Here is a 115,343-nt window from a genome sequence, read left to right as displayed (position 1 = left end):
CTTATAAAGCGTGCGGGCCACGCAATGATCCGATAACGGTTGCTTTTTAAGGCGGCTAAGACCAAGCCAAATATGGCAGCAATCATAAAGCCAACAAATGTGGCTTGTAATGTCACCCATAGTCCGCGAGCTAATATAGGCAAAATAGACCAGATAAACGCCCATGTGCTGCTTGTATCCCAGCTGATTCCAAATAACATAATTATTGGGCTCCTGTGCGCCAACGGCAGGTATAACGCTCAATGAGCTTCATGAGAGCGCTAATAACCAAGGCCATACCGAAATACATAAAAAGCAATAAGGTATAGATGGTTGTGCTGTCTTGGGTTAGGTTACGGATTTGCTCAGCTCTAAAGGTCATGTCGGCTAAACCGATGAGCGAAACTAAGGCGGTATCTTTTAGGTTTTGAATCGCTAGATTACCAAAACTAGGCATCATTTCTGGCAAGGCTTGGGGTAAAGCTATACGCCATAGAGTATGGCGAGGGCTTAAATCCAGTGCTTTGGCTGCCTCATATTGAGTAGGAGGTACCGCTTGTAAAGCGCCGCGTACGACTTCTGCACCATAGGCACCGATATTTAAGGCAAGGGCTAAGGTTCCTGCGAGCACAGGTGGCAAGCGCAAATCGATGCCCAGCCATTGGCCTAATAAAGGTAAAGCAAAAAACAGCCAAAACAGTTGTACCAGTAGCGAGGTTCCTCTAAATACCTCAATAAATGTCACGCTTACCGCGTTGATGAGTCGGTTTGCCGATAAGCGGCCTATCCCAAAGGCGAAAGCAAAAATAGCACCTAATACTGTTGAGTAAAAGGTCAGTTGTAGGGTGACCCAGGCGCCAGCAAGCAGAGGGTCACTGTATTGAAACCAGAGCATCATGACAGAGATTAATTGGTCTTAGCGGCACAGAGATCGGCCGTCTGCTGAGCATTAGATTCTTTTTGATCGGTGTCGCTAAAACCATAGCGTGACAAAATGTCTTGCCAGGCTTGGGTTTGTTTGAATTTAGCCAGCTCAGTGTTAATGGCGTCACGTAGCTCCGTATTGTTTTGAGCGAAGGTGAAGCCTCCCCAGCTGCGTACAGGTTGACCGTTAACAACCGGATCGACAAACTTTGCAGCAACTTCTACTTTAGGGCTTTGTTGCGCCAGCTGAGCGGCGGTTAACCCCGTTGCGGCATACGCATCGGCACGGCCTGTAGCGACGGTAGAAATCGCATCGGCATTATTGGCAATAGTGACCAGACGACTTTCATCCATGCCTAATTGCTGCATGATTTCAAGCTGATCGGCTCCAGCCATGATAGCCAATGTATGCTCACTTTCGATGAAATCCTCATAGCGATGAAGATCTTTAGGGTTGTCTTTTGCTACCAATAAGCCTTCGCCATAAGAGCTATTGGGCTCAGAAAAAAGTACTTGCTGGCAGCGCTGGGGCAAGATAGCCATTTCTGCCGCTACCATGTCAAAACGATCGGCTTGTAAACCCGGGATAAGCGAGCCAAAGTTGGTGGTATGCCATTCAATGTTCTCTATGCCTAAAGCTCGTATAAGATGTTGCGCTACTTCAGGGCCTACGCCTTTAGCACTACCGTCTAGGTCGGTATAGCCATACGGGATTTCATTCGCAACGGCAATGCGAATGGTGTTTTTTGCTTGAATGTCTGCCAGCGACGCGGCATGCGCCGTTATACCTATTACGCTAGCGGTCATCATACTGATAGTACGAAGAAAAAAAGTCGGTTTTAGCATCACATTCCTTTTTACATGATAAAGAAGAAGTAGTACGAGGGATGTGCAAGCACCACTTGATTTGAGTCTGAATCATACCGTATTAAATCATTTCAACTCAAATCATTTTAATAAAAACTATTGAAATGGGTGATGGGTTAGCTTTGTTGTATGTGGTGAGAGTTGTACATATTTAAATTTCTAATAAGGGGATGATTGTTTTTTTTATAAAATATGTGCTAGGATAAGTTTTATGTACAAAGCGATTTCTTTTTTCTTCTTTTACTTTTATGCTTTTCCTATGCCGCTGGCGCAGGAAGGGATGCCTTGTACATAAAATACATAGCAAAAAATTCCCAACTAAAGCCGCCAGCGCACAAGGCGGCTTTTTTTGTGCCGCCACTCAAGCCTGGCACAACCAAAATGGAGTCTAGTCGTGTCACACAATACTGATGATTTACGTATCCGGGAAATTAAAGAGCTAAGCCCTCCAGCGCACTTAATGCGAGAGTTTCCTTGTTCGGCCGAGGTGTCTGCTGTGGTCCATAACACCCGTGATGCGATTCATGAGGTTTTACATGGCAAAGACGATCGCTTAGTTGTCGTGATTGGTCCTTGTTCTATTCATGACACTAAAGCGGCTTTGGAGTATGCCCGTCGTCTGCTGCCATTACGTGAGTCTTTAAAAGATGAGCTGGAAATTGTGATGCGGGTGTATTTTGAAAAGCCGCGCACCACAGTGGGTTGGAAAGGCTTGATCAATGACCCTGATCTAGACGGTAGCTTTAATATTAATCAGGGTTTGCGTACGGCGCGCCAGCTGTTACTCGAGGTCAACGAGCTCGGTATGCCTGCGGGGTGTGAGTATTTAGATATGATTACGCCCCAGTACATTGCTGATTTGGTTTCTTGGGGCGCTATTGGGGCACGTACGACAGAAAGCCAAGTTCACCGCGAGCTAGCTTCTGGGCTCTCTTGTCCGGTAGGCTTTAAAAATGGTACAGGCGGGAGCACACGCATAGCGATTGATGCCATTAAAGCGGCTTCACAACCGCACCATTTTTTATCCGTAACCAAGGGTGGGCACTCGGCAATTGTTTCCACTAAGGGTAATGAGGATTGCCATATTATTTTGCGTGGTGGAAAAGCGCCTAACCATGATCCCCAAAGTGTGGATCAAACTGGCAAAGACTTAGAGGCCTCTGGTTTATTGCCACGTATTATGATTGATGCAAGCCATGCTAACAGTAATAAAGATTACCGTCGTCAGCCGATTGTGATTGATGAAATTTGCGCACAGATCGAAGCGGGTGATGAGCGTATTTTTGGTGTGATGGTAGAAAGCCATCTCGTCGCAGGGCGTCAGGATTTGGTCGAAGGCCAACCACTTACTTATGGGCAGAGTATTACCGATGGGTGTATTGGTTGGGAGGACTCCGAGAAAGTCTTGCAGCGCTTAGCAGAAGCCGTACGGGTTCGTCGCCAAAAACGTAGCTAGATCTTTGTTTTTGATGCGAAATAGGGCTGCATGAATACAGCCCTATTTTCATTAGGGCAAGGCTGCAGTCTAGATTAGGATGCGAGTACAATAGGTGGCATTTAATAATATTAGGGCAGCGTTGCCTTTTATGTGAGTAGGAACAATGAAAGCTTCAACAGGCGCTAAAGGGCGTGTAGTCATCGGTCTTTCCGGAGGGGTGGACTCTTCGGTATCTGCTTGGCTGCTTAAGCAGCAAGGCTACGAGGTGATAGGCCTTTTTATGAAAAACTGGGAAGATGATGACGACAGTGAATATTGCTCCAGTCGTCAAGACTGGCTGGATGCGGCCAGTGTCGCGGATCTGCTTGGTATAGAAATCGAGGCCGTGAATTTTGCTGCGGAATATAAAGATCGTGTTTTTGCAGAGTTTTTGCGCGAATACACGGCTGGTCGTACTCCTAACCCCGATGTGTTGTGTAATGCCGAAATTAAATTCAAGGCCTTTTTGGACCATGCTATGAGCCTAGGCGCCGAGCGCATCGCGACGGGGCACTATGCACGTGTGCGCGCAGTGGACACACCTAATGGCAAGCAATATCAATTGCTGAAAGGTCTAGACGCGACCAAAGATCAAAGTTATTTTTTGCATCGCTTAAATCAAGACCAGCTTTCACGCACTTTGTTTCCATTGGGGGAAATTAAAAAAACACAGGTACGTGATATCGCTGCACAGCTACAGTTGCCTAATGCTAAGAAAAAAGACTCCACTGGGATTTGTTTTATTGGTGAGCGTCCTTTTAGAGAGTTTTTGAATCGTTACTTACCCACTCAGCCAGGTCCCATCAAAACAGACGAGGGGCAAATTGTTGGCGAGCATATTGGCTTGGCTTTTTATACCTATGGGCAACGCAAAGGCTTAGGCATAGGCGGCATTAAAGGCAAACAGCGAGAAGACGGAACGGCAGAAGCCTGGTATGCCGCGCGTAAGGATCTAAAAAATAATACTTTATATGTGGTGCAGGGGCATGACCACCCTTGGTTATTACAGCACGAGCTACGAGCAGAAAATGTGAGCTGGATTGCTGGGTCGGCGCCGCAAGGAACCGATTATGCTGCTAAAACGCGGTATCGCCAAAACGATGCGGCATGTCGCCTTATCTCCGCCGATCAACACACCCTAGCTTTGTATTTTGAGCAAGCTCAGTGGGCGGTGACGCCGGGTCAATCTGTGGTGCTTTACGATGGTGATGTGTGTTTAGGCGGCGGTATTATTCAATAGTGGGTAGTCAATAAAAATGGATCCGGTTTTTTTAGTTGGTTTTGCTGTCCTAGGAGCTTTTGTCGGATTTTCCGCTGGATTGCTTGGGATTGGCGGTGGCATGATTCTTGTGCCTTTTCTGAATTTTCTTTTACCTAAACTTGGTGTGCCGCCTTTGATTGCGGTACATGCCGCCATTGCCACGGCGATGGCCACCATTGTTTTTACGTCGTTATCGAGCATGCGTGCCCACCACGCGCATGGTGCAATTCGCTGGGATATTGTGCGCTTAATGGTGCCTGGGCTGCTGATTGGTGGTTTGCTTTCTGGTGGCGCCGTGTTTGCTTATATTAATGGCTTAGTATTGGCGATTATTTTTGCTGCTTTTGTGGTGTATTCGGCTTTGAAAATGTTTCGTAATACCCCCCCGCCTGCAGCCAATACGCTGCCCAAGCCTTGGGTAGTTACCGCTTTTGGTGGGGTGGTAGGTTTTGTGTCCGGCTTGTTAGGGGCAGGCGGAGGCTTTTTATCCGTGCCGTTTATGGTAAGAGCCAACATTCCCATGCCTAAGGCCATTGCTACATCCGCAGCGCTTGGTTTTTTTATTGCGGTAGCAAACGGTATTGGATATATCTGGTCGGGGGCGCAGTATACCAGTGCTGATTTAAAAATGATTGGCTATATTTACTGGCCTGCGTTATTGATTTTAACGGCGTTAAGCATGTTAACGGCTCCGTTTGGGGCTAAGCTTGCTCATCGCTTACCCGTAAAAACGTTAAAGCGGATCTTTGCCTCTATGTTGTTAGTCTTAGCTATACAGATGCTTATAGAGACCATACGTGTGCATGTGGGGTAAATAAAGGAAAAAAGGACTATGTTCACATAGTCCTTTTTTTTTAATTTGAGACGGGGGCTGCTGTGCTTTGGAAAGAGGGACGTGTTTCTAGTTTTTCCATTAACAGGGCGAGCTTTTCGTAGTGTTGGCGCCACTCAAGCTTAGGGAAGCGTAGATCTAAATAGCCCAGAGCGCAGCCAACGGCGATATCGGCTAGGCTTATATTAATACCCGTGCAGTATGGCATGTCTTCGGGTAGCTCATTTTCCATATAATCCAGCGCCGCTTGGATTTTGCTTTCTTGACGACGAATCCAGTCGGTGCTTTGTTGGGCAGTTGTGCGTCGAGTGTATTCGGTATGAATAGTGACGGCAGCATCCATGATGCCATCAGCTACCGCTTCCCATGCTTTGGTTGTGGCACGCTCACGTCCCGACTGAGGCAGCAGCCGGCCTACGGGCGATAGCGTGTCTAAGTATTCCACAATCACGCGGGAATCAAATAAGCTGCCGTAATCGTCCATAATTAGACAAGGGATTTTGCCCAGAGGATTGTGTTGTTGAATGATCGAATCATCGGCCCACACGTCCTCGAGGACGAGCTCATAGTCGAGTTTTTTCTCTGCCATCACTACGCGAACCTTACGCACGTATGGGCTGGTAAGTGAACCTAGAAGTTTCATAGAAAGAAAGAGTGAGTTGCAAGCACAAAAAGTATAGCAAGAACCACCTAAAAAACTGGGTGTAATAGCAGTATTTTGCCTTGGGTTTAAGCTTTAGGCGATTTTTGTGGTTTATATGTCATGAATTGTCTTTAAAAGGATTAAGAGCTGGATTTTTATGCCATTTTGTGCTTTTGGTTTCTAGGGCTAGCAAAGAGAAGAGCGGTTTTTTAGAGGGAGGCAATGGTAGAATAAGGTTTTCGTTATTTTTATCCCTAACTATCATGCAAATCGCAGATCAACTAACTCCTTTAAATGCGTTGTCCCCACTTGATGGGCGTTATGCAAGCCGCGGTAACTCTTTACGTGGTTTATTGTCTGAAGCGGGTTTCATGGCCCATCGTGTAGAAGTCGAAATTGCTTGGCTGATTGCTTTGTCGCAGGCGGGGCTACCTGAGTTGCCCGCGTTTAGTGCTGAGGCTACGGCGCGCCTTAATGCGATTGTGACGCAGTTTTCCGAAGCCGATGCCCAGCGCATCAAAGACATCGAGCGTGTGACCAACCATGATGTAAAAGCGGTTGAGTACTGGCTAAAGGAACAAGTTCAGGATGACGCTGAACTAAAGGCGGCGGCGGAATTTATTCACTTTGCTTGCACGTCTGAAGACATTAATAATACCTCACATGCATTAATGCTGATTCGTGCCCGGGAGCAAGTGATTCTACCGACCTTGCAGCGTGTTTGTGATGATATCAAAGCCAAGGCCCATGATTATGCAGATCAGCCGTTGCTGTCTCGTACACATGGCCAGCCAGCCAGCCCCACTACCATGGGTAAAGAGTTCGCGAACGTCGCTGCTCGTTTACAGCGTGCTATCGATGCCATAGCGGCTGTTGAGCCTTTGGCAAAAATGAACGGTGCTACGGGTAACTATAATGCTCATCTGAGTGCGTATCCTGATATCGATTGGCCTGCTTTTAGCCAAAACGTGTTAAGCGGTTTGGGCTTGGTACAAAACACGCATACGATCCAGATTGAACCCCACGATTGGATGGCACAGCTTTTTGATGCGATCGCTCGTGCGAATACGATCTTGCTTGATTTTAACCGTGATATTTGGGGATACATTGCGCTGGGTTATTTCAAGCAGCGTCTTAAAGAGGGTGAGATTGGCTCTTCCACTATGCCACACAAGGTCAATCCCATCGATTTTGAAAACTCTGAAGGGAATCTGGGCTTAGCGAATGCGGTATTACGCCATTTGTCTGAAAAATTACCAGTTTCGCGTTGGCAACGTGATTTAACCGACTCCACCGTATTACGTAATTTAGGCGTTGGTTTGGGTTATAGCCTTGTGGCTTACGACGCTTGTTTGCGTGGTTTAGGTAAACTGGAGTTAAATGCCGCAGCTATTGATGCTGATTTAGACAGTTGTTGGGAAGTCTTAGCTGAGCCTGTGCAAACGGTAATGCGTCGTTATGGTTTAGAGAACCCCTATGAGCAACTTAAAGCGCTCACCCGTGGTAAGGGGATCAACGAAGCGGGTTTGCGCGAATTTATCTCTGGCTTAGATCTACCAGAACAAGCCAAAGCAGAATTACTGGCAATGACACCGCGTAGTTACATCGGATTGGCAGCGCAGTTAGCACGGCAGATTTAAATCCTATGAAAAAGCCCAACTCCATGGAGTTGGGCTTTTTTTATGGGGCAGGGCGGCCACAGCCCTGATACTGCTTACCTAAAATTTCGAGTCGCGTTTCATAAGGATAGGAGGTGTCACTCATGGTGTCGCTACAGGTATTAAAGATAATATCTAAAGCAAAGGGTTGATCTTGGTATTCGGCACGATAATGTGTACCTGCGTAGGTGACTTGAGCAGGGGGTAAGAGCAGATCAAGCTGTTGTTCACCATAGTCGAGTGTAATGGTTGCTTGGTGGTCTGGGCTAATGACAACAGACCAACCTGGCTCATTGCCTAGTGCTTGAAACGGTAAAGGGATGGTTTCGGTGGTAGTAGGTAGGGCACAGGCTTGTAGCAGTAGCGCCGCACTACTAAGACTTATCCAACGTAGCCACATACTTGTCTCCTTATGGACTTGGATCGGTGGTGAGAATGAAGACAGAGCGCTTAGGCCTCGGGCTCGTCTAAAAAATGGCCAAGCTTAAGCGCTTTGGTGTGTAAGTAATAGCGATTATAGGGGTTTGGCTCAATACGATGCTCGATACGCTCTGTGACGGTATAACCTAAATCCTCAAGCGCTTTGACTTTGCGAGGATTATTAGTCATTAGCCGAATGGTTTTGATATTGAAATAATCCAACATGGGGCGTATGAGTTCGTAATTTCTTTCATCGGCATGAAAGCCTAGCTGCTCATTGGCTTCGACTGTGTCGGCCCCTTGATCCTGCAGATGGTAAGCACGTATTTTATTGATAAGACCAATGCCTCGACCTTCTTGGCGTAAATATAAAATTGCCCCTCTGCCTTCGTCGGCGATACGTTGTAAGGCTTTTTCCAGTTGTGGGCCACAATCACAACGTAAACTGAATAACGCATCCCCGGTGAGACACTCTGAGTGCAGACGTAATAAAACCGGCTCTGGAGTGCTTAAGTCTCCGAGCGAAATCACCAAATGTTCTTTTTGTGTCGCTTTTTCTAAAAAAACAGAAAGGGTGAAATTAGCCCAAGGCGTGGGTAAACGACTAGATGTGACGTAATTTAACAAAACAGTGGTCCAATGAAAGCAAAAAGAGAAGACGCCGGATTCTTGATTTGAGCTTAATATAGCATTATGAGAGATAAAAAAGCACCCCGACAGGGGCTCGGGGTGCTTCTCCATGATAAGACTGGGGAAATATTAGATTTTTTCGATGCGGGCGGGCAGGCCTTGACGCACTACGGCTCCAGATACCCAATCAATCCACACGTTATTATGATCACCACGAGTGGTATCGCGGAACCCCAGGTCGTTGATATTTACCCCCGCTGCTAAGGCAGGATTATGGGGCATGGCTTTGCCATCGATTGTATGGGCTCGTGCGCCAAGTTCTTTGTGTCCGTATCCATGTTCAATGGCTATGGCACCACGCATCACGCCGTCTCTGATCATGGCCACTCCTTCGACAGAGTTTCCTGGGGTCACCAGGCGGATGCGCTCCCCATTTTTAATTCCTAACTCGTTTGCATCCTCGCGGTTAATGGAGATAGGGTTATGTGGGTGGACTTGGCGTAGACGGTCGACGGCAATGGAAATAGAACTCATCAGATTAGACTTGTAAGAGCTCATTAAAAAAGGCCATTCGGACTCAGAGAACGCCTCACGCATCGGTGTACCATCGGCCAAACGTGTCGGGTACCAGGTTGGGCAGCCACTGTTGTTTTCGCCAGTAAGCGCATGCTTGGATTGGAATAGTTTTTCATCCCAAACCGGTAGCATATGTGGATGCGCATGTTTTAGATGCCCTTTGCCTTCATCCCAGGCGTCTTCGACTTTGTCAAAGCGTCCCCCGCGACACATAACGGTAGCTACTTTGCGCCACTCTTCGTCTTTGACGCGATCTTTAATGGTGTCCGCATATCGATCTACCCCTGTTAGCGCCATATCGTCGTCAGTGGCGTCTTGCACGGGGCGTTTCATGCCATAGGCGATGTTTGCAAAGCCGCGAATATAGAAGTCAGCAGCACTATTTAAGGGATAGCGTTTGTCGCTATTGGGCTCGCCAATGGCATCCTCTCCAAAACCGGGCATGCCAATGCGCTTAGCTACGGCGATGAGAAAGCTTTCTAATGAAATAGGTTGTCCATCGGCGGTGCGGCTCACTTTGGGTTCGACCACAGGCCAGCGTACGGTGGAGGTTTTAGCGATCACGTCAGCCCATGGTGCGGAAACCCCCCAGCTTTCGTAGGTAACGGTATCGGGCACAATATAGTCAGCGATGGCACTGGTCTCGTTGATAAAGGGCTCAATACAAACAATCAGAGGAAGCTTTTTGGGGTCACAAAGGTCCTCATACATGGCGTTGCGCATGCCCGCTATTCCATAGAGAAAGTTCCCCATGTGGTTGATCCAAGCTTTAGCTTTGTATGGGTAGCCAGCCATACCGGAAGCGATCAGTTCGGAACTGAGCGCCCCCCCGACGATTGGATACCAGGGTGCTGGTGCAGGGTAGGGGTTTTCTCCGGCTGCGACTCGGCGTTTATATTCAGAGGACTGTTCGTAAGCCATGCGGTTACGTGAAAGCGCTAAGCCTTTGGGTTGAGCTTGACCTTTGAAGCGGAAGTCATAGCGTGGGCCTGGGCCAAATGGACCAAATGGGCCTGCATCTAAAACCAATCCCCCTTTTACGTTTAGGTTACCTACCAGAGTATTGAGCATGGCGATTGCATAAGCAGTATAAAAGCCAGAGCCGCTCATGGTGCCCCCGTGAGCATCGACCACAGCTCGTTTGCCATAGCTAGTGAACTCCTCGGCAAGCTCTTGGATATCTTGCACGGAGACACCGCAAATGGCGCTGTACTCTTCGAAGCTCATGCGTTGTGATTCTTCACGTAGTTTGGCTAAAGAGGTGCACACTTTAACAGGTTGAGCACCCAAGCCAATAGCAGTAATTTCTTTTTCTACAAAGAGTTCTGCGGCTTCAATGATAGTGTGTGGCGCTAAAGAGCCATCTGCGCGTTGAACCACATAGACGTCTTCAGGTTGTTCCTCACCCTCGGCGACCTCATTGATGGGCCAGCCTAAGTCAGAACCACGTAAAAAAGTACCATAGCGAGGGTGCTCGGGGTCGTTAATGAGTAAGTGTGTGGCATTACACCACGAGGCCTCGCCCGCGGCCTTCATGGCTTCTGGCCCGGGTTGTGACAGCATGACGGCATCAAAACGCTCGTTTTCTAACATCCAGCGTAGCATTGCCATCACTAGGGCTAAGTCGGTAGCGGGTTTGATCGCTAACCAACGGTTGCCAGAGCCAGAAGCAAGGCTAGATGAGGTGGGTAAAACGGGCGAGACAACCACGTATTTAAACGTGTTTTCTTTGCGAGAGCGAGCCTCGGCTAGTTCGCGACCTTGGCGTTGGAAGGGGTTACCGGACTGTGCTGGCGCCGCACCAATAAATAAGCCAAAAAGGGCATTGGACCAATCGGGTTTGCCGTGGGGCATACCACGAACATCACCTAGAGCTTGGCCTGCACCGATACGGAAGCTTTGCCCACAGTAAGAGCCATGGTTAGCGCGGTTCATTGTCCCAAATGACTGCTCGGCAAAGCGACGGATGAGAGGTGTCCGGCCTTCGTTACCGGCATCGGTCACAATGAGTTGGTTAGAAAGTGGACCAAACTCGGGGTTATTGGGATCAATAAGGGTTTCGCGATCAAAAATAGCGCGTAAGCCATCAACATGACCCTCGCCAAATAAGTCACCCCCCTCGCACACCTCTTCAATCAGCTGTTCAAAGCTAATGCTTTGCCACTTGCCTTCGCCGCGTTTACCAACACGTTTTAAAGGAGTGAGCACACGATAGGGGTTGTCCACTTGTTCTTGCATGGCACTACCACGTGCACAAGATGTAGCGCGGCCTTCTAGACCATATTCTGTGCCTAGTTTAGCGTAGACCTCACGTACGGGTAGCTCCATGGGAGCGGGCTTGGTGGTGGCCAGAGGGTGGTATGGGTTACCTGCAATACGTAAGATTTGGTTATTTTCTTGATCCACGCGAACCCGTACCCCACATTGGGTCCAACAGCCTAAGCATAAGGAAGGGCTGACAACCTGACCGGGTTGGGTGCGTAATTCACCGGTTTTTTCATCAATGGTGAATTCGGGGGTTAGAGAGTTGCCTCGAACAGCGTGTTTAGGCGGGTGTCCGGCAGAGCCTTGGGTGAAGCCTTTCACTGCATTGACGACTGTATCAGCATAACCTGCGGCAAAGGCAGCGACCCCGCCTGCAGCTAAAGAACCGTGTTTCAGCAATTTGCGGCGGTCGTTATTGGGTTTGTTTTGCTTACTCATGTTATGAATTCCGTGTGTAGTGATTTATTAAGCAGCGGTAGGGCGTAAAGCACTGAGCGTTGGGTAGCGGTCTAAGAACCAGGTGATCATGGCAAGGAGGGCTGTACAAAGCCCAAAGACGCCAATGATGCCTAATAGACCATTACTGCCCCAGGGCATACTATGCAGATAGAGACCTGCGCCATATTTAGGCACGCCTTGGACACTCATGAGTACAATCCAGCGGAAGACCCAAGCGGCGGTCATCATGGTGATACTGCACACTAAAGAGTGCATTGGACTGCATAAGCGATGAGGGTGTACGCGTAGCATAATGAGTAAAAAAACAGCGAGAATCACAGAGGCTAGCAGGCTAAGACGCCAAGTAGGATAGGTGCTAAATAACTCCATAGCCGCTGGAAAAGAAGCATCTAGGCCAGCGACACCACTGACAACCCAGCCCGCACCACATAAACCGAGTAGTAGTAAAGCGGTCAAGCCTAAACGACGAATAAGCAAGGAAGGAAGAGCTGCCATGCCTCCGGGTAACCAGCGGCCAACAAAGAGCATGGCACCTAGTGCTGAAAGCCAACCGGTTAAGGCAAAGTTAATCGGCAAGAAAATGGTATTCCAAAGGGGGCGCGAGCGCACAATCATGATTTCAGCGCCGGTGTACACCAAGATGGAAATGGCAGATAGGATTAGGGCAAGACCTGTGATTTGCATCAATCGATCTTTACGTAGCCACCAAAACAAACAAAAAGCCAAAGAGAGGGTGACGAAAACTGGTAGCAATACGGCACCGATAGACATCCATGACCAAGGCGTAAAATAGGCATAAAAATGCCAGAAACGAGCGGGTTGATGTAGGTCAGCAAGTAAAGCTACAGGGGCGGCAATAGCGCTCATAGCTAAAACGGTTACCGCCGCAGGTAGTAAGCGTCGTGCTTCAGCGTGGGTAGGGGTAAAAGCGACACAAGCGGCGGTGATAGCAGCAGTGGTTGCCATGGCGACGAGGAAAAAATATTGTACCGCCCAGGGTAGCCACGCGGCATCGTAAGAGGGAGTTAAGATTTCAATGATATTCATAGTGCCACCCTTTTAGTATTCTGCGACCAAGCGCACACTGGTTTGGCCTTCAACGCCATGGACGAACTCATCTGGCATGCCAATGTAATACACACGTGGTGCGGTTTTCATATCGGGTTTAAGGACTTTTACATCGCCCGCATTGTCTTGAAGGATCTGGTTGATGGTGCTGTTTGGGTCATTGAGATCACCAATAATACGAGCGCCGCCTACACAGGTTTCTACACAAGCGGGCAGTAAACCGACTTCTAAGCGATGCTCACAAAAAGTGCATTTATCTGCAGTTTGAGTTTCATGGTTAATAAAACGAGCATCATAAGGGCAGGCTTGCACACAGTAAGCGCAGCCCACACAGCGTTCATTGTCAACCAATACAATGCCGTCATCGCGTTGGAAAGTGGCTTGTACGGGGCAAACTGGCACACAAGGTGGGTTTTCACAGTGGTTGCATAGACGAGGTAAGTTAAACATGGCAGGTAAGCCATCATCGTATTCTTCTACCTCGTATTGCAAAACGGTGGTGCGAAATTGCCCAATAGGAGGTTGGTTTTCCATTGAGCAGCCGACAGTACAGGCTTGACAGCCAATGCATTTTCGTAGATCTACCACCATGCCAAATCGTTTTCCGGTCATTCCGGGGCGGCGCGGGGGCTGATCATTAATACCAGCCTCTACGGGTTTAATCGGGATAACAGTGGCTGCAGCTCCTACGCCAAGTAGATTCTTTAAAAAGCCACGTTTCCCCGGTTGAAGTTGTTCTGTTTTTACCGTTTTTCTCATAGTTCTACCTTTGGAAAGCAGAATGAAACGATGTGTGTGTAGCGTCTTCGTTTCGGGTTTTCATTTAAGTTTCAGCTATAAGCTTATACATAAAAACCCTAATGGCCCTTGATACTTGTCAAGAGCTGATTAGACATTGGGCAAATAATCCGTTATAGTCCCTTTCGTCATTGGGGAGTAGCCGCTCTACAACAGATTTGTATAGAGGCTAACGTCAACATACTTGATCCCAACTGGATCATGGCGTTAGCAGCACCCTGCCTGGCAAGACCTTTGACCGTATCGTTTCCATGTTGGCCGGGGAAACGATACGGTCAATCGTCTACAAACCGGCCAGGAGATGATTCAAATGGAAGCCCTACTCGTTTCCACCGGTATTGTGGCATTGGCTGAAATCGGTGATAAAACCCAACTTCTCGCTTTTATTTTGGCAGCGCGTTTCCGACGCCCTTTGCCCATCATTCTTGGAATTTTAGTTGCTACACTCGCTAACCATGCGTTAGCTGGCGCTCTTGGGGCGTGGCTACCTGGTTTATTTGAGCCAACGACTTTGGCTTGGATTTTAGGGATAGGTTTTATCCTGATGGCGGGTTGGATGCTTATACCCGATCAATTTGACGAAGAAGACGCTCAGTTAGCTCGTTTTGGTGTGTTTACTACGACCTTGCTAGCGTTTTTTGTAGCAGAGATGGGAGATAAAACCCAAATTGCTACCGTAGCCTTAGCGGCACAGTTTCAATCTTTTGCTCAAGTTGTTATTGGTACGACGTTGGGCATGATGATTGCGAATGTTCCAGCCGTTGTGCTGGGCGATCGTATATCAGGCGCCATTCCTGTACGACTTGTACATGCAATTGCCGCTCTGATTTTTGCTGTGTTAGGGGTATTGGCTTTAGGGCGTGCCATCGGTTGGTGGTAATCCAAAATAGCTCAAACTCCTATAAAACGCAGCGATTCGTGGCGTATTTGCCGCTATCTTATTGTTTTGATGTCATAAGCATATATGCCAAGCATATATTGCTGTATGATGCTACGTTTTTCGTGAAGTCATCGTCTAACTTCGGTTAACAACTGGCTTCGGGCTTTTTTCAGCCCCATCCTGGGGCTGGGATCCTTTAACCAAGGAGCGCTGTTCCTATGCAAGGCCTGCACCTTACCGCAGATTTATACCAATGCACCGGTGACACTTCCATCTTTGTGGATGAAAATGCATTGGCCGCTCTCTGTCGTTCTGAGACAGAGCGTTCGGGGCTCACGATTGTGGGCGAAAAATGGGTAACGTTTCCTGAATACCAAGGTGAACCCGGTGGTGTTACAGGGGCGATTTTATTAGCCGAATCTCACTTAGCCATTCATACTTGGCCTGAACGTGGGGGCGTCACTCTAGACGTTTACGTTTGTAATTTTACCGATGACAATTCTGGCAAAGCTCAGCAATTGCTTGATGGCATTATTGCAGCGTTTAAACCCACGCAGTTGCAACGTAACCAGTTGATTCGTGGTGATCATGACGCGCCAAGCGAAGCGGAATTGCTTTGGGAAAATCTTAATCCTAATAGCGTATATGGGTTCCGCTTTAAACGCCGTCTATTATCTAAGCAGACTAAATTTCAGCATTTGGAATTGCTCGAGTCAGAGGATATGGGCGTTACATTGCGCTTGGATGGCTGCTTAATGACCGCAGAAAAAGAGGAGTTCTTCTACCATGAGAGCCTCGTACATCCTGCTACAGTCGCTCATCCTAATCCGCGTCATGCCTTAATTTTAGGCGGTGGGGATGGCGGAGCGCTTGAGGAGCTGCTTAAGCACAACACCATTGAGTCCGCTACGTTAGTAGATTTGGACGAAGAGGTGATTGCAGTAGCTAAAGCACATTTACAAGCCATTAACCATGGTTCGTTGGATAATCCACGAGCGCGTGTACTCGTGGGTGATGGGGCTCAGTTTGTCAAACAAACCCAAGACAAATTTGATATTGTTTTATTGGATTTGACAGACCCTGAAACGCCTGCTGGTCCGCTGTATACCAAAGCTTTTTTTGAGGATTGTCGCCAAGTGCTTGCTGAAGGCGGAGCTATGGTGATTCATTTGGGCGCACCATTCTATGAGCCAGAGCAGATTACGCGTTTGAGCACAGAGTTGCAGTCTGTGTTTAAACATGTCAGTGCCTATGGTTTACATATTCCTTTATATGGCGCTTATTGGGCGATGGCGGTGGTGTCAGATCAATTACAGCCAGCGCAGCTAAGTAGTGCAGAGGTTGAAAAGCGTTTAACCGAGCGTGGTGTGGATGCATTGCAATATTACAACCCTGCTGTGCATGGGGCGTTATTTGCACTGCCTACGTATTACCAAAAACTGTTGCCTTAATACGCTCTCTTTGTTTAAAGCCCACGGTACATACCGTGGGCTTTTTTATGCACTGTGCGGCTTAAGCAAAAGGGTTAGGCTTTTTGTGGTGCTGGCGATGTGCCAAGATCTCGATATAGAGTTGCTGATAGTGTTGTGCAATTTGTGGCCAGCTAAATGTGAGCGCCAGTTGTTGCCCGTTTTTGGCCAAGTTTTGTCGTAACTCTGCGCATTGGGCCACTTGTTGTAGAGCGTGTGCCAGCGCTTGAGCATCCGTGGGGTCTTCTAATACCCACGCCTGGTACAGGTGTCGTACATGATGGGCGAAGCCACAGTACTTGGCTTGGCTGAGAATCACTGGTAGCCCATAACTCATTGCCTCTAGGGGAGCCATACCAAAACTATCGTTTAAGGTTGGGTGTACACAAAGATCGGCCGCCTCGTAGTAAGGGTGGATGGACTCAGTCTGCTCAACAAACTGTACACGGGCTTGGAGCTCAGGTGAGAGCTGTGTTATATAACTTTCAATAAAGGCTAGAGGGGGGCCAACTACTAAAAGTTTCAGAGTCGGAGCACAAGTCTTTAAAGCGGTAACCAGTGTGTTTAAGCCCTTGCTCAGTGGGTTGCGAGCCACCAGAATACTCACAACATCTTCTTTGCTAAAACCGAGTTTTTTGCGAGTCAGCGCGCGCTGCTCGGCATGAGTTTTTGGTATATGCACACCAGGCGTAATCACATCAAAGGGATAGGAAGTGTGATAGGCGGCTTGGATTTGCTTTTTTAGCCACTCTGAAACAACCACAGTGCGTTTAGGAGGTTGTTGATGTACTCGCTGTTTTTCTAGCCATAAATACATATTAAGGCGTGGACTGAGATAGGTGTTTACGCGTTTTAACCACGAGGTATGGCGATAAAGATGATGATAGCGTACCGATTTGACATGGAGTACGTCGATGTCTGCATTCCAACCGTTGGTATGTGAGTGCACTAAATCGTAAGATTGCGTATTGGTGATTTGTGCTGTTTTTTGAGCAAACCAAAAAGCTTGTAACCAACTGGGTAAATAGTTGGGGATAGAGACCAGAATGCGTGGGAGCTGTAGATCACACTGGGCGGCGTATTCTTTTGTGATAACGGTAATATCGTGGTATTGGCTTAATTCTCGCATCAGTTCGACCCCATAGGCTTCAGCCCCCCCGTATTCGTGGCCAAATTTATAACTAATAAAAGCGATACGTAATCGGGGCAAGCTCATGAGGCAAAACGCTTTTTATGTTCAAGTTGAGTCAGGCATTTTTGCAAAAAGCGCAGTAGATGGGTAGAGCGAGAGACTGTAACGCGGGGCAGCTCAAAGGGGTTATCGGTATTTAACGCTAAACCGCGGGCTGTAGTTGTGGCATTGGTATAACCACTGTTTTGTGTCCATTGCTGAATAGTTGCGTTGTAATGGCCGTAAGGATAGCAAAACGCAGTGACTTCGACTTGAAAGCGATTTTCTAAATCGATTTTTGATTGTTGGATTTGTTGTTGTGCTTGTGCGGCGCTGATTTCTGGCAAGTGTACATGATCCATGGTATGAGAGCCAATTTCTTGGCCAGCAGCTAGCCATTGATGTAGCTCGGCCTCGCTCATTAAAGCAGAGCGAGGAATACCTTTGTGGTGATCCCAAAAATTATCACCGCTAAGGTGATTACTAACAATGTAGTTAGTAGAGGTAAAACCGAGCGCTTGTAGTACGGGCAGGGCATTGTGCAAGACATTTTGATAGCCATCATCAAAAGTAATACCAATAACTTTACCGTGTTTTTCACCCCGCAGATAAGGCATGAGGTCTTGCATGGATAGGCCGGTATAACCAAAACGTTTCAGCCAGCGCATTTGCTGTGTAAAACGTTTTGGGTGAACAGTGAGACCACGATAAGGTGTGCCTTTAGGTGCAGGCTCACCAATTTGGTGATACATTAAAATGGGAATCATAGCAGCAGAATATAAAAAGCAATATGGTTATATTAACACTGCTTAATCGTACCAGTGGCCTTGAAGATGAATAATAGCCGCTAATAAATCTCCGAATACAATTTGGCAAGAAATGCCTAGCATAAGGTTTAAAGGCAGGTTGAAGTCTTCAACTAAACATTCATTTTGATCTAACCATTGCTGGCGAGACTCATCAAAATAAATAGGGCCATAAAATGTTTTTACTTGGTCTTTTAGGCTGGTAGGCCCTGCTAAATAGCCAATGACAGGTTTTCCAAGTGCTGTGGCGTAGCCTACCTCAAAGGCTGTACCAGAGTCGGGCTCGGCACCACGAAAAGGATTAAGGTTGGCAAGAACCGCATCGGCCTTTTGGATCAGTTGAATGTTTGCGTCATAAATACCCCGTGCGGTATTGGCAACGCCATCGGCAGGGTGTAAAGGCTCAAAGCCATGAGCGATACACCATTGTTTGTGTTGCTCGGCGCGGGCTTGGGCATCGGGAGCGAAGACATCCGGTCCGGCTAAATAGACTTTTTTCATAGCATCTCTCCAGTTTGATGGGGTGTAGGGAGAGTAGCAGATATTAAAAAAGCCTGCTAGGCAGGCTTTGGATTAGTGCATGGGCTCGTTTCGTGAAGCCACATGATGCACGTCTTTAAGACGGAAGCGAAAGCGCACGGGTTGTCCTTTTTGGCATGCGCCGTCTGCGGTATAGGTAGTGCAGCCAAATAACGGACCGCTGTAAATAACGGTACTTGCAATTTTAGGCCCGTTTTTAGGCTGTAAATAAACAATATCACCCAGGCGAATATCGGTTTTGTTGAGTGCGGCGTGTTCGGGTCGTGCGACCAAATCAGTAGGATAAATGGTTTTCATTATAAAGCTCCTTAATTGTTGTTATAGCTATTTTTTTAATAAAGATAAGCACGTCAATTTAAATATAGAGTAATTATAGGGACGTGTTATGAATGAATGATGACAATCATTCAGATATATAGAGGGATAGTAGCGTGTATAGGGTTTTTAGAAAATACGATAAAACCCCTAGATAATAAACCAGTATCACAGACCTGCTTACTGTCGTCAAGCAAAATAATGCTCCCGATCCGTAATGGAATAAAAGAGGAACTAGTCTTGCCGTAAGTCTCGGTCAGGATAAAGCAGCTCAAAATCTGCACGTTGTACAAGATGGACCTTGCCATCAAAGCAAATGCGGTGGTGTTCCATGCCGGGTAGTTCTGCTGGGCCCATATAACGGCCAGCTTGTTGGTACATGGAGTGCGCTGGGTTAGTGATATGAATTTCAGCGCCTAGGCGTATTGATAATGTCATAGTCGTTTAGTTCGTTTCATTTTACTTGCTTTATTCTAGCGAAATTTAGCCGTATGTGGCGTAGTGTTTATGAAACGTCACGAGGTTTTCATATTGTTTTGTCACAATTTCACTGTTTTCCTTTTCCGATCAACTACTTTAAAGAGTCAGTGATGAGTGATTTTGATTGGGATAATATCCCAGCGAACCGAACAAAAACCACCCCTTTTCATGAGCTTGTTGAGGCCGCGCAGTCGCGTCGTGGCTTTTTGAAAACAGGATTAGGGCTTGGCGCCATTGGTTTTTTTGGACTAGGCTTAGCCGCCTGTGGTGGTAGCAGCAGCTCTGATGGTTGGGTAGCAGACCAAGCCGGCTTACCTGAGTTTAATCCAGAGGAGATTAAAGCGTTTGCTGGGTTAGAGGCAAATACGCTAGATACAGTGACTGTACCAGAGGGTTACCGTCATGCCGTGATTAATCGTTGGGGGGATAAGTTGCATGTAAGCTCTCCAGAGTTTCGTGGTGATGCGAGTGAAGACGCGCGAGCACAGTTGCAGCAAATTGGTTATAACCACGATGGATTGCACTTTTTCCCCATCGATGGCAAAGACAGTATTAGTGGCAGTAGCACAGAAGGACTATTAGTTACTAACCATGAATATATTACCCCGCATTTCTTTTTCCCCAAAGGTATCGTACCGGGCGGAGAGGGCTGGAATGCAGATTGGGTACGTAAATCGCAACACGCTCAAGGAGCCTCTGTGGTTCATGTGCGTCTTAATGATCAAGGGCTTTGGGAGCCTGTTTTAGATTCTAAGTATAACCGTAGTGTAAATGGTAATACCTTAATGGAATTAGTAGGTCCCGCAGCTGGAAATGCTTCCGTGCGCACCAATAAAGATCCAGAAGGGCGTTATGTGTATGGTACCTTTGGTAACTGCGGTAATGGATATACGTATTGGAATACCTATCTGACTTGTGAGGAAAACTTTACGGATTATTTTGGGATTGGCACAAAAAAATCCGATGAGGTGGATTACAAGCCTTATTTGACGGATAAGCAAATCGAAGCCTTTAAGCGTTATAAAGGATCAAGTAAAACTTCCAGTAGTTCTTATCGCTGGGATACCCATGATGAGCGTTTTGATTGGACAATAGAGCCAAATGAAGTAAATCGATTTGGTTGGGTGGTGGAAATAGATCCTTTTGATCCGACCTCTAAGCCGAAAAAACTGACTGCTTTAGGACGTTTTAAGCATGAAAACGCTGCCATTACTTTAGCACCCGATAATCGTGTGGTGGTGTATATGGGAGATGACCAGCGTAGTGAATATATTTATAAGTTTGTCTCCTCAGGTAAATATCAGCCAAATAATGATGCAGCCAATCGCTCTTTACTGCACGAAGGAACTCTATATGTAGCGGTATTTAGCGACAATGAGGCAACAGATGGCAGCTTTATGGGATCCGGTAAGTGGGTGCCATTAGTACTAAGTACACCAACGGTAGATGGCGGTCGTTTAGGTGATTTATTTAGTGATATGGGAGAGTTATTAGTCCATACACGTCAAGCGGCTGATGCGGTAGGTGCGACACCTATGGATCGCCCAGAGTGGGTTGCTGTACATCCTCATACTAAAGAAGTTTTTGTCACCTTGACGAATAACTCAGAGCGAGGCGGTGGTAAAGAGCGTTACCCAGGTGGTCCTAAACATCCGGACGCTTATGGTCCCAATCCGCGTAATAAAAATGCGTACGGTCAAATTGTACGCTGGCGTGAGGCCGGAAGTGATGCTGCTGCCGAAACCTTTGAGTGGGATGTGTTTGTGCTAGCGGGTAACCCCAATGTGCATGATGATATTTATGCGGGTACAGACAATATCGATAAGCGTAATACATTTAATAGCCCAGATGGTTTAGCTGTGGATCCGCGTGGATTGTTGTGGATTCAAACCGACGGCAGCTATTCAAATAGTGGTGCTTACGAAGGACAAGGTAATAACAGCATGCTGGTGGCAGACCCAGAAAGTAAAGTTATTCGTCGCTTTATGGTAGGGCCTAAAGGCTGTGAAGTAACCGGGATTACTTGGACACCAGATATGAAATATATTTTTATTAATATTCAACACCCCGGTGAAGGACAGAGCGTATCAGAGGCGCAAGCGAATCCGACGGCGGTATCGACGTGGCCAGAAGGTCCTGCAGCTCAACGTCCTCGTCCAGCAACAGTTGTTATTTGGCGTGAGGATGGCGGAGTAGTAGGTACTTTCCCCGCTTAATACATCGAAGTAAAGTAAAAGCCAACTGAATACTCAGTTGGCTTTTTTTGTTAGGCAGCAGGTAAATGCTGTAAAAAGGCTTGAATTAGCGGGGCGTTACGACGCTCTTGGAGAATATAAACATATTCATTTAAGTGTAGAGATAAGTCGCTGATGGGGATGATGACTAAAGAGGGGTGGTCGGGGGTTTCTTTAGAGGGAAGAAGGCTACACCCTATATTTTTTAATAATCCCCAATGGATGGCTTCTCGACTACCAAACTCCATACTGTGTCGTAACTCTACACCGAGTGCTTTACAGGTATCTAGTATTGCTTTTCGAGTCATGGAGCCTGGTTCGCGTAAAAGTAAGGTGTGACGTTTTAAGTCACTGAGACGGATATGAGGTTGTGAAGCAAGAGGGTGGGATCGATGGGCCACTAGCTGGAGCGTGTCCACAGCAAGTAGACGTCTATATAAGCGTTTGTTTTCAATAAGTAAAGAGGAGGAGCCAATTTCCACCTCATAGTTGAGTACAGCTTCTAGCACTTTTTCAGAATTTTGTTGGGAAAAAGCGAGTGAAATATGGGGATGGTGTTGATTAAAGGCGCGCAGGCTAGGTAATAAATAATAAGGACCTGTGGCACTGATACGTAGTGTGCCACGTTGTAGAGACCTAAAATCGCGTAGCATAAATTCAATATGGCTCGCTTGGCGTTGTAAGTCATGAATTTTTGGTAATAGCTGTCGTGCCTCTTCGCTCGGGACAAGGGCTTTACCTTGGCGGTAAAACAACTCTACACCATATTTATCCTCCATTTGACGGATGTAGTTGGTCACGGAGGGTTGGCTCAGGCCGAGTCGTTGAGCTGCTTGGGTGATGCTCCCTGTTTGAGCAACGAGGGCAAGCGCTTGAATAGGTAGCGATAACATAAGTACATGAAGGTTGAGTAAATAAATAATTAAATACCACTATTACTAAAATTTAGTGACCTGTCATTGAAGAACAATATTCGGCACGCATACTAAGGGCTGTTAAAAGATGATGGAGTCAATGATGGATGACGAAGAGGCTTTTTTATCCATAGAGCATGTAACAAAAAAATTTGGTGCTTTTACGGCTTTAGATGCGGTTTCTCTCGAGTTAAGAGCAGGGGAGCTGGTTTGCTTACTGGGGCCTTCAGGCTGTGGGAAAAGTACATTGCTACGCTGTATTGCTGGATTACACCGTCAGGATGAAGGACGTATTTTTCTAGCAAATCGTGAGATAGGTCAATTGCCTGCGCAGCAAAGAGACTATGGCATGTTGTTTCAATCTTATGCTTTATTTCCGAATTTAACGGTGGAGCAAAATGTAGCTTATGGATTAAGTCAACGTCGTCGCTTAGCACCTGTGGTGCACAAGCGGGTACGAGAAATGCTGGACTTGGTAGGGTTAGGGCATTTAGCGCAACGATATCCGAGTCAGTTATCAGGAGGGCAGCAGCAGCGCGTGGCCTTGGCGCGTGCTTTGGCACCTTCGCCATCCTTGCTTTTATTAGATGAGCCTATGTCTGCTTTAGATGCTCGTATTCGGGAGCAGCTTCGTATTGATTTGCGAAACTTACAGCGCAAGCTAGGTATTACGACGCTAATGGTTACGCATGATCAAGAAGAGGCCATGATGATGGCGGATAGGATTGCGGTGATGGATCAAGGCAAAATCCAGCAGTTTGCTAGACCTCAGGATTTATACCGGCAGCCTGCAAATACGTTTGTGGCTGATTTTATCGGTGATAGTAACTGTCTCTTTTATGAACGTCTTGATACTTATGTGGCCCAAGTCGGAGAGCTGCAAGTACATACCGCTATGCCCTTGTTGCAGCCGAATGGTCGACTCTATGTGCGGCCAGAACAAGTACAACTTGCCCCAGTAGGAGAGAGTCGTAGGCCAGCACTGCAAAAAAATTGGTTTGTTGCTCATTTTATAGATGGGATTTTTTTGGGTCGTTATTACAAGCTATTTTTTCAACTAGAGCGCGCGGATCAAACGCAGATAGAAGTTTTGCTTCCAGCTGCACAAGCTGAGCCTTATATGCAGGGGTTAGGGAAAAAGTACTGGTTACATTTGCCTAGTGAAGCACTGGCTGTTTATAAGGAAGTTGCCTAATGCCAGTTACTGTACCTCGTTTAGCTTACCCCAGCTGGTTTTTTACTTTACAAGAGTTGGTGATCCAGGGATTACGTTGGGTCATCTTGGGCATTTTTCTGATGTTTTTAGCGGTGCCTCTTCTCTTTATTTTTATTCGAGCCTTTCAGAATGAGGCCATGCAATGGGTAGGGGTAAGCCTATTTCTGGATATTGTACAGGCGCCCGGGTTTTTTCAAGCTGTTCAGCAAAGTGTGTATGTAGGACTGGCGACGGTGGTGATCGTGATTCCTTTGGCCTATGCCTTTGCTTTTATGTTGCATAGAACACAAGTGCCATATAAGCCTTTTTGGGAAATGATCGCACTACTTCCTTTACTTGCTCCCTCTTTATTACCAGGTATTTCCTTGGTGTATTTGTTTGGCAATCAGGGTTTATTTAAAGAGTTATTGGGGGCGAGCAGTATTTATGGCTTTAAAGGCATTGTATTAGGCGAGGCGTTTTACACCTTTCCTCATGCATTGATGGTGTTACGTACCGGATTAGCCATGGGGGATGTACGTCTTTATGAAGCCGCAAAGTCAATGGGAGCTGGGGCGTGGCGTCGCTTTAGCACCATTACTTTTCCATCGAGTCATTATGCTGTTTTTTCCGCTGGGTGTTTAGTTTTTACTCTGAGTGTCACGGATTTTGGAGTGCCTAAAGTGATAGGGGGGCACTATAACGTGGTGGCTCTAGAAGCTTATAAGGCGGTAGTAGGTCAATTACAGTTTGGTAAGGGGGCAGCAATCGGTTTGCTGTTATTGGTACCTGCTTTACTTACATTTTTCGTAGATTACTTTTTAAGAAAAAAGCAAAGTAAAACAAGGCAGACTGCGCAAGGTTTTTTTGTAGAGCGCCATCGTTGGCGAGATAGGAGTTTTTTGCTAATTACTTTGCTGGTTTGCTTGTGGTTATTGCTTGTTATTGGTGTGGCCGTTTGGGCATCATTTATTCAGTTTTGGCCATATAACCTAAGCTTTAGCTTACGGTCTTATGATTTTGACAATATGGCAGGTGGTGGATGGTTAGCGTGGATAAATAGCTTAAAACTCGCGTTGTTAACGGCGGTATTTGGGGCAGTGCTGGTGTTTTTAAATGCGTGGCTTATTAATAAAGTACTAGTCACGAGATCATTTGGTTTATGGGTGAATCAATGTATTCGGTTTTGTGTACTTATGCCAATGGCAGTACCAGGGTTAGTACTAGGGCTTGGTTATATTTTGTTTTTTAATCATCCAGCGAATCCTTTGCGGCATTTATATGGGGGGATGACCTTACTCGTCATTTGTACCGTCGTGCATTTTTATACAAGTGCGTATTTAACAATGCAATCTACATTGGATCGTTTAGCCCCAGAAATTGAAGCAGCGGCTGCATCGCTTAAAGCGTCAGCTTGGCAGACTCTGTGGCGAGTCACCTTGCCATTGAGCTTTCCTACTATTTTGCAAATTATTCGTTATTTATTTGTATCGGCAATGACTACCGTCTCGGCGGTGGTGTTTTTATATAGTCCGCAAACCGTATTGGCGGCCGTAGCTGTACTGAATATGGATGATGCCGGTCATATTGGTGCGGCAGCAGCAATGAGTGTGTTGATTATGAGTAGTTCGGCGATGGTGTCAGTGCTTTTACATCTGGCAACACGCACAGTACGTAAACGAAGTCAGGCGTGGCAGGCTTTGCCTGATACCTATTGATCTAAATAGAATTAGGATTTTTCATGAAACGAGTTTTATTCTCCTCTTTATTAGGTGCCACTTTAGTAGGGCAAGCATTTGCAGCGACGACTACATTAACGGTGTACTCGGCTTTAGAAGCAGATCAGCTGCAGGTCTATGAAAAAGCGTTTAACGCGGTTTATCCCGATATTAAATTACAGTGGGTACGGGATTCGACAGGGATTGTGACAGCTAAGTTACTCGCTGAGAAAAACAATCCTAAGGCTGATGCGGTATGGGGGCTGGCTGGTTCTGCGCTGGGGTTACTGGCAAGCCAGGATATGTTGCAACCTTATGCTCCACAGGGGTTGGATTCGATTAACAGCAAAATGCGCGATGCTGAAAATCCCCCGGCTTGGGTAGGAATGAGTGGCTATGCTTCAGTGCTATGTGTGAATACGGTAGAGTTGGAAAAGCAAAAACTGCCTATGCCTAGTTCTTGGGAAGATTTATTAAAGCCTGACTACGCTGGGAAAATTGTCATGCCAAATCCCGCTTCTTCTGGTACAGGCTTTTTAGATGTCAGCGCTTGGTTACAGTTGTTTGGGGAAGAAAAAGGCTGGACCTATATGGATGGTTTGCATAAAAACATTGGCTCTTATACGCATTCTGGGTCTAAGCCGTGTAACTTGGCAGCTGCGGGTGAGTACCCAATAGGTATATCTTTTGATTACCGAGGTGTGCGCTTGAAAGAGCAAGGCGCTCCTTTAGCCCTGGTATTCCCTAGTGAGGGTTTAGGTTGGGAAATCGAGGCTGCAGCGATTATTAAAGGCAGTAAAAATATGGATGCTGCCCAAAAATTAGCAGATTTTTCAGCGAGTGAAGCAGCAGCGCAGATGTATAAAGAGCAATTTGCTGTATTAGCTCGGCCTGTGGCAGCGGGTGGAAATCCAGAGCTCCCTTCTGATTTGAACCAGCGTTTGATTGATAATGACTTTGCTTGGTCTGCAACGAATCGTGAGCGCATTATTAAAGAATGGACAAAACGCTACGATGGCAAAACAGAAGCTAAATAATCAAAGTTTTAACTGAGAAGTAAAAGAAGCCCCGCTCTAGTAGCGGGGTTTTTTGTCTTGTCTTTAGATTTAAAAAAAATAATAACGGTATATGAAAATTTGTGTCATTTGTCATCACTACACAATACCTAGCTCCGATACTTGCAGTAGTGCCACGGCGTGTGGTCTAGAGTTTTATTTTAAGTGAAGGCAGCAATGATGAGAGTAATACAAATGAGGCGATGGTTGAAAGTTATGGTGAAAGCAGGTGGCCTCGCCTTAACGTTAACATTAGCAGCTTGTGGTGGCTCAGGGGGTGGCACAGAGCTTGTGACAGAAGATGAGCCTTCTTCTAGCTTGGATTTTTTAGCTCAAGGTGGAAAAAAGCTGTTAGTGGTGCAAGTAGACGGATTGGGCTATGAGTATTTGCAAGAGGAGCTAAAACAATTACCAGAGTTAGCTCGTTTAAATACGAGGTTACCCTTGCGCTCAGGAGGTTATGAGGGTACGCCTACTGAGCAGCCAACCACAGCTTTACCTAGTTGGGCATCGTTATTAACCGGTGTATGGGCTAATGAACATGGCATTTCTCAAGTACACCCCAAAACGCTTGAGTTTAAAGTTGATAGTTTATTTAGTCATTTAGAGCAGAAAGAGCAGGAGAAACTGTCTCGTGCTTTGGTGGTAAGTGAGCCGGCGTATGCTGAGCTTTTACAGCAAGAGAGTGAGAGAGGGGTATTGACGCTAGTGAACTGCGATAGTGATGAGCAATGTGTGACTGAGCAGACGCAAGCACACATTGAAGCAGGGACTACGGTCATTATGGCGCAATATCAGGAGCCATTGCTAAAAGCGACGGAAGGGTTAGGAACTAAAGCGTATCAAGAAGCAGTACGCCATACTTTGCAAGACATCAGCCGTTTACTTCAACGTATTGCTGAGCGAGAGCAGGCTGATGAGAGTGAATCATGGCAAGTATTACTGCTCAATAGCTATGGCTTAGATGCGTATGGAGTGGCGACAGGCTCACAATTCATTGGCAATAAAACAGGTTGGCTAGCAACCGACTTGTCGGTAGGGGTGCTGGGGCTTACTGCGTTGTCTGGTAAGCCTGTTTCTGACTTAGATGCGGCCGCTATTGTGGATATTGTGCCTACGGTATTGGAATATTTTGATGTACCGGTTGATGTGGAAACGTATTCTTTAGCAGGCAATTCTTTAACCGTCGATAGTAAGATTACGGCCTTGGGTTATGAGTCTAACCCACAAAATAATACGCTCAGTTTGCATTGGCAGCTGTTACAAAGCACAGCTAATGCAGAGCCCATTGAGCTATATAGAGATGGGATATTGGTAGCTACTTTGGCAGCCGATGCGCAAACTTATGTTGATAAGTCAGTGGGTGGGGAAAAAGAAGAGCAAATACTGAGCTACCGTTATCTTTTGAAAAAAGGGGCGGCGCTAGCAACAGTAAACGCAGAGTATTTAAATATTCCTCCGGTCACTTTAGATGCCTCTTTTAAAGAGAAACTAGTTGTGTATTACCCTTTTGCGACTCAGCCTGCTGTGGATGCAATGCAGGGATCGACGTTGTCGCCCTGGAATAACCAGCAATCTGGATTGAGTTTAACGCCTATCGCCTTGGAGGGAAATGCACCGACTTTTGGTTTAGCTGTTGACACCGCTGTGCATACACAGGGGAAAGTCGCTGGTTTTAAATTACACCTAAACAAAGACGTAACAACGGATGACTCAGTGCGCGCTTTTACCATTGGTTTTTGGTTTAAGGTCAGTGGAACCTGTCATGGGTATGGCACGAGTATTTTGGCTAATAAAAACTATGAATCAGGTAATACCGCTGGGTTAGCTTTAGGGCTGTTTAACCGAAACGGTTGTGATATCCGATTTAATACAGGAGATGGTAGTAGCCGTAACGAAGCTCAGGGGTATAACGTCACCCGAAATGAGTGGGCTTATGTGGCGCTAGCTATTGATAAAGATAAGCGACAACTATTTGCTTATGTTATTGACCCTGTCTTGGGACAGCAAAATGGGGTGATTACTCTTGATCCATCCAAGCTCAATGCCCTAGGGGGAGCAAAACAAAGCATGCTGAGTTTTGCAGAGGACATTACTGGGCAGTATACCCACCGCAATAGCACCGTGACTCAAAGTGCCTATGCTGATTTGGCAATATGGGAACGGGCGTTGAACTTAGATGAGGTGCTGGCGATTTACTTATCTCGTCAACCTCTATCCACTTTACTTCCTTAATTAAGGGGTTTTATATGTTGAAAATAAGCAGAATGCTCAATGGGGCAGGTCATGCTGTGCGTGCTGCAGGAATAGCCACAGCCTTTTTGCTGACTGTGCTTTTAAGCGCATGTGGTAGTGGGGGATCAGATACGGGCTTGAATACTGGCGGAGGCGGGACGGAAACGCCGGAGCAACCCTCTGACAAAAAACCTGTTCAATTGCACTGTGCACCTTAAAAGTAGAGAAGAGAAATGAGTTTATCTAGACGTAATTTTATTCGTAGTATGACTTCCTCTGGGGTTGCCGCTGCTTCATTGGCGACTTTCCCTGCTAGTATACGTAAAGCCTTAGCTATTCCTGCTAATAATCGTACCGGTACGATTAAAGATGTAGAGCATATTGTAATTTTGATGCAGGAAAACCGATCTTTTAATCATTATTTTGGCACATTGAAAGGCGTAAGAGGTTTTGGTGATCGATTCACCATACCTTTGCCAGGAGGGCGTCAGGTCTGGGAGCAGAAAGATGATAAGGGTAATGTTATTTTGCCCTATCATTTAGATGGCTCTAAAGGTAATGCGCAGCGTGTTAATGGGACACCGCATACCTGGGTAGATGGGCAGGCTGCGTGGGATCATGGACGTATGAGCGAGTGGCCTCGTTATAAAAATGCTCATTCTATGGGGTACTATCGCGAAACAGAAATTCCTTTTCAGTTTGCATTGGCAAACGCATTTACAATTTGCGATGCCTACCATTGCTCTATGCATACGGGTACAAACTCAAACCGTTTGTTTTTATGGACGGGGACCAATGGCCCAAGTGCAAGTGGTGAGGCCGTAGTTAATAATGTTTGGGACAGTATTGGTTCATCTAAATTAGGATTTGAGTGGACCACTTACCCAGAGCGCTTGGAGAAAGCCGGGGTTAGCTGGAAGGTTTATCAAAATATGCCAGATAATTTTACAGATAACCCCTTATCTGGCTTTAAACAGTACCGTAAGGCAAATGAAGATTCAGGTAAGCCCGTAAAATCAAGTGGCTCTTCACCTGCTTATGCACCAGAGGATGATATCAATACCCCTCTTTATAAGGGGATTGCAAATACCATGCCGGATGGTGGCTTTTTAGAGCAGTTACGCCAAGATGTTTTAAATAATGAATTACCACAAGTTTCATGGGTGGTAGCACCTGCGACTTATTCTGAACATCCTGGTCCCTCCAGTCCAGTTCAAGGGGCCTGGTATACCCAAGAGTTGCTTAATGCATTAACCGCTAACCCTGAAGTATGGAGTAAAACGGTTTTTATCGTAAACTTTGATGAAAACGATGGTTACTTTGACCACTGCCCATCACCGTCAGCACCCTCTTATTTGCCTGATGGAAGCAAAGCGGGTAAAACCACGCTTTCAGAAGAAGCCTTAAGTTACGAGTACTACACTCATCCCAATCCTAAAGGTATAGTGGGTCAGCCTAAACCAGATAAAAAAGTGTATGGTCCAGGGATTCGTGTGCCTATGTATGTGATATCCCCTTGGAGTCGTGGCGGCTGGGTTAACTCTGAAACCTTTGATCATACATCTGTTATTCGCTTTATTGAGGAGCGTTTTGGTGTTAAAGAGCCTAACATCAGTCCGTTTCGACGCGCAGTCTGTGGAGATTTAACTTCCGCTTTTAACTTTACATCGCCTAATAATGAGCCTATACCTTATTTAGAAGGGACACGAACTAAAGAAGAGGCTGATACTATTCGTAAGGAGCAGGAGCGTTTAGCTCAAGTACCACGTCCTTTAGATCCACAGTTGCCCGTACAGCATACTGGAGTACGTCCTTCACGAGCTTTAGATTATGAGCTACATGTGAGTGCACGTTGTGATCATAAAGATGGAGTACAGTTGATTTTTTCTAATACAGGTAAAAATGCGGCTGTGTTTCATGTTTATGATAAGTTAAATTTAGACCGTATTCCACGCCGCTACATGGTGGAGGCAGGTAAAAGTTTGGAAGACACGTGGGATGTGATCAAAGATAATGTAGGGCGTTATGATCTATGGGTCTTAGGTCCTAATGGTTTCCACCGTCATTTTAAAGGGGATGTAACGCGTCTTGAGGCGACGGCAGCCCTACCAGAGATCCGTGTATGTTATGACGTCGCCAATGGCGATGTGTATGTGGAGCTGCTAAATGGCGGTAAAGCGGCGTGTACGTTTACTGTTCAGGCAGATTATTACCGTGAGGATGGTCCTTGGACAGTAACAGTGGAGCCAGCGCGTAAAGAGTCACTTTCTTGGGATTTGCGCCAAAGTGGGCGTTGGTATGACTTCTCCTTACGCTGCGATAGTGACCCTAGTTTTTACCGCCGTTTTGCCGGACGAGTAGAAACGGGTGAGCATGGCGTGAGTGATCCGGCCTTAGGTTTAGTGGATTTTTAGTTAGGTAATATATAGGTAAAAAAGGGCTGATATTTCAGCCCTTTTTTATTGGATCAGCTGGTTGAGTTGAATAATAGGCAGCATCACAGCTAAGACAATCAATAGCACCATGCCACCCATTCCTAAAATCATTAAAGGTTCCAGCAGGGCAGTTGTAGTAATCGCTCGTTGTTCTAGCTCAGAGGAAAAGGAATGCGCGGCATGATCAAGCATTTTGGGAAGCTGTCCCGTACGTTCACCACTTTGGATTAAATGCACTAGCAAGGGGGGAAAACAGTGTTGCTGCTGCAGGGCAAGTCCTAGAGAGCTGCCTTCGCGCACTTGTAAACTTGCTTCAGTAATAGCTTGACGTAAATAAGTGTTTTGGATGGTTTTGTTGGCGGCCTCTAAAGCCTGTAGTAAAGGCACACTACTGTTTGTCAGGATGGCTAAGGTAGAAGCAAAACGAGCAACATCTAAGCCTTGAATGTATTGGCCAATAAGAGGAGCATGCAGGCATTTTTTGTCCCAGGCTAAGCGGGAGGCGGGTTGTCGTAATGCGATACGCCAGATAATGATGGTGCTAGCGCTGATGAGTGCAATAAGCCAACCCCATTGTTGGATTAGGTCACTTGTCCAAAGCATGACAAGGGTTAAGGGCGGTAAACTTTGTTTAGTTTGCGTAAACGCCCCTACAACTTGGGGCACCACATAGCTTAAGAGAAAGATAATGATGGCGACTGAGACCACGCTTACAATAATGGGGTAAATGAAAGCTGAAAGAAGTTTATTGCGCAGAGCGTTACGCTGCTCAATGTAATCCGCCAAGCGCGTTAAAATTTGATCGAGCTCGCCTGATTGCTCTCCAGCGTCGACAAGTGCGCAGTAAATAACAGGAAAAACCTGTGGGAACTTTGCCAGGGCCTCACCTAAGCGATGGCCAGCTCTGACCTCAGCGCGTATATGGGTCAAAATATCGCGCACGGACTTTTGCTCACCTTGATCGATAATAGCTGTTAACGCTGCTTCTAAAGGAAGCTGAGCACTAAGTAAGCTAGCCAATTGTCGAGTGAGCCAGCCTAGCTCTTTATCACTGATTTTTTTACGTGAAGAAAAAAAAGTCAGTCGTCGAGGCTGTAAACGTAAAGGTAGAAGACCCTGTTGCTGTAAGAGCTGATGGGCTTTGTCAAGAGAGTCCGCTTCGATATCTCCTTTTTGCTTTTTGCCTTGGGCATCAAGAGCTTGATAAGAAAAGCGTTGTTTCATCTTAGTCTTCATCCATACGCGTTACGCGCTTTAACTCTTCGAGTGAGCTGACGCCTTGTTCTACCCAGCGTAAGCCATCTTGATACAGGCTTTGCATACCCTGTTGCTGTGCATATTGGCGCAACCGGGTTTCGTCTGCTCCTGTGCTGATGAGTCGGCGTAGTTCCTGATCCAGAATAAAAAGTTCATGGATACCGGTACGTTGTTTATAGCCGGTATGGGCGCATTGCTCGCAGCCTTGGCTGAGCCAACGCTTGGGTTGATCCGGAGCCGGGATTTTGCAGTGGTCACAAAGTTTACGTAATAAGCGCTGAGCTAAAACGCCTTGTAGTGTCGAAGCAAGTAAAAAAGGTTCTACGCCCATTTCGATCAGCCGCGTGGCGGCAGAGACGGCGTCGTTGGTGTGAAGAGTGGCTAACACTAAATGCCCCGTTAAGGAGGCTTGGACTGCAATTTGTGCTGTTTCTAAATCGCGAATCTCTCCAATCATGATGACGTCTGGGTCTTGGCGTAAGATAGCGCGTAAAGCAGTGGCAAAGTGTAGCTCAATCCTTGGGTTGACTTGGGTTTGCGAAACGCCAGCTAGATCGTATTCAATGGGATCTTCTACCGTAATAATATTAGTAGTGCTACTGTCTAAAACGCGCAGCGCGGCATACAGAGTGGTGGTTTTGCCACTGCCGGTGGGTCCGGTAATTAACACAATGCCATGTGGGCGATGGATCAGCGCCTGTAGCTGTTGTAGTTTTTGTTTTTCTAGCCCTAAGGCACTCAGATCTAAGCGTCCCGCTGATTTATCTAATAATCGCATGACAGCGCGCTCACCATGGCCAGTGGGTAGGGTAGAAACACGCACATCAATAGCCCGTCCACCGACTCGCAAAGCGATGCGCCCATCTTGTGGTAGGCGTTTTTCCGCAATGTCTAAATTAGCCATAATTTTGATACGTGAAATGAGCGCATTATGTAGTGCCCGACGAGGGCGTACGATATCACGTAGTGTGCCATCGACACGATAACGCACGACTGAATGCGTTTCAAAGGCTTCGATATGAATATCGCTGGCGCCATCGCGTGCAGCTTGTGTAAAAAGCGCATTAATCATTCGAATAATAGGCGCATCATCGCTCATTTCTAATAAATCCTCGACAGCGGGGATGTCTTGCATCAAGCCGTCTAGGTCGATCTCATTGGCCGCGGCATCCACAATGGCCGCGGCATCATCACTATGGCTATAGCTGGCATTGAGTGTGGTTTCTAATTGTGCCTCATCGGCGAGTACCGTAGGGAGGTGAGGATAAATTTGCTGCGCTTCGCACAGAGCCCACGAGGGGGTGGTAGCACTATAAAGTAAGGTTGGTACATTATCGATCGGCGCTATGACGAGGCGGTGGTTTTTGGCCCAGGTATAGGGTAGCTGCATTACTCTTCCTCTCGTAGGTCAACAACAGGTGTGGCGGAGCCTCGCTCCAAAGGGGGGAGTACAGCGGGCACGTGAGACGGTGCAAACCAATTGGGATGATTAGGCATATTCTGTTGAGTAGCACGCATGTAGTTATAGCGATCTAAAGTAAAGTAGGCGCTTTCTTCAGAGTTTCGAATAATATGTGGGCGTAAAAAAATCATCAGGTTGGTTTTGGTACGCTGACGGCTATCATGACGAAATAGATTGCCAATAATAGGAATATCACCTAAAAATGGGACAGAGGAGGTGGTGTCATTGATGTTGTCTTCCAATAAACCACCTAAAACAATAATTTGACCATCATCGACTAAAACATTTGTTTCTAAGGCGCGTTTGCGTGTGACCAAAGAGGTACTAGAAATCGATAAACTTGGGTCAATGCTGCTGACCTCTTGGTAAAGAGCGAGCTTAACGGTGCCACCTTCAGAGATTTGTGGGCGAATGCGTAGTGTTAAACCGACATCTTCACGCTCAATGGTTTGAAAGGGGTTACTGGCACCATCGCCAGAGGTGGTGTATTGGCCCGTCACAAAAGGAACTGTACGACCAACAGTAATACTGGCCTCTTCATTATCTAGGGTGAGTAGATTGGGTGTGGAAAGAACATTGGATCCGCTATTGCGCTCAAGAGCACGGGCTAAAACGCCCAAGTTCACAATCTCATTGCCTAAAATATTAACGGTGCCTTTTACTAGACCAAGGCTCAGTCCTTGAGCTAAAGCGTCGATGGTGGTGGCGCCACTCATACTCGTACCTACACCGCTACCACCAAAATTTGATCCTCCTACTACGCCACTGCCGCCACTTTGTAAATGGCTACCACCAAGCATCCACTGGATGCCAAACTCATTGGCATCTTCGGCGTTGACTTCTACGATGAGGCTTTCAACCAAAACCTGAGCTCGCCGTTGATCAAGTTGATCAATGACTTCACGTATACCGCGATAAAGGGGGGCTGGAGCAGAAATAATTAATGTGTTGGTAGTTGGGTCGGCTTGGATGGTGGCACCGGCAGCAGAAAAGCTAATGGGTTGTAGCGGTTGCGTTTGAGATAATGCTTGGCTCAGGGGGTTGGTTTCGCTGTTGTCAGACATCCCTACAGGGTTGGTTGAGAGAGGTGTTGGAGTGGTAGGCGCAGTAGTAGAGTTATTGGTTGCGTTTGTGGCGGTGGATTGCGGGTTCAGTCCCTCTAAGGCGCCGCGTAAGACCTGCGCCAAATGCGTGGCTTGGGCATTTTTTAAGTAGACCACATGTAGATTGCTTTTTTCAGCATTGGGGTTGTCGATTTTATAAATGAGGTCTTTAGCCATTTCTAAGCGGGCAGGGCTACCAGCTCGTAAGATAACAGAGTTGCTGCGTGGGTCAGCGACAATTTGTACTTGCTCAAAAGGATCGTTGCTGGTGCCGTTGAGCAGTTGAGTTGCTAAAGCGGCTACATCAATCGCTACGCCATATTCAATACTAATGACCTCGGTGTTAACACTGTGATGGGTGTCGATACGCTGAATTACGTCAGCAATGCGCAATAAATTATCGGCATAGTCAGTAATAACTAAGCTGTTGTTGGCCGCGTAAGCATTAATTGGATTAGCTGGGGAGACCATGGGACGCAATACGGGTAATAGGTCGTTGGCTTTTTCATGTTGTAAGCGAAATACTTGGGTGACGATTTCTCCTTTAAGGGAGAGCAGCTCTTCGGGGCTATAGCTGACAGGAGTACTATGTAGTTTGGCATCGGCTTCGGGAATCACGCGACTAATATTGTCGACGGTGGTGATAGCAAAGCCTTGCATGCGTAAAGCGCTTAAGAGCATGGAGTAAGCTTGACTCGCTGTAACAGGGGTTTCAGAAACCAGTGTAATTTTCCCAGTAACGCGTGGATCTACAATAAAATTACGACCAGTAAAAGAGGCCAAGCTACGTACGACTTGATCGATTTCCACTTCTACAAAATTTAATGTCGTACGATCGTTCTCTTGCTCTAAAGAGGGTTGAGGGCGTGCCATCCGTTTAGGATTGGAGGATTGTCCCCAGTGGCTAGGTGGACGACGTTTTGTAGAGCGATCATTAAGGTCAATAGGAGTAGGAACGGTTTCCTGCTTTACGCCAGCACTAGATTGGGTTGTGACAAAAAAAGAGGGCGCTTCATCTGTTGGGGGTAGGGTATGGCTGCAGCCCTGTAAAACCAAGAGGCTAAATAGGGTGCTACGGATAAAAACAGAGCGAGTCATCATACGAATAGGGACAACAAAAATTAATAAGGAAAACGAAGTTGGGCCCGCCCGTTTTGCATAGGACCTAACAGCGTTAATAGTTCGTGTAAAGAGTCGGCCATCTCTTCAGTGCTATAAGCCTCACCTTGGAAATGCCATCCAGATGAGGGGCGCCAGTCACCTTGGCCAACTAAGGAAAGCGGGCCGGAGATGCTGCTTAGTTTTATTTCTATATGTTGAGGGGTCTGTGGGTGCACTTGTAACTGATAAGTACCTAAAGGACGAATAGGGCTTAAAGAGGTGGCAGCCTCTTGCCAAGTCAGTGTTAAAGTGTCACGAAGTTGCAAGGGATAGCTCAGCTTGAGCGTAGGCCAATGTAGTGTGATATCACCCTGTGGGCTGAGCGTATCGAACAAAGCATGAAAGGCACGTAGGCTGGTTGCCGGCAAAATCAAGGATTGTTGAGCTAGCGTCCAGTGACTGCCGCGCCAGCTTAGAGCACCTTGCTGAGGGTTTAAGGTGGGATGATTCCAGACAAGCTGGGGTAACCCTTGCCACTGCCAGTGCCAGCGCAGAGGTTGTGGTAGTGTTGTGGGCGCATAGGAGCCAAGCGTAAGGTAGGCGCTGCCTTGCCACCAGCGGCCAGAGGGTTGGCTAAGTTGAATAGGGCTGTTTTTTGGTATTGCGTATTGCATCCAACTTGCTGGCAGAAAAAACACGAAGCTCATAATTGCGACAAGGAGTAAAAAACCACGGTAGAGCCACGTTTTCATGGTTGCTCCTGCGGTTGTAAATGAATCTGACCCGATAAAAGCGCGGCTTGCTCTCGCCCCTCTTTTTGACTGCGTTGCAGGTGTAAATGGGAGACGTGAAGTTGCAGTTGCGTGGGGGTATGAAAAAGCCATTGAGTAAGTAATGTCGCAGGCATGGCGTCGACCTGTATATGCCAGGGGGGCGCTGCTTTTTTATCTTTGTCGGCAAACCTCATATAAGCACTCAAGGATTCCGTCGCGAGACTTTGTGCTAAGGCTTGGTGCTGCTCTTCAACCGAGTATGTGTAGCGGCGAGGCACGATCTGAGTAGCTTGGTGCTGGATGTGTAGCAGCTGCTCCCGTTCTTTTACGGCTGTTTGTAGGCGTTGATGGAGCTGTTGTGTTTGTTGTTGTTGCGCCTGTAGCTGCCAAACCCCAAGTAGGATCAGCAAAGCGACGGCACCCCAGCGCAAAGCACGCTTTTCTTGTGGGGTGCGTGTTTGCCAGAGTAAAGCATGATAGTGCTGTAAATGCTGACGTATTTGCTGTAACCATTGATGTTTACTCATGGTTTTGCTCCATACGCATTTCTATCCATAGAGCCACAGGGTTTGTCTCATCATCAAGCACAACGATTTGTTGAGCGGCCGCTTGGTCTTGTAGTTGTTGCCATGATGGTGTTGTGAAGAGGCTTGTCAAAGGTTCAGTCAGTGTGAGCTGTAAGCGTTGATTTTCATATTGCAACGCACGCACGTTATCGTTGAGCTCGGGGGCGAGCTCGCTGATGCGCTCTAATAGCCAAATTAAGCTTGCTGAATTAGGTTGATGAGAATGAGCCTCCTCTTGTTGTTGCAGTGCTTGTTTAGCTTGAGCTAAAGGGTTAATAACAAGAGGGAGGTGGGGAAATGTCCTTTGAACAAGTTCGATATTGCTTTGTTGTAAAGCGTGGGTATAGTGCTTGACTTTATATTGACCCAATGCCACGCTGCTCCACCAGACTACTGTTGCAAGCAGGGGCCACTTTAGCCAAGGCCACATTGCGCTTGAAGTCGCCTGGCTATCCAAGAAAAAAAACAAATTTGTCTTAGGTAAGGGTTCCGTACGCCAGTTAGCGTGATTTTCCTCGGTGCTAGGAATCAGCTGAATCCGAGATATAGCGGCTTGTTGTAACGGCTGGAGTAAAGACTGCAAGGTTTTTTTTAAGGCCCAGCTCACTTGGTAATTGCCAGGAGAGGATTCTTCCCAACTCACTACATAACAATCGTAGGGCTGCAAAAGCATACTTTGTAAGCGACTGCGTATTGCGGTCTCGCGTTGCGATTTTTTAAGTGGAGGTAGGGTTAGCTGGGTGGTGATGGCATCCCCTTCTGCGAGCCAACAGACAAAGGGTAGGTGTGAAAACTGCCGTAAAAGCTGCGACAAGGGCATGTGGCCTTCTTGTTGTAGCTGACGGCGACGATCAACAATGGCAAAAGCAAGAGGCTGTTGCACGGTTAGTGTTTGTAATCGAGGAAGTTGTAACCGAAGATGTGTGCGCATTATTGAACCCAAACAATAGAGGTTTGATTGGACTGACGGTGCAGTAATGCTTGCTGGCGTACATGGGTAGCACCACGCTGAATTTCGCCATGCACTACAAACCACTGGCTTTTAAGCTCTACTTTTTTTAATGTGTCGTGTTCTGCGCTGGGTAAGCGTTGCAAAAACTGTGAGGTCGACATAAACCAATTTCCCTGATCTCGGTCACGGACTAGCTGGGTGGCTTCAGCCAAACTCAGTGTAGGAATAGAGGCGGCGAGCACTTCTGCCGAGGCCGTATTGATATTGAGCTTGGTCTGAGGGGGTAATAAGGTGCAGTACTGGTTAAGACGAGTACGTTGCTCAGAACTCAGTGAGGCAGCGGCTGCCAGCTCTGTCGGACGACGTCCCGCAAGTTGACTGGGAGAGTGAGAAGACGTTTGATAACTACCTAGAAGCTGTTGCGCAAATGCTTTAGCGAGTGTCTGAGGTAAATCTATCCACATAAAGAGCTGTTCAAGTTGAGCCACTTGCTGTGAATCAATTGCTTGGGCTGATACCAGGCGTAATAGATTAAACTTGCTTTGCTCGTCTTCAATATAACCAGAAAATAAGGCGGACTCTGTGCCCTCTATGGCCTCAATGGTTAGGTTTTGAAGGCGTTGTGCAAGCACTCCACTGGTAGTAGTGATCGGACTGCGGCGACCCTCGATTTGCAAAAGTTGTTGTACCCAGTCGAGTCCGCCGCGCAGCAGCCAAACAGCCTGACTACGCTCTTGTTCGGCAATGAGTCGTTCAGTTTGTTGGCTTTGTTTTTCTAATAAGCTGACCGCAATGAGGCTGGTAGCCATGACAATGACTAAGGCATTGATGACCGCTAAGCCTTGTTGTTGGATAGAGTAAAGGCTCATGGCAGCACCACCACTTTACGATAAGTGAAGCGTTGTTCGTTTTGCTGTTGAGTTAACTGGATTTCCACGCCTGTAGCACGCCGTTGGCTGAGTAAAGGCGGGGTTTGCCACCCCCGGGCTGGAATCCATGCTTGAATTTGAAAGTCGTGGACAGCGGGTAAAGCAACAAAGTGTGGCTGGCTCTGCGCAAGGGGTAGCTCGATGCCAGCAGTTGCCTCATCACGGTAAAGTTTTTGATCTTTAAAGGTCCATTGCACCCATTGCCATTGTTGATCAATGGCTTGCAAAATATATAGAGTAGAGGCGGTTTCAGTTTGCTCCCAATGGATACCATGCAGTTCCCAAGGTTGGTTGGCACTAAAAGGTAAAGCGGGGCGATTTTCCAGATAAAGCGATAAATTGGCATGATTTTGCAGATCGTACTCTAGCTGTTGCAGTACGGCCTGAATTGCATTGATTTGTGTCTGGGAGCGATCCAGACGTTGTTTAGCGCGATCGACATGATCTAGTGCTTGCCAAGATAAAACGCTTAAAATAGACATAATAAATAAGACAATGAGAACCTCAATAAGAGTAAAACCACGTTCATTCATCGTGTACGCGCTAAGGTTCCATATAAAGTACTCAAGGCATTGGGCTCATTTTCCAAGTGCACTCGAATGGTTATTTGGCGAAATTGAGCATGCATAGTTTTTTTACTTTCAATTTCACAAGAAAAGGCATATGGACCTAATGGGCACGCTTTTGTGCTAAGTCCAGGTTGTGGAAATGCTCGCTGTAAATAGAGTTCAGCCAGCGTGTTTTGAGCCGCATGTAGGGCCAAGCTACGTAGTCCCACTTGGCGGCTGCTATGCGTACTGACTTGTAGTGCATGAAAAACTGCTGTGATCGCAACGCTAACAATAGCCAGAGCAATTAATACCTCGACAAGTGTATAACCGCGTTCTCTTTTCATTGATACAGCACCTCATAGCTACCATAGGGATCTTTTTGAATGCGTAAACGATCGATCCCGTTATCCAGGATTACGGTATAAGGGGCGCGTAGCCAATGCGCGTTAAACCGCACTACCTCATGTGCGGGCTCTATACTGACTTGCACCGGACGAGGACTCAGCCAGGATTGGGGCAGTAAAGGGGTGGGAAGTGTTTTGGTGTTGGCATCGGTTAGAGTAAAAGTAAAACCTTGGGACTCGGGTTGCCAAATCATGTTTACCCCTTGCTGGTGGGCATAGTTTTGAGCAAGAGTAAACAGTTGAGTGAGCCGAATGCCATCAGCATGTAAGCTATTGGTACTGGATTGGGGCATATAACTCATACCAACCATGGCAGTAATACTGATAATGACGAGTACTACTAAGACCTCCAGAATCGAAAACCCTTGCTGATGCATCGCAATATTATTGCCACGACCCAATATCGCTATTAACGCCCTCTCCACCAGCGACACCGTCTGCCCCAAAAGAGAACACATCTACCTCACCATGTACACCGGGGTTTAGGTAATGATATGGGTTTCCCCATGGGTCCATGGGTAAACGATCTAAATAAGGCTGCCAGTTGTGGGGAACAGGTGGAATGGTTGGTTTGGTTTGCAGGGCGTCTAACCCTTGTTCGGTGGTAGGGTATCGACCGTTATCTAGGCGATATAACTTTAGAGCTTGGCTGATAGCAAGAATATCTTGTTTTGCCGCAATAGCACGGGCTTGGTCAGGGCGATTTAGTAAATTTGGCACGACGAGAGCGGCCATAATACCCATGATCACGATGACCACCATAATTTCAATTAAAGAAAAACCCCGTTGTGATTGAGAGGCTACCGCTTGAGAAGAGTGTGATGACATTGCAAACAATTAATAAAAAAGAAAATGTCACATAAAGGACACCAAGGCGTGACAAAATAAAGCTCCTTACCCCTAACGGGCAGCATGGCTGCTAAATACTTAGAAGAAGGAATGAGTAGAGTGTATCTGCGCTACATTTCAAATTTATGGCAGGTTTTATCTAAACGAGGTAGTCAGGTCGCGATTGCGATGGCTTTAGGTTACGGAGTCGCCCATTTTTGGGCACCTACGCCTTTGTTGGTAACCCGTTTTTTACATCCAGCGCCCCATGCGTCCCGAGCAGAAGACACCGTCAGTGCTTGGTTTGGAACACAGGGAGCACCGGTACGAGTGCAGCTGCTGGGTGTGATTCACTCAGCGCCGACGCGGGGCACGGCTATTTTGCGGGTGGATGCAAGTGAGCCGCGTGTTTATAAAGAAGGGGAGCTAATTGCGCAGGGGGTTTATTTGACTAAAGTTGAGGCTGATCGCATACAGATCGAACAGCAAGGTCAGACACAGTCGATTTTAATGCCCGCTCATCCTGTGCCTTTACCTAAACACGCTTTGCAGCGTCTACCATGATGGAGGCGTCGTTTTTGGTTTGGGGGGCGGTCGGGATACAGGCGATTGTGTTAGTTATGTGTTTAGCCAAAGAGTGGCGCCGTGTAGGGCAAGCCTTTTTTGAACAAGGCTGGCTAGCCCAACCGCTTTCAGCATACCCTTATTGGGGGTTGTTTTTTTTATTGTTGATCTCGCTCGTACGAGATCCGTTTCCTTTGACGGTTGCTATTACGATTGTTTTTATTTTTGGTTTATATCAGTTAGCTTATTTTGATGCACTAACGGGCTTTTTGCCTGATCGCTGGACCCTGACTTTATTATGGCTTGGCTTATTGGTGAATAGCCAATCGTGGTTTGTTCCACCGGATCAAGCGATTTTAGGAGCGGTTGTCGGCTATGTTTTTTTATATGGGTTGAATGCCGCGTATAGCCAATTAAAAAATCAGCCGGGTTTAGGTGGGGGTGATATGAAGTTATTAGCAGCTTTAGGTGCATTATGCGGATTATATGCTTTACCTTATTTGTTATTTACCGCTTCGGTATTAGGGTTGCTGTTTGTGGTGGGAGCGCGCTTGCTACAAAAACGTGTCCCCGCTGCCATTCCTTTTGGGCCTTTTTTGGCAGGGGCTGGGGGGATTTGGCTGCTTTTATAAAGGCTAAAACAAAAAAACCAACTGAAGCAGTTGGTTTTATTGGGAATACTTGGTGGAGCCGGGGGGAATTGAACCCCCGTCCGCAAGCCCTCCGCAGGCAGTTCTACATGTGTAGTCGAATAATTTTAAGTTTTAGCCGCAAGCCATGCCATTCGACAGGCCATCTTTTGGCGATCCACATAATTTTAGGTCTAAGTTCGTGTGGCCCGAACCAGACCGATTCTTTGTAATATGACGCTGCTGTTAGAAACCTAACCTAGCCCAAAGACAAACTAGTGCAGCGGCTCTAAAGACCGGTTATTAAGCGGCTAGAGCGAAACGCTCATCGTTGGCGTTTATAGTTTTCCAGTGGATTTACGAGCGAACTGGTGCTCGACATGCCCTGCTCTGTTTCGTGACCCACGTCGAAGCCAGATCGGCCCCAAGTGTTCATTTAGCAGTTTAAGATTCCATTATACGGGAAAAAACTCCAGATGTCTAAGAAGATTGGTGTACTATGCCTCCTAACTGATAAAAATAGTATTATTTTTCATTATTTATCTATCCATAAAAAGGGAGCTGTACATGAGTACGTCAGCTGATCATGGACCGCTGATGCGTTATATCAAGCACGGTAGTCTAGTAAGTCAAATTGCCTTGGGCTTAGTGGCTGGGGTTGTGTTTGCGTTTTTTCTACCCGAGGCGGCAAAGTCGGTCGCTTTATTGGGGGACTTATTTGTTAAAGCCTTAAAATCGGTCGCCCCTGTATTGGTGTTTATTTTGGTTCTATCCTCCATTGCGAATCACCGCCAGGGTAGTAAAAGTAATATGGGGCGGGTGGTGGCGTTGTATTTGGTGGGCACATTTTTAGCGGCGCTGCTAGCCGTTGTGGTGAGCTTTATCTTTCCGGTCTCCATTCAGTTGCAAACCACCACAGAAAGCTTAAACCCCCCTGACAATATTGGTGATGTTTTACTAACTGTTTTATTAAACATTGTTGATAATCCCGTAGGGGCCATTTTAAATGCGAACTATATGGGGATTTTAGCGTGGGCCATTGCGTTGGGTATTGCACTGCGCAATGCCAGTGACTCCACCAAAGAGGTGGCGCGACACCTAAGCGATGCGGTGTCTTTTGTGGTGCGATTAGTGATTCGTTTTGCTCCCTTGGGGATTTTTGGCTTAGTCGCCGGTACGATTGCCACGACAGGGTTTAGCGTGTTGTGGGATTACGCTCGGTTATTAGCGATTTTACTAGGGTGTATGCTGGTTGTGGCTTTGGTGGTCAACCCATTGATTGTATGGACGCAAATTCGTCGTAATCCGTATCCGTTAGTATTTACTTGCTTAAAAGAAAGTGGCGTCACTGCATTCTTTACTCGTAGCTCGGCGGCGAATATTCCCGTTAATATGAACCTGTCTAAAAAACTGGGTTTAAACGAGGATATTTATTCGGTATCTATTCCTTTAGGTGCGACCATCAATATGGGAGGAGCCGCGATCACAATTACTGTGCTTACCTTAGCGGCTGTAAATACTTTGGGTATTTCTGTGGATATTGGCACCGCATTGTTGTTAAGTGTTGTAGCGGCTATAGCGGCGTGTGGGGCCTCAGGGGTAGCAGGTGGATCATTGCTGCTAATTCCTTTAGCCGCAAGCTTGTTTGGTATGTCCAACGATGTGGCCATGCAGATTGTCGGTGTGGGTTTTATTATTGGCGTATTGCAGGACTCCGCAGAAACAGCACTGAACTCGTCGACCGACGTATTGTTTACCGCGGCGGCATCTATGCACCAAGACCAGCATGCGTAGGTTGAGTTTGATCTAAAAAAAAGCGATGGGACCAAATCCCCATCGCTTTTTTTTTGCTTTAGAGCCAATGTTGCTCAAGCAAAGGGAAAATATCATCGGCGTGATTGGCTACCCAGTTGGCTTGCCACGAAGGGATAGCCGGGTCAAAATGACAGTATCCATAAGCCGCTACCATGGTTGTCATGCCAGCCGCTTTACCAGCGACGATATCCCTTTCGTCATCGCCGATATACACACACTGTTCTGGTGCTACGCCTGTACGCTCACAAGCTAAAAATAATGAGGCAGGATTCGGTTTTAGGTGGGGGGTACAATCGCCCCCTATGGTTACTGTACTACGCTCTAACAGGGCAAAATGACGCATGATAGGTAGGGTTAAACCCAGTGCTTTGTTGGTGACCACCCCCCAAGGGATACGGTGGGCATCAAGCTGCTGGATGAGCGACTCAACCCCTTCAAAAAGTTGACTATGAACAGTGGAGTTAGCTGCGTAGTGATCCAAGAAAATTTGTTTTTGAGGCTCGAAATCGGGGTGATCCATATCCAGATCAAGCGCTGCTTTTAACAGCCCGCGCGCACCCATAGAGGCGTAGGGGCGTAAATACGCTAGAGGCAGAGGGGCTAAACCTTTTTCAAGACGCAGGTAGTTGGCACTATTGGCCAGGTCGGGTGCGGAGTCAACTAAGGTCCCATCAAAATCAAACAAAACCATTTTTGTATCCATGTGCTTAGGTAGAGATTTTTTGTGTGGCCATGAGGTAGTTAACGCTACCATCGTCACTGAGTCGATAATGTTTGCTTAGAGGGTTGTATTCCAGCCCTTTGAGTTGATGCATGGCTAACCCCGCTTGGCGTGCAGAGCGAGCGAGCTCGCTGGGCTTGATGAACGACTCGTAGTGATGTGTGCCTTTTGGGACAAGGTTTAATAAATATTCAGCGCCAATAATGGCAAATAAAAAGGACTTTGGGTTACGGTTTAGGGTGGAAAAGATCACCCAGCCATTGGGTTTTACCAAGCGCGCGCAGGCGTGCACAATAGAAGCTGGATTGGGAACATGCTCAAGCATTTCCATGCAAGTGACTACATCGAATTGCTCTGTATGCTGGGCGGCCATTTCTTCGGCACTAATGTATTGGTAATTGACTTTGATGCCGGATTCCAAACTATGTAGGCGAGCTATTTTTAGCGATTTTTCAGCCAAATCTATTCCGGTGACGTCTGCACCAAGTTGAGCCATGGACTCAGCCAAAATGCCTCCGCCACAGCCCACATCAATCACTTTTTTTTGTTGTAGCCCGCCTACGGTGTCATTGATCCAGTTAAGACGTAAAGGATTGATGTCATGTAGGGGTTTAAATTCGCTGGTAGGGTCCCACCATTTCGAGGCCAAAGCACTGAATTTTTCAATTTCTGTTGGATCAACATTTACCGTAGACATAATACCGACCTATAAAATAATAAAGGCTCCTAGAGAGGAGCCTTTATTGTATCGTGTTACGCGAAACAGAGAATTACTGTTTACGGGAACCTACGATTTCGATCTCTACGCGACGGTTTTGGGCGCGGCCTTCGCGAGTAGCGTTAGTAGCTACAGGCTCTAGCTCACCTTTACCTTCGGTGTAGATACGGTCAGCAGGAACACCTTTAGATACCAAGTACTCTTTTACAGAGTTAGCGCGACGCTCAGACAATTTTTGGTTGTAAGCTTCGGGACCTGTGGAGTCGGTGTGACCGGTAGCGATCAAGGTTTCAAGTTCAATGCTGTTGGCTTGCTCAGCAACCTGATCTAGAACTTGACGACCTTCAGGCTTCAATGTGGCTTTGTCGAAATCAAAGAAGGTGTCAGCGTTTAGAACCACTTTGGTTGTAGTAGGAGCAACAACAGGGGCTTCTGGAGCTTGTGCTACAGGCACACCGTCACAACCTGCGATGCCGGTAGCGGGTGTCCAGAAGTTGTTGCGCCAGCACAATTCATTTGTGCCGTTTTTCCATACGTCGCCAAAAGAGTTTTGCCAGTTATTGACTTCACCGGTCTGTGCGGACACAGCACCAGTGGCTGTGGCTGCCGCAAAGGCGAGTGCAAGTGCGATTTTGGAGGGTTTATTCATGTTTCTCCTCGTTTGAGCTGATGCTGTTAAGTGACCGCAGCGAACCCCTGCCGCTTTGTTTTATAAAAACGGAACCGAATTTGCAACACTAAGAGTGGTCCAAGCGCTGCGTCGGGTTTCATGCGTGTTAGCCAGAATGTTAAGACATTTCTGTCCGGTTCGTTAAGCGCAGAGGTGGTATATCGTGCAGATCGACCTAATAATGGCCGATATCTGGCATTATTGTTGGTTTTAGGCAACAAGGCAAGTGTTGATCAGAATCTGAACACTTATTCACTTTTTTTTGGTGCTTTTTGCCTACATTCTCATTTTTTTTCTTCAAAATGAGGGGGTAGTACAATAGGGCTATAGGGTGATGGTAGAATTTATTATTCGCCCTCATCGGCCTGCATATTGCTTAACTCATATCTATAAAGACAAATTAATATGGATTCCTTTGCTAAGGAGACTCTTCCTATTTCTCTGGAAGAGGAAATGCGTCGCAGTTATCTTGATTACGCCATGAGCGTAATTGTCGGGCGTGCGTTACCGGATGTACGTGATGGCTTAAAGCCCGTACACCGTCGCGTTCTATTTGCGATGCATGAGCTCAACAATGACTGGAACCGCGCTTATAAGAAATCAGCGCGTATTGTGGGTGATGTTATTGGTAAATACCACCCGCACGGGGACTCGGCGGTTTATGACACCATCGTACGCTTAGCCCAAGACTTCTCCATGCGTTATATGCTGGTTGATGGGCAGGGTAACTTTGGTTCTATCGATGGTGATGGCGCAGCTGCTATGCGTTATACCGAGGTCCGTCTAGCCAAGATTTCTCATGAAATGTTGGCAGATATCGACCAGGAAACCGTGGATTTTGTTCCTAACTATGACGGTAGCGAGTTAGAGCCTGCTTTATTACCCTCCCGTCTTCCTAATCTATTGGTAAACGGTAGTTCAGGAATTGCGGTAGGGATGGCAACAAATATCCCTCCACATAACTTGGCCGAGGTAGTCGATGGCTGTTTATATTGTTTGAGTCACCCAGATTGTACCGTTGATGATCTGTTCGAATTTATTCCTGCCCCTGACTTTCCCACAGGGGGCATCATTTACGGTATGTCAGGTGTACGCGAGGGCTATCGTACGGGTCGAGGGCGTGTGGTCATGCGTGCAAAAGCGCATTTCGAGGACATGGAAAAAGGCTCGCGTCAGGCGATTGTGATTGATGCCTTGCCCTACCAAGTCAACAAAAAATCCCTACAAGAGCGCATAGCCGATTTAGTTAATGAGAAAAAAATCGAAGGGATTTCGGATATCCGCGATGAGTCTGACAAAGACGGTATGCGCTTAGTCATTGAGCTCAAGCGTGGCGAAGTCCCCGAGGTGGTTTTAAACAACCTATATAAAAATACCCAGCTCCAAGAAACTTTTGGCATGAATATGGTGGCGCTGGTAGATGGCCAGCCGCGCTTACTCAACCTGAAGCAGCTGGTAGAGTATTTCCTTTTCCATCGTCGTGAAGTCGTCACGCGGCGGACAGTGTATCAGCTGCGCAGAGCGCGCGAGCGTGGTCATGTGCTCGAAGGCCTAGCCGTGGCTTTAGCCAATATTGACGAGTTTATTCGTATCATTCGCGCTGCGCCCACCCCCCCTGATGCACGTCGTGAGCTCTTAGCACGGAGCTGGGATGCCCAGATTGTGCGCGATATGCTAGCGCGTGCTGATCAAAGTCAGATCCCTGGCGGTCGCCTGGCCTATCGCCCGGATAATCTAGAGGACCACTTTGGTTTACAGGCAGACGGCATGTACAGGCTGAGCGAAACACAGGCTCAAGAAATTCTGAATATGCGTCTGCAGCGCCTTACCGGTTTAGAGCAAGATAAAATCGTTGGCGAGTACAAAGAGGTCATGGATCGTATTGCGGACCTGCTTGATATCCTCGCGCGCCCAGAGCGTGTGACGCAGATTATTGCAGATGAGCTTGTTGCTCTCAAAGAAGAATTCTCTGGTGAAAAAGACCAGCGTCGCTCCGAAATTGAATTTAATGCGACCGAGCTAGACACCGAGGACTTGATTACCCCCATGGATATGGTGGTGACGCTTTCACACGAAGGCTACATCAAGAGTCAGCCCTTATCGGAATACCGCGCCCAACGTCGTGGCGGGCGGGGCAAACAGGCAACAACCATGAAAGAGGATGATTGGATTGATTACCTGTTTGTGGCGAACACACATGATTACTTGCTGTGCTTTTCAGACCGAGGCCGTGTGTATTGGCTCAAAGTCTGGGAGGTCCCTCAAGGTTCTCGCAACTCACGTGGTCGTCCTATTGTGAATATGTTCCCCTTGGAGCCCGAGGAGAAAATCACCGTGGTCTTGGCAGTCAAAGAGTTTAGCGAAGACCAGTATGTCTTTATGGCTACTTCACAGGGCACAGTGAAAAAAACCCCCTTGTCACATTTTTCGAATCCACGCAAAGCCGGCATTATTGCTGTTGGCTTAGACGAGGGCGATTATTTGATCGGGGCACAACTCACTGCTGGTCAGCATGATGTGATGCTGTTCTCTGATGCGGGTAAAGCGGTGCGCTTCTGCGAGACTGATGTGCGTCCAATGGGGCGTACAGCTCGGGGTGTGCGTGGTATGAACCTTGATGAAGGGCAGCGAGTGATTGCGCTTTTAGTGGCTGATGATGAAAGCCAGTCCGTGCTGACAGCGACAGAAAACGGTTTTGGTAAGCGTACTTCGATTAGTGAGTACACCCGTCATGGGCGCGGCACAAAGGGCATGATAGCCATCCAGACCTCAGACCGTAATGGCAGTTTGGTTGGCGCGGTGTTGGTCAATGAAAATGATGAGATCATGCTGATTACTAATGCGGGCGTATTGGTACGGACTCGTGTTGAGGAAATTCGTGAAATGGGTCGCGCAACCCAAGGTGTGACACTCATTAATGTGGACGAAAACAGTAAATTGTCCGGTGTGTATCGCGTGGTGGAGTCTGATGTCGATGATGATGAGAGCGACGATGAGACGACAGATACAGAAGAGGGGCCGATGCCCGCTACAGATGAATAAATGAAAAAAAGGATTTGAATATGCGTCCATGGAATTTTTCTGCAGGCCCATCGGTGCTTCCGGTTGATGTCTTAGAGCAAGCTGCTCGAGAAATGCTGGACTGGCATGGCTCAGGTATGTCGGTGATGGAAATGAGCCACCGCGGCAAAGAGTTTATGCAGATTCGTGATGAGGCGGAGCAAGATCTACGTGATTTGCTCCAGGTGCCCGACGATTTTGCGGTGTTGTTTATGCAGGGTGGCGCCCAAGCACAAAATGCTATTGTGCCCATGAACCTTTTGGGCTTGGCAGGGCATAATCAGGCGGATTATGTGGTTTCGGGAAGCTGGTCTAAAAAATCATTCAAAGAGGCTCAGCGGTACGGGGATGTGCGCTTAGCGGCTAGCTCCGAGGCGTCTACAGAAATCAATCAGCAAACTCAAGCTGGGTTTAGCTGGTTTCCTACGCCTGATACATGGGAAGTCCGGGCGACTTCTTCGTATGTGCACGTTTGTGCCAATGAAACAATAGGTGGGGTAGAGTTTAACGACTGGCCGCTACTATCAGTACCATTAGTGGTGGATGTGTCTTCAAATATTCTGTCACGTCCTATTGATTTTTCTAAGGTCGATATGGCGTATGCGGGGGCGCAGAAAAATGCTGGACCTGCTGGGTTGACCATTGTGATTGTGCGTAAAGACTTGCTTGGGGGCGCTTCCGAGTACTGTCCAAGCGCATTCAATTACGATTTGGTGGCGAAAAGTCAGTCTATGTTTAATACGCCTCCCACCTATCCGATTTACATGGCTGGGCTGGTGTTTAAGTGGCTCAAAACCCAAGGCGGGGTCGCCGCCATGGAACAACGAAATCAGCAAAAATCGGAACTCTTATATCGCTATTTGGATAGCTCTGATTTTTATCATAATCAGGTTGAGCCTTCCGTGCGCTCTCGTATGAATATTCCGTTTTTGTTAGCTAAGCCTGAGCTAGATGCCTTGTTTTTAGCCGAAGCCGAAAAAGCAGGGCTTTTGCAACTTAAAGGCCATAAAAGTGTAGGGGGGATGCGCGCCTCCATTTATAATGCGCTTCCTCTTGCTGCGGTAGAGGCACTGGTTGCCTTCATGAAGGACTTTGAGGCAAAGCATGGCTAAACATTTATTAGAGCGCTTGCGCCCTTGGCGTGAGCGTATCGATGCGTTGGATCAGCAGATTCTGGACTTGCTTAACCAGCGAGCGCAAGCCGCTTTAGAAATTGGCAAAATTAAAGAAGCATATAACGCTGAGGATAGTATTCTAAAGCCCGAGCGCGAAGCCCAAATTATCACGCATCTACAAAATCTGAATACCGGTCCTATTACGCCTGCTTCTGTGCAGGCAGTATGGAGCGAGGTGATTTCTGCCTGTAGGGGTTTAGAGCAAAAATTGCGTGTTGCTTTTCTTGGTCCTACGGGTTCGTTTTCCGAGCAGGCAGCACTTGCACATTTTGGGCATTTTGTGGAACCGGTGCCGTGCCAGAGCTTTGATGAGGTCTTTCGGTTGGTCGAGGTGGGCGAGGCCGATGTAGGGATGGTGCCGGTTGAAAACTCAACAGAAGGGGCGGTAAACCGCACCTTGGACCTATTGCTCAATACTTCCTTAAAAGTGTTGGGTGAGCATTCCCTAGCGATTCATCATAATCTACTGACCCAATCCGGCTCAATGGAGCAAGTTCAGCGTATTATGGCGCATCCACAAGCTTTAGCACAGTGCCATAACTGGTTGGCTACCCATTATCCACAGATTCAGCAAGATGCTGCTTCTAGCAATGCCGAGGCGGCACGAATTGCTTCCCAGGACGCTTCTGTGGCAGCCATTGCGGGCAAAAAGGCGGCAGAGTCGTGGGGGTTACAGGTGGCTCATGCAGGGATTCAAGACGATGCTCAAAACCGTACACGCTTTTTGGCGGTGGGGAACATCGAGTCTTTGCCTTCAGGCAATGATAAAACGAGCCTAATTGTAGCGGTACCGAACCGAGCGGGCGCTGTGCATGAAATGCTGGCACCTTTTGCGCAGCATCAGGTTTCCATGACACGTTTGGAGTCGCGCCCGGCGCGTACAGGGCAGTGGGAGTATTATTTTTATATGGATCTTCTCGGTCATCAAGAAGAGCCAGCCGTACAAAGCGCTTTGCAGGCCTTAAAGCAACAAGTTGCCTTCTGTAAGATCCTTGGTTCCTACCCTTGTCAGGACTAGTTATGCAGACCCCCTCTTTTTTCGTGCCAGTATTGGTAGTGGTAGGGCCGGGCCTAATAGGTGGGTCCTTGGCTGCAGCATTAAAAAAAGCGGGTTGTGTCGGTAAGGTCATTGGCGTGAGTCGGCAGACCGCTACTACCAGCGCCGCCTTGCGTCTAGGGCTGATTGACGAGGTCGCGGATTTAGCGACGGCCACACAGCAGGCAGATTTGATCGTTTTGGCGACACCCGTGCGGGCTACGCGATCTCTACTAGAACAAATTCAGCCCCATTTATTGCCCCACACCCTCATCACCGATGTAGGGAGTACTAAAGCCGATGTGGTGACAGAAGCGATTGAAGTGCTTGGCGAGCAATCTACACAGTTTTTAGCGGGGCATCCTATTGCGGGCGCAGAGAAAGCAGGGCCTGAGGCGGCTCAGTCTGATTTATATCAAAATCGTATTGTGATTTTGACCCCACATAAAAACAACACGCAACGAGCGCGTGCATTTTTGACTCAGATGTGGGAGGCCTGCGGAGCGCGCGTGATGCTGATGTCAGCTGAAAGCCATGACCGGGTGCTGGCTTCGGTGAGTCATGTACCGCATTTTCTATCTTCTGTCTTTATGTGGCAGGTTGCGAGTGCGAGCGATGCTGATGTGCGGTTGCATGTGGCTGGCAGCGGCTTTAGAGATTTTACGCGGATTGCGGCAGGTTCGGCTGAGGTCTGGCGTGATATTTTTTTAAGCAATCGCGAGGCGGTATTGTCTGAGCTGCAGCAAGTGCGCGCTGCTTTTGAGCAGGCAGAGCGCGCACTGCGCGATACGGATGAACAAGCCTTATATGATTTTTTAGAAAAAGCGGCCTTAGCCCGCCGTCTTTGGGGTAGCAGGAGTGGATTACAATGAGCTTAGAAGCATTAACCTTATCACCGGCCACACATGCCCAGGGTACCGTGCAGCTACCTGGGTCAAAAAGTATTTCTAACCGGGCTTTACTGCTTGCGGCAATTACTTCTGGCACAACAACTTTAACTGGGGTGTTGGACTCTGATGACACACGGGTTATGTTGGAGTCTTTGCACAAAATGGGCGTGTCTGCTCAGAAAGTGGCGGAGACTACATATCGGATTCAGGGCGGCGTTCCTTTTTCGCCGTCTCGGGCCGACTTGTTTTTGGGGAATGCGGGCACGGCTGTTCGTTCTCTGACCGCAGCCCTTGCGTTGATGGGGGGCGAGTTCACGCTCTCCGGTATTCCTCGTATGCATGAGCGTCCGATCGGTGATTTGGTTGATGCATTGCGAGCCGCGGGAGCACAGATAGACTATCTGGGTAATGATGGCTACCCCCCGCTGCGTATACGTTCGCCACAGCTAAATATTTCTCAGCCTATTCGTGTTAAAGGCTCGGTCTCCAGTCAGTTTTTAACGGCTTTGCTTATGGCGGCGCCTATAGCGACACAACAGTGTCAGCAAGATTTAGTGATCGAGGTCGAGGGCACACTGATCTCACAGCCATATATTGCGATTACCTTAGACATGATGGCGCGTTTTGGCGTGCAGGTAGAGCATGACGCAAACTGGCAGCGTTTTGTAGTGAGCAAATCCGCGCGTTACCAGTCACCAGAAACATTACACGTAGAAGGTGATGCCTCTTCTGCCTCGTATTTTTTGGCATTAGGTACGATTGCGGGTGGGCCGATTCGTATCGAGGGCGTAGGTGCTTTATCCGTTCAGGGTGACGTGCAGTTTGCCAACGTGATGCAGCAGATGGGGGCAGAGGTGCAGTTTGAACCCAATGCAATGGTGGTACGTGGAAAAAAGGTAGCGGCCGGAGAAAAACTGCGCGCTTTTGATATGGATTTTAACTTGATCCCCGATGCTGCTATGACGGCGGCAGCGATAGCCATTTATGCAGATGGACCATGCACACTACGTAATATTGCGAGCTGGCGCGTGAAAGAAACGGATCGTATTGATGCCATGCAAAATGAGCTACGCCAAATCGGGGCCCAGGTGGAATCAGGGCCGGATTGGTTACGGGTTTATCCTATCGCACCAGAGCAGTGGCGTTCAGCACGTATACATACATACGATGATCATCGTATGGCGATGTGTTTATCTTTGGCTGTGTTCGGGGGGGTACCTCAAACCATATTAGACCCCAACTGCGTTAGTAAAACCTTTCCCCACTATTTCTCTGTCTTTAATGAGTTGGTGCAATAAATGGTCTCCTCTAATACGCCTGTTATTACGATTGATGGACCAACCGCTTCGGGCAAAGGTACGGTAGCTAGCCGCGTTGCGCAACAATTGGGTTGGCACGTCTTAGATAGCGGTGCTTTATATCGGCTTACCGCATTAGCGTGTGAGCAAAATATGATTGATAGCGATGAGGAATCTGCTGTTGCACAACAAGCGCAAGCATTGGATGTGCATTTTTCAGCAGGGCGTAGCTATTTGAATCAGGTTGATGTCACGGATGCACTTCGACAAGAACACATTGGCTTGTTAGCGTCTAAAATAGCCGCTTATCCGGCGGTACGAGAGGCGTTGTTAGCTCGACAGCGTGCTTTTCAAACCGGTAAAGGCTTAGTTGCAGATGGGCGCGATATGGGTACGGTGGTTTTTCCTAATGCACCGCTGAAAATCTTCCTTGTTGCAGATGTGCAATCACGAGCCCAAAGACGCTATAAACAGTTGATAGATAAAGGCATATCTGCTAATCTTTCAGATCTATTAGTTGATTTACAAGCCCGTGATTTACGGGATACGAATCGAGCCGTTGCTCCATTAAAGCCGGCGCAGGATGCGTATATCCTTGATTCCTCATCATTATCCATTGATGAGACCGTAAATCAGGTGTTGCAATATTGGGCAAATGCTCAATCCACATTCAGGTGTCGATAATGACGGCGGTATTGTCATTATTGATGTGTTTTTCACTCCGCTGGGCAAATACGCTCCAGTGTGCTTTTACAAAGCCAGTAATGGCTGATGGAATTATTTAATGTCCTCCATCTCTACTACCGATGTATTAGGCGGCGAAAGCTTTGCCGATTTATTTGAAGAAAGCCTTCAGTCCCAAGACCTAAAAGCCGGAGAGGTCATTTCCGCCGAAGTCTTGCGTATTGACCATAACTACGTTTTGGTTAACGCCGGTCTAAAATCCGAGTCCTTGATCCCTATCGAAGAGTTCTTAAACGATCAGGGCGAGCTCGAAGTAGAACCCGGTGATTACGTTTCCGTTGCTATCGATGCTTTTGAAAACGGTTACGGTGACACGATCCTATCGCGTGATCGCGCCAAACGTCTATCGGCATGGTTGTCTCTAGAACAAGCTTTGGAATCTGGCGAGCTCGTCACCGGTACCATCACTGGCAAGGTCAAAGGCGGTATGACTGTAATGACCAATGGTATCCGTGCGTTCTTGCCCGGTTCCTTGGTTGATTTACGTCCTGTAAAAGACACCACCCCATACGAAGGCAAAACCGTCGAGTTTAAAGTGATTAAACTCGATCGTAAGCGTAATAACGTTGTGCTTTCTCGTCGTGCAGTGCTCGAAGCCAGCATGGGCGAAGAGCGTCAGAAACTACTCGAAACCCTCACCGAAGGTATTGTTGTTAAGGGTATTGTAAAAAACATTACCGACTACGGCGCTTTCGTGGACTTGGGTGGTATTGACGGTCTATTGCACATCACTGACATGGCATGGCGTCGTGTTCGTCATCCTTCCGAAGTATTGCAGGTCGGAGAGGAAATCGAAGCCAAGGTCCTAAAATTTGATCAAGAGCGTAGCCGTGTTTCCTTAGGTGTGAAACAGCTTGGCGAAGACCCATGGATCGGTTTATCCCGTCGTTACCCACAGGGTACACGTCTATTCGGTAAAGTGACCAACTTGACTGATTACGGCGCATTTGTCGAGGTCGAAGACGGTATCGAGGGTCTAGTACACGTGTCTGAAATGGACTGGACCAACAAAAACGTTGACCCACGTAAAGTCGTAACACTAGGCGAAGAAGTCGAAGTCATGGTGTTGGATATTGACGAGGATCGTCGTCGTATTTCCTTGGGTATGAAGCAGTGCCGTCCTAACCCATGGGAGGAGTTCGCTCTGAACTTCAAACGTGGTGATAAAGTACGCGGCGCAATTAAATCCATCACTGACTTTGGTGTGTTCGTTGGCCTAGACGGTGGTATCGACGGTTTGGTTCACTTGTCCGACCTCTCCTGGACTGACAGTGGCGAAGAAGCGGTACGCAACTACAAAAAAGGCGACGAAGTGGATGCGATTGTGCTCGGTATTGATACCGAAAAAGAGCGCATTTCCTTGGGTATTAAACAGCTCGAAGGCGATCCTTTCAACAACTATGTATCGGCAAATGATAAAGGTGCAGTAGTTACCGGTACTGTGAAATCCGTAGAGCCCAAAGGCGCTGTGGTGACACTATCGGTTGACGTTGAAGGCTACCTACGCGCTTCGGAAATCTCTGCTGGTCGTGTAGAAGACGCTACCACCGCTCTCAAAGAGGGCGATGAGGTAGAAGCCATGATCATCAACGTGGATCGCAAAGCCCGTAGCATTCAGTTGTCTATCAAAGCCATTGATAGCGCAGAAACTGCACAAAACATGCAGCGTCTATCTGATGCCAGTGCCTCTGCAGGTACCACCAACCTTGGTGCGCTATTACGTGCTCAATTAGAACAGCAGCGTGAAGACGCTGAGTAAAGCGTGACTAAGTCCGAACTGATTGCACGTTTGGCCAGCAGCTATCCGCAGCTGGCCCACAAGGACACAGAGCTAACGGTAAAAACCATATTAGATGCGATGACGGCTGCTTTAGTTAGTGGCCAGCGTATCGAAATTCGTGGGTTTGGTAGTTTTTCATTATCAACACGTGCCCCACGTATTGGTCGCAACCCGCGCTCTGGTGAAAAGGTTCTTGTGCCTGCCAAACAAGTTCCTCACTTTAAAGCAGGAAAAGAGTTACGAGAACGTGTTGATCAAGCATTTTTAGCACAGCAGCGCGACTCGTAAATCGTACCCAATCGAACAGGCTCATTATGAGCCTGTTTTTGCGTCTGTGCTATTTAGGCGTTTGCCTTTACAATCAGAACATCACATTATTTGTTGGAGCTATTTATGCGCTATCTCGTATGGGTATTGCGGCTGCTGGTTTTTGTGGTGGTGCTTTTATTCGCATTAAAAAATACAGAGCCAGTTAAAGTTAGCTTTTTTGCTGATTATGCCTTGGCGAATGTGCCATTGATTGTAGTGATGTTGGTGGCATTTTTATTAGGCTTAATGCTTGGTCTATTGTTAATGGTGTTACATGTAATGCGTAAAAAGCGTGAAATTACCAAATTAAAACGCGATGTGGCTCAATTAAAGGATAAGCTTAAGAACCCGGAAGTGCCTGCAGATCCTGTAGCCGCTGAAACGATTGCGCCATTAGCCCCCTTATAAGCCGAGGTATGTAGCGTGGATTTTGAACCGTGGTGGCTCATATTTGTGCCTGTGTTTTTTGGGTTAGGCTGGATTGCTGCCCGTGTTGATTTTAAGCAAATGCTCTCAGAGAGTCGACAGCTACCTGATTCCTATTTTAAAGGCTTAAATTTTTTACTTAACGAAGAGCCAGATCGAGCGATCGATGCTTTTATCGAGGTTGCCAAGCTAGATACGGAAACAACAGAGTTGCACTTTGCTTTGGGTAGTCTTTTTAGGCGTCGAGGCGAAATGGAGCGTGCGATTCGTGTCCATCAAAGTTTATTGGCGCGTACCGATCTACCGCAAGTTGACCGTGAAAATGCTCAGTTTGAAATTGCTCAGGATTTTCTGAAAGCGGGGATGTTGGATCGTGCCGAAGCCGCTTTTGAGGCTGTTTCCACTGGACGGCATGCTATTGCAGCCGTGCGCGCGCTGATTTATATCTATGAGTCCGGCCATGATTGGCCTAAAGCCATTGAGGCTGTCCGACGTTTACGCACACTTGTCGATGAGCCGGTACCACAATTGGTGCATTATCAGTGTGAGCAAGCCGAGGCAGCGCTTAAACGTCGCGAGCCGAACTTAATACAAGCAGAGCAAGCGCTTAACGAAGCAGAAAAAGCGGCAAAAGAGCTTGGGCAAAAAGAAGGGAGTCGCGCCTCGACCGCACGTATTTTTATGTTGCGAGCTCAGCTTGCCTACTTGCAAAACGATTACGCTCTACAGTTATTTTATTTACAAGAGGTGTTGCGAGTAGCGCCACAGTATGCGGGCTTAATTGCTGCTGAGTTAATGCAGTGCTATAGCCAACAAGAGCAAGCGCCACAAGGGCTGGCGTTGCTACAAAAGCATTATGAACAATACCCATCGATTGATGTGTTTGCCCAGATATTTAAAGCGCTAAGACAGCAGCAAGGGGCAACGGCAGCATGGACGTTTGCCCGTCAAGCCTTACAGCAGCATCCCTCTTTGTTGGGTTTGGATCGAAGTCTGCAGTTTGAACTACAGCATCCCGATAATCCAGATGCGCAGCATGTACTGGGTGGGGATTTGCATTTGTTGCGTACCCTAGTGCATAAGCATACTCAACGCTTAGATAAATATGCGTGTCAACATTGTGGATTTGAAGCCAAGCATTTTTATTGGCAGTGCCCAGGCTGCACCCAATGGGAAAGCTATGCACCCAAGCGTCTCGAGGAGCTCCAGGCATGATGTTTCCTCAAGCAGAGCGTATTGCTTCTCTACGTATATTGGTAGTAGGGGATGTGATGTTAGACCGCTATTGGTTTGGTGAGGTCAATCGTATTTCCCCCGAGGCTCCTGTGCCTGTAGTCAAAGTGGCACGTAAAGAGGATCGCTTAGGGGGGGCCGCGAACGTGGCTCGTAACTGTGTCGCTTTAGGGGCGCAGGCCACACTCATAGGGTTAGTGGGGCAGGACGAGGCTGGGCAAACGATAGCAGCATTGTGTAAAGAAGCTGGCGTTGTCGCGCAGTTATGTCATGATCAGGAACAGCCCACTATACAAAAATTACGTGTACTAGGGCGGCAGCAACAACTATTGCGCGTGGATTTTGAAAATCCGCCTTCTGCTACCTCATTAGCACAGTTAGCACAGACCTTTACACAGCAGCTCGCGTTGCACGATGTGGTGGTGTTTTCGGACTACGCTAAGGGAGCATTAACGTCCATTGAGCCATTGATTGCTTTAGCTAAACAGCAACACAAGCCCGTTTTGGTTGATCCCAAAGGCGATAACTATAGCCGTTATTATGGGGCAAGCAGTATTACTCCAAATCGTCTTGAGATGCAGCAGGCAGTTGGTTCTTGGCAAAGTGAAGACGAACTAACGCAAAAAGCGCAGCAGTTACGTCAGCAACTTGGCTTAGAGGCTTTGCTCATTACTCGCTCAGAACAGGGGATGACGATTTACACCGAAACAGGGCGGGCCCATACCGTGGCACAAGCACAAGAGGTGTTCGATGTTTCTGGGGCAGGGGATACCGTATTGGCTACATTAGCAGTAGCGAGAGCGGCTGGGTTGAGCTGGAATGAAGCGATGTACTGGGCCAATAAAGCCGGCAGTATTGTGGTAGGGAAATTAGGCACATCAACGGTGACAGCAGAGGAATTGCGATGATAGTAGTAACAGGGGGAGCTGGCTTTATTGGCAGCAACTTAGTATTAGGTCTGAATCAAATTGGGATTAATGACATTTTGGTGGTGGATGACCTGCAGCAAGGGGATAAATTTCAAAACCTAGTCCAAGCGGATATTGCCGACTATATGGATAAAGCGGTATTTAGAGATTTACTTTTGCGCCAAAGGCTACCAAAAATCCAAGCTGTTTTGCATCAAGGGGCGTGCTCAGATACCACGGAACGCGATGGACGTTACATGATGGATAATAACTATCGTGTGACCTTAGAGCTATTCGAATATTGCCAAAGTCGAAATGTCCCTTTGGTGTATGCCTCTTCTGCCGCGGTTTATGGGGCGGGGCCGCATTATGCCGAGGACCCCAACAATGAGGCACCCTTAAACGTATACGGTTATTCGAAATATCTTTTTGATCAGGTATTGCGCCGCCATTTAGCACATCTGACAGCACCCGTCGTAGGGCTACGCTATTTTAATGTGTATGGCCCCCAAGAAAATCATAAAGGGCGTATGGCTTCGGTAGCCTTACACAATATGCACCAATACAAAAAAGAAGGCTGTGTGCGTTTGTTTGGTGCGTGGGACGGCTACCCTAACGGGGGGCAGCAGCGTGATTTTGTCTACATTGACGATGTGGTCAAAGTGAATCTGCACTTTTTGCAACATCAAGTATCGGGGATATTTAATTGTGGCAGCGGTCGTGCACAGCCTTTTAATGACGTGGCGCATACAGTTGTTAATACAATGCGTGAACTAGACGGTTTGCCGGCACTTACGCTAGAGCAAATGGTAGAGCAACAAGTGTTGCAATACATTGATTTCCCCGAAGATCTTAAAGGTCGTTATCAAAGCCATACGCAAGCAGACCTAACACAGCTACGAGCCGCTGGATACACAGAAAGTTTTGTGGATGTGCAAACAGGGGTGCGTGACTATGTATTGAAACAACATAAGTGGCTATAGGATTTTTTTAGCTGCGTAATTTTGCGAACTAGGCGCCATTTCCTTCTTAGTGAATACTAGGAAAAAACGAAGGAGGTCATAATGCGTCTAGTTCAATTTTTTTCTAATCCGTTATTTTGGGTACGCTTAGCGGTATTGCTAGTCAGTTGTTTGGTCGCATTTCAAGCAGGTGCTGTGGACTTGAACAGTGCCTCAGCCACACAGCTACAGCAAATAAAAGGGATTGGGCCAAAAATGGCACAACGAATCCTCGAAGAGCGTGAGCGTGGTGGTCCTTATGTTTCTTTTCAGGATTTGTCGGATCGAGTCAAAGGTATTGGGGCTAAACGTTTACAGGGGTTAATTGATGCTGGTTTGCAGTTAACGCCAGCTACCAATGCTTTACCTGTAGACAAAAATACAAAAAAAGCCCCTAAAACGTAGTCGAATCAGTATCATATATAGAGAGATATGAGTTGTCATATCAAAGATGCTTATAGGGATTGCAATGAAAAATTACCCAACCATAGAGGACACCATTGGGATGACGCCATTGGTGCGTCTACAACGTTTACCAGAGCAGTACCAAGTCGGTCGTGGAAATGTGATTTTAGCCAAGCTAGAAGGCAATAACCCAGCTGGGTCCGTTAAAGATCGAGCTGCGAGCTCAATGATTCGTATGGCCGAAGCACGGGGGCTAATTAAACCAGGTGACACGCTAATCGAAGCCACCAGTGGCAATACGGGTATTGCTTTAGCCATGATTGCCGCGGTGCGTGGCTATAAAATGATTCTTATCATGCCGGATAATTTATCCGTAGAGCGTCGTGCCTCGATGACTGCCTATGGAGCGCAGTTGATTTTGACCCCCGCTGATGCAGGTGGTATGGAATACGCGCGTGATCTAGCCCTATCTATGCAGGCCGAGGGTAAGGGGTTGGTATTGGACCAATTTGCCAACGAGGATAATCCTTTAGCCCACATCCAAGGTACAGGGCCTGAGCTCTGGGAGCAAACAGAGGGGCAAATTACGCATTTTGTCAGCGCTATGGGGACGACAGGAACCATTATGGGGGTTGGTAACTATTTGCGTGCTAAAAATCCCGATATCCAAATTATTGGTGCGCAACCTGCCGAGGGGGCACAAATTCCGGGCATTCGTAAGTGGCCCGAGGAATATTTGCCTAAGATCTATGACCCCTCCAAAGTCGATGCGCTCGAAGCGATTACCCAAGATGAGGCCGAGAATATGGCACGCGAGCTTGCGGCTAAAGAGGGGATTTTTGCGGGTATATCCTCCGCGGGCGCTTTAGTAGCGGCGTTACGCGTGGCACAGCGTGTAGAAAATGCCACCATCGCTTTTATTGTGTGCGACCGTGGGGACCGTTATTTATCTACCGGTGTGTTTAATTAGATTTTTGAGATTATGTTGATGAGTGCCCTGCTTCGCGTATTGCGAGCAGGGCTTTTTTTTTATTTATAGAAGCGTTGGGCGAGCAGTTGAGCAAAATCTGCAACCGTGGCAGCATAAAAATAGCTGCGGTTATAGGCGGTGATCGCAAAGAAGTTTTGGGTGGCAAGCCGATACTCAGCTGTACCTTTAGACTCCTCTACTAGGTTAATGATGCCAAGTGGTGTATGTTGCCATGTCTTAGGCAAAGGTTTGGAGACAGAGACAGCTTGAGCGTTTTGGATCTGTTGCCAGGTTAGTGTGGGAGCCAAACCGCCATCAACCAGAGATTTAGCTTGTTTTTCATGAATCGTAGCAGGAATAAATACAGGGAGCTCGGGCTTCCAGCCATGCTCAATTAAAAAATTGGCAACAGAAGCACTTACGTCGGCAATGGAGTGATAAAGATCGATTTTGCCATCGCCGTCAGCATCGACTGCATAGCGCATTAAACTACCAGGCATAAATTGAGGTAGCCCCATTGCACCGGCAAAGGAGCCAGTTGCATCATAAGCATTGATCTTCCCCTGATGATGCAGCACAATCAGATCAGCCAGTTGATCGCGAAATAGTTGACCACGCTCAGGGCGTGAGTTATCAGGATAGCTGAAACCGAGTGTTAATAGGGCATCGACGACACGAAAGTCACCTGTATAGCGCCCATAGATAGTTTCCACTCCAATAATCGACACAATGATTTCAGGGGGAATACCATAGCGGTCGGCAATTGGGTTGATGACAGAGGCATGCTTTTGCCAAAAATCAAGCCCTGCTTGAATGCGAATGGGCTCAATAAAACGGTTTTTGTAGGTAGACCAGCTGCGTTTAATTTGCCCTTTATTAGGCGCCATAAGACGCGCTGCTTGTGCATTATAAGAAGCTGACTGCAGAATGGACTGAATAAGCTCGAATGGGATTTGATTTTTTAGAGCGAGCTCTTGCGCCCAGCTGTGAAGATAGGGGCTCAGTGAACCGTCGGCTTGAAAATAATCTTGGCGTCCCTGAATAGAGTTTCCGCTCTTAGGGTGGACAACTTCTGCTTTTGGGGCTGGTGCGCTTTGAGTTGTGGTGGTATGAATAGAAGAAGTCGGGGTGGTTGGTGGATGAGAGTTAGAAGTTGCGCATCCTGCCAACAACAAACTATAAAAACCAGCGTGAATAAAGCGCATATTTTTTAACATACTCGAACCTTATGGAGACAATTTTTATTACTCATCCCCTATTTCGTTTACATGAAATGGGTGCGGAACATCCAGAAAGCCCACTACGTTTACAGGCGATAGAACGACAGCTGCAAAATAGTGGTCTTGCCGATTTGATTTGCCAAGTGACACCCAAAAAAGCAACCGATGAGGATTTGCTACGCGTACACAGTCTCCATCATATCCTTAATTTACGTCAGCGCACACCACAGCATGGTTACGCCGAGGTGGATGCAGATACACGCCTTAATCCGATTACGCTGGAAGCCGCTTATTATGCCGCGGGAGCGGGGATTACTGCTGTTGACCATGTGCTAGGAGGGCATACGAAATCGGCTTTTTGTGCAGTGCGTCCTCCTGGACATCATGCATGTTTTGATCGCGCGATGGGGTTTTGTTTTTTTAATAATGTGGCGGTAGCAGCGGCTTATGCATTGGAACATTATGAGCTAGATCAAGTGGTTATTATTGATTTTGATGCTCATCATGGCAATGGCACAGAGGATATTTTTGCTCATCACGAGCAAGTCTATATGTTTGGTTTTTATCAACATCCTTATTATCCGTCGACTCGACATTCTCCGGCAGCGGCGAACATGTACAATGAACCAGTAGCAGCTGGTGCTGATTCAGAGCAAATTCGTCATATAGTAAACACCTATTGGCTGCCAAAGCTGCGTCAATTAAAACCAAAGTTGGTGTTCTTTTCTGCCGGCTTTGATGCTCATGAAGCTGATGATATGGCGCAACTACAGCTTGGTGATGAAGACTTTGCTTGGATAACCCAACAGGTCATGCAAGCAACCGCTTCCAGCGCTCAGGGTCGTGCTATCAGTGTACTTGAGGGGGGGTACGATTTATCCTCTCTGGCTCGTAGTGTGCAGCAGCACATTCAGGCGTTAGCTGGCCTGAAAAACGAATAGGTTTTTTATTTATGCTTAGGGCATAATATTTATTGCTTTGCACAATCTATTAATTAGCTAAATTGGAGATAACCTGATGAAGGTTTTAGTGCCCGTGAAACGTGTAGTTGACCATAACGTCAAGGTGCGCGTGAAATCAGATCAAACAGGGGTAGATATTGCGAACGTCAAAATGTCTATGAACCCCTTTGATGAAATTGCAGTGGAAGAAGCCATTCGTCTTAAAGAAAAAGGGGTCGCGACAGAGGTCGTGGCGGTATCTTGCGGTGAAAAACCATGCCAAGAAACCTTACGTACTGCGATGGCGATTGGAGCAGATCGTTCGGTTCAGGTAGAAACCGATGCGGAGCTGCAGCCCTTGGCGGTAGCTAAGCTTTTAAAGGCGGTGGTAGACAAAGAGCAGCCTCAATTGGTGATTTTAGGTAAGCAAGCGATTGATGATGATGCGAACCAAACCGGACAAATGCTGGCCGCCCTATTAGACTGGCCCCAAGCTACCTTTGCTAGCCAGATTGAAATCGACGGCACTACTCTTAAAGTCACACGCGAGGTCGACGGCGGATTAGAAACCTTATCAATGTCTTTGCCTGCTGTGGTGACGACGGACTTGCGCTTGAATGAGCCTCGTTACGTAACTTTGCCAAACATCATGAAGGCAAAGAAAAAAACCATTGATGTGTTGTCTCCCGATGAGCTGGGGGTTGACGTAACGCCACGCATCCAAACGTTGAAAGTAACTGAGCCTGCCCCACGAGCTGCTGGCGAAATAGTTGCGGATGTGGCCACACTCATTGATAAACTAAAAAACGAAGCAAAGGTGATTTAAATGTCGATTTTAGTGATTGCAGAACACGATAATACCGAGCTCAAAAGCGCAACCTTAAATACTATTGCCGCGGCTAAGCAGTTAGGGCAGGACATTCACCTTTTAGTAGCTGGGAACCAAGCCTCTGCGGTGGCTCAGGCAGCTGCGCAAATTGATGGTGTGGCAAAAGTACTATTGGCGGATGCAGAGCCATTAGCCAATGGCTTAGCCGAGAACGTGGCTGCACAAGTTTTAGCTTTGGCTGATAGTTATCGTTATATTTTATTTGCGGCAACAGCAGCCGGTAAAAACGTCGCACCCCGGGTAGCGGCTAAACTGGACGTGGCACAGATCTCCGATATTTTATCGGTAGAATCAGCCGATACGTTTACACGCCCTATTTATGCTGGTAATGCGATTGCGACCGTGCAATGTGCCGACGCTAAGCTTGTGTTAACCGTGCGTCCTACCGCTTTTGATGCGGTGCAAGCAACGGGTGGCAGTGCCCCAATAGAAAATATTGATGCGGTGGCAGACAGTGGTAAAACCACTTTTGTAGAACGTCAGATTGCACAAAGTGATCGCCCTGATTTGGCCGATGCTACTGTGGTGGTTTCAGGTGGGCGTGGTTTAGGCAGCAAAGAAAATTTTGCCTTAATTGATGCCTTAGCAGATAAGCTAGGGGCTGCGGTAGGGGCCTCACGCGCAGCAGTTGACGCGGGTTATGCACCTAACGATTGGCAGGTTGGCCAAACCGGTAAGATTGTGGCGCCACAGCTTTATATTGCAGTGGGTATTTCAGGAGCGATTCAGCACTTAGCTGGGATGAAAGACTCGAAAGTGATTGTAGCGATTAACAAAGATCCTGAAGCACCTATCTTCAGCGTAGCTGATTACGGTTTAGTGGCAGACTTATTCGAAGTACTCCCTGAGCTAACTCAAGCGCTATAAAAAATTAAGCCTGTAGAGATATTCTGCAGGCTTTTTTAATAACTGGCTATTTCGGTGGAGAGATTATATGAGCTATCGTATTCCACGTTCTGATATTCATTTTTTGCTTGAACATATTATTGATACCCCAGCATTATTGGCATTGCCCGGTCATGAAGAGTTATCGTTAGACTTGCTCCAAGCCGTCTTAGACGAGGGGGCACGATTCATTGAGCAAGAGGTTGTGCCACTCAATCCGGTTTCAGATCGTGAGCCGGCTGTCCTGAATCAGGGGCAGGTAACGACGACACCAGGGTTCAAGGAAACCTTTGCGGCATTTGCGCAAGCTGGCTGGCAGGGCTTACAGCATGAAGAGGCTATTGGCGGTCAGGGCTTACCTAAGCTGATTGGGGCAATATTTGGTGAAAACATGAATGCGGGGTGTGCCTCGTTTGCCTTATGTTCTTTACTGACAGACTCAGTGATTGAAACTTTATCGCAAGCGGGAACACCTGAGCAAAAAGCATGTTATTTGCCACCTATGCTAGAAGGTCGCTGGACTGGCACAATGAACCTGACCGAAGCTCAAGCAGGTTCAGATTTATCGCTAGTGAAATGCATGGCCACACCACAGGCAGACGGGTCTTATCGTCTTCAAGGGGAAAAAATATTTATTTCCTATGGTGAGCATGATTTAGCAGAAAATATTTTACATTTAGTGTTAGCGCGTACGCCGAATGCTCCAGAAGGGATTCGGGGGTTGTCACTGTTTTTAGTGCCCAAGTACCTAGCTCACGCCCAAGGTGATTACGCGCAGGGTAGCCGTAATGATGTGTACTGCGCTTCGTTAGAGCATAAGCTAGGGCTACATGGTAGCCCCACGGCAGTAATGCTGTATGGTGATAACAAGGGCGAGGTAGGGGCTGGAGCCATTGGGTATTTAATAGGTGAGCTTAATCGCGGCTTAGAGTACATGTTTATCACCATGAACGCCGCCCGTTATGCCGTGGCCCTACAAGGGCTGGCTATCGCAGATCGCGCTTGGTATAGCGCGCAAGCGTATGCGGCAGAACGCAAGCAGGGTGCAGATTTAAATAAAAAATATCCCGCGCCTGCCCCTATTTACCATCATCCTGATGTGGAGCGGATGCTACAAACGATGCGAGCCCTAACCGAAGCTACACGAGCTTTTACGTATTATGCGGCTTGGTTAAAAGATATGGCTCTGAAAACGCCTGATGCATCATTACGCCAGCACTACCAAACGCGCTATGAGTTTTTTGTACCAATAACCAAAGGCTTCGCCACGGAAATGGTCAAAGAGGTCACCTCACTAGGTATACAGGTTCATGGTGGGATGGGCTTTATTGAAGAAACCGGTGTGGCTCAGTATATGCGTGATGCACGCGTGTTTTCTATTTACGAGGGCACCACGGCAATTCAAGCTAATGATCTAATTGGACGTAAGTTGGTGCGCGATACGGGGGAAACAGCGTTAGCTCTATTGGCCGAAGTGCAAAGCACGGTAGAGCAGCTGCGGACTCATGCAGAAGATGAGGCCCTACAGTACATAGCAGAACGCCTAGACCAAGCATGCTCAGCCTATGCAAAAGCAGTGCAGTACATCAATCAGTGGCATCAAGACAAACAAGCACGAGCTGTTTATTTTGGTAGTGTGCCTTTTTTGATGCTGGCCGGTACAGTATTAGGTGGGTGGAAAATGGCTAAATCGGCGTTGGCTTGTACAGGTCAAGAGGATGAGTTTTCGACGCAAAAGCGTAGTACTGCGGTTTGCTACGCTACTTATGTTTTACCGCGAGCGCAGGCGCATGTTCAAGCCATTGCGGGTAGTAAAGTGATGGATACCTATTCTTTATATTCTTAATAACTAACGTTTTTTGTTTTGAGGCCTTTGCTTTTATTTAAAGCAAAGGCTTTTTTGTTGTGGATTGGCTGCATAAGCTCTTGCTAAAATAACTGTATGGATATACAGTATATTCAGTTAATTTGCTTAGCAGGAGACACTATGCGCTCAACCTCTTTTGCCCATTACGTGATTCGCTGTCAAGCCAATCCTTGGCTTGCTCAAAAAAGCACCTTAGACATGTACAAACGTTATCAGCGTCTAAAATTGCGCCCACGTTGGCTCAACCGTTTGTTGTTGTGGCATTAAATCACTTTGCTTCTCTTTTTCTTTCTTTTACTGGGTTTTTAGTGCTAAAATAGCTGGTTCATCCTCTGTCGGGCGTTATTTAACAACAAAGGCCCGTATAAGATGCTTTTTGGAGCTTATTGTGAATATTATTGATATCCTCGAACAGGAAGAAATCCAGCGCCTAACCGAAGGCAAAACCCTTCCTGAGTTCAACCCCGGTGATACCGTTGTGGTTAACGTAAACGTTGTTGAAGGTACACGTAAACGTGTACAGGCTTACGAGGGCGTGGTAATTGCTAAACGCAATCGTGGTCTGAACTCTTCTTTTATCGTTCGTAAAATTTCTTCTGGCGAAGCGGTTGAGCGTACTTTCCAATTGTACTCTCCTCAAATCGCTAGTATCGAAGTCAAACGCCGTGGTGCGGTTCGTCGTGCTAAACTGTACTACTTACGTAACCGTTCGGGTAAAGCAGCTCGCATTAAAGAAAAATTGGTACGTAAAAACGTGGCAAACTAATTGCTGCGACTGCTCTAAAAAGACACCCGAATGGGTGTCTTTTTTTATTGTACAGAGTATGCCTAGATCTAAATCATTGACTGATCTAGCCGCCATAGAAGCGGCCCGTCTCGGGTTTAACCCCCAGACGCAACCTTTAATTACTATTCCCACTTTGCCGGGTATAGACCAATCATATTTACAGCCAGACTTTATCGAGGCTGCTTTTACACAACCGGTACAGTGGGGGGTAGAGCCTTTATTTGCTGATCTGTTTATTCCAGATTTTTCCCAGTTTCCACAAGCCATTCGCTCAGCCGTTTGCGTGCCGTTGGTGTCGCGTCCTACAGGGCTACATATGTTGTTAACGCGCCGCGCAGGTCATTTGTTAAGTCATGCAGGGCAGGTATGTTTTCCTGGGGGGCGGGTCGAGCCCGAGGATCCGGATGCGATTTACGCTGCTTTGCGCGAAACCCACGAAGAGGTCGGTATAGAGCCTTCTTATATAAAAACCTTGGGGCAACAGCCGATTTTTATTACGACGACAAAATATGCTATGTTGCCAGTGGTGGGGTTGGTGCAAGATGGTTTTGCTGTGCAACCAGACCCCGCCGAGGTCGCCGAGGTGTTCGAGGTGCCATTATCGGTATTAATGAACCCAGCAAATCATCGCTTACATCATTTACCGGGGAAAAATGGCAAAGAGCGTTACTATTTTTCCATTTCTTGGAATGGGTATTTTATTTGGGGTGCTACAGCCGCACTTATCCGCAATTTTTATCATCATTTGGCTGCAGCAAGCCAGCAGCTAGGGCGCGTTTAGTATTTGCTCTGGTTTTCTAGTTCTGCTAGAAGCCGTAAATACAGCTGATAGCGATCAGGGTGAATGAGGCCTTGGTCTAAGGCAGCGACCACACCACAACCAGGCTCATGACGGTGACTACAATTATAAAATTTACAGTTTTGCAGTGGCTCATGAAACTCCCCAAAGCCTCGGATAATATCTGCAGCCTCTAGATGTGCTAAGCCAAAAGCTTGAAAGCCAGGTGAGTCAATGATTTTGCCACTATGATTAGGAATGTGATAGAGCTTGGTACTGGTTGTAGTATGCCGCCCTGTACCCAATGCTGCGGAGTGGGCCTGAGTATGGGCATTGGCTTCGGGGACAAGGGCGTTAAGAATTGTGGATTTACCCATGCCGCTTTGTCCTAGCAAAAGGGTAGTTTTATCGCGCAACAGGGGTAAAAGCTGCTCATGCAAGGCATCCGGATCTAAGGCGCTGATTTCTTTGATAGGTACACCTAACGCAGCTAAGGGTTGCAGACGCTGGCGCGCTAGCGCCACCGAGGGCAAGTCTGCTTTATTTAAAATAATAATGGGCTCAATATCTGCACAACGGGCTGCAACGAGGGCTCGGCCGGCTAGATCCTTTGAGAACATGGGTTCTGCAGCTAATACAATGAAAAGCTGATCGATATTAGCGGCAAACTGCTTGGTACGCATTTCGTCTGAGCGATAGAGAAGATTCTTGCGTTCATGCCGTTGTTCGATGGCGGCTCGCTCTCCTTGGGTGCTGATCTCTACCCAATCGCCTACACAGAGGCCCCCACGCTTACCGCGGGGAAAGCATTTGATCACTTCACCGTTTTCCAGCTCTACAAAATAATGGCGCCCATGAGCAGAGATGATTTGCCCAGTTTGCGTGCTTAGAGCGCGACTTTGTGTGGATACGGTTTTTTGGTGAGGTTTAGTTCGTTTCATGAATATGCTTTAAAAATTGAACGCGTTCGGTTGCTGCTGGGTGGCTGTCATAATAAGCAGAATGTAACGGGTCCGGTGTAAGCGTAGCGGCATTGTCATCGTAGAGTTTAATCAATGCTTGGATTAACGCTTGCGCCGAGGTATGTTGTGCCGCAAAGGCATCAGCTTGATATTCATCTTTACGTGACAAGTAGCTAAATAGGGGACCTGCCCAAAACGTAAAAATAGGCATAGTTAATAAAAATAACACTAAGGCTAGGCCATCATTGGGACGACCAAGCTGGGGGACGACTCCTAGATCTGTGTAAAACCAAACCTGTTGTGAGAGCCAGCCCAGAAGAAGAAAAAACACTAAGGCTAAACCAAAGGATAGGACCATCCGTTTCGCAATATGGCGATGCGTGAAGTGCCCTAGTTCATGCGCCAATACCGCTTCTATTTCTTCATCATTAAGCTTATTGAGTAAGGTATCAAAAAACACAATGCGTTTATTATTACCGATCCCAGTAAAATAAGCATTGCCGTGAGCAGAGCGCTTGGAGCCATCCATGACAAAAAGCCCTGTGATGTGAAAACCACAGCGTTCAGAGAGCTGTTTGATACGGGTTTTTAAGCTTTCTCGGGTTAAGGGCTTAAATTCATTAAACATGGGGGCGATAACACTGGGAAATAACCACATAATCAATAAGCTAAATCCTACCCATAAGCCCCAGGCCCACCAGGGCCAGAAGTGACCAGCGCTTTGCATAAGCCAAAGCACGGCTAGCAATAAAGGGGCTCCTAGCAATAGGGTTAGGCACAACCCTTTAATTTGGTCGCTAATAAAAAGACGCCAAGTAGTACGATTAAATCCAAAACGCTGTTCTAAGCGAAAAATCCGCCAAATGGTAAAGGGCAGGTGTAGCAGGGCCGATAAGCCTAATACACTACCAACTAATGCTAGCTGGCGTACCCATTCGTTTTGGATGAGCTGAGCCCAAAAGCTATCGAGCTGTTGAAGACCACCGAACAACAGTAAAATCACCACAAAAGCTGCCTCGACCAGCCCTTCAAAAATACGCATTTGGGTACGAGCGATGGTGTAATCCGCCGCGCGTTGATGGCTGTGTAAGCTAATATGGTGGCTAAATTCTACAGGAACATGAGAACGATGCTGGCGTACATGACGGATTTGACGTTGTGCCAAATAAAAACGTACGCTTAGATCCAGCAATAAAAACACAACGAGCAAAATGAGCAGTGTCATAAGGCAGTGCCTGATTTATTTTTTAAGGAAAGACGTGTAATGACAGTCAAGGATCAACGCCTTGTTTGGCTAGATATGGAAATGACCGGCCTAGACCCAGAAAAAGAGCGCATTATCGAAGTGGCGGTAGTGGTCACTGAGGCCGATCTTACCGTGGTCGCAGAAGGTCCCGTGCTGGTTATCCACCAGAGCGATGCGCTCTTAGATGCCATGGATAACTGGAATAAAGGCACACATGGCCGTAGCGGGCTGATCGATAAGGTAAAAGCGTCCACTCTAACCGAAGCAGAGGCTGAAGACATTTTACTGGATTTTTTAAAACAACATGTTCCTGCTGGTAAATCCCCCTTATGTGGCAATACGATCAGCCAGGATCGACGTTTTATGTATAAATATATGCCTCGCTTTGAGCAGTTTTTTCACTATCGGAATTTAGATGTGAGCACCTTAAAAGAGCTAGCCTTACGTTGGAAGCCCGAGGTGGTAAAAAGTTTCGTGAAACAAAGTAAACACGAGGCTTTGGCAGATATTTATGAGTCGATTGATGAGCTCAAGCATTACAGAGAGCATTTTATTGATTTAAGCCCTATGTCCTCTGTTGCTGAGTAAGTGACCACTTAGTGTACGCCACGTGGCTAGTGGAAAATCCCTAGGCCGTGGCGTATTTTAACGTGGTAATATGATACTGATTATTGATCTCTATCAGTAAAACTGTGTAGTATCAAATTTTACAGCTATAACGGGAGGCGTATATGTATGCCCAACTAGTCGACACGGGATTAACTCGTGTGCAAACCGAAGCGGAATTGTCCGAATTAGAAAAGCAGTTTCAGCAGCGCATTGATGCAGGGATTCGTATCGAACCCAAGGACTGGATGCCTGAGGCGTATCGTCGCACCTTGGTGCGTCAGATTTCTCAGCACGCACACTCCGAGGTGGTCGGTATGCTACCCGAGGGAAATTGGGTAACACGTGCGCCAACTCTCAAACGTAAAGCGATTTTGCTCGCCAAAATCCAAGACGAGGCTGGGCATGGTCTGTATTTGTACAGTGCAGCTGAAACCTTAGGGGTAGAGCGCGAGGACTTAATTGCTGATTTACACGCTGGTCGCGCGAAATACTCCAGTATTTTTAACTACCCAACTCTCACTTGGGCGGATATTGGCATGATTGGCTGGTTGGTGGATGGTTCGGCCATTATTAACCAAGTGCCATTGTGTCGTTGTTCTTATGGGCCCTATGCACGCGCCATGGTTCGCGTCTGTAAAGAAGAGTCCTTTCACCAGCGTCAGGGATACGACCTGTTAATGGAAATGTGCCTGAACGGGACTCCAGAGCAAAAGCAAATGTGTCAAGACGCGCTCAATCGTTGGTGGTGGCCAGCATTGATGATGTTTGGTCCTTCTGATAACGAGTCTGTCCATAGCGCTCAGTCCATGAAATGGCGGATTAAGCTGTTTTCTAACGATGAGCTCCGTCAAAAAATGGTGGATCAAACCGTACCTCAGGCAGAGTATTTAGGTCTAACCATTCCCGATCCCGATTTACGCTGGAATGAAGAGCGTGGTCACTATGATTTTGGTGAAATCGATTGGGACGAGTTTTGGGCCGTATTAGCGGGTAATGGTCCATGTAACAAAGAACGTTTGAATACGCGTGTTCAAGCCCACGAGCAGGGCGCATGGGTTCGGGATGCTTTCATGGCTTACGCCGAAAAACAAGAACAACGCAAAGCCAAAAAAGTCGCGTAAATAAGGAGCAGACAATGAGTCAAAAAAATTGGCCTTTATGGGAAGTGTTTATCCGTAGTCAACATGGCTTAGCACATAAACACGTGGGTAGCCTACATGCTTCGGATGAGCAAATGGCGATTAATAATGCGCGTGATGTTTACACCCGTCGTAACGAAGGGGTGAGCATTTGGGTGGTAAAAGCTGCAGATATTGTTGCTAGCAGCCCTGATGATAAAGATCCACTATTTGAGCCTTCAAATAGCAAGGTATATCGTCATCCTACATTTTTCCCTATGCCTGATGGCATCAAAATGTAGGAGTGGTCATGGATCAGGCGTTATTTAATTATTTATTACGCATGGGGGATAGCGCGATGGTGTTATCCCAGCGTCTAGCTGAATGGACTGGTCATGGTCCCGCTCTCGAAGAAGAGCTCGCTACGGCTAACACGGCTTTAGACTTAATTGGTCAAGCTCGCATGTGGTTAAGCTTAGCAGGAGAAATCGAAGGGCAAGGGCGTGACGAGGATGCTTTAGCCTTTTTGCGGGACGCTCATGACTATTACAACTATCTACTGGTTGAGCGTGAGAATGGGCACTATGGTGACACCATGGCACGTCAGTTTTTGTTTGATAGTTGGCATTATTTTCTCTTGCGTCGTTTGTGTGAATCGACGCATGAAGGCATCAAAGAGATTGCAGAAAAATCCTTGAAAGAAGTCACGTATCACGCTCGTCGCTCCAGTGACTTGGTTATTCGCTTAGGTGATGGTACCGAGGAAAGTCATGCGCGGATGCAGCAAGCATTAAACGACGCATGGCCATACGTGGGCGAGTTGTTTTTAGATGATGACACGACCCAAGCCCTACACGCTCAAGGGGTAGTACCTTTACATGAATCGCTTTGGGACGAGTGGCTTGAGCATGTACAAGCAATTCTCACCGAGGCAACACTTAGCGTTCCCGCTAAAGAAGAGGCTTTCCATAAAGCTTACCGTGGTGGGGTAGCGGGTAAACATACTGAAGCATTGGGTTTTTTATTAGCAGAAATGCAATTTTTGCAGCGTGCTTACCCCGGTGCTAGCTGGTAGTAGAGAGGTAATTATGGTTGACGCAAATACCATTATGCAATGGCTCGATAAGGTTCCTGATCCAGAGATCCCAGTGATTTCATTAGTAGATTTAGGGATCGTGCGCGACATTCAGTGGCAGGACGATACCTGTGTGGTTACGATCACACCGACCTATTCGGGCTGTCCTGCCATGTATGAAATGGAGCAAAGCATTATTCAGACTCTAGAGCAGCAGGGCGTCAAAGCACAAGTAAAAACCAGTCTTAGCCCAGCTTGGACGACAGACTGGTTGAGCGAAAAAGGCCGCCAAGCATTACAAAACTATGGTATTGCGCCCCCTAAAGAGCAGTCTATAGATATTTCTGGTATATCGCGTCGATCCGGGCCTACGGTGACCTGTCCACTATGTCACTCTACTCAAACACGAGTGATTAGTCACTTTGGTTCTACACCTTGTAAAGCTCTCTATCGCTGCACCCAGTGTGGGGAGCCCTTTGATTATTTCAAGGCGCATTAGTCATGAGTCAATTTCATCCTCTAAAAGTGGCTTCTATAGAACGCACTACACGCGATGCGGTAGTGGTTGCATTTGATGTACCACAAGAACTCAAAGAAAAATTTCATTTTCGACCTGGCCAATATTTAAACGTGCGTGCGCAGGTAGATGGCGAGGAGTTACGTCGTTCCTACTCTATCTGTGCCGCGCCGCACGACAATATCTTACGTGTGGCGGTCAAGCGTGTTTATGATGGCGCGTTTTCTAACTGGGCAAACACAGAGCTACAACCTGGCGATACGGTTGAAGTGATGCCGCCCGATGGCAATTTCACGATTGATTTTGACCCTCAGGCTCAACGCGGTTATGCCGCCTTTGCCGTAGGTAGTGGGATTACACCAATTCTTTCTCTGGTGAAAACGGCGTTGGATACCGAGCCAAATAGTACATTTACTTTGTTTTATGCCAACCGCGCTTCTTCCTCTATTATGTTTCGAGAGGAAATTGAAGACCTAAAAAACCGCTATATGGAGCGTTTTTCTGTGGTCTATATTATGAGCCGCGAACACCAAGACATTGATTTGTTCAACGGGCGTTTGGATGCTGAAAAAGTAAATCAATTACTTTCCGTGTGGTTACCTGTAGAAAAAATCGACTATGCCTTTGTTTGTGGCCCCCATGATATGACCGAGCAGGTGGTAGCCACCCTAAAAGAGCGGGGTTTGGCCAAAGAGCAAATCAAATACGAGTTATTTGGGGCACCCAAGGGGCCTCGAACTACCGCCGATGGGGCCGCGCCACGTCGTGCACCTGGTGCTGAGGATTGTCATTTAACCATTGTCCAAGATGGGATTACCCGCGAAATCACCATTGCGAAAAACAATAAAAGCTTATTGGATTCGGCAATGGAGCAGGGGATCGAGTTGCCTTACTCATGTAAAGGTGGGGTGTGCTCTACCTGTCGTTGTAAGGTGGTAGAGGGCGAGGTCGATATGGATGCGAACTTCGCGCTCGAGGACTATGAAGTCAATATGGGCTTTGTCCTAAGCTGTCAGAGCTTCCCCGTTACGGATAAGGTAGTGATTGACTTTGACCAAGAAACGTAAGCTTAGCTGTGTGCTAGCTGAAGCAGTGGGGCGTAGGCCCCATTGCCTTAACGTATTTGTTTGAAACATAAATAGTTTAACCTCCGAAGGAGAAAAGGCATGACCGTGGATTTTTTTCATGCACACCAAGACACACTCGAGCAAGCGCTAAAAGCGATTCAAACACGAGAGTATTGGACCCCGTTTCCTGAAATGCCCAGCCCGCGCGTGTATGGCGAGGACGCGGCCGCCCAAGGTCAAGCCACCTTTGAGGCGTATCAAAATAGCACTTTTCCACTTGAGCTAGATGGTGCCACCCAATATGTTGGTCAGGAGCGTTCGCCTTATGGTTTTGATTTAAAGGTGCGTTATCCAGCTTTAGATGCGCAAACTCTTATCGATCAATCCTCTTTGGCTTTAGACAGCTGGCGTGAAGCCGGACCTAAAGCATGGGTTGGCGTGTGCTTAGAGGCCTTACATCGCTTAAATAAACAGAGCTTTACTATTGCGAATGCGGTACAGCACACCAGTGGTCAGGCCTTTATGATGGCGTTTCAAGCGGGTGGACCGCACGCACAAGACCGAGGCTTAGAGGCGGTTACTTATGCGTGGCAAGAGATGTCACGTATTCCGGCTTTAGCAAACTGGGTAAAACCCCAGGGCAAGCATGATCCTATCGACATGCAAAAACAATTCACAGTGGTGCCGCGTGGTATTGGTTTGGTGATTGGTTGTTCGACGTTTCCCACATGGAATAGCTATCCAGGTTTGTTTGCCTCGTTAGCAACGGGTAATACCGTTATTGTGAAGCCTCACCCTGGTGCTATTTTACCTTTAGCCATCACGGTGAAGATCTTGCGTGAAGTGCTTGTCGAGGCAGGTTTTAACCCGAATGTGGTGTTGTTGGCAGCACACGACGCCGATAGCGAGTTAGCACAACAGCTTTCTATGCATCCAGAAGTTAAAATTATTGACTACACCGGTAGCAGTGCGACGGGTAACTATCTGGAGCAACATGCGCGTCAGGCCTTGGTCTATACCGAAAAAGCTGGTGTGAACCAAATTATTATTGACTCCGCTCCCGATATCAAAGCGGTAGCGCGTAACCTGGCCTTTTCTTTTGCTTTGTACTCCGGCCAAATGTGTACCGCCCCACAAAATATTTATGTACCTAAAGATGGTATCCAAACGGATGAGGGGCATTTGAGTTTTGATGAGGTGTGTGCGGCATTAGGACAGGCTGTAGAGCGCTTATGTTCGACGCCTGAGCGTGCGGTTGAAATCACAGGTGCTTTGCAAAATGATGCAACAGCAGCGCGTATTCAGCAGGCAAAGGCGTTAGGGTTAGAAGTCATTGTGGATAGCCAGCCTTTAGCTCACCCGGTTTACCCAGAGGCGCGTACCGCAACCCCTCTACTTCTGAAAACAGAGGCTACAAATCCGCAAATTATGCAAGAGTGGTTTGGTCCTATTATTTTTGTGGTGGCCACCGACTCGACAGAGCATAGCATTCAGCTAGCAGGCGAAACTGTCCGTGAGCATGGTGCTTTAACTCTGTCTGCTTATACCATTGACGCGGCTACAGCAACCAAAGTTCGCAAAATGGCTGAGCGCAGTGGGGTTTCGTTATCACTGAACTTAACCGGTGCGGTATTTATTAACCAAACCGCTGCATATAGCGATTTTCATGGCACGGGGGCAAACCCAGCAGCAAATGCAGCGTTGTCGGATAGCGCTTATGTGTCTAACCGGTTCCGTGTGGTACAAACCCGCTGGCACACAGAGCAAAGTCTATAAATCAGGAGTAGATCGCAATGAATTACGAATGCATTAAATTTGAACTCACTCCAACCATTGCTCGGATACGTTTAAATCGCCCTGATAAGCTCAATAGCTTTAGTGTACAGATGCATACCGAGCTAGCTCATGCGTTAGACCGTGTAGAGGAACAAGGCGTGCGCGTCTTGTTACTTACAGGCGAAGGGCGTGGCTTTTGTGCCGGACAAGACTTGTCAGAGCGTCAGATGAGCGAGGGCGCGGTGGATTTAGGTAGTACGGTAGAAACGTACTATGCACCACTGGTTCGTCGTATTCGCGCTATGCCCTGGCCTGTGGTGGTAGGGGTAAATGGAGTGGCAGCAGGGGCGGGAGCAAATCTGGCCTTAGCCGGTGACATTGTGGTAGCTAAAGAGTCTGCCAGTTTTATTCAGCCTTTTTGTCGTTTGGGGCTGCTGCCAGATACGGGCGGCACCTACTTTTTACCCCGATTAGTGGGCGAGGCCCGAGCCAAAGGTTTGGCTTTGCTAGGTGATAAGTTAACTGCCACCCAAGCTGCACAGTGGGGCTTAATCTGGGAAGCCGTGCCCGATGAGGAGTTTGCGGCGCGCTTAGATGGCTTATGCAATCATTTTGCCGCAGCGCCTACACGTGGTCTGGCTGCTTCTAAGTATGCGATTCAGGTCAGCTTAAATCATACGCTAGATCAACAGTTAGATTTAGAGCGTGACTATATGCGGGAGCTTGGGGCGAGTGCCGACTATGCCGAAGGGGTAAATGCGTTTATGAATAAACGCCAGCCTCAATTTAAAGGGGAATAACATGTCGCTTCCTACTGAGCCGCAAGCTTTGGCGGAATACGTCGCTGAGCAGATGTACGCCAAAGACCCCGCTTCGCAAGCCCTAGGTGCCAAAATCTTAAGTGTGGCTCCAGGACAAGCGCGCATGGGTATGACCGTGCGAGCCGATATGCTCAATGGTCACAAAACCTGTCATGGCGGATTTATTTTTGCTTTGGCCGATAGCACCTTTGCTTTTGCCTGTAACTCTCGCAATGTACCCACCGTAGCTGCTGGTTGCACCATCGATTATTTAGCACCGGCTTTCGAGGGGGATCAGCTAGAGGCTATCGCCAAAGAATATCATTTAGCCGGTCGTACCGGCGTCTATGATGTGGAAGTCCTCAACCAACAAGGACAACGTATTGCTATTTTTAGAGGTCGTTCGTACCGCCTGCGTGGCGCAGTGGTCGAGGACTCGCAACCCAATCAGTAAGTAGGGCAGGAGACAAATAATGCCAGCGTCAACTCAGCAAGTCGGAAAAGATCGTATTGAACATGCCAGCCGCGACGAAATTTCAGCGCTCCAGCTTGAGCGTTTGAAATGGACGTTAAAGCACGCCTATGACAACGTGCCTCATTATCGCAAAGCTTTTGATGATGCCGGTGTCCATCCTAGTGATTTCAAGCAGCTTTCTGACTTATCTAAGTTTCCTTTTACAACCAAGCAAGACTTACGAGATAACTATCCTTTTGGCATGTTTGCCGTACCACGCGATCAGATTTCTCGTATCCATGCTTCCAGTGGAACCACAGGCAAGCCAACCGTAGTGGGCTATACCGCTCAAGACATTTCGAATTGGGCGGATTTGGTCGCACGCTCTTTGTGGGCAGCCGGCACGCGCCCTGGTGACATTGTGCATGTGGCATATGGTTACGGTTTGTTTACCGGCGGTTTAGGAGCGCATTATGGGGCAGAGCGACTTGGGTGTTCTGTTGTTCCTATGTCTGGCGGGCAAACAGAAAAGCAAGTGCAGCTGATTACCGACTTTAAGCCCGATGCCATTATGGTGACGCCCTCCTATTTTTGCAATATTCTTGAGGAAATGGAACGTCAGGGCATGGATCCGCGTGATAGTTCTTTGCGGATAGGCGTGTTTGGTGCCGAGCCATGGACTGGACAAATGCGTGCTGATATCGAAGCACGAGCCGCTTTAGATGCAGTGGATATTTATGGCTTATCTGAAGTGATGGGGCCTGGGGTGGCCATGGAATGCGCCGAGACCAAAGATGGTCCCGTGATTTGGGAGGATCATTTTTATCCAGAGATTATCAACCCTGAAACAGGTGAACCGGTAGAAGATGGCGAAGAAGGCGAGCTTGTCTTCACCTCTCTTACTAAAGAAGCCATGCCTATTATCCGTTATCGTACACGTGACTTAAGTCGGTTATTGCCGCCTACAGCACGTAGCATGCGTCGCATGGGTAAAATTACGGGTCGTAGCGATGATATGTTAATTATCCGTGGCGTAAACCTGTTCCCTACGCAGGTCGAAGAGCTGGTCTTACGTATTCCTGAGCTTGCGGCACAATATCAGCTGATTGTGACGCGAGAGGGCAATATGGATGAGTTGGAAATCCTGACGGAAATTCGTGCTGAATACGAGCATTTTGATCAGGACCGACGTGATGCGTTGGTGTCTCGTTTGCGTCAATCCATCAAAAATAACATTGGTGTGAGCGCTCGCATTCGCTTACAAGACCCTGGTCAAGTAGAGCGTACCGTTACAGGTAAAGCACGCCGAGTCGTGGATTTGCGCCCACGCGCCTAAATTTAATTATTTATATGGGGCCGATATGTTATTACATATCGGCTTTTTTTTGTGCTCACGGTATGATGATGGTTTTATAACTAAGTTTGGAGTGGTTGTGTCTGCTATTGCTGGAATAGGAACCGATATGATTTATATTGCGCGTATACAGCGCTCGTATGAGCGCTTTGGTCAGCGCTTTTTAGATCGTATATTGGGCGAGCAAGAAAAACAGGTGTTTGCACGTCGTTATGCTCGAGATCCCAAACGCGGTATTCGATTTTTAGCGACACGTTTTGCTGCGAAAGAGGCTTTTTCCAAAGCCATTGGCTTAGGGATGCGTATGCCAATGGCTTGGTCGCGTATGCAAACTTTGAATGCTCCTAGTGGTAAGCCGACGGTAGTGTTGGAAGAGGAGTTAGCTCTTTGGTATCAGCAGCGTTTTGGTGCAGCGCATATCACCGTAACAGATGAATCGGATTTGGTGATGGCTTTTGTTGTTATTGAGGCCAAGACATCAACACAGACTTAATAGGGATAATTACGTGACCTCTTTTCATGCTTTACCTGGTCCTGTCATGGTGGACATCGAAGGTTTTACCCTGACCGAACAAGAAAAAAAACGCTTGCAACACCCGTTAGTGGGTGGGGTGATTTTGTTTGCGCGTAACTTTCAAAGTCGTACACAGTTACAGGCTTTGTGTGCGCAAATTCAGGCGCAGCGTACTCCGCCCTTATTGATTGCTGTTGATCACGAAGGGGGACGAGTACAGCGTTTTAAGTCCGATGGGTTTACACATTTACCGGCCATGCGTGAGCTAGGTAAAATTTGGGACGGAGATCCTGCATTGGCAGTGAAACTGGCGAATGCGATTGGCTATATTTTAGCTGCGGAGCTACGTGCTTGTGGTGTCAATTTCAGTTTCACGCCGGTCTTGGATTTGGATTATGAGTGCAGTGCCGTGATTGGCGATCGCGCTTTCCATCATAAGCCTCAGGTGGTAGCGCGTTTAGCCGAAGCCCTTGCCCATGGTTTACAGCAAGCAGGCATGGCTGCGTGTGGTAAGCATTTTCCTGGCCATGGGGCGGTAGAGGCAGATTCCCACCACGAAATCCCTATTGATCATCGAGATTTGGCTACTATCTTAGATCAGGATGCGGCGCCTTATGGTTGGTTGGGGGGGACTGTATTACAAGCGGTAATGCCAGCCCATGTGATTTACCCTCAGGTCGATGAGCTGCCCGCTGGGTTTTCTGCTTATTGGATTCAACGAGTATTACGCCAAGCCTTAGGTTATAACGGCATGGTGTTTTCTGATGATCTCACCATGGAAGGGGCGACGGTGGCGGGGGATATTCTGGGGCGCGCGCAGGCAGCACTGCAGGCGGGGTGTGATATGGTATTAGTCTGTAATCGCCCTGACTTAGCAGATGATTTACTTGCTCGTTTGCAGTGGACGATGCCGGAAGCCTCACAAGCACGACTGCAACACCTTTATCCTTTAGAACCTGCTCTGGATTGGGATTCTTTACAAAACGATGAGCATTACCAACAAGCCCAGCAACTTCGATCTCAATACTTTTCTGCGTCAGTTACCGCGTCTACCGGGGGTGTATCGGCATCTTAATGCCGAGGGCGAGGTACTTTACGTCGGGAAGGCACGCGACTTAAAACGACGGGTGTCCTCCTACTTTCAAAAAAGTGTAAATAGCCCGCGCATTGCGCAAATGGTTAAGCAAATAGCGTGGGTTGAAACCACGGTGACGCGCTCTGAAGCCGAGGCCTTGATCTTAGAAAATAACTTAATCAAGCGCTTACAGCCACGCTATAACATTTTGTTCCGCGATGATAAGTCATACCCTTATTTACGCTTTAGTGCGCATGAGGCACCGCGTATTTCTTATTTTCGTGGGAATACGAATCAGCCAGGAAGCTTTTACGGTCCTTATCCAAATGCATGGGCGGTACGAGAGAGCATCCAAATCTTACAGCGTGTTTTTCGTTTGCGTAGTTGCGAGGACGGGGTGTACGCCAATCGCTCGCGTCCCTGTTTGTTGCATCAGATCCGTCGCTGTTCGGCACCTTGTGTGGATTTAATTAGCATAGAGGACTATCAGGCGGATGTTAAGCGTGCCAAGCAGTTTTTAGATGGCGATGCACAGGGCGTATTGGCTCAAATTGAAAAGAAGATGATGTTAGCATCCGAAAACCTCGCTTTTGAGCAAGCGGCAATTTTTCGAGACCAGATGAAAGCCCTTGCCTCGATTCTGCAGCAGCAAAATATGGAAAGCCATGGTAATGAAGACGTGGATATTATTGCAGTCATTGCTGCTGGTGGGCGTGTTTGTGTGAATTTAGCCATGGTGCGAGGGGGGCGACATTTGGGGGACCGTGCTTTTTTTCCTAGCCAAACACAAGACATGAGCTTAGAGCAGGTCTTAGAAGCTTTTATCAGTCAACACTATATCGAGCGCCCTTTGCCACCCGTGCTGGTTAGTTCCCATGCGTTAACAGATACAGGCGTGTTGGCACTGTTGGCGGAACAAAGTGGTATGAAAACCCGGTTCTTAACGCGCCCACAAGGCCGGCATAAAAGCTGGCTGGAGCAAGCGCAAACGAATGCGGAGCTGGCGCTGGCACGAGTCTTAAATGATTCGATGAGCCGGGCAGCGCGCACTGAAGCTCTAGCACAGGAGCTAGGGTTGGAAACTGATGCCGAGTATCTGGAGCAGTTACATATCGAAGGCTTTGATATTAGCCATACAGCGGGTGAGGCAACGCAAGCCTCCTGCGTGGTGTATAAAAATCATACGATGCAGCCTTCGTTGTATAGACGCTACAATATTGCTGGAATCACAGAAGGCGATGACTATGCCGCGATGCGTCAGGTCTTACGCCGCCGCTTTGAACGTGTTGCCGAGGGCTTAGCGGCGCTTCCAGATATCGTGTTAATAGACGGTGGTAAAGGGCAGCTCAATATAGCTAAAGCGGTGTTTGCTGATTTGGGCTTGGACCAGAGTGTTTTGGTGGGTGTAGCTAAGGGCGAGGGGCGTAAAGTGGGCTTGGAAACCTTGTTTTTCGCCGATGAGCGGCCTCCTGTGGCACTAGGTATAGGTTCGGCAGCGCTGATGTTAGTGGCCGAGATTCGTGACGAAGCCCACCGTTTTGCGATCACAGGGATGCGTGCAAAGCGCGCTAAAACACGTAATATCTCGCGTTTAGAGGACATTGATGGGGTGGGGCCAAAACGAAGGCAGCGCTTATTAATGCGTTTTGGGGGCTTAGCGGGGGTTAGTGATGCGAGCATTGATGACTTGGCTTCGGTAGAGGGGATTTCCCGAGCCCTAGCAGAACGCATCTATTTTGCGTTACGCTAAGAGCTACACCGTTTACTTTTTGGTTGCGTTATGCCTTTTAATTTACCTATTGCCTTAACTTGGCTTCGTATTGTTTTTATACCGTTAATTATTGCTCTATATTGTTTGCCCTATGGTTGGTTGGCAGATGGGATGCGTGATGCTATTGCGGCATGGGTGTTTATTATTGCGGCATTAACGGACTGGTTTGATGGCTGGTTAGCACGTAAGTGGAACCAAACGTCGGCTTTTGGTGCATTTTTAGATCCGGTTGCAGATAAATTGATGGTGTCTGCGGCGCTATTAATTCTGCTAAGTATCCATCGCATTGATGTGCTGATTGCATTTATTATTATTGGACGCGAGATCACTATTTCAGCTTTACGAGAATGGATGGCACAGATTGGTGCGAGTGCTAGTGTTGCGGTCAGCTGGTTAGGAAAATTTAAAACGGCCGCGCAAATGGTTGCCATACCGTGTTTATTGTATTCACGAGATGCATTTGGGATCCCTACACGTATAGCAGGACAGATTTTAATCATTGTTGCTGCAATTTTAACGATTTGGTCCATGTGCTACTACTTGAAAAAAGCCTGGCCTGAAATAGTGCGTCGTAGTCGATAAAAAAGAGGGGTTAGCCCCTCTTTTTTATTGGCGTACAGTGCGAATATCGGCAACATCTAGTGGGTGACTGCTGCGCCAAGGGTTAATGTCTAGGCCGCCACGGCGTGTATAGCGAGCCATGACAAATAGTTGCTCAGGGTGGCAACGCTCCATGAGGTCATGGTAAATACGCTCAACGCAATGTTCATGAAATTCAGTGTGCTGTCTAAACGAAACGATATAGCGTAGCAAGGAGCCCTGATCTAGACGAGGTCCGGTATAAGCAACCTGTAAGCTCGCCCAGTCGGGTTGACCAGTGACAGGGCAGTTTGACTTTAGCAAATGTGAGACCAACGTTTCGTTTACGACTTCAGTATCGTGGCATTGTAATAAGTCAGGGTTAGGCTGATAGCAATCGATCTCGACGTCATGGTGATCGATGAGTTCTCCTTGTAGGGTTCCCATAATCGGCCCGGTATAAGGATCAAGCTCATATATAGAGACTTGTACCGGGGCGCCTGCCACCGCACTTAAGTCTTGTTCTAAGCATTTTTTTACGGCTTTGGTGCTTTCAAAACGGCTTTCGTTAAAAGAATTTAAATAGAGCTTAAAAGATTTGGACTCAATGAGCTGAGGACTGTTCCAAGGGATACTAAAACGTCCCACCGCAGCAATGGGTTTACCTTTGGCGTTAAGCCAGGACATTTCATAGGCATACCAAATATCAGCACCATGCCAATGCTCCGGAAGGGTAAGGCCTTGTCGGTTAGGTGCGCGATCAATAGCAAAAAGTACACTTGGGTCATAATGTGTCGGATAGGAGACATCTTGGCCCAATAAACTGTTTTTTAAAGAAGAGGTCGTCATGGTAGTAAAAATAAAAAGCGATTAGTCTGTAAATTTAACCTGTTTTTTCACATGATGGGAGCTGGTTTTCATATTATGAAAAAAGCCTGCTGCGTTGCATCAGATTGCTTTTCATAAAAAGGTAATTGCTTCCGTATAGTGAAATGATTTGCGTAAGTCATTGATTTTAAATGATAAGAAATTAGGTCTTATATAAGATATAAGTGTGGATTGCTATGCAGTAATTACGTAGAATTTAAATCATCAACGACATCGTTTATTGCTAATTTTTCTACAGGGAGACACATCATGACTCAACGTGAAACCGAAATCCGCAACCTCCAAAAAGAATGGGCCGAGAACCCTCGCTGGCAGGGCATTAAGCGCAACTACAGCGCCGAAGATGTAGTGCGTCTGCGTGGCTCCATGGTCGAAGAACATACTTTAGCACGTCGTGGTGCGGAAAAACTATGGCGTCTTTTGCATGAAGAGCCTTTTATCAATAGCTTAGGTGCATTAACTGGTAACCAAGCTATGCAACAAGTCAAAGCGGGTTTGAAGGCCATTTACTTATCTGGTTGGCAGGTGGCTGGCGATGCTAACTTAGCTGGAGAAATGTATCCAGACCAGTCTTTGTACCCAATTAACTCGGTGCCTATGGTAGTTAACCGCATTAATAACACGTTGCGCCGTTGTGACCAGATTCAATGGTCCGAGGGGTTGAATCCGGGTGACGAGGGCTATGTGGATTATTTTGCTCCGATTGTAGCGGATGCGGAAGCCGGCTTTGGTGGGGTATTAAACGCTTTTGAGCTCATGAAAGCCATGATTAATGCGGGCGCTTCAGGGGTGCACTTTGAAGACCAGTTGGCTTCAGTGAAAAAATGTGGTCACCTAGGGGGTAAGGTTTTGGTACCAACCCGCGAGGCCATCTCCAAACTGGTAGCAGCGCGCTTAGCTGCAGACGTGATGAACGTACCGACCTTGATCTTGGCGCGTACTGACGCGGACGCTGCTGATCTCGTCACCAGTGACGTGGATGATAACGATAAGCCTTTTATCACCGGTGAGCGTACTGTAGAAGGATTTTTCCGTACTCGTGCTGGGATTGAACAGGCTATTTCTCGTGGTCTTGCTTATGCTCCCTATGCGGATTTGATCTGGTGCGAAACCGCTACGCCTGATCTTGAGTATGCACGTCAGTTTGCTGAAGCTATTCACCGTCAGTTCCCTGGAAAGATGCTGGCATACAACTGCTCGCCTTCATTTAACTGGAAGAAAAACCTAGATGATGCGACAATTGCTAAGTTCCAGCGCGAATTGGGTGCAATGGGCTATAAATACCAGTTCATCACCTTGGCCGGCTTCCATGCTCTAAACTATGGCATGTTTGACTTGGCTTACGGTTATGCTCGCGAGAACATGACAGCTTTTGTGGACTTACAAGAGCGTGAATTCGCAGCCGCTGAGCGTGGCTTTACGGCGGTACGTCACCAGCGCGAAGTTGGTACGGGTTACTTTGATGCTGTCACTCAAACCATCGAGGGCGGACAGTCTTCTACTACCGCATTAGATGGTTCCACAGAAGAGGCTCAGTTCCAATAATGCGGTTGCTGTACGACATAATAGAACAGGAGTTGTCGTCTTAGTCTATAAGCCCTTAAACTTGTTTAAGGGCTTTTTTATTGAGCTATATTTTATTTGTTTGATCTAAATCGAAAAGCTATATTCTTATTTGTTATAATATAGTCCGATACTTATGCGCGCATATTCCATTTTTACCATTCCTGCTGATCTGTCCGCTGCCGATCGTCTGCATAGGCGGCGTATGCTCGCCCGTTTGGGGCTGGCTTGGTTAATGATGATGCAGGTAATGACGTTGGCTTTTCCGGGGTATTTGCGTTCGGACTCCATGCAGCCTGACACCTTAGTTACCCTTGACTCTGCAATCTACCTCATGAACTGGGCGGCCTTGTTGTTAACGGTGCCTGTTATGATGTACTGTGCTATCCCTATTTGGAAAGGCGCCTGGCAAAGTTTAAAACGCGGCAAAGTCGGCATGGATGTACCTGTTGCTTTAGGGATTGTGGTCGCTTTTATCCCCAGTGTTATTACAACGTGGACAGGGCAGGGCGAAGTCTACTTTGACTCTGTTACCATGTTTGTGGCGTTTTTACTAACGGCACGCTATCTGGAACTATGTGCTCGTCAATCTATTCATCGTGGTCAGGCGCATACTTATATAGAACAACTACGTGCCACATTGACTCAACACTCAAATCGCATTGCGTTTTGGTTTGTCCTGATTCAGGTGATATTGGCAGTTGTATTTGGTGTGGTCTGGTTTTATTATCGACCTGAGCATGCGATTGCCGTTGTTGTCGCTTTATTTGTGATGAGCTGTCCCTGTGCTTTATCCATGGCCGTACCGACGGCAGTAGCATCAGCTCATGCAGGTATTAGTGTTAGTCCTGCAGAAACGGATACAGAGCTACAGAACGTAGCCAATAAAACCACATCGATATCAAAACAGAATTTGTATGGATCTATAGCATGGCATCTGTTGATGACGCCTTTAGCTGCTATAGGTTTAGTAGCCCCATGGGTGGCGGCGATCTCTATGCTGTTATCTTCGCTATTAGTTGCTTATAATTCGTGGCGCTTGTATCGCCAGCGCCTTCAGCAAGCAGCACAACTCGCTTCACATCAAACGGTGTAATTATGTTGGACTCCATGTTTTTATTAATTCCACTGTCTTTGCTATTTGTGCTGTTCATCGCTGTGGCATTATGGTGGGCTGTTTTTTCAGGACAGTTCGAAGACGCAAACAAAGCGGGTGAATCCATACTTCAGGATGACGATAGTACCGGTGTTGATGAAAAATAACGCTTGGTTACAATCGTTTTACATAAACTAATTCGTTAATGGGGTTTATGCTAAATCCCAACGGTTAGTTTATGTGTTTATTATGAATGTATTATGTAGCCATAGGCACGTAGTACACCGGGCAGTGGGCAAATACAGCTCGGTCATTAGTTTGTATTAACATTTGTTAAAAGAGGGGAAGCAAATGGGCACTTCCGATGTTGTCGGAAAACAGGCCGAAGTCTTCAACTACGGGGTCGTCCGACAGTTCGCTGTGATGTCCGTAGTGTGGGCTGTAGTTGGCATGGGGGTCGGGGTACTGATCGCCTTGCAACTCATCTGGCCTGAATTAAACTTCGAGACACCGTGGTTCACGTATGGTCGTATCCGTCCATTACATACGAACTTGGTGATTTTTGCCTTTGGTGGTAGCGCACTTTTTGCTACATCGTATTATGTGGCGCAGCGCACCTGTCAAACACGTTTGTTTGCAGGCAAATTGGCATCTTTTACCTTCTGGGGTTGGCAAACCGCGATGGTAGGGGCTTTGCTAACACTACCCCAAGGTTTTACCAGCAGCAAAGAATACGCTGAGCTCGAGTGGCCAATCGATTTACTCATTTTGGCGGTTTGGGTATGTTATATCATTGTGTTTTTTGGCACATTGGTAAAACGTCGTGTCAGCCATATTTATGTGGCGAACTGGTTCTTTGGTGCATTTATTATCGTTATTGCGGTATTGCACATCTTTAATAACATGGAGCTCCCAGTCTCCTTGTGGAAGTCCTATTCTGCTTACTCTGGTGTGCAGGATGCGATGGTGCAATGGTGGTATGGGCATAACGCCGTGGGCTTTTTCTTGACCACGAGCTTTTTAGGGATGATGTACTACTTCGTGCCTAAGCAAGCTGAGCGTCCCATTTACTCCTATCGCTTATCTATTGTTCACTTCTGGGCACTCGCTTTTACGTACATGTGGGCAGGCTCGCACCACTTGCACTATACCTCTCTACCAGACTGGACTCAGTCTTTAGGGATGGCTTTCTCTTTAATCCTATTGGCTCCTTCTTGGGGCGGTATGATTAACGGGATTATGACCTTGTCTGGTGCTTGGAACCGCTTACGTACTGATCCCATCTTGAAGTTCTTGGTTGTGGCTGTGTCTTTCTACGGTATGTCCACTTTCGAGGGTTCGATGATGGCTATTCGTACCGTAAACGCCTTGTCACACTATACAGACTGGACCGTTGGTCACGTTCACTCCGGCGCTTTAGGCTGGGTGGCAATGGTGACATTTGGTTCCTTGTATTACATGATTCCTCGTTTGTATGGTCGTATCTCCATGGCTAAGCCACAGTGGGTTGAGCTCCACTTCTGGTTAGCTACTTTAGGTGTGGTGCTTTACATCTCCGCAATGTGGATTTCAGGTGTAATGCAGGGCCTAATGTGGCGTGCTACTGGAGAAGATGGGATGCTAATCTACAGCTTTGTTGAAGGCGTAAAAGCAACCTATCCTTTCTACGCAATTCGTGCTTTGGGTGGTGTGATGTTCTTATCGGGTGCTGTTTTGATGCTCATTAACACACTCATGACCATCAAGGGCCAGCAGCGTGTTAACCCTGTTGTACCTTTGAAAAACCCAGGCGCTCGTGAACCCGGCTTAGTTGGCCCTGCTGAAGTCGCTGCAGGCTAAGGATAGATCATGTCTAACGAGAAGAAAAAGTTTTTTTCCCACGCTACCGTGGAAACAAACGTTGGTTTGTTGATGATTTGTACCTTCATCGTGATTGCGATGGCTGGACTGGTACAGATTGTCCCTTTGTTTTTCCAACACTCAACAACCACTCCTACTGAAGGGGTTAAACCCTACGAGCCACTACGCCTGATTGGGCGTGACATCTATATCCGTGAGGGATGCGTAGGTTGTCACTCCCAGCAAATCCGTATGTTGGAGTCCGAGGTTCGTCGTTATGGCCCATACTCATTGGCCGGAGAATCCGTGTACGATCACCCCTTTTTGTGGGGCTCCAAGCGTACCGGTCCTGACTTGGCACGTGTAGGTCAACGTTATACCGACGAATGGCACCGTATTCACCTTCGCAATCCGCGCGATGTGGTACGTGAATCCAATATGCCGGCGTATCCTTGGTTACAGCATAATTCTGTAGAAGGTTGGGACGTACAAAAACGTATGGAAGTTTTACGTAAATTGGGCGTACCGTACACCGACGAAGAAATTGCTAAAGCACCCAATGCCCTGAAAGGTAAAACCGAAGAAGATGCATTGGTGGCCTATTTACAAGGTTTAGGAGTTCAAGGTCGTGCTGCTGCTGAAGCGGCTGTGGCCGAAGGGAGACGCTAATGGTTGGCATCTTAAATGGAATTGCCACAGCACTAGCTTTACTAACCTTTTTAGGAATTGTTGCTTGGGCATGGTCGAAAGGCCGTGCCAAAGCTAACCATGATGCATCTATGCTGCCTTTTGATCTTCCCGATGAAGTGGAAGATCAAAAGCAGAAAGTAGGGGGTTCAAATGAGTGATTTTTTCAGCGTCGGCTGGAGCATTTGGATTACGACCATTGCCCTAGGTGGGGTAGCGTTCTGTCTATACGTGCTCTTTAGCCAACTAAAAGGCCAAGCCAAGAAAGGCGAGGCGATCAGTGATACCGGTCATATTTGGGATGGTATTACTGAATACGACACACCATTACCACGTTGGTGGGTTTCGATGTATTTGATTCTCAGTGCGATTGCATTGGGCTATTGGGTGCTGTATCCCGGTCTGGGTAGCTTCGAGGGCTTGTTGAAAACCAACGCGGCCAAAGAGGTCAAAGCAGATCAGGAAAAAATTGAAGCCATGGTCCAGCCCATTTTCCAAAAATATGCGGACATGCCAATCACCGATATCGCTAAGGACGAAGAGGCTCGTGCTATTGGTCAGCGTCTATTCCTGAATAACTGTGCACAGTGTCACGGATCGGATGCTCAAGGTAGCCCCTCTTTCCCGAACTTGACGGATAAAACGTGGTTGTGGGGTGGGGAGCCAGAGCAAATTCTGCAAACCATTACCAATGGTCGTCGTGGCATCATGACGGCGCATCAAAACTTGATGACACCAGCCCAAGCTTCTGAGATTGCTCAATATGTTCGCTCTTTGAATAATCTGGCGCATGATCAGACGCGCGTGGCTCCTGGTAAAAAGCTCTTTGATCAATTCTGTGTGGCGTGTCACGGTGCTGATGCTAAAGGTAATCAATTGCTAGGTGCACCAGATCTCACCGACGGTGTGTGGTTATATGGCAGCTCTGAAGAAACCATCGTGTATGGGATTATGAACGGTCGCGATAACCAAATGCCAGCCCAGAAAAACCTATTATCACCCGAGCAAATCCGTTTGTTGGCGGGTTGGGTATGGGGTTTATCTAACGTAGAACAATAATCCATGTCTTTTTGTCTTAAAGGTTAATAATCATGAGCAGTGAAGCTCCTAAAGCACCCGAAAACGGTCAAGACCAATCCCAGGCTCCTGCTTGGCAACCACCTCGACTGGAAAAACAGGTTGCCACAAGGGCTTCACCGCAACTGGAGAAAATCCTCGAAGACGGACATGGGCGGATTTATGCCCGTTCTGTAAAAGGTAAATTCGACAATATTCGCATATTGATGATTTACTTTACCCAGATTATCTTTTATGGGTTGCCTTGGTTGCAGTGGAACGGGCGTCAAGCCGTATTGTTTGATCTTGGAGCCAGAAAATTCTACCTATTTGGTATGGTTTTATGGCCCCAAGATGTGATTTATCTGACGGTTTTACTCATTATTTCTGCTTATGCGTTATTTTTATTTACCGCAATAGCAGGACGACTATTTTGTGGCTATGCCTGTCCGCAGTCGGTCTACACCAAAATCATGATGTGGATCGAGCGTAAAGTCGAGGGGGATCGCGTTCAACGGATTCGCTTAGACGAGCAGCCTTGGAATTTCAAAAAATTCCGTATCAAATTTACTAAACACAGTTTATGGATTCTGTTCTCGTTATGGACAGGATTCACCTTTATTGGTTATTTTGCTCCTATCCGTGAGCTGCCCGGCCATTTTATGGCGCTAACTCTAGGTCCATGGCAGTGGTTCTGGTTCTGGCTTTATAGTGGTGCGACCCTAAGTTTTGCTGGGTTTTTACGTGAGTCTATCTGTCGTTATGCCTGTCCATATGCCCGCTTCCAAAGCGCTATGGTGGATGATGACACCTTTGTGGTGAGCTATGATTATGTACGTGGTGAGCCTCGGGGGCCCCGTTCTAAAAAAGTCGATCACAAAGAAAAAGGCCTAGGTGACTGTATTAACTGTAGCCTTTGTGTGCAGGTTTGTCCGACCGGGATTGATATCCGAGAGGGTCTTCAATACATGTGTATTGGCTGTGGCGCTTGTGCAGACGTCTGTAATCAGGTCATGGAGAAAATGGGCTACGAGCAAGATCTAATTCGTTATACTTCAGGACGAGCCATTAGCGAGCGACTGACACAAGCCGAAGCGCGCAAGCGCATGTTCCGCCCACGAGTATTAATCTATATCTCTTTGCTAGTGATTGTGACGGGGGTGCTGATTTTCTCGATGTTGACGCGCGACACGCTAAAAATGAATATCATCCGTGATCGCGGTTTGTTAGGGCGTGAAGTGGCAGGGGGCTTAATTGAAAACGTGTATCGTTTGCAATTAGTCAACACGGCGGAAGAGCCCGTAACGATTCAAATCTCTGCAGAAGGGATTGCTAATATCCTTATTAAACGTGCAGATAATGGTAAAGACATGTTTGTATTACCTCCGGCATCCACAGAGCAGATTCCAGTGGTAGTGCAGATTCCTTATGACAGTGGCTTAGCTAACGGAATGCACCCGATTACAATTCGAGCCCAGTCCGTATCTGAAGACAACCGGAAATCTATGGCTTCAGATACGTCTAATTTTTATGTTCCAAATTAAGGGGGACTTATGAGCTCCAGACCCGTGCGTGAAGACAAGGGCCCATGGTACAAAGAGCCTTGGCCTTGGTTATTGATGGCAGGCCCTGCTATTGTTGTGGTGGCTTGCATTTATACAATTTACTTAGCAGTAGCTAATTTTGATGAGCCATTATCAGGTGGTGCTGTAAAACGGGGCTTACAGGTTGTGCCGGTGACTGAGGTCGCGCCAACCGCAGATAGATCCGCTTCTTAGCGAAAAAAACCCAATCATTTGATTGGGTTTTTTATAGGTGCTGCAATGGGGGTTAATAAGCGTGGCTTGAACATTCTGTGCCGGCTAAGGCATGCAGAGTAGGTAAATTTAGCAGCTTAACATCACGTTGTTGGATTTCAAGCAGGCCTTCGCGCGCAAAGCGCGAAAATAAGCGGCTAACCGTCTCTAATGTTAACCCAAGAAAATTGCCGATTTCTTCTCGGCTCATACGCAAAATAAATTCGTAGGGTGAATAGCCCAAAGCCGTGAGGCGGTCTGACATGTTGATTAAAAAAGCGGCTAAGCGCTGCTCGGAGCGTAATGAACCTAAAGTCATCATGATGCTGTGAGAGCGATTGATTTCTTTACTCATCAAGCGACGTAGCTGTGTTTGCAGCATGGGTAGTTGCATGGCAAGGCGATCAAAATCATCAAGGCGCATCACGCAGACCTCGCTGTCTTCCAGTGCAATAGCATGGGATACCTGGGTGTTGTTCAATAGTCCATCCATGCCTACGATTTCGCCTGGCAGTAAAAATCCAGTAATTTGGACTTGTCCCGTTGCGTCTTCAAGTTGAGTTTTAATGCTGCCCGAACGTAATGCATAGACCGCTTCGGCAGGATCTCCTAAATGAAAAAGAGGACTACCTTTGCTCAAGCGGATGCGTTCTTGTATGAGTTCGTCGAGTTTATTTAGCTCTGGAGCTGGCATACCTAAGGGTAAGCAAAGCTCACTTAACATACATGTTGAGCAACGCATTGAGTCGGGAGTGACAGGGATACGTTTTTGCATAGTTTGATGTTGCTCCAGCTGAAAATGTGTTTGCCTTGAGGCAAATCAATATTAATTGTAGCTTTTTCTGTATGCTTAAACGCTTTTGCTTTGTATTTGGGCGAGAATCAAGTGGGGTTTAGGGGGTTAACGTCTTGAATTTGTGTTATTTTTGATTTTTTTGTTGTTTTTTTGCAAATTGTTTGGCAAGGAGTTTTTCTATTTAGATCTCATCTTGAAAAAAAAAGAATTGCCGGCATCTAGTAATTAACATCAAAATATCAGCACGGTTTGCATTTGTATTTCTATCATGCAGAGCTGTGCTACTTTTAAAAGGTATTTACCTTATGCGAATAGATAAATTAACAACACAGTTTCAAATGGCATTAGGGACAGCACAGACCCTGGCTGTTCAAGGCAAGCATGCTTACTTAGAGTCCGCCCATGTGGTGATGGCACTGTTGGATGATCCAGATTCAGGCGCTAGTAGTTTATTAGCGCGTGCTGGTGCAGCGGTACCCCGTTTAAAAAGTGAGCTCAGTAATTATTTAGCTGCCCTACCTCAAGTCGAAGGGGGGGAAAGCCAGTTACGCATTAGTCGAGATTTACAAAATGCTTTGGCTCAAGCAGATAAAGACGCAACTCAGCGTGGCGATACGTATGTGGCCAGTGAGCTGTTTTTATTAGCAGTGGCAAAAGACAAAGGGCGCATTGGACAGATTATGCGTGATACAGGTGTCCAAGAAAAAGCGCTTGAGTCAGCTATTGATGCCGTGCGGGGTGGTGCGAATGTCACCGATGCCGAAGGTGAAGCAAATCGCGAAGCTCTGTCTAAATACACCACAGATCTGACGGAGCGTGCACGCCTAGGCAAACTCGACCCAGTAATTGGGCGTGATGATGAAATTCGTCGTTCTATTCAAATATTACAACGACGCACTAAAAATAACCCGGTGTTAATCGGTGAGCCCGGCGTAGGTAAAACGGCTATTGTTGAAGGGCTTGCTCAGCGTATTGTCAATAACGAAGTCCCTGAAAATTTAAAAGGCAAGCGTTTGCTTGTGTTGGATTTGGCGGCTTTGTTGGCGGGAGCAAAGTTCCGCGGTGAATTCGAAGAGCGCTTAAAAGCCGTGCTTAAAGAGCTAGCACAAGACGAAGGGCAAACTATTCTCTTTATTGATGAAATCCACATGGTGGTTGGGGCTGGAAAAGCCGATGGAGCAATGGATGCGGGCAATATGCTGAAACCCGCTTTAGCGCGCGGTGAGATCCACTGTATTGGTGCAACCACCTTGGATGAGTATCGGCAGTATATAGAAAAGGATGCTGCACTAGAGCGTCGTTTCCAGCGCGTGCAAGTCGATGAGCCAGATGTGGCATCGACGATTGCTATTTTGCGTGGTTTACAAGAGCGTTATGAACTGCATCACGGGGTAGCGATCACTGACCCTGCTATTGTTGCCGCAGCAGAGCTATCGCAGCGTTATATCACGGATCGCTTTCTACCTGATAAAGCTATTGACTTAATCGATGAGGCTGCTGCTCGTATCCGTATGGAGATAGACTCCAAACCAGAGGTCATGGATAAGCTCGATCGTCGAATGATACAGCTTAAAATTGAGCGCGAAGCAGTACGTAAAGAAGAAGACGAGGCTTCTAAAAAGCGTTTGCAAGCCATCGAAGATGAGCTAGAGGCGTTACAGCGCCAGTATGATGACTATGAGCAGATTTGGAAAGCGGAAAAAGCAGCCGTACAAGGTACGCAATCCATTAAAGAGGAAATTGAAGCATTGCGTGCTGAAATGGCGGAATACCAGCGCAAAGGTCAGTTTGAAAAACTGGCAGAGCTTCAATATGGCAAGCTACCTCAGCTAGAAGAGCGTTTAAAATCTGCTGAAAATGTGAAAGAGCAAGCGGATTCCCAAGACCGACCTAAATTGCTGCGTACACAAGTAGGCGTCGAGGAAATCGCAGAGGTGGTTTCCAGAGCCACAGGGATTCCTGTGGCGCGCATGATGCAGGGTGAGCGAGAGAAGTTGCTGCAGATGGAGTCCTATTTGCACCAGCGTGTGGTTGGTCAAGATGAGGCCGTGACACTCGTGGCTGATGCAATTCGTCGATCGCGAGCAGGTTTAGCGGATCCCGATCGCCCATATGGTTCCTTTTTATTTTTAGGTCCTACCGGTGTAGGTAAAACCGAACTCACCAAAGCTTTGGCAGAGTTTTTATTTGATTCCGAGGAGCATTTAATCCGTATTGATATGTCGGAATTCATGGAAAAGCACTCCGTAGCACGGTTAATTGGTGCGCCTCCAGGGTATGTGGGCTATGAGCAAGGTGGATATTTAACCGAAGCGGTGCGGCGCAAACCTTACAGCGTGATACTCTTGGACGAGGTTGAAAAAGCGCATCCGGATGTCTTTAACGTTCTATTGCAGGTTTTGGATGATGGACGCTTGACCGATGGTCAAGGGCGCACAGTGGATTTTCGTAACACCGTGATTATTATGACCTCTAACTTGGGTTCACAGCATATTCAAAACATGCAAGATGAACCATACGAGGTCGTAAAAGAGGTTGTTTGGGAAGAGGTAAAGTCTGCTTTCCGCCCCGAGTTTTTAAACCGTATTGATGAGGTAGTGGTATTCCATTCTTTGGATGCCAAACATATTCAGTCGATTGCCAATATTCAATTACAGCGTTTAGATCAGCGTTTAGCCGATCGTCATTTACATTTACAGGTATCGGATGCCGCCTTAGCGGAGATCGCTAAAGTTGGTTTTGATCCTGTATTTGGAGCCAGACCGCTTAAACGTGCGATCCAGCAACATATTGAAAACCCCGTCGCAAAAGCCATCTTACAAGGTGATTTTGTCGATAACGACACGGTGTATGTGGATTTTAAAGACGACGGCTTTAGCTTCACTAAACCGCATTAATTTTTACTTTTTTACTTGGCCCCACTTTTTAGTGGGGCTTTTTTGTGCGCAATTGGGGAATTACCCTGTAAGTAATATCCCCTGTAGGTAGATAACTAATTTATAACTAAACTATTTATAACAAACTTATCGATACAAAAGTACAAAAACGGAGAAGACATGATAAAACCTTTAGTTGCAGCCTTGGCATTGAGCGCAGTGGGATTTAGTCATAGCATTTGGGCCGACCCTATCAAAGTAGGGATTGCGAATGACAATTCGGGTCCTTTTTCTGCGGTTGGTGCGGAAATTCGTGATGGGATTAATTTGGCAATTCAGCTGCTGGATGGAAAACTGGGCGGGCAGCCTGCCGAGTTTATCCAGCAGGACATGGGGGGTAACCCAGATCAGGCACGCCAACTGGTGAATCGGTTTATCCAGCGCGATAAGATCGATTTTTTTACCGGTCCGGTGGGGTCAAACGTAGCGCTAGCCGTTGGGCCGGCTCTTTTTAAAGCTGAAATTCCTTTTTTAACGGCAAACCCTGGACCAAGTCAGCTAGCAGGAAAGCAATGTAACGCTTATTTTTTTGGGGTGTCATATCAAAACGATGCTTTTCATGAAGCGGCCGGAAAAGTAGCAGCCAATCGTAATTACGAAAAAGTCTTTATTTTGGCTCCAGATTATCCCGCTGGTAAAGATGCATTAACTGGCTTTAAACGTGGTTATGGTAAAACGCCTAGCGAGGAACTTTATACCAAACTAGGCCAGATTGATTATGCGGCTGAGCTTGCGCAGATCCGTGCAAATAAACCCGATGCGGTGTTTTTCTTTTTACCAGGGGGCATGGGCATTAACTTTATTAAGCAGTTTGTAGCTGCAGGCCTAAATAAAGACACCGTGCTGATTGGACCTGGTTTTTCGGGTGACACCGATATTATTCAGGCGGTAGGGGACCCAATTGAAGGCATGTTTAATACGGCACAGTGGGCGCATGATTTAGATATTCCCGCGAATAAGAAGTTTGTAGAAGCATTCCGTGAAAAGTACGAGGGGCGGTACCCATCGGTGTATGCTGCACAAGCCTATGATGTCATCATGGCGATAGATGCAGCGGTCACTCAAGTAAATGGTAACGTCAAAGACCGTAAGGCTGTATTAGAGGCATTGAAGTCGGCGAACTATGAGTCTGTGAGAGGCCCTTTTACCTACGGTAAAAATAACTTCCCTATCCAGCCATATTATTTACGTGTGATTGAGCGAGATGAGCATGGTGTGTTAACAAATCGCTTGGTAGAAACGGTTTTTGATCGCTACCAGGATGTGTATGTTGATGAATGCAAGCTATAAATTTTAATTATTAGTAGGTTATTTTCATGTCGCTCATTTTAGTTGTTGAGCAGCTGCTAAATGGTTTGCAGTTTGGGTTGATGTTGTTTTTGATTGCCGCAGGCCTAACATTGGTCTTCGGCATCATGGATATCATGAACTTGGCGCATGGCTCCCTATATATGGCGGGGGCTTATGTTGCCGCAGAAACCATGCAGCGCACGGGCTCATTTACTTTAGCCGTTTTGGTTGCCGTAGGGGTAACAGCATTGGTGGGCATACTGTTAGAGCTGGCTCTCATGAGGCGTCTGGTAGTGCGTGATCACTTAGCTCAGGTGTTAGGCAGTTACGCCGTTATTCTTATTGCTAATGACGTAGTAAAGATGATCTGGGGGCCGGCTCCTATGATGCTTAATATGCCTGCGGCCTTATCTGGTCCAGTGCAGCTTTTGCCTGATTTTCTTTACCCCGCTTTTCGTTTAATGATTATTGCGGTGGGGTTATTGGTGGCGATTGGTTTATATGCTTTTGTTACGCGAACACGCGCAGGGGTATTAGTTCGTGCAGGTGCCTCAAACCGACAAATGGCAACATTAATGGGGGTACGTGTGCCCGTGCTGTTTTTGGGTATTTTTACCTTGGGTGCCGCCTTAGCAGCTTTAGCAGGCGCATTATTGGGGCCTATTAATGCGGTGCAGATAGGTATGGGCGAAGACATTTTAATTCTGGTTTTGGTTTGCATTGTGATTGGCGGGATTGGTTCCATACGGGGGGCCTTTGTAGGAGCGCTACTGGTCGGCATGGTAGATACGGCAGGGCGTGCTTTTTTGCCCCAGTTATTACGCATGGTTTTTCCTGCTGACGTAGCGTCGAGTGTAGGGCCAACCTTAGCAGCGATGTCGATTTATTTCTTGATGGCGGTGGTGCTTGTGGTGAAGCCGGCCGGACTTTTCCCTGCGCGAGGTTAACCTATGACTCTACAACGCTTTTGGATTGTTATCGGCTTTGCTTTGTTGCTGGCTTTTCCTTTAGTCGCGCCTAGCTTTGGTCTTGAGTTTTATGTTTCTTTTGTGCGGCGGGTCTTGATATATGCCTTAGCTGCTAGTGCGCTTAATTTAGTTTTAGGCTATGGCGGTTTAGTGGCACTAGGACACGCGGCTTTTTTTGGTACAGGTGCCTATGTGGTCGGTATTTTAGCTGATGCCGGGGTTTATGCCGCGTGGGTGGCATGGCCGTTAGCTATGTTAGTAGCGGCGTTATTAGCGTTGATTACGGGGGCCATTTCATTGCGTACAAAAGGGGTCTATTTCATTATGATCACCTTGGCTTTTGCGCAAATGATTTATTACCTATTTATTTCTTTGCGGCAGTACGGCGGCGAAGATGGTATGAATCTCTATGATTACTCTACGCTTCCAGGCCTAGATTTAAGTGACGATGTGCAGTTTTACTATGTGGTGCTGGGGCTAGTGATTGTGGCTTTTTTATGCTTTAAGAGGTTGATTGAATCACGATTTGGGTATGCACTAATGGGTTGTAAAGAGAATGCAAGTCGGATGCAGGCCCTAGGTTATCCTGTTTATCGCATCCAGTTGGTGGCCTATAGTCTGAGTGGGGCATTGATGGGGTTAGCGGGGGCTTTACTCGCCAATCATAATTTATTCGTCTCTCCTTCTTTGATGCATTGGACGCAATCGGCTGACTTAATCATTATGGTGCTCGTAGGTGGTATGGGGTTGATGTTTGGTGGAGTAGCTGGCGCTACTGTTATGTTGGTGCTAGAGGAGGTCTTACGAAACTGGACTGAATACTGGCATTTGCCGTTGGGAATTTTATTACTAATAGTGGTTTTTGCTGCGCCGCAGGGGTTGGCAGGTTGGTTTGATCGTAAAAAGGTGAGTTATGACACAAATTAGTTCAACCCCTATTGTTTTTGAGTCGCGTGGTTTACATAAGCATTTTGGGGCATTACATGCTACGAATGATGTCTCTATTCAGCTTTATGCAGGAGAAATCCATGGGCTAATTGGCCCGAACGGGGCTGGAAAGTCCACCCTAATACATCAACTCGCTGGTACGCTTAGACCCGATCAAGGTGAGTTATTCTTAAATGGTAAAAATATAACTCATCTGAAAGCGCATGAGCGCGTGGCAGCGGGTTTAGCTCGTTCTTTTCAAGTAACGAATATTTTTGATCACTATACGGTATTAGAGAATTTGTTATTGGCTGTACAAGCAGCGACGGGCAGCAGCCTTCGCTTTTGGCGTGCTCGAGATAGTGAAACAGAACTCTTAGATAAAGCGAAGCAATTAGCGATGGAGTGCGCGATTGACCGCCATTTATGGTCAGCACAGGCTAGGCATTTGCCCCATGGGGAACAGCGTAAACTGGAGTTCGCACTCTCTTTAGCAGCCAGCCCTAGTGTTATGCTTTTGGATGAGCCCATGGCAGGTATGGGACCCGATGAAAGCTTACGTTTAACAGAGCTGATCGAGTCTATGCGAGGTAAGGCAGCGATGTTATTGGTTGAGCATGATATGCAGGCGGTTTTTCGTTTAGCTGACCGCATTTCGGTATTGGTCGCGGGTAAAATTATCGCCTCTGGAACGCCTGACGAGATTCGTCATAATCAAGATGTGAAAAATGCCTATTTAGGTGATGAAGCGACGGAGGCCGCATGATTCTTGAAGTTAAACATTTAGAAAGCGGTTATGGTGCGAGTCAGGTGCTATTTGGTGTGGACTTGTCCATTCAAAGTGGTCAAGTGGTGACCGTGTTGGGGCGCAATGGCATGGGTAAAAGCACCTTATTAAAAACGTTGTTTGGTGCTTTACCTATAAAAAAAGGCGAGGTGTTTTTTGCTGGGCAGCAGATCAACACATGGACGACAGATAAAATTGCACGGGCTGGAATGGCGATTGTGCCAGAGGGGCGTCATTGTTTTCCGAACTTGACGGTAAAAGAACATTTAACGGCATTTGTAGCACATCGTAACCCGCAGACAAGTAAGCCTTGGACACCAGAGCGAGTTTTTGAGTTGTTTCCCCGGCTACGCGAACGCCAAAACAATATGGGAAATCAACTCTCGGGTGGCGAGCAGCAAATGTTAGCGATTGGTCGCGCCTTGGTGACGAATCCTAAATTATTAATATTGGATGAGGCTTCGGAGGGGTTAGCCCCCAAAATTCGTGAGGAAATCTGGCAGTGTTTGGATGTTTTGCGTGCTCAAGGCCAAACCATCTTAATTATCGATAAATACGTACAGCGACTCATGAGGTTAGCTGACCATCATATTATTTTAGAAAAAGGGCAGGTGGTATGGCAGGGGGATTCGGCGCAGTTAGGTGCTGATCCAACGCTGTGGGAGCGTTATTTAGGCGTTTAGTAGAATGTTTATGTAAAAAGGCAGCTTAATTAGGCTGCCTTTTTTCGTGGGGGCTTAACTCGTCTTTTTTAGCGTGGAAGTGTCATTAATACCGTAAAATTTTACGCCAAACTCAATGCGTGGGCGGCCATTGGCCATACGCCAATTATTTGTGTCGCGTAAAGAATATACGCAGCCGCAATACTCTTGTTGATAAAAATTTTCTTTCTTGCTGATTTCAAGCATACGTTGTGACCCACCCCCTTTGCGCCAGTTGTAGGTCCAGTACAGCATATTGGGGTAGCGGGCAGCAGCACGTTCACCACAGCCGTTAATTTGCTTCATATCTTTCCAGCGTGAAATCGCTAAAGAGCTGGTAATGGTGTCAAACCCATTTTCATAAGCATATAAAGCAGTACGTTCAAAGCGCATATCAAAGCACTCTGTACAGCGGATACCGCGCTCTGGTTCATGCTCCATGCCTTTAACGCGTTCAAACCAGTTATCGGCATCGTAATCCGCATCAATAAAAGGGATATTGTGCTTTTCTGCAAAACGTTTGTTTTCCTCTTTGCGAATTTCGTATTCTTTGATGGGGTGAATGTTAGGGTTGTAGAAAAAAATCGTATATTCAATCCCAGAGGCTGTCATGGCTTCCATGACCTCACCAGAACAGGGGGCACAACAAGAGTGCAACAGTACTTTTTTACTGTTGTTAGGGATGGTGAGAACAGGGCGAGTAAATTCAGTGTTTTTCATGGTGTATACAGAATTAGTTCATAACCGCTTGCCATAAAGCCATAACAGCGTCTCGTTCCGCTTGCACTTGGTGCAATGGTAAACGTGCCACTGCTGCGCCTTGAAGGCGTAGGTTATGCTGGTAACGCCTAAATGTGCGATACGCCTGTATGGCTTGTTGGCTTAGCGTACGCGGAATGAGCTGATGCTCAGCAGCTATCCCTAATAAAGCAATATTACCCAAATTATTCAAAAGAGCCGGATACCGGTGAGCATAACACAGCACTAAATATTGCGTCATAAACTCAATATCTACCATACCGCCGCGATCGTGTTTGATATCGAATAAATCACTCTTGTTGGGGTGTGCTTGAGCGATTTTTTCACGCATGGTAATGACCTCACGCTTAAAAGCGATAGGGTCACGCTTTTGTAAAAGAATATCCTGGCGTACTTTTTCAAAGCGTGCCCCAATTTGTGGGTCGCCAGCAACAAAACGAGCACGGGTAATGGCTTGATGTTCCCAGCTCCAAGCCTGTTGGCTTTGGTATTTTTCAAAACCATCGATAGAGACTGCAATCAGGCCAGCATCGCCATCCGGACGTAAACGCATGTCTACCTCGTACATACGTCCCGATGAGGTCATCGTACTTAGCCACGACACCATGCGCCGACCTAAGCGCACGTATTTTTCAACCTGATCCTGATTGGGGTCATCATATAAAAAAACCAAGTCCAGATCTGATGCGTAACCCAGCTCCTTGCCACCTAATTTACCATAAGCGATGACGGCAAATTGCGGGGTGGGGGGATCAGGTGGCTGTTGGCGTGGTTGAGCCAGAGGCCAGGTACGATAAATGGTTTCCTCTATAAGCAGATCAGCTAACGCCGATAGTTGGTCGGCTAAGACTTCTACGGTGAGTAAGCCTGCAATATCTTGTGCTAGTAGCTGAAAGCTAACCTGATGTTGCAGGTCGCGCATAAGATTCATTTGCCTTTCAATATCGGCCTGACCGTTAGGTAGTACACAGGCATCGAGCTCCAGACGTAGTTGCTCGGCAAGAGCAGTAAAATCCGGGGCCTCAAGCAGATCTTTCCATTCAATTAAGCTGTCTAATACCAGAGGGTATTGCGCTAAATAATGCGCAGCCCAAGGGCTGGCCCCTGCAATGGTTGCCATGCGTTGAATGGTTTCCGGGTACTCGAGCAGTAGTGCAAGATAAGCACTACGGCTAGCAATTTGTTCCATAATAGTATGGAGTCGCTTATTAGTTTCTACGGGGTGATCGGTGGCACAAGCCGCTTGTCTTAACAAGGGTAATAAGCGTTGTAAGCGTTTTAGGCTATGTGGGGGCAAACGCTGGATGCGATTGGAATGTAGGAGTTGTTGGCTTTGAGCCTCAAGCTCAGCATGGTCTGAGGAGCTCATCGGGGGAGACGGCAGTGTAGGTGCGATAGCAGTGGTGGCCCGCGTTTTTTTCTCTACGCCTGCAATACGAAAAGCATCTTGGAAGCTTTGGTGGACAAATTGGCGATGCTCATTGAGTTGTTGGGTAAATGAGTCTGTGCTTAAGCCAAAGCTGTAGGCAAGGCGAGCATAGGTATCGGCGTCGGTGGGTAAAAGATGGGTTTGTTCATCTTCTTTATATTGAAGAAAGTGTTCAGTGCGACGTAAAAAGTCATACGCATTAAGTAGTCGGCGTGCGAGCTCATCATCCATCAGATCCGCTTGTACTTGAGCGTGTACAGCTGCATGCAAGTTTTGTTGTTGCAATGAGGGCCAGCGCCCACCACGGATGAGTTGATTTAGTTGAACTACGAACTCAATTTCCCGTATACCTCCATCCCCTAATTTGATGTTATGTGTGCTTTCCAGGCTATCTTTGGCAATGACCTTTCGTTCCCAGTCTTGGCGAATGCGTTCGCGTAAATCGCGTAAAGAGGCTAAAGCATCGAAATCAAAATATTTGCGATAAACAAAGGGAGTCCGTAGATTCTCTAAGCGTTGTTGTGCATATTGAGGCTGACTCTCCGCATGGCTTTTGACCTGAATAAGACGGCCTTTTATCCAGGCATAGCGTTCCCATTCTCGTCCTTGATGAAGAAAATAGTTTTCCAATGCATTTAAGCTCCAAGCCAAGGGGCCCACATCGCCATCGGGACGTAGACGCAAGTCGGTTCTAAAAACATGACCGAAAGCATTGGTTTGTGACAGTATAGGAAGCAAGCGTTGGGTTAAGCGTCCAAAGTACTCATGGTAGCTACGCGGCCGTCGTCCTTGGGTTTCGCCTTCACCATCATATAGGGTAATGAGATCAATATCGGAGGATACATTTAATTCATAGCCCCCCCATTTCCCCATAGCGACAATAAGCATTTCTAAAGGTAGGCCTGTTTTGGGGTCAATGGGTGTTCCGTGCGCTTCACTGAGGGCGTGACTCACCCATTCATAGGCTTTGCTTACACTTAGATCAGCTAAAAAGCTCATAGCGGTGCTCACTTCGGCTAAACTAGCTCTGGAGTGAACATCCCGCACCATTAGCGTAAAAAAAACGCGACGTCGTACTAAGCGTAGCTGCTTTTTAAGCGCCTCTTCGGTATATTCTTGGGGACGTAGCGCATCAAACCAATCTTGGATCACTGTGGGGGTCACTTCATATTTACTTTGCGCTTGTAACCAATCCGCAAGCTCTGGTGTAGCAACCAGCTGGCGGCGTAGCGCGCCAGACCAGTTTAATGTGCTTTGTAAATCCATCATGTTTAAAACCAAAAGAGAAAAATGATCACTGTTTCACGCTGGTTGGGGCGTTTGATACTTATCTTATATGTATTGCTGGTTCTTGTCGTGTTAGGGACGCGCTATTGGTTCTTACCCCAAGTGGATCAGTGGCGTGAACCTATCGCCGATTGGCTAGGGCAAGCGCTAGGAGTGGAAATACAAGCGGAAAAAATAGCGGTAGAGTGGAGTGATTGGCTACCGGTTCTTCAAGTCCATGATTTGACCTTAACGGATGCGGCTGGGCATACAACAGAAATTCCTCATTTGCAGGCTCAACTGAAGTGGCAAACGTTTTTAAAGGGGTGGCCACTTTTCTCTGATTTGCGTATTACTGGGCTAGCCCTGACTTTGTGGCGAGACCATGAGTATACGCTGCATGTAGCTGGCCAAACATGGCAAAGCTCAAGTGCCACTGTGGGCACCGATACCGTAAGCTATGATTTTGTGGCTTGGCTAGCCCAACAAGAGTATGTATCACTGCAGCAAGCTCGGTTGCGTTGGATAGATTATAGCCGTTTGGCCGAGCCTTTAGTTTTGGAGCAGCTTGAAGGGGTATTAAGGCATCAAAGCGATGGCTTGCATTTTCAGCTGCGGGCCAGTCCGCAGTCTGGATCTGGTCAAAGTGTGCAATTAAAAGGGCATTTACAAGAGCAAGCTTTAGCACAACAGCAGCTAAGTGGTAGCTTATATGTGCAGTTAAATGAATTAAGCCCCGCAGTATGGCGACAGTGGATTGACTTGCCCAATCATTTGCTTCAGGCCTCATTAGATACACAATTATGGCTAGAGCTTGAGCAGAGTCAAATTCATCATGTGACGCTAGATACGCGTATTTATAACGGTGTGTGGGAAAGCCATGATCATGGACAGTTATTTGCACGCTCATTGCGTGTGTTTGCTTCCGCGCCATGGACTACCTTTCAAGCAGTGGCACAAGAGCAACCCTTGGAGAAACGTCTACTTACACAGCAAGCCTTGCACCTTGAAATTGATGGCGCAGGCTTACGTTGGGAGAGGGCATCGTACTTTACTGAGGCGTTGCACGGAGAGCGTTTACGCTTAGTAGCAAAACGCTTAGCGACCGCCCCAAGCTCTACTATTTATATTGATGAGTTTCAGTTAAGTAATGAAGACGTAACCTTGAGCTTAGCTGGGCAATGGACACCGTTGAATCAAGATTGGCGAGCTGGGCAATGGGATATAACCGGGCGAATTCAAGATTTACAGCTAGCGGCTTTATATCGCTATTTTCCCACAACAGAGATAGCAGAGTCAGTGGTTGATTGGCTAAAGCAGGGCTTGATAACAGGACAGGTTTCTGAAGGAGCAATACGATTAAAAGGAAATCTACATGATTTCCCCTATCAGGATCCAGCGACCGGTGTGTTTTTTGTGGGTGGAGCCTTTCAGGGGGCTGAAATCGACTATTACCCGACAACGGCTTTAGAAAAAGGTTGGCCTAAAGTAGAAAACGCAGCGGGCTTTGTGGCAGTGCGCGGCGCGGGCTTATGGGTTAATCAAGCCACTGCTCAGTTAAGCCCTATGCCTACTGAACCGGTACAAGCTCATGACATTCAGGTGCATATTAATAATTTTTATGCGCCACAGTTACAGATATATGCTCAAACCCAGGGGCCAGCGCAGTCTTATTTGGGATTAATGACCACTACAGACTTGGGGGAGTGGTTAGGACATAGTTTTGATCAGAGTCAGGCCACAGGACAGTGGCAAGTGCCTTTGGCGTTACGAGTCAATTTAGATAATACGGAAGATGTGGCCGTTGATGGTGCTATTCATTTTCAAAATAACACTCTACATATTTTCCCTCAGCTGCCTCCGATAGAGCAGCTTAGCGGAACATTGGTATTTAGTGAGTCTGGTGCACAAGCACAAAAAATTAAAGGGAAGTGGTTTGATGGTCCTTTGCTGTTACAGCAGCAAATTGGTGCCGCTAATCAGTTTTTACTATTACATGGTCGGGCGCAGGCGAGAGCGCTTAATCAAGCTTTTCATTCGATTTTACCGGCTGACGCATTGCAGGGAGAGTTGGCATATCAAGTAGAGTTTGGGCTGGATAAGCATAAGCGCTTCCAACTCAAAGCACAGAGTCATTTACAAGGTTTAGCGGTGCACTTACCTGCTCCTTTGGCTAAGACAAAAGCGCAATCACGTGCTTTACGCGTAGAGTGGAAGCCTATACAAGCACAACAGGATCAATTGCAGATCCACTTAGGCGATGACGTGGTGGCCGTGTTTGAGTCTTCGACATCAACACCACAAGGTTTTGTACGAGGAGCCGTGGGCTGGAATCAAGGCCAACCTGCATTGCCAACGACTGGACTGGTTTTGGACTTAGCTAGCGCAGAATTGGATATAGAGCCTTGGTTAAATTGGTTAGGACCGCTATGGCAACAAGCAGGTACGTCATCATTTCAATGGCCGACCTTGGAGCGCTTACGTCTGAAAGCGGATAAGGTCACTGGTTTTGCGCAACAATGGCAACACTTGACTTTTACGTTACAGGCACAGCCTAAAAATAAGTGGCGCGCTGATGTGAGCGCTAGCCAGATAGCGGGAACAGTTTGGTGGACGCCTGCGCGTACATCAACAGGGTCTGCGCTGATTCAGGCGGATTTGCAGCGTTTTTATTGGCAGCCAGCTCCTACCACTCAGGAAGAAGTGCTAATGAAGGAGTTTGATCTACGTTTGCCGGACATACAGTTGAAAGTGTCGGATTTACGCTGGGGGCGGAGACAGCTCGGAATGCTGAAGGCACAAGGAAGTGCTAGTGCTCAAGACTCCACGCGGTGGCAAGTTACCGATCTAAGTTTAACCACTCCCCATGGTACCGTACAAGCTACAGGGAACTGGATATTAGCAGGTGCACAGCGAGGTTTGTATGTAGACGCTTATTTAGAAAGTCAAAATATGGGTCATTGGCTGCAGCAACTCGACTGGCCGGATAATTTAACTCATGGTGAGCTTCAGGCGCAGGCCACTTTGCAATGGCGGCACTTGCCATGGCGGCACACAGCCAAGGACATTCAGGCAGAATTTAAGGTATTTCTGCAAAGAGGACGAATTAGTGCTGTTCATTCACGCGCAGCGAAGCTATTGGAGTTTTTGTCTTTACAGTCGTTATCACGCATAGCACGCCTTGACTTGGATGTGCGTGGTGTCCTGCAGGAAGGTTTTCCCTTTAATGAAATTCAAGGTATTGCAGTTTTAAAAGAGGAGCGACTGAAGACGAAAGATTTACGTATTGTGAGTCCGGTTGGGGTGATCGTGCTCGAAGGGGAAACGGACCTTCAGGCGGAATTGGTGGATGCGCAGGCGATAGTAGTGCCGAATGTAGATATGAGTGGAGCAGCGATTGCTGCAGGGATTGCGCTCAACCCGGTAGTTGGGTTGAGCGCCTTTTTAACTCAGTGGGTGCTGAAAACCCCTTTAGCCAAAGCCATGACCACGCATTATCATATTTTTGGTCCATGGGAATCAATAAAAACCGAAGAGTTAAAAATTAAAGAACCTGAAACGGATTTTTAATAAATGCCTTGGGCTAGCATAGCATTTGCCACTTTAACAAAGCCGGCAATGTTTGCTCCTTCGACGTAGTTGATTTTTTGATCATGGCGCCCGTATTGAGCACAGCTAGCATGAATGCGCTTCATGATAAGTAAAAGCTGACTATCCACGTCCTCTGCAGCCCATTGTAAGCGTTGTGCGCCTTGACACATTTCAAGTCCTGATACGGCTACACCTCCTGCATTGCTTGCTTTACCAGGCGCGTAAAGAATATTAGCTTGTTGAAAAGCCGCAATGGCTTGAAGCGTGGTGGGCATATTAGCGCCCTCGGCAACACAGATCACACCATTTTGGATAAGCTGTTTGGCATCATTAATATCAAGTTCGTTTTGTGTCGCGCAAGGTAAGGCTACATCGACAGGAATATGCCACGGTCTTTCACCAGCTAGAAAGGTGCTATGCGTCATATGAGCATAGTCTTGTAAGGACAGCCGCTTTTGATTTTTGCATTCCATGAGTATGGCTAGCTTTTCAGGAGTAATCCCCGTTTCGTCGTACACAGTGCCACTGGAATCCGACATGGTTAAAACGGTTGCTCCTAAGTCTAGACATTTTTTAGCTGCGTATTGCGCGACATTGCCTGCGCCAGAAATCGCGACACGTAAACCATCTAAGGTTTTTTGCTGGGTGGCAAGCATCTCTAGGACAAAATACACTAAACCATATCCGGTGGCTTCAGGGCGAATAAAGCTGCCCCCAAAGTCAAAGCCCTTGCCTGTAAAAACACACTCGGCAGAACGAGTGAGCTTTTTCATCATGCCAGCCATAAAACCGACTTCGCGCGCACCCACGCCAATATCACCGGCGGGTACATCCATGTCAGCCCCAATATGGGGATAAAGTTCGGTGACTAGCGCTTGGCAAAAACGCATGATTTCCAGGTCGGATTTGCCTTTAGGGTCAAAATCCGATCCCCCCTTAGCTCCCCCCATGGGTAAAGTCGTGAGTGCGTTTTTAAAGGTTTGCTCAAAGGCAAGGAATTTAAGGATCGATAGATTGACAGAGGGGTGAAAACGCATGCCGCCTTTGTAGGGGCCAATGGCATTATTATGCTGGACTCGAAAAGCGCGATTGATATGGGTTTTGCCTTGGTCGTCTACCCAGGTGACCCGAAACTGATAAATACGATCCGGCTCTGTTAAACGTTCAAGTAGCCCATAATCGGCATACTCAGGGTGTTTTTCTATAAAAGGCCACAGGCTGTGATAAACCTCGTGTACCGCTTGTAGAAATTCGGGTTGATGAGGGTCGCGTTGCTGCAAGTGTTGGAGAAATTGCGTTAAAGAGGCGGATTTCATAAGCGTATCCTATAGCAAGACACTGAGTAGCGTGATCAAAAAACCATAAGCTCAGCAAAACAAAAAAAGAAAATGAATCAACCAAAGACAATGCCATTTGCACTTTGGGCCAAAAAAAAGCCTCTGGGTAGAGGCTTTTATTATGAACTATTTTTTCATCATTTCGAAAAATTCTGCGTTAGTTTTTGTTGCGCGGACCTTATCCAAGATAAAGTCCATGGCTTCAACTTCGTCCATATCATGGATGAATTTACGCAATACCCAAATTTTTTGCAGTAGTTCGGGCTTGATTAGCAGTTCTTCGCGACGTGTACTGGTTTTATTTAAGTTAATGGCGGGGTAAATCCGTTTTTCGGCAAGGCGACGCTCTAAGTGGATCTCGGAGTTACCGGTGCCTTTAAACTCCTCGTAGATGACCTCGTCCATACGGCTACCGGTTTCAATTAGGGCCGTACCAATAATGGTAAGGGAGCCGCCTTCCTCGAGGTTACGAGCAGCACCAAAGAAACGCTTCGGGCGTTGAAGGGCATTCGCATCCACCCCCCCCGTTAATACTTTTCCAGAGGCAGGAACCACGGTGTTATAAGCTCGGGCAAGACGAGTAATTGAATCGAGTAAAATTACAACGTCTTTTTTGAGCTCAACTAAGCGCTTGGCTTTTTCGATGACCATTTCTGCTACTTGCACATGGCGGGTAGCGGGCTCATCAAACGTAGAGGCAACCACTTCGCCACGCACAGTGCGTTGCATTTCCGTGACCTCTTCGGGGCGCTCATCCACTAAGAGTACTATCAGTGTAGAGTCAGGGTAGTTGGTCGTGATAGCGTGAGCAATATGCTGCATCATCACGGTTTTCCCCGATTTTGGGCTAGCGACAATTAATGCGCGCTGTCCTTTGCCGATAGGAGCGAAGATATCCAAAATGCGCCCAGTGATGTTTTCTTCGCTTTTGATATCGCGCTCTAAGCGCATGGGCTGATTAGGATGCAGCGGCGTGAGGTTTTCAAACATAATGCGATGTTTGATGGCCTCGGGTTGCATGCCGTTGACTTTATCGACTTTAACAAGAGCAAAATAACGCTCACCGTCTTTAGGAGTGCGGACTTCGCCTTCGATGGAGTCTCCAGTATGAAGATTAAAACGACGGATTTGCGAAGGAGAAATATAGATGTCGTCTGTGCTTGCTAGATAAGAAGTTTCTGGAGAGCGAAGAAATCCAAAACCATCAGGAAGGACTTCGAGAACGCCATCACCAAAAATTTGTTCGCCTTGTTTAGCGCGTTTTTTCATGATTGCAAACATGAGTTCTTGTTTGCGCATGCGATTCGCATTATCGATATCTAGGCTGGCAGCCATTTCGAGCAGCTGCGAGACGTGCAGAGCTTTGAGTTCGTTGAGATGCATGAGAAGAAAAGAAGGGAATCAGCCAACGGCGGCGAGCCAAGAGAAGGCTCGCGCAGAAATTGTTTATAAGGAGTTATCGAGAAATTCTTGTAGCTGTGTTTTAGATAGCGCCCCGACCTTGGTTTCAGTGGGTTGCCCATTTTTGAACAGCATTAATGTAGGGATACCGCGAATACCAAATTTCGCCGCTGTTTCGGGGTTTTCGTCTACATTTAGTTTGGCTATTGTAACACGACCTGCGTACTGTTCGGCAATTTCGTCCAAAATGGGGGCGATAGCCTTACATGGACCACACCAAGCAGCCCAGTAATCAACGAGAACAGGAAGGTCGGATTGTAAAACGTCTTCAGAAAAAGACGTATCAGATACATTTTTAATAAATTGGCTCATGACAGTATTCTACAAATAAAAAATAAACTGGGATCAATACACTATACGAGATGGCGAGGAAAACACACAATCAAAGGGATTTTTCACCATGCGAATGTTGTGCATTTTCTACAGCATGCCATGAAAAAAAAGAGGCATAGTGTAATCAAAAGATCGCCTCATCCACTACGATACCATTTGGGGATTAGGCGTAGAGTTCGTAAAATAGGTTCTTTTACCGATTGATAGAGAATTAGAGAGTGTCTAAATCCAATTACGATGAATCATCAATTCGGGTGTTGAAAGGTTTAGAGCCTGTGCGTCAACGCCCAGGTATGTATACCCGCACAGATAACCCTTTGCACATTATACAAGAGGTTATTGATAATGCAGCAGACGAAGCGCTTGCAGGTTACGCCAAACATATCACTGTAATCCTCCATACAGACCAAAGTATATCCGTGTTGGATGATGGTCGTGGGATTCCGGTCGGCATTCACCCTGAAGAAAACGCACCAGTGGTCGAACTGGTTTTTACTCGTTTACATGCGGGGGGTAAGTTCGATAAAAAAGATGGGGGCGCATATGCGTTTTCAGGGGGGCTGCATGGGGTAGGGGTATCCGTGACCAATGCGCTATCGACCCGTTTGGACGTTCAGGTCTGGCGTCAAGGGGAGATTCATCAGATCACGTTTGCGGGTGGAGAGGTCATAGAACCCTTACATATAGCGGGTTCTGCGCCAAAACGCAAAACGGGAACCCAAGTACGGATCTGGCCTGATGCTCAGTATTTTGATGCCGCGACTATTCCGTTGGCTGAGCTAAAACACGTATTACGCAGCAAAGCGGTGTTATTAAGTGGCACTACCGTCACCTTGGTGAATGAGAAAACCAAAGAAAAAATAGAGTGGTGTTATGAGGATGGCCTATCAGGTTATCTACAAGAAGCCCTACAGGGTCAAGAGCTGTTGATTCCTTTATTCAAAGGGGCACAGTTTGCCACGGAAGAAGATGAAAATTATGCCCTAGGAGAGGGCGCAGAATGGATCGTAGCGTGGACACTTGAAGGCCCTGTAGTCCGAGAGTCTTTTGTGAACTTGATTTCAACCCCCGCTGGGGGAACGCATGAAGCAGGCTTACGTGATGGTTTATTCCAGGCAGTAAAAAACTTTGCTGAGCTCCACGCGCTTTTACCTAAAGGTCTAAAGCTTCAAGCCGAGGATGTGTTTGCACGTGCTAGTTTTGTGTTATCGGCCAAGATTCTTGACCCGCAATTCCAAGGCCAGATCAAAGAGCGCTTAAATAGCCGGGATGCAGTGCGCATGATTAGTACTTTCGTGCGCAATGCTTTAGAACTGCGTTTGAATGCTGAAGTAGAAGAGGGTAAAAAGTTAGCAGAGCTGGTGATTCGGCATGCCCAGGCTCGGGTACGCTCTACGCAACGTATTGAAAAGCGTAAAAGCTCGGGGGTAGCGGTGCTGCCAGGCAAGCTAACCGATTGCGAGTCTCACGATGTAGACCGTACCGAGCTGTTTTTGGTCGAAGGGGATTCAGCAGGTGGTTCTGCAAAAATGGGGCGAGATAAATCCTTTCAAGCGATTTTGCCTTTACGAGGTAAAGTGTTGAACTCTTGGGAGGTTGATCGTGATCGTTTATTTGCGAACCAAGAGATCCATGATATATCTGTCGCTATCGGGGTGGATCCACATACCCTGACAGATACGCCAGATTTATCCGGTTTACGCTACGGCAAAATTTGTATTTTGTCCGATGCGGACGTGGACGGCTCCCATATTCAAGTGTTATTGCTGACGTTGTTCTTCAAACATTTTCCAGCCTTGATTCAAGGGGGGCATGTTTTTGTTGCTCGTCCTCCATTATTTCGTTTGGATGTACCTGCGGTAGGTAAGCGTCCTGCACGCAAGATTTACTGCTTAGACCAAGCTGAGCTCGATAGTGCGTTAGATAAGTTACGCAAAGAAAAAGTACGAGAAGACAGTTGGAGTATTAGTCGTTTTAAAGGCTTAGGCGAAATGAGCGCTGAGCAGCTTTGGGATACGACTATGAATCCCGATACACGTCGGTTACTACCTGTCACTTATGGATCTATCGGGCTAGAAGGCACGGCAAAAATGTTTGATATGTTGATGGGGCGTGGTGAGGCAGCTCAACGCCGTAGCTGGCTAGAGAGTAAAGGCAATCTAGCAGAACTCGATATTTAAAATAAAGTGGCTAGCAAGAGGCTAGTTAACTAGGCAACAGGATAGTTATGATGCAATCCGATTTGTTTGCGGCTGACGCAAACGACCGCTCCGTGGCTGGCACGGAGGGTCAAATTGATGAAATCACTTTAGCGCAATATGCGGAGCAAGCGTATTTAGATTATGCCGTATCGGTAGTAAAAGGGCGGGCACTTCCGGATGTTTCGGATGGACAAAAGCCGGTGCAACGTCGCATTTTATATGCGATGCATGCCATGGGTTTGGCTGCAGGGGCTAAGCCTGTTAAGTCGGCTCGTGTAGTAGGGGATGTTTTAGGTAAATATCACCCCCATGGTGACCAAGCCGCCTATGATGCCATGGTGCGGATGGCACAGGATTTTGTTCTGCGTTATCCCTTAATTGATGGCCAGGGTAACTTTGGTTCCCGCGATGGGGATAATGCCGCTGCTATGCGTTATACCGAAGCGCGCCTTACGCCTTTTGCTAATTTACTGCTCGATGAGCTCGGTGAGGGGACGGTTGATTTTATCCCTAACTATGACGGCTCACAAAAAGAGCCTACGTTATTGCCGGCGCGTTTACCATTGGTGTTGTTAAACGGTGCTTCAGGGATTGCTGTTGGCATGGCAACCGAGATCCCGCCCCATCATTTAGGAGAGGTCGCCCAAGCCTGTATTGGCTTATTAGAGCAACCTAAAATGGCGGATGAGGCCTTCTATGCTTATATTCCAGGACCAGATTTTCCTGGTGGGGGGCAAATTATTACCGCTCCCGAAGACATCACACAGATTTATCAGCAAGGCCGAGGTTCAATTAAAGTAAGGGCGCGTTGGCATTTCGAGGAGCTAGCGCGTGGGCAATGGCAGCTCGTGGTCGATGAGTTACCTCCGGGTACCTCTGCGCAAAAAATCCTTGAGGAAATAGAAGAAAAAACCAACCCTCGTGTCCGTGCGGGGCGTAAAGCGCTGACCGCTGAGCAACAACAAACCCGTACTTTGTTGTTAGGGTTACTGGATACGGTGCGTGATGAGTCTGGCAAAGAAGACCCGGTGCGGTTGGTGTTTGAGCCTAAATCCAGTCGTTTGGATCGGGATGAGTTTGTGAATACCTTGTTAGCTCAAACCAGCATGGAGGGCAATGTCAGCATTAACTTGGTTAGCATTGGTATTGACGGGCGCCCAGCGCAGCGTAATTTGCGGCAGATGCTCACCGAGTGGTTGGAGTTTCGTGCGGAAACCGTACGTCGACGCACTCAGTATCGCTTAGATAAAGTCACCGATCGCATTCATATTCTTGAAGGAAGAATGCGTGTTTATCTTGATGTGGACGCCGTGATTCAAACCATCCGCGATTCTGATGAGCCCAAGCCTGCGTTAATGCAAACCTTTGCCTTGAGTGAGCGTCAGGCCGAGGATATTTTAGAAATGCGTTTGCGACAGTTAGCTCGTCTAGAGGGTTTTAAAATCGAACAAGAGCTAGCAAAGCAGCGCAAAGAGCAGACGGCACTGGAAAAGCTGCTGCAAAGTAAGACCGCTTTTAAACGATTGTTGATCAAAGAAATCAAAGCCGATGCCGAGCAATTTCATGATGAGCGCCGTACTCTCATTAAAGAGGCGGAGCGAGCTGTGCTAGAGACGCGCGTGGTTGATGAGCCGATTACAGTCATTATGTCACAACAAGGCTGGTTACGACGCCGGCAGGGCCATGGCCATGATGCACAGCAGTTTAATTTTAAAAGCGGGGATGCGTATTATGCTACTCGGGAATGTCGTAGCACGGATGACCTGATTG

At 47.3% G+C, this 115,343-nt stretch carries 108 protein-coding genes, 1 other RNA gene and 1 riboswitch (2 of these 110 running past the window's edge); of the genes, 69 read left to right on the top strand and 40 right to left on the bottom strand.

Going from position 1 to position 115,343, the window contains the following annotated elements; all coding sequences use genetic code 11:
* The 3 genes in view from ehuD to ehuB are tightly spaced (at most 11 nt apart) and all read right to left on the bottom strand, a layout consistent with a single transcriptional unit that may run on beyond the window.
* A protein-coding gene (ehuD, locus tag ABD980_RS02995) for an ectoine/hydroxyectoine ABC transporter permease subunit EhuD (protein WP_300647230.1) crosses the window boundary here: on the bottom strand, window positions 1–200 show its start. 499 nt of this gene lie to the left of the window's left edge; the window shows 200 of its 699 coding nt (coding positions 1–200); its start codon is at window positions 198–200; its stop codon lies beyond the left edge, outside the window.
* Between the two features lie 2 nt (window positions 201–202).
* Entirely contained in the window at window positions 203–874 is a 672-nt protein-coding gene (gene ehuC / locus ABD980_RS02990; protein WP_260650936.1) for an ectoine/hydroxyectoine ABC transporter permease subunit EhuC, read from the bottom strand.
* An 11-nt stretch (window positions 875–885) separates the two neighbouring features.
* Complete coding sequence (gene ehuB / locus ABD980_RS02985) at window positions 886–1,749, bottom strand: ectoine/hydroxyectoine ABC transporter substrate-binding protein EhuB (RefSeq protein ID WP_345369490.1); 864 nt, start codon at window positions 1,747–1,749, stop codon at window positions 886–888.
* A 415-nt stretch (window positions 1,750–2,164) separates the two neighbouring features.
* On the opposite strand from ehuB, the gene aroG reads away from it, so the two are divergent.
* From aroG to ABD980_RS02970, 3 genes are all read left to right on the top strand, one after another.
* Window positions 2,165–3,226, top strand: coding sequence for a 3-deoxy-7-phosphoheptulonate synthase AroG (gene aroG / locus ABD980_RS02980; protein ID WP_260650924.1), 1,062 nt, complete (start codon window positions 2,165–2,167; stop codon window positions 3,224–3,226).
* A 145-nt stretch (window positions 3,227–3,371) separates the two neighbouring features.
* Entirely contained in the window at window positions 3,372–4,487 is a 1,116-nt protein-coding gene (mnmA, locus tag ABD980_RS02975; RefSeq protein WP_345369487.1) for a tRNA 2-thiouridine(34) synthase MnmA, read from the top strand.
* A gap of 16 nt (window positions 4,488–4,503) precedes the next feature.
* On the top strand, window positions 4,504–5,322 hold the full coding sequence (locus ABD980_RS02970) for a sulfite exporter TauE/SafE family protein (RefSeq protein WP_345369485.1): 819 nt from the start codon (window positions 4,504–4,506) through the stop codon (window positions 5,320–5,322).
* Window positions 5,323–5,362: 40 nt separating this feature from the next.
* Here the strand turns inward: ABD980_RS02970 and ABD980_RS02965 are convergent, their stop codons facing one another.
* Entirely contained in the window at window positions 5,363–5,983 is a 621-nt protein-coding gene (locus ABD980_RS02965; protein ID WP_260650927.1) for a glutathione S-transferase N-terminal domain-containing protein, read from the bottom strand.
* 263 nt (window positions 5,984–6,246) lie between these two features.
* Between ABD980_RS02965 and purB the strand changes: the two genes are divergently transcribed.
* Window positions 6,247–7,623: an adenylosuccinate lyase gene (gene purB / locus ABD980_RS02960; protein WP_345369482.1), complete on the top strand. Its 1,377-nt coding sequence runs from the start codon at window positions 6,247–6,249 to the stop codon at window positions 7,621–7,623.
* A 40-nt stretch (window positions 7,624–7,663) separates the two neighbouring features.
* Here purB and ABD980_RS02955 read toward each other — a convergent pair whose 3' ends face one another.
* The 5 genes from ABD980_RS02955 to dsrO all read right to left on the bottom strand — a co-directional run bounded on the left by ABD980_RS02955 (window position 7,664) and on the right by dsrO (window position 13,818).
* On the bottom strand, window positions 7,664–8,041 hold the full coding sequence (locus ABD980_RS02955) for a hypothetical protein (RefSeq protein WP_345369480.1): 378 nt from the start codon (window positions 8,039–8,041) through the stop codon (window positions 7,664–7,666).
* 50 nt (window positions 8,042–8,091) lie between these two features.
* Window positions 8,092–8,688 (bottom strand): GTP cyclohydrolase II, encoded by a 597-nt coding sequence (gene ribA / locus ABD980_RS02950; protein ID WP_345369478.1) that lies wholly within the window; start codon window positions 8,686–8,688, stop codon window positions 8,092–8,094.
* A gap of 132 nt (window positions 8,689–8,820) precedes the next feature.
* A complete protein-coding gene (locus ABD980_RS02945; RefSeq protein WP_345369476.1) occupies window positions 8,821–11,970 on the bottom strand; it encodes a tetrathionate reductase subunit A in 3,150 nt (1,049 codons plus the stop codon).
* Between the two features lie 27 nt (window positions 11,971–11,997).
* Window positions 11,998–13,038: an NrfD/PsrC family molybdoenzyme membrane anchor subunit gene (gene nrfD / locus ABD980_RS02940; RefSeq protein WP_345369474.1), complete on the bottom strand. Its 1,041-nt coding sequence runs from the start codon at window positions 13,036–13,038 to the stop codon at window positions 11,998–12,000.
* A 12-nt stretch (window positions 13,039–13,050) separates the two neighbouring features.
* Window positions 13,051–13,818 carry a sulfate reduction electron transfer complex DsrMKJOP subunit DsrO gene (dsrO, locus tag ABD980_RS02935; RefSeq protein WP_300647221.1) on the bottom strand — a complete coding sequence of 256 codons (768 nt, stop codon included), beginning with the start codon at window positions 13,816–13,818 and terminating at the stop codon, window positions 13,051–13,053.
* A 160-nt stretch (window positions 13,819–13,978) separates the two neighbouring features.
* Window positions 13,979–14,156, top strand: a riboswitch (yybP-ykoY riboswitch).
* Between the two features lie 11 nt (window positions 14,157–14,167).
* Between dsrO and ABD980_RS02930 the strand changes: the two genes are divergently transcribed.
* Window positions 14,168–14,737, top strand: coding sequence for a TMEM165/GDT1 family protein (locus ABD980_RS02930; RefSeq protein ID WP_260651024.1), 570 nt, complete (start codon window positions 14,168–14,170; stop codon window positions 14,735–14,737).
* A gap of 218 nt (window positions 14,738–14,955) precedes the next feature.
* Entirely contained in the window at window positions 14,956–16,188 is a 1,233-nt protein-coding gene (gene speE, locus ABD980_RS02925; RefSeq protein WP_345369470.1) for a polyamine aminopropyltransferase, read from the top strand.
* A gap of 61 nt (window positions 16,189–16,249) precedes the next feature.
* On the opposite strand, the gene ABD980_RS02920 is transcribed toward speE, so the two are convergent.
* From ABD980_RS02920 to ABD980_RS02900, 5 genes are all read right to left on the bottom strand, one after another.
* Window positions 16,250–17,422 (bottom strand): glycosyltransferase family 4 protein, encoded by a 1,173-nt coding sequence (locus tag ABD980_RS02920; protein WP_345369468.1) that lies wholly within the window; start codon window positions 17,420–17,422, stop codon window positions 16,250–16,252.
* Window positions 17,419–18,144 carry a polysaccharide deacetylase family protein gene (locus ABD980_RS02915; protein WP_300646604.1) on the bottom strand — a complete coding sequence of 242 codons (726 nt, stop codon included), beginning with the start codon at window positions 18,142–18,144 and terminating at the stop codon, window positions 17,419–17,421. The genes ABD980_RS02920 and ABD980_RS02915 overlap by 4 nt, the downstream gene beginning before the upstream one ends.
* A 42-nt stretch (window positions 18,145–18,186) precedes the next feature.
* Complete coding sequence (locus ABD980_RS02910; RefSeq protein ID WP_260651027.1) at window positions 18,187–18,684, bottom strand: nucleoside 2-deoxyribosyltransferase; 498 nt, start codon at window positions 18,682–18,684, stop codon at window positions 18,187–18,189.
* 72 nt (window positions 18,685–18,756) lie between these two features.
* Complete coding sequence (locus ABD980_RS02905; RefSeq protein WP_260651028.1) at window positions 18,757–19,020, bottom strand: hypothetical protein; 264 nt, start codon at window positions 19,018–19,020, stop codon at window positions 18,757–18,759.
* A 252-nt stretch (window positions 19,021–19,272) separates the two neighbouring features.
* A complete protein-coding gene (locus tag ABD980_RS02900) occupies window positions 19,273–19,476 on the bottom strand; it encodes a hypothetical protein (protein ID WP_345369464.1) in 204 nt (67 codons plus the stop codon).
* Between the two features lie 152 nt (window positions 19,477–19,628).
* On the opposite strand from ABD980_RS02900, the gene ABD980_RS02895 reads away from it, so the two are divergent.
* Entirely contained in the window at window positions 19,629–21,734 is a 2,106-nt protein-coding gene (locus tag ABD980_RS02895; RefSeq protein WP_345369462.1) for a PhoX family protein, read from the top strand.
* A gap of 50 nt (window positions 21,735–21,784) precedes the next feature.
* On the opposite strand, the gene ABD980_RS02890 is transcribed toward ABD980_RS02895, so the two are convergent.
* Window positions 21,785–22,645 carry a LysR substrate-binding domain-containing protein gene (locus ABD980_RS02890; protein WP_300646607.1) on the bottom strand — a complete coding sequence of 287 codons (861 nt, stop codon included), beginning with the start codon at window positions 22,643–22,645 and terminating at the stop codon, window positions 21,785–21,787.
* A 121-nt stretch (window positions 22,646–22,766) separates the two neighbouring features.
* On the opposite strand from ABD980_RS02890, the gene ABD980_RS02885 reads away from it, so the two are divergent.
* The 6 genes from ABD980_RS02885 to ABD980_RS02860 all read left to right on the top strand — a co-directional run bounded on the left by ABD980_RS02885 (window position 22,767) and on the right by ABD980_RS02860 (window position 31,283).
* The gene (locus tag ABD980_RS02885) at window positions 22,767–23,861 is read left to right on the top strand and encodes a putative 2-aminoethylphosphonate ABC transporter ATP-binding protein (RefSeq protein ID WP_377536177.1); all 1,095 of its coding nucleotides are present in this window, start codon (window positions 22,767–22,769) and stop codon (window positions 23,859–23,861) included.
* Window positions 23,861–25,579 (top strand): putative 2-aminoethylphosphonate ABC transporter permease subunit, encoded by a 1,719-nt coding sequence (locus ABD980_RS02880; protein ID WP_300646609.1) that lies wholly within the window; start codon window positions 23,861–23,863, stop codon window positions 25,577–25,579. Before ABD980_RS02885 ends, ABD980_RS02880 begins: the two co-directional genes overlap by 1 nt.
* A gap of 23 nt (window positions 25,580–25,602) precedes the next feature.
* The gene (locus tag ABD980_RS02875) at window positions 25,603–26,616 is read left to right on the top strand and encodes a putative 2-aminoethylphosphonate ABC transporter substrate-binding protein (protein WP_300646611.1); all 1,014 of its coding nucleotides are present in this window, start codon (window positions 25,603–25,605) and stop codon (window positions 26,614–26,616) included.
* A 234-nt stretch (window positions 26,617–26,850) separates the two neighbouring features.
* A complete protein-coding gene (locus ABD980_RS02870) occupies window positions 26,851–28,869 on the top strand; it encodes an alkaline phosphatase family protein (RefSeq protein WP_300646612.1) in 2,019 nt (672 codons plus the stop codon).
* A gap of 14 nt (window positions 28,870–28,883) precedes the next feature.
* Window positions 28,884–29,087, top strand: coding sequence for a hypothetical protein (locus tag ABD980_RS02865; RefSeq protein ID WP_345369458.1), 204 nt, complete (start codon window positions 28,884–28,886; stop codon window positions 29,085–29,087).
* Window positions 29,088–29,102: 15 nt separating this feature from the next.
* Window positions 29,103–31,283, top strand: coding sequence for a phosphocholine-specific phospholipase C (locus tag ABD980_RS02860; protein WP_345369456.1), 2,181 nt, complete (start codon window positions 29,103–29,105; stop codon window positions 31,281–31,283).
* 45 nt (window positions 31,284–31,328) lie between these two features.
* Here ABD980_RS02860 and gspF read toward each other — a convergent pair whose 3' ends face one another.
* From gspF to gspG, 11 genes are read right to left on the bottom strand one after another with little or no spacing between them, the layout of a single operon-like run.
* A complete protein-coding gene (gene gspF / locus ABD980_RS02855; protein WP_300646615.1) occupies window positions 31,329–32,528 on the bottom strand; it encodes a type II secretion system inner membrane protein GspF in 1,200 nt (399 codons plus the stop codon).
* A gap of 1 nt (window position 32,529) precedes the next feature.
* Entirely contained in the window at window positions 32,530–33,951 is a 1,422-nt protein-coding gene (gene gspE, locus ABD980_RS02850; RefSeq protein ID WP_345369453.1) for a type II secretion system ATPase GspE, read from the bottom strand.
* On the bottom strand, window positions 33,951–36,227 hold the full coding sequence (gspD, locus tag ABD980_RS02845) for a type II secretion system secretin GspD (RefSeq protein WP_345369452.1): 2,277 nt from the start codon (window positions 36,225–36,227) through the stop codon (window positions 33,951–33,953). The genes gspE and gspD overlap by 1 nt, the downstream gene beginning before the upstream one ends.
* A 20-nt stretch (window positions 36,228–36,247) precedes the next feature.
* Window positions 36,248–36,979, bottom strand: coding sequence for a type II secretion system protein N (locus ABD980_RS02840; RefSeq protein WP_300647017.1), 732 nt, complete (start codon window positions 36,977–36,979; stop codon window positions 36,248–36,250).
* The gene (gene gspM, locus ABD980_RS02835) at window positions 36,976–37,527 is read right to left on the bottom strand and encodes a type II secretion system protein GspM (RefSeq protein WP_345369451.1); all 552 of its coding nucleotides are present in this window, start codon (window positions 37,525–37,527) and stop codon (window positions 36,976–36,978) included. The genes ABD980_RS02840 and gspM overlap by 4 nt, the downstream gene beginning before the upstream one ends.
* Window positions 37,520–38,497: a GspL/Epsl periplasmic domain-containing protein gene (locus tag ABD980_RS02830; protein ID WP_345369449.1), complete on the bottom strand. Its 978-nt coding sequence runs from the start codon at window positions 38,495–38,497 to the stop codon at window positions 37,520–37,522. The genes gspM and ABD980_RS02830 overlap by 8 nt, the downstream gene beginning before the upstream one ends.
* Entirely contained in the window at window positions 38,497–39,387 is an 891-nt protein-coding gene (gene gspK / locus ABD980_RS02825; RefSeq protein WP_300647013.1) for a type II secretion system minor pseudopilin GspK, read from the bottom strand. The genes ABD980_RS02830 and gspK overlap by 1 nt, the downstream gene beginning before the upstream one ends.
* Window positions 39,384–39,980 (bottom strand): PulJ/GspJ family protein, encoded by a 597-nt coding sequence (locus ABD980_RS02820; RefSeq protein WP_260650354.1) that lies wholly within the window; start codon window positions 39,978–39,980, stop codon window positions 39,384–39,386. The genes gspK and ABD980_RS02820 overlap by 4 nt, the downstream gene beginning before the upstream one ends.
* Window positions 39,977–40,342 (bottom strand): type II secretion system minor pseudopilin GspI, encoded by a 366-nt coding sequence (gene gspI / locus ABD980_RS02815; protein WP_345369446.1) that lies wholly within the window; start codon window positions 40,340–40,342, stop codon window positions 39,977–39,979. The genes ABD980_RS02820 and gspI overlap by 4 nt, the downstream gene beginning before the upstream one ends.
* Window positions 40,339–40,860: a prepilin-type N-terminal cleavage/methylation domain-containing protein gene (locus ABD980_RS02810; RefSeq protein WP_345369444.1), complete on the bottom strand. Its 522-nt coding sequence runs from the start codon at window positions 40,858–40,860 to the stop codon at window positions 40,339–40,341. Before ABD980_RS02810 ends, gspI begins: the two co-directional genes overlap by 4 nt.
* Window positions 40,787–41,230 carry a type II secretion system major pseudopilin GspG gene (gspG, locus tag ABD980_RS02805; protein WP_300647011.1) on the bottom strand — a complete coding sequence of 148 codons (444 nt, stop codon included), beginning with the start codon at window positions 41,228–41,230 and terminating at the stop codon, window positions 40,787–40,789. Before gspG ends, ABD980_RS02810 begins: the two co-directional genes overlap by 74 nt.
* A gap of 84 nt (window positions 41,231–41,314) precedes the next feature.
* On the opposite strand from gspG, the gene ABD980_RS02800 reads away from it, so the two are divergent.
* Both ABD980_RS02800 and ABD980_RS02795 read left to right on the top strand, forming a co-directional pair.
* A complete protein-coding gene (locus ABD980_RS02800) occupies window positions 41,315–41,794 on the top strand; it encodes a type II secretion system protein N (protein WP_345369441.1) in 480 nt (159 codons plus the stop codon).
* Window positions 41,791–42,426 (top strand): prepilin peptidase, encoded by a 636-nt coding sequence (locus ABD980_RS02795; protein WP_345369439.1) that lies wholly within the window; start codon window positions 41,791–41,793, stop codon window positions 42,424–42,426. Before ABD980_RS02800 ends, ABD980_RS02795 begins: the two co-directional genes overlap by 4 nt.
* 50 nt (window positions 42,427–42,476) lie before the next feature.
* Here ABD980_RS02795 and ssrA read toward each other — a convergent pair.
* Window positions 42,477–42,849: a transfer-messenger RNA gene (gene ssrA / locus ABD980_RS02790) on the bottom strand.
* Between the two features lie 141 nt (window positions 42,850–42,990).
* On the opposite strand from ssrA, the gene sstT reads away from it, so the two are divergent.
* Window positions 42,991–44,217 carry a serine/threonine transporter SstT gene (gene sstT, locus ABD980_RS02785; RefSeq protein WP_345369437.1) on the top strand — a complete coding sequence of 409 codons (1,227 nt, stop codon included), beginning with the start codon at window positions 42,991–42,993 and terminating at the stop codon, window positions 44,215–44,217.
* A gap of 58 nt (window positions 44,218–44,275) precedes the next feature.
* Here the strand turns inward: sstT and ABD980_RS02780 are convergent, their stop codons facing one another.
* The 3 genes from ABD980_RS02780 to ompA all read right to left on the bottom strand — a co-directional run bounded on the left by ABD980_RS02780 (window position 44,276) and on the right by ompA (window position 46,326).
* Entirely contained in the window at window positions 44,276–44,929 is a 654-nt protein-coding gene (locus ABD980_RS02780; RefSeq protein WP_345369435.1) for an HAD-IA family hydrolase, read from the bottom strand.
* A gap of 16 nt (window positions 44,930–44,945) precedes the next feature.
* Window positions 44,946–45,656 (bottom strand): bifunctional 2-polyprenyl-6-hydroxyphenol methylase/3-demethylubiquinol 3-O-methyltransferase UbiG, encoded by a 711-nt coding sequence (gene ubiG, locus ABD980_RS02775; RefSeq protein WP_345369433.1) that lies wholly within the window; start codon window positions 45,654–45,656, stop codon window positions 44,946–44,948.
* A gap of 73 nt (window positions 45,657–45,729) precedes the next feature.
* Window positions 45,730–46,326 carry an outer membrane protein OmpA gene (gene ompA / locus ABD980_RS02770; protein WP_260650363.1) on the bottom strand — a complete coding sequence of 199 codons (597 nt, stop codon included), beginning with the start codon at window positions 46,324–46,326 and terminating at the stop codon, window positions 45,730–45,732.
* 426 nt (window positions 46,327–46,752) lie between these two features.
* Here ompA and gyrA point away from each other — a divergent pair, with 426 nt between their 5' ends.
* The 14 genes from gyrA to cysM all read left to right on the top strand — a co-directional run bounded on the left by gyrA (window position 46,753) and on the right by cysM (window position 61,582).
* On the top strand, window positions 46,753–49,389 hold the full coding sequence (gene gyrA, locus ABD980_RS02765) for a DNA gyrase subunit A (protein ID WP_260650364.1): 2,637 nt from the start codon (window positions 46,753–46,755) through the stop codon (window positions 49,387–49,389).
* A gap of 14 nt (window positions 49,390–49,403) precedes the next feature.
* A complete protein-coding gene (serC, locus tag ABD980_RS02760) occupies window positions 49,404–50,519 on the top strand; it encodes a 3-phosphoserine/phosphohydroxythreonine transaminase (RefSeq protein ID WP_345369430.1) in 1,116 nt (371 codons plus the stop codon).
* The gene (gene pheA / locus ABD980_RS02755) at window positions 50,512–51,600 is read left to right on the top strand and encodes a prephenate dehydratase (RefSeq protein WP_345369428.1); all 1,089 of its coding nucleotides are present in this window, start codon (window positions 50,512–50,514) and stop codon (window positions 51,598–51,600) included. The genes serC and pheA overlap by 8 nt, the downstream gene beginning before the upstream one ends.
* Before the next feature lie 2 nt (window positions 51,601–51,602).
* A complete protein-coding gene (locus tag ABD980_RS02750) occupies window positions 51,603–52,490 on the top strand; it encodes a prephenate dehydrogenase (protein ID WP_300647003.1) in 888 nt (295 codons plus the stop codon).
* Window positions 52,487–53,806 (top strand): 3-phosphoshikimate 1-carboxyvinyltransferase, encoded by a 1,320-nt coding sequence (aroA, locus tag ABD980_RS02745; protein WP_345369426.1) that lies wholly within the window; start codon window positions 52,487–52,489, stop codon window positions 53,804–53,806. The genes ABD980_RS02750 and aroA overlap by 4 nt, the downstream gene beginning before the upstream one ends.
* Window positions 53,807–54,490, top strand: coding sequence for a (d)CMP kinase (gene cmk, locus ABD980_RS02740; RefSeq protein WP_345369424.1), 684 nt, complete (start codon window positions 53,807–53,809; stop codon window positions 54,488–54,490).
* 100 nt (window positions 54,491–54,590) lie between these two features.
* Window positions 54,591–56,309: a 30S ribosomal protein S1 gene (gene rpsA, locus ABD980_RS02735; RefSeq protein WP_260650370.1), complete on the top strand. Its 1,719-nt coding sequence runs from the start codon at window positions 54,591–54,593 to the stop codon at window positions 56,307–56,309.
* Between the two features lie 3 nt (window positions 56,310–56,312).
* Complete coding sequence (locus ABD980_RS02730; RefSeq protein WP_260650371.1) at window positions 56,313–56,618, top strand: integration host factor subunit beta; 306 nt, start codon at window positions 56,313–56,315, stop codon at window positions 56,616–56,618.
* A 105-nt stretch (window positions 56,619–56,723) separates the two neighbouring features.
* Window positions 56,724–57,047, top strand: a complete 324-nt coding sequence (locus tag ABD980_RS02725; RefSeq protein WP_300647653.1) for a LapA family protein — start codon at window positions 56,724–56,726, stop codon at window positions 57,045–57,047.
* Between the two features lie 15 nt (window positions 57,048–57,062).
* The gene (gene lapB / locus ABD980_RS02720) at window positions 57,063–58,280 is read left to right on the top strand and encodes a lipopolysaccharide assembly protein LapB (protein WP_300647652.1); all 1,218 of its coding nucleotides are present in this window, start codon (window positions 57,063–57,065) and stop codon (window positions 58,278–58,280) included.
* Window positions 58,277–59,206: a D-glycero-beta-D-manno-heptose-7-phosphate kinase gene (rfaE1, locus tag ABD980_RS02715; protein ID WP_300647651.1), complete on the top strand. Its 930-nt coding sequence runs from the start codon at window positions 58,277–58,279 to the stop codon at window positions 59,204–59,206. Before lapB ends, rfaE1 begins: the two co-directional genes overlap by 4 nt.
* Entirely contained in the window at window positions 59,203–60,189 is a 987-nt protein-coding gene (rfaD, locus tag ABD980_RS02710; protein WP_345369420.1) for an ADP-glyceromanno-heptose 6-epimerase, read from the top strand. The genes rfaE1 and rfaD overlap by 4 nt, the downstream gene beginning before the upstream one ends.
* Before the next feature lie 81 nt (window positions 60,190–60,270).
* On the top strand, window positions 60,271–60,612 hold the full coding sequence (locus ABD980_RS02705) for a ComEA family DNA-binding protein (RefSeq protein ID WP_260650376.1): 342 nt from the start codon (window positions 60,271–60,273) through the stop codon (window positions 60,610–60,612).
* 64 nt (window positions 60,613–60,676) lie between these two features.
* Complete coding sequence (gene cysM, locus ABD980_RS02700; protein WP_260650377.1) at window positions 60,677–61,582, top strand: cysteine synthase CysM; 906 nt, start codon at window positions 60,677–60,679, stop codon at window positions 61,580–61,582.
* A gap of 59 nt (window positions 61,583–61,641) precedes the next feature.
* Here cysM and mltB read toward each other — a convergent pair whose 3' ends face one another.
* The gene (mltB, locus tag ABD980_RS02695; RefSeq protein ID WP_300647648.1) at window positions 61,642–62,799 is read right to left on the bottom strand and encodes a lytic murein transglycosylase B; all 1,158 of its coding nucleotides are present in this window, start codon (window positions 62,797–62,799) and stop codon (window positions 61,642–61,644) included.
* Between the two features lie 11 nt (window positions 62,800–62,810).
* Between mltB and ABD980_RS02690 the strand changes: the two genes are divergently transcribed.
* The 7 genes from ABD980_RS02690 to ABD980_RS02660 all read left to right on the top strand — a co-directional run bounded on the left by ABD980_RS02690 (window position 62,811) and on the right by ABD980_RS02660 (window position 68,952).
* Window positions 62,811–63,743: a histone deacetylase family protein gene (locus ABD980_RS02690; RefSeq protein ID WP_300647647.1), complete on the top strand. Its 933-nt coding sequence runs from the start codon at window positions 62,811–62,813 to the stop codon at window positions 63,741–63,743.
* Between the two features lie 76 nt (window positions 63,744–63,819).
* Window positions 63,820–64,569, top strand: a complete 750-nt coding sequence (locus ABD980_RS02685) for an electron transfer flavoprotein subunit beta/FixA family protein (protein WP_300647645.1) — start codon at window positions 63,820–63,822, stop codon at window positions 64,567–64,569.
* Window positions 64,570–65,499: an FAD-binding protein gene (locus ABD980_RS02680; protein WP_260650381.1), complete on the top strand. Its 930-nt coding sequence runs from the start codon at window positions 64,570–64,572 to the stop codon at window positions 65,497–65,499.
* Window positions 65,500–65,566: 67 nt separating this feature from the next.
* The gene (locus ABD980_RS02675) at window positions 65,567–67,363 is read left to right on the top strand and encodes an acyl-CoA dehydrogenase (RefSeq protein ID WP_345369415.1); all 1,797 of its coding nucleotides are present in this window, start codon (window positions 65,567–65,569) and stop codon (window positions 67,361–67,363) included.
* 141 nt (window positions 67,364–67,504) lie between these two features.
* Window positions 67,505–67,651, top strand: a complete 147-nt coding sequence (locus ABD980_RS02670; RefSeq protein ID WP_260650383.1) for a hypothetical protein — start codon at window positions 67,505–67,507, stop codon at window positions 67,649–67,651.
* Window positions 67,652–67,772: 121 nt separating this feature from the next.
* Window positions 67,773–68,150, top strand: a complete 378-nt coding sequence (gene rplS, locus ABD980_RS02665) for a 50S ribosomal protein L19 (protein ID WP_260650384.1) — start codon at window positions 67,773–67,775, stop codon at window positions 68,148–68,150.
* Window positions 68,151–68,208: 58 nt separating this feature from the next.
* Window positions 68,209–68,952 carry a CoA pyrophosphatase gene (locus tag ABD980_RS02660; RefSeq protein WP_300647641.1) on the top strand — a complete coding sequence of 248 codons (744 nt, stop codon included), beginning with the start codon at window positions 68,209–68,211 and terminating at the stop codon, window positions 68,950–68,952.
* Here the strand turns inward: ABD980_RS02660 and rsgA are convergent.
* Both rsgA and ABD980_RS02650 read right to left on the bottom strand, forming a co-directional pair.
* On the bottom strand, window positions 68,949–69,890 hold the full coding sequence (gene rsgA, locus ABD980_RS02655) for a ribosome small subunit-dependent GTPase A (protein ID WP_345369411.1): 942 nt from the start codon (window positions 69,888–69,890) through the stop codon (window positions 68,949–68,951). The genes ABD980_RS02660 and rsgA overlap by 4 nt on opposite strands.
* Window positions 69,877–71,136, bottom strand: coding sequence for a M48 family metallopeptidase (locus tag ABD980_RS02650; protein ID WP_300647639.1), 1,260 nt, complete (start codon window positions 71,134–71,136; stop codon window positions 69,877–69,879). The genes rsgA and ABD980_RS02650 overlap by 14 nt, the downstream gene beginning before the upstream one ends.
* A 39-nt stretch (window positions 71,137–71,175) precedes the next feature.
* Here ABD980_RS02650 and orn point away from each other — a divergent pair, with 39 nt between their 5' ends.
* The 14 genes from orn to pgsA all read left to right on the top strand — a co-directional run bounded on the left by orn (window position 71,176) and on the right by pgsA (window position 83,869).
* Window positions 71,176–71,745 carry an oligoribonuclease gene (gene orn, locus ABD980_RS02645; RefSeq protein ID WP_260650388.1) on the top strand — a complete coding sequence of 190 codons (570 nt, stop codon included), beginning with the start codon at window positions 71,176–71,178 and terminating at the stop codon, window positions 71,743–71,745.
* Window positions 71,746–71,888: 143 nt separating this feature from the next.
* Complete coding sequence (gene paaA / locus ABD980_RS02640) at window positions 71,889–72,887, top strand: 1,2-phenylacetyl-CoA epoxidase subunit PaaA (RefSeq protein ID WP_260650389.1); 999 nt, start codon at window positions 71,889–71,891, stop codon at window positions 72,885–72,887.
* Between the two features lie 14 nt (window positions 72,888–72,901).
* Window positions 72,902–73,186 (top strand): 1,2-phenylacetyl-CoA epoxidase subunit PaaB, encoded by a 285-nt coding sequence (gene paaB / locus ABD980_RS02635; RefSeq protein WP_260650390.1) that lies wholly within the window; start codon window positions 72,902–72,904, stop codon window positions 73,184–73,186.
* An 8-nt stretch (window positions 73,187–73,194) separates the two neighbouring features.
* On the top strand, window positions 73,195–73,959 hold the full coding sequence (gene paaC, locus ABD980_RS02630) for a 1,2-phenylacetyl-CoA epoxidase subunit PaaC (RefSeq protein WP_300647636.1): 765 nt from the start codon (window positions 73,195–73,197) through the stop codon (window positions 73,957–73,959).
* A gap of 13 nt (window positions 73,960–73,972) precedes the next feature.
* Window positions 73,973–74,458: a 1,2-phenylacetyl-CoA epoxidase subunit PaaD gene (gene paaD / locus ABD980_RS02625; protein ID WP_260650392.1), complete on the top strand. Its 486-nt coding sequence runs from the start codon at window positions 73,973–73,975 to the stop codon at window positions 74,456–74,458.
* Window positions 74,459–74,460: 2 nt separating this feature from the next.
* A complete protein-coding gene (gene paaE, locus ABD980_RS02620) occupies window positions 74,461–75,543 on the top strand; it encodes a 1,2-phenylacetyl-CoA epoxidase subunit PaaE (protein WP_260650393.1) in 1,083 nt (360 codons plus the stop codon).
* A gap of 99 nt (window positions 75,544–75,642) precedes the next feature.
* The gene (paaN, locus tag ABD980_RS02615) at window positions 75,643–77,319 is read left to right on the top strand and encodes a phenylacetic acid degradation protein PaaN (RefSeq protein WP_345369404.1); all 1,677 of its coding nucleotides are present in this window, start codon (window positions 75,643–75,645) and stop codon (window positions 77,317–77,319) included.
* A gap of 17 nt (window positions 77,320–77,336) precedes the next feature.
* Complete coding sequence (gene paaG / locus ABD980_RS02610) at window positions 77,337–78,119, top strand: 2-(1,2-epoxy-1,2-dihydrophenyl)acetyl-CoA isomerase PaaG (RefSeq protein WP_345369402.1); 783 nt, start codon at window positions 77,337–77,339, stop codon at window positions 78,117–78,119.
* A 1-nt stretch (window position 78,120) separates the two neighbouring features.
* Complete coding sequence (paaI, locus tag ABD980_RS02605; RefSeq protein ID WP_260650396.1) at window positions 78,121–78,573, top strand: hydroxyphenylacetyl-CoA thioesterase PaaI; 453 nt, start codon at window positions 78,121–78,123, stop codon at window positions 78,571–78,573.
* A 19-nt stretch (window positions 78,574–78,592) separates the two neighbouring features.
* Window positions 78,593–79,909: a phenylacetate--CoA ligase PaaK gene (gene paaK, locus ABD980_RS02600; RefSeq protein ID WP_345369399.1), complete on the top strand. Its 1,317-nt coding sequence runs from the start codon at window positions 78,593–78,595 to the stop codon at window positions 79,907–79,909.
* 97 nt (window positions 79,910–80,006) lie between these two features.
* Window positions 80,007–80,420 (top strand): holo-ACP synthase, encoded by a 414-nt coding sequence (acpS, locus tag ABD980_RS02595; RefSeq protein WP_377536175.1) that lies wholly within the window; start codon window positions 80,007–80,009, stop codon window positions 80,418–80,420.
* Between the two features lie 46 nt (window positions 80,421–80,466).
* Window positions 80,467–81,516 (top strand): beta-N-acetylhexosaminidase, encoded by a 1,050-nt coding sequence (nagZ, locus tag ABD980_RS02590; RefSeq protein WP_300647658.1) that lies wholly within the window; start codon window positions 80,467–80,469, stop codon window positions 81,514–81,516.
* Window positions 81,428–83,266, top strand: coding sequence for an excinuclease ABC subunit UvrC (gene uvrC, locus ABD980_RS02585; RefSeq protein WP_345369397.1), 1,839 nt, complete (start codon window positions 81,428–81,430; stop codon window positions 83,264–83,266). The genes nagZ and uvrC overlap by 89 nt, the downstream gene beginning before the upstream one ends.
* Before the next feature lie 30 nt (window positions 83,267–83,296).
* Complete coding sequence (pgsA, locus tag ABD980_RS02580; RefSeq protein ID WP_300647628.1) at window positions 83,297–83,869, top strand: CDP-diacylglycerol--glycerol-3-phosphate 3-phosphatidyltransferase; 573 nt, start codon at window positions 83,297–83,299, stop codon at window positions 83,867–83,869.
* A 24-nt stretch (window positions 83,870–83,893) separates the two neighbouring features.
* Here the strand turns inward: pgsA and queF are convergent, their stop codons facing one another.
* Window positions 83,894–84,715, bottom strand: a complete 822-nt coding sequence (gene queF, locus ABD980_RS02575; RefSeq protein WP_345369394.1) for an NADPH-dependent 7-cyano-7-deazaguanine reductase QueF — start codon at window positions 84,713–84,715, stop codon at window positions 83,894–83,896.
* A gap of 288 nt (window positions 84,716–85,003) precedes the next feature.
* Between queF and aceA the strand changes: the two genes are divergently transcribed.
* The 9 genes from aceA to ABD980_RS02530 all read left to right on the top strand — a co-directional run bounded on the left by aceA (window position 85,004) and on the right by ABD980_RS02530 (window position 92,773).
* Window positions 85,004–86,299, top strand: coding sequence for an isocitrate lyase (gene aceA, locus ABD980_RS02570; protein WP_300646522.1), 1,296 nt, complete (start codon window positions 85,004–85,006; stop codon window positions 86,297–86,299).
* 154 nt (window positions 86,300–86,453) lie between these two features.
* Window positions 86,454–87,413 carry a P-type ATPase actuator domain-containing protein gene (locus ABD980_RS02565; protein WP_300646523.1) on the top strand — a complete coding sequence of 320 codons (960 nt, stop codon included), beginning with the start codon at window positions 86,454–86,456 and terminating at the stop codon, window positions 87,411–87,413.
* A 2-nt stretch (window positions 87,414–87,415) separates the two neighbouring features.
* A complete protein-coding gene (gene ccoS / locus ABD980_RS02560) occupies window positions 87,416–87,580 on the top strand; it encodes a cbb3-type cytochrome oxidase assembly protein CcoS (protein ID WP_377536174.1) in 165 nt (54 codons plus the stop codon).
* Between the two features lie 184 nt (window positions 87,581–87,764).
* Window positions 87,765–89,252, top strand: coding sequence for a cytochrome-c oxidase, cbb3-type subunit I (gene ccoN / locus ABD980_RS02555; protein ID WP_260650404.1), 1,488 nt, complete (start codon window positions 87,765–87,767; stop codon window positions 89,250–89,252).
* A gap of 9 nt (window positions 89,253–89,261) precedes the next feature.
* On the top strand, window positions 89,262–89,921 hold the full coding sequence (ccoO, locus tag ABD980_RS02550) for a cytochrome-c oxidase, cbb3-type subunit II (protein WP_345369390.1): 660 nt from the start codon (window positions 89,262–89,264) through the stop codon (window positions 89,919–89,921).
* Entirely contained in the window at window positions 89,921–90,100 is a 180-nt protein-coding gene (locus tag ABD980_RS02545) for a cbb3-type cytochrome oxidase subunit 3 (RefSeq protein WP_260650406.1), read from the top strand. Before ccoO ends, ABD980_RS02545 begins: the two co-directional genes overlap by 1 nt.
* On the top strand, window positions 90,093–90,998 hold the full coding sequence (ccoP, locus tag ABD980_RS02540) for a cytochrome-c oxidase, cbb3-type subunit III (protein ID WP_345369387.1): 906 nt from the start codon (window positions 90,093–90,095) through the stop codon (window positions 90,996–90,998). Before ABD980_RS02545 ends, ccoP begins: the two co-directional genes overlap by 8 nt.
* Before the next feature lie 32 nt (window positions 90,999–91,030).
* Window positions 91,031–92,539 (top strand): cytochrome c oxidase accessory protein CcoG, encoded by a 1,509-nt coding sequence (ccoG, locus tag ABD980_RS02535; protein WP_260650408.1) that lies wholly within the window; start codon window positions 91,031–91,033, stop codon window positions 92,537–92,539.
* A 9-nt stretch (window positions 92,540–92,548) separates the two neighbouring features.
* Entirely contained in the window at window positions 92,549–92,773 is a 225-nt protein-coding gene (locus tag ABD980_RS02530) for a FixH family protein (protein WP_345369385.1), read from the top strand.
* Window positions 92,774–92,825: 52 nt separating this feature from the next.
* On the opposite strand, the gene ABD980_RS02525 is transcribed toward ABD980_RS02530, so the two are convergent.
* Window positions 92,826–93,566 carry a cyclic nucleotide-binding domain-containing protein gene (locus tag ABD980_RS02525; protein ID WP_345369383.1) on the bottom strand — a complete coding sequence of 247 codons (741 nt, stop codon included), beginning with the start codon at window positions 93,564–93,566 and terminating at the stop codon, window positions 92,826–92,828.
* A 326-nt stretch (window positions 93,567–93,892) separates the two neighbouring features.
* On the opposite strand from ABD980_RS02525, the gene clpB reads away from it, so the two are divergent.
* The 6 genes from clpB to ABD980_RS02495 all read left to right on the top strand — a co-directional run bounded on the left by clpB (window position 93,893) and on the right by ABD980_RS02495 (window position 101,178).
* Window positions 93,893–96,484 (top strand): ATP-dependent chaperone ClpB, encoded by a 2,592-nt coding sequence (gene clpB, locus ABD980_RS02520; RefSeq protein WP_300646531.1) that lies wholly within the window; start codon window positions 93,893–93,895, stop codon window positions 96,482–96,484.
* A 159-nt stretch (window positions 96,485–96,643) separates the two neighbouring features.
* A complete protein-coding gene (locus tag ABD980_RS02515; protein WP_345369380.1) occupies window positions 96,644–97,813 on the top strand; it encodes an ABC transporter substrate-binding protein in 1,170 nt (389 codons plus the stop codon).
* A gap of 26 nt (window positions 97,814–97,839) precedes the next feature.
* The gene (locus ABD980_RS02510; protein ID WP_345369378.1) at window positions 97,840–98,760 is read left to right on the top strand and encodes a branched-chain amino acid ABC transporter permease; all 921 of its coding nucleotides are present in this window, start codon (window positions 97,840–97,842) and stop codon (window positions 98,758–98,760) included.
* Between the two features lie 3 nt (window positions 98,761–98,763).
* Window positions 98,764–99,708: a branched-chain amino acid ABC transporter permease gene (locus ABD980_RS02505; RefSeq protein ID WP_345369376.1), complete on the top strand. Its 945-nt coding sequence runs from the start codon at window positions 98,764–98,766 to the stop codon at window positions 99,706–99,708.
* Window positions 99,695–100,474 (top strand): ABC transporter ATP-binding protein, encoded by a 780-nt coding sequence (locus tag ABD980_RS02500; protein ID WP_345369374.1) that lies wholly within the window; start codon window positions 99,695–99,697, stop codon window positions 100,472–100,474. The genes ABD980_RS02505 and ABD980_RS02500 overlap by 14 nt, the downstream gene beginning before the upstream one ends.
* Window positions 100,471–101,178, top strand: a complete 708-nt coding sequence (locus ABD980_RS02495) for an ABC transporter ATP-binding protein (RefSeq protein WP_377536173.1) — start codon at window positions 100,471–100,473, stop codon at window positions 101,176–101,178. The genes ABD980_RS02500 and ABD980_RS02495 overlap by 4 nt, the downstream gene beginning before the upstream one ends.
* Window positions 101,179–101,232: 54 nt before the next feature.
* On the opposite strand, the gene ABD980_RS02490 is transcribed toward ABD980_RS02495, so the two are convergent.
* Window positions 101,233–101,916: an epoxyqueuosine reductase QueH gene (locus tag ABD980_RS02490; RefSeq protein WP_260650417.1), complete on the bottom strand. Its 684-nt coding sequence runs from the start codon at window positions 101,914–101,916 to the stop codon at window positions 101,233–101,235.
* A gap of 13 nt (window positions 101,917–101,929) precedes the next feature.
* The gene (gene glnE, locus ABD980_RS02485; protein ID WP_345369372.1) at window positions 101,930–104,653 is read right to left on the bottom strand and encodes a bifunctional [glutamate--ammonia ligase]-adenylyl-L-tyrosine phosphorylase/[glutamate--ammonia-ligase] adenylyltransferase; all 2,724 of its coding nucleotides are present in this window, start codon (window positions 104,651–104,653) and stop codon (window positions 101,930–101,932) included.
* 21 nt (window positions 104,654–104,674) lie between these two features.
* On the opposite strand from glnE, the gene ABD980_RS02480 reads away from it, so the two are divergent.
* A complete protein-coding gene (locus ABD980_RS02480) occupies window positions 104,675–108,220 on the top strand; it encodes a YhdP family phospholipid transporter (RefSeq protein WP_345369370.1) in 3,546 nt (1,181 codons plus the stop codon).
* Here ABD980_RS02480 and gdhA read toward each other — a convergent pair.
* The 3 genes from gdhA to trxA form a co-directional block, all read right to left on the bottom strand.
* A complete protein-coding gene (gene gdhA / locus ABD980_RS02475; protein ID WP_345369368.1) occupies window positions 108,217–109,557 on the bottom strand; it encodes an NADP-specific glutamate dehydrogenase in 1,341 nt (446 codons plus the stop codon). The genes ABD980_RS02480 and gdhA overlap by 4 nt on opposite strands.
* Before the next feature lie 147 nt (window positions 109,558–109,704).
* Entirely contained in the window at window positions 109,705–110,961 is a 1,257-nt protein-coding gene (gene rho / locus ABD980_RS02470) for a transcription termination factor Rho (RefSeq protein WP_260650421.1), read from the bottom strand.
* Between the two features lie 63 nt (window positions 110,962–111,024).
* The gene (gene trxA, locus ABD980_RS02465; protein WP_260650422.1) at window positions 111,025–111,351 is read right to left on the bottom strand and encodes a thioredoxin TrxA; all 327 of its coding nucleotides are present in this window, start codon (window positions 111,349–111,351) and stop codon (window positions 111,025–111,027) included.
* 239 nt (window positions 111,352–111,590) lie between these two features.
* On the opposite strand from trxA, the gene parE reads away from it, so the two are divergent.
* Window positions 111,591–113,552, top strand: coding sequence for a DNA topoisomerase IV subunit B (parE, locus tag ABD980_RS02460; protein WP_345369365.1), 1,962 nt, complete (start codon window positions 111,591–111,593; stop codon window positions 113,550–113,552).
* Window positions 113,553–113,602: 50 nt separating this feature from the next.
* A protein-coding gene (gene parC / locus ABD980_RS02455) for a DNA topoisomerase IV subunit A (RefSeq protein WP_465263289.1) crosses the window boundary here: on the top strand, window positions 113,603–115,343 show its 5' portion. 608 nt of this gene lie beyond the right edge of the window; the window shows 1,741 of its 2,349 coding nt (coding positions 1–1,741); it begins with the start codon at window positions 113,603–113,605; the stop codon falls past the right edge of the window.

This window comes from Paenalcaligenes hermetiae, from assembly GCF_039543645.1.
Classification (GTDB): domain Bacteria; phylum Pseudomonadota; class Gammaproteobacteria; order Burkholderiales; family Burkholderiaceae_B; genus Paenalcaligenes; species Paenalcaligenes hermetiae.
Note: the sequence above shows the minus strand (reverse complement) of the source record. Positions and strands in the feature narration are given on the sequence as shown.

Excerpts from the sequence above, each read along its gene's own strand:
- ehuC (WP_260650936.1), bottom strand. The coding sequence starts at position 874 with ATGCTCTGGTTTCAATACAGTGACCCTCTGCTTGCTGGCGCCTGGGTC.
- ehuB (WP_345369490.1), bottom strand. The coding sequence starts at position 1,749 with ATGCTAAAACCGACTTTTTTTCTTCGTACTATCAGTATGATGACCGCT.
- mnmA (WP_345369487.1), top strand. The coding sequence starts at position 3,372 with ATGAAAGCTTCAACAGGCGCTAAAGGGCGTGTAGTCATCGGTCTTTCC.
- ABD980_RS02970 (WP_345369485.1), top strand. The coding sequence starts at position 4,504 with ATGGATCCGGTTTTTTTAGTTGGTTTTGCTGTCCTAGGAGCTTTTGTC.
- ABD980_RS02965 (WP_260650927.1), bottom strand. The coding sequence starts at position 5,983 with ATGAAACTTCTAGGTTCACTTACCAGCCCATACGTGCGTAAGGTTCGC.
- purB (WP_345369482.1), top strand. The coding sequence starts at position 6,247 with ATGCAAATCGCAGATCAACTAACTCCTTTAAATGCGTTGTCCCCACTT.
- ABD980_RS02955 (WP_345369480.1), bottom strand. The coding sequence starts at position 8,041 with ATGTGGCTACGTTGGATAAGTCTTAGTAGTGCGGCGCTACTGCTACAA.
- ABD980_RS02945 (WP_345369476.1), bottom strand. The coding sequence starts at position 11,970 with ATGAGTAAGCAAAACAAACCCAATAACGACCGCCGCAAATTGCTGAAA.
- nrfD (WP_345369474.1), bottom strand. The coding sequence starts at position 13,038 with ATGAATATCATTGAAATCTTAACTCCCTCTTACGATGCCGCGTGGCTA.
- dsrO (WP_300647221.1), bottom strand. The coding sequence starts at position 13,818 with ATGAGAAAAACGGTAAAAACAGAACAACTTCAACCGGGGAAACGTGGC.
- ABD980_RS02930 (WP_260651024.1), top strand. The coding sequence starts at position 14,168 with ATGGAAGCCCTACTCGTTTCCACCGGTATTGTGGCATTGGCTGAAATC.
- speE (WP_345369470.1), top strand. The coding sequence starts at position 14,956 with ATGCAAGGCCTGCACCTTACCGCAGATTTATACCAATGCACCGGTGAC.
- ABD980_RS02920 (WP_345369468.1), bottom strand. The coding sequence starts at position 17,422 with ATGAGCTTGCCCCGATTACGTATCGCTTTTATTAGTTATAAATTTGGC.
- ABD980_RS02915 (WP_300646604.1), bottom strand. The coding sequence starts at position 18,144 with ATGATTCCCATTTTAATGTATCACCAAATTGGTGAGCCTGCACCTAAA.
- ABD980_RS02910 (WP_260651027.1), bottom strand. The coding sequence starts at position 18,684 with ATGAAAAAAGTCTATTTAGCCGGACCGGATGTCTTCGCTCCCGATGCC.
- ABD980_RS02905 (WP_260651028.1), bottom strand. The coding sequence starts at position 19,020 with ATGAAAACCATTTATCCTACTGATTTGGTCGCACGACCCGAACACGCC.
- ABD980_RS02900 (WP_345369464.1), bottom strand. The coding sequence starts at position 19,476 with ATGACATTATCAATACGCCTAGGCGCTGAAATTCATATCACTAACCCA.
- ABD980_RS02895 (WP_345369462.1), top strand. The coding sequence starts at position 19,629 with ATGAGTGATTTTGATTGGGATAATATCCCAGCGAACCGAACAAAAACC.
- ABD980_RS02890 (WP_300646607.1), bottom strand. The coding sequence starts at position 22,645 with ATGTTATCGCTACCTATTCAAGCGCTTGCCCTCGTTGCTCAAACAGGG.
- ABD980_RS02885 (WP_377536177.1), top strand. The coding sequence starts at position 22,767 with ATGATGGATGACGAAGAGGCTTTTTTATCCATAGAGCATGTAACAAAA.
- ABD980_RS02880 (WP_300646609.1), top strand. The coding sequence starts at position 23,861 with ATGCCAGTTACTGTACCTCGTTTAGCTTACCCCAGCTGGTTTTTTACT.
- ABD980_RS02875 (WP_300646611.1), top strand. The coding sequence starts at position 25,603 with ATGAAACGAGTTTTATTCTCCTCTTTATTAGGTGCCACTTTAGTAGGG.
- ABD980_RS02870 (WP_300646612.1), top strand. The coding sequence starts at position 26,851 with ATGGTGAAAGCAGGTGGCCTCGCCTTAACGTTAACATTAGCAGCTTGT.
- ABD980_RS02865 (WP_345369458.1), top strand. The coding sequence starts at position 28,884 with ATGTTGAAAATAAGCAGAATGCTCAATGGGGCAGGTCATGCTGTGCGT.
- ABD980_RS02860 (WP_345369456.1), top strand. The coding sequence starts at position 29,103 with ATGAGTTTATCTAGACGTAATTTTATTCGTAGTATGACTTCCTCTGGG.
- gspF (WP_300646615.1), bottom strand. The coding sequence starts at position 32,528 with ATGAAACAACGCTTTTCTTATCAAGCTCTTGATGCCCAAGGCAAAAAG.
- gspE (WP_345369453.1), bottom strand. The coding sequence starts at position 33,951 with ATGCAGCTACCCTATACCTGGGCCAAAAACCACCGCCTCGTCATAGCG.
- gspD (WP_345369452.1), bottom strand. The coding sequence starts at position 36,227 with ATGATGACTCGCTCTGTTTTTATCCGTAGCACCCTATTTAGCCTCTTG.
- ABD980_RS02840 (WP_300647017.1), bottom strand. The coding sequence starts at position 36,979 with ATGAAAACGTGGCTCTACCGTGGTTTTTTACTCCTTGTCGCAATTATG.
- gspM (WP_345369451.1), bottom strand. The coding sequence starts at position 37,527 with ATGAGTAAACATCAATGGTTACAGCAAATACGTCAGCATTTACAGCAC.
- ABD980_RS02830 (WP_345369449.1), bottom strand. The coding sequence starts at position 38,497 with ATGCGCACACATCTTCGGTTACAACTTCCTCGATTACAAACACTAACC.
- gspK (WP_300647013.1), bottom strand. The coding sequence starts at position 39,387 with ATGAGCCTTTACTCTATCCAACAACAAGGCTTAGCGGTCATCAATGCC.
- ABD980_RS02820 (WP_260650354.1), bottom strand. The coding sequence starts at position 39,980 with ATGAATGAACGTGGTTTTACTCTTATTGAGGTTCTCATTGTCTTATTT.
- gspI (WP_345369446.1), bottom strand. The coding sequence starts at position 40,342 with ATGAAAAGAGAACGCGGTTATACACTTGTCGAGGTATTAATTGCTCTG.
- ABD980_RS02810 (WP_345369444.1), bottom strand. The coding sequence starts at position 40,860 with ATGTGTTCTCTTTTGGGGCAGACGGTGTCGCTGGTGGAGAGGGCGTTA.
- gspG (WP_300647011.1), bottom strand. The coding sequence starts at position 41,230 with ATGTCATCACACTCTTCTCAAGCGGTAGCCTCTCAATCACAACGGGGT.
- ABD980_RS02800 (WP_345369441.1), top strand. The coding sequence starts at position 41,315 with ATGGCTGCTAAATACTTAGAAGAAGGAATGAGTAGAGTGTATCTGCGC.
- ABD980_RS02795 (WP_345369439.1), top strand. The coding sequence starts at position 41,791 with ATGATGGAGGCGTCGTTTTTGGTTTGGGGGGCGGTCGGGATACAGGCG.
- sstT (WP_345369437.1), top strand. The coding sequence starts at position 42,991 with ATGAGTACGTCAGCTGATCATGGACCGCTGATGCGTTATATCAAGCAC.
- ABD980_RS02780 (WP_345369435.1), bottom strand. The coding sequence starts at position 44,929 with ATGGTTTTGTTTGATTTTGATGGGACCTTAGTTGACTCCGCACCCGAC.
- ubiG (WP_345369433.1), bottom strand. The coding sequence starts at position 45,656 with ATGTCTACGGTAAATGTTGATCCAACAGAAATTGAAAAATTCAGTGCT.
- ompA (WP_260650363.1), bottom strand. The coding sequence starts at position 46,326 with ATGAATAAACCCTCCAAAATCGCACTTGCACTCGCCTTTGCGGCAGCC.
- gyrA (WP_260650364.1), top strand. The coding sequence starts at position 46,753 with ATGGATTCCTTTGCTAAGGAGACTCTTCCTATTTCTCTGGAAGAGGAA.
- pheA (WP_345369428.1), top strand. The coding sequence starts at position 50,512 with ATGGCTAAACATTTATTAGAGCGCTTGCGCCCTTGGCGTGAGCGTATC.
- ABD980_RS02750 (WP_300647003.1), top strand. The coding sequence starts at position 51,603 with ATGCAGACCCCCTCTTTTTTCGTGCCAGTATTGGTAGTGGTAGGGCCG.
- aroA (WP_345369426.1), top strand. The coding sequence starts at position 52,487 with ATGAGCTTAGAAGCATTAACCTTATCACCGGCCACACATGCCCAGGGT.
- cmk (WP_345369424.1), top strand. The coding sequence starts at position 53,807 with ATGGTCTCCTCTAATACGCCTGTTATTACGATTGATGGACCAACCGCT.
- rpsA (WP_260650370.1), top strand. The coding sequence starts at position 54,591 with ATGTCCTCCATCTCTACTACCGATGTATTAGGCGGCGAAAGCTTTGCC.
- ABD980_RS02725 (WP_300647653.1), top strand. The coding sequence starts at position 56,724 with ATGCGCTATCTCGTATGGGTATTGCGGCTGCTGGTTTTTGTGGTGGTG.
- rfaE1 (WP_300647651.1), top strand. The coding sequence starts at position 58,277 with ATGATGTTTCCTCAAGCAGAGCGTATTGCTTCTCTACGTATATTGGTA.
- rfaD (WP_345369420.1), top strand. The coding sequence starts at position 59,203 with ATGATAGTAGTAACAGGGGGAGCTGGCTTTATTGGCAGCAACTTAGTA.
- ABD980_RS02705 (WP_260650376.1), top strand. The coding sequence starts at position 60,271 with ATGCGTCTAGTTCAATTTTTTTCTAATCCGTTATTTTGGGTACGCTTA.
- cysM (WP_260650377.1), top strand. The coding sequence starts at position 60,677 with ATGAAAAATTACCCAACCATAGAGGACACCATTGGGATGACGCCATTG.
- mltB (WP_300647648.1), bottom strand. The coding sequence starts at position 62,799 with ATGTTAAAAAATATGCGCTTTATTCACGCTGGTTTTTATAGTTTGTTG.
- ABD980_RS02690 (WP_300647647.1), top strand. The coding sequence starts at position 62,811 with ATGGAGACAATTTTTATTACTCATCCCCTATTTCGTTTACATGAAATG.
- ABD980_RS02685 (WP_300647645.1), top strand. The coding sequence starts at position 63,820 with ATGAAGGTTTTAGTGCCCGTGAAACGTGTAGTTGACCATAACGTCAAG.
- ABD980_RS02680 (WP_260650381.1), top strand. The coding sequence starts at position 64,570 with ATGTCGATTTTAGTGATTGCAGAACACGATAATACCGAGCTCAAAAGC.
- ABD980_RS02675 (WP_345369415.1), top strand. The coding sequence starts at position 65,567 with ATGAGCTATCGTATTCCACGTTCTGATATTCATTTTTTGCTTGAACAT.
- ABD980_RS02670 (WP_260650383.1), top strand. The coding sequence starts at position 67,505 with ATGCGCTCAACCTCTTTTGCCCATTACGTGATTCGCTGTCAAGCCAAT.
- ABD980_RS02660 (WP_300647641.1), top strand. The coding sequence starts at position 68,209 with ATGCCTAGATCTAAATCATTGACTGATCTAGCCGCCATAGAAGCGGCC.
- rsgA (WP_345369411.1), bottom strand. The coding sequence starts at position 69,890 with ATGAAACGAACTAAACCTCACCAAAAAACCGTATCCACACAAAGTCGC.
- ABD980_RS02650 (WP_300647639.1), bottom strand. The coding sequence starts at position 71,136 with ATGACACTGCTCATTTTGCTCGTTGTGTTTTTATTGCTGGATCTAAGC.
- orn (WP_260650388.1), top strand. The coding sequence starts at position 71,176 with ATGACAGTCAAGGATCAACGCCTTGTTTGGCTAGATATGGAAATGACC.
- paaA (WP_260650389.1), top strand. The coding sequence starts at position 71,889 with ATGTATGCCCAACTAGTCGACACGGGATTAACTCGTGTGCAAACCGAA.
- paaB (WP_260650390.1), top strand. The coding sequence starts at position 72,902 with ATGAGTCAAAAAAATTGGCCTTTATGGGAAGTGTTTATCCGTAGTCAA.
- paaC (WP_300647636.1), top strand. The coding sequence starts at position 73,195 with ATGGATCAGGCGTTATTTAATTATTTATTACGCATGGGGGATAGCGCG.
- paaD (WP_260650392.1), top strand. The coding sequence starts at position 73,973 with ATGGTTGACGCAAATACCATTATGCAATGGCTCGATAAGGTTCCTGAT.
- paaE (WP_260650393.1), top strand. The coding sequence starts at position 74,461 with ATGAGTCAATTTCATCCTCTAAAAGTGGCTTCTATAGAACGCACTACA.
- paaN (WP_345369404.1), top strand. The coding sequence starts at position 75,643 with ATGACCGTGGATTTTTTTCATGCACACCAAGACACACTCGAGCAAGCG.
- paaG (WP_345369402.1), top strand. The coding sequence starts at position 77,337 with ATGAATTACGAATGCATTAAATTTGAACTCACTCCAACCATTGCTCGG.
- paaI (WP_260650396.1), top strand. The coding sequence starts at position 78,121 with ATGTCGCTTCCTACTGAGCCGCAAGCTTTGGCGGAATACGTCGCTGAG.
- paaK (WP_345369399.1), top strand. The coding sequence starts at position 78,593 with ATGCCAGCGTCAACTCAGCAAGTCGGAAAAGATCGTATTGAACATGCC.
- nagZ (WP_300647658.1), top strand. The coding sequence starts at position 80,467 with ATGGTGGACATCGAAGGTTTTACCCTGACCGAACAAGAAAAAAAACGC.
- uvrC (WP_345369397.1), top strand. The coding sequence starts at position 81,428 with ATGAGCATTACCAACAAGCCCAGCAACTTCGATCTCAATACTTTTCTG.
- pgsA (WP_300647628.1), top strand. The coding sequence starts at position 83,297 with ATGCCTTTTAATTTACCTATTGCCTTAACTTGGCTTCGTATTGTTTTT.
- queF (WP_345369394.1), bottom strand. The coding sequence starts at position 84,715 with ATGACGACCTCTTCTTTAAAAAACAGTTTATTGGGCCAAGATGTCTCC.
- aceA (WP_300646522.1), top strand. The coding sequence starts at position 85,004 with ATGACTCAACGTGAAACCGAAATCCGCAACCTCCAAAAAGAATGGGCC.
- ABD980_RS02565 (WP_300646523.1), top strand. The coding sequence starts at position 86,454 with ATGCGCGCATATTCCATTTTTACCATTCCTGCTGATCTGTCCGCTGCC.
- ccoS (WP_377536174.1), top strand. The coding sequence starts at position 87,416 with ATGTTGGACTCCATGTTTTTATTAATTCCACTGTCTTTGCTATTTGTG.
- ccoN (WP_260650404.1), top strand. The coding sequence starts at position 87,765 with ATGGGCACTTCCGATGTTGTCGGAAAACAGGCCGAAGTCTTCAACTAC.
- ccoO (WP_345369390.1), top strand. The coding sequence starts at position 89,262 with ATGTCTAACGAGAAGAAAAAGTTTTTTTCCCACGCTACCGTGGAAACA.
- ABD980_RS02545 (WP_260650406.1), top strand. The coding sequence starts at position 89,921 with ATGGTTGGCATCTTAAATGGAATTGCCACAGCACTAGCTTTACTAACC.
- ccoP (WP_345369387.1), top strand. The coding sequence starts at position 90,093 with ATGAGTGATTTTTTCAGCGTCGGCTGGAGCATTTGGATTACGACCATT.
- ccoG (WP_260650408.1), top strand. The coding sequence starts at position 91,031 with ATGAGCAGTGAAGCTCCTAAAGCACCCGAAAACGGTCAAGACCAATCC.
- ABD980_RS02530 (WP_345369385.1), top strand. The coding sequence starts at position 92,549 with ATGAGCTCCAGACCCGTGCGTGAAGACAAGGGCCCATGGTACAAAGAG.
- ABD980_RS02525 (WP_345369383.1), bottom strand. The coding sequence starts at position 93,566 with ATGCAAAAACGTATCCCTGTCACTCCCGACTCAATGCGTTGCTCAACA.
- clpB (WP_300646531.1), top strand. The coding sequence starts at position 93,893 with ATGCGAATAGATAAATTAACAACACAGTTTCAAATGGCATTAGGGACA.
- ABD980_RS02515 (WP_345369380.1), top strand. The coding sequence starts at position 96,644 with ATGATAAAACCTTTAGTTGCAGCCTTGGCATTGAGCGCAGTGGGATTT.
- ABD980_RS02510 (WP_345369378.1), top strand. The coding sequence starts at position 97,840 with ATGTCGCTCATTTTAGTTGTTGAGCAGCTGCTAAATGGTTTGCAGTTT.
- ABD980_RS02505 (WP_345369376.1), top strand. The coding sequence starts at position 98,764 with ATGACTCTACAACGCTTTTGGATTGTTATCGGCTTTGCTTTGTTGCTG.
- ABD980_RS02500 (WP_345369374.1), top strand. The coding sequence starts at position 99,695 with ATGACACAAATTAGTTCAACCCCTATTGTTTTTGAGTCGCGTGGTTTA.
- ABD980_RS02495 (WP_377536173.1), top strand. The coding sequence starts at position 100,471 with ATGATTCTTGAAGTTAAACATTTAGAAAGCGGTTATGGTGCGAGTCAG.
- ABD980_RS02490 (WP_260650417.1), bottom strand. The coding sequence starts at position 101,916 with ATGAAAAACACTGAATTTACTCGCCCTGTTCTCACCATCCCTAACAAC.
- glnE (WP_345369372.1), bottom strand. The coding sequence starts at position 104,653 with ATGATGGATTTACAAAGCACATTAAACTGGTCTGGCGCGCTACGCCGC.
- ABD980_RS02480 (WP_345369370.1), top strand. The coding sequence starts at position 104,675 with ATGATCACTGTTTCACGCTGGTTGGGGCGTTTGATACTTATCTTATAT.
- gdhA (WP_345369368.1), bottom strand. The coding sequence starts at position 109,557 with ATGAAATCCGCCTCTTTAACGCAATTTCTCCAACACTTGCAGCAACGC.
- rho (WP_260650421.1), bottom strand. The coding sequence starts at position 110,961 with ATGCATCTCAACGAACTCAAAGCTCTGCACGTCTCGCAGCTGCTCGAA.
- trxA (WP_260650422.1), bottom strand. The coding sequence starts at position 111,351 with ATGAGCCAATTTATTAAAAATGTATCTGATACGTCTTTTTCTGAAGAC.